A 115,343-nucleotide genomic window follows, 5' to 3' on the forward strand; every position below is an offset into this window, starting at 1 on the left:
GGCGCGCCGTGCCGCCGGCACCGGTGACGGGCGGAGGGCCCGGCCTCGTGGTCACGAGGCCGGGCCCTCCGTGCGCCGGTACCGCGGCGCCGACCGCGCCGGTCCTGGCGCCGGCACCGCGACGCCCGGTGTTCGGCGCCCGGCCCCGGTCAGCCGATGTGGTGGCGGGCGTAGTGCCGCTGGGCCTTCGCGCGGTTGCCGCAGCCCGCCATCGAGCACCAGCGCCGCGTGCCGTTCCTGGAGATGTCGTAGAAGTGCAGGACGCAGTCGTCGTTGGCACAGGAGCGGACCCGCTCGGGGCGGTCGGCCATCAGCCGGAGCCAGTTCTCCGCCGCCGACCAGGCCGGCAGCCAGGACGGCTCCGCCACCTCCACCACGGTGTCCGGCCGGCCGTCGGGGCGCAGGACGCGGCGGACCCGGCCGTGCGCCAGGACGTCGTTGAGCGCGTCCACGGCGTGCGGCGGCGGCCGGTCGGGATCGGCGATGAGCTCGTCCAGCACGGCGCGCGCCCGCAGGACGTTCTCCAGGGTGGCGCGGTCGGCCGGAACCGGACGGTCGCCGCCGGGGGCGTCGCCGGGGTCCCGGTACCCGCCGATGCTCCGGCGCACGGCCGGGGCGGCCAGCCACACCTCCAGCCCGTCGAGGGTTTCCAGCAGGTCATGAGCGCCCTCTGCGTCGATCCACCGCGTGTTGAGGAGGTCGATGGAGAGGGGCTCACCGGTCAGCGGCCGGGGGTCGGCCTCGATGGGTGGCGGCACGGGTCGGGTCCTTCCTTAGCGGCGGACAGATGAACACGCTCCCACCAACACTAACCGGTCATTCCTTGATCAGCGGTTGACCCTGTCGAACCTAACCGCTAACTTTGATTTTGACGGTTACGGGAACGCCTCGTAACCCCTACCGAAGGCATGGGATTGACGATGAGCAAGGCGACCAACCTCCAGACCGGGCACGTCGGCCTGAACGTCACGGACCTGGACCGCTCGCTCGCCTTCTACCGCGAGGTCTTCGACTTCCAGGTGCTGGCCGAGGGCAAGGAGGACGACCGGCGCTGGGCCTTCCTCGGCCGTGACTCCCGCCTGCTCGTCACCCTCTGGCAGCAGAGCGACAGCGCGTTCGCCAAGGACCGGGCCGGCCTGCACCACCTGTCCTTCCAGGTGGACACCATCGAAGAGGTCAAGGCCACCGAAGAGGTCCTGCGCAACCTGGGTGCCGAGTTCACCTACCAGGGCGTCGTGCCGCACGGCGAGAACGGCGCGTCCGGCGGCATCTTCTTCACCGACCCCGACGGCATCCGGCTGGAGATCTACGCCCCCACCGGCGCCGACCCGGCCGACGCCCCCACCTCCGGTGCGCCCACCTGCGGCTTCTTCTAGGAAGCGCCCCACCCCCCGATCGGTCACTTCGGAAAGGAATGCCGTGGCCAGCTATCACAGCGGTGAGATCGCGGTGCAGGAGCGGGCGGAACTCGCCGATCAGGCGAGCTTCTCCCTCGGCGGCATCGGCGAGACCGTCCCCGCCGTCGCGGCGGCATTCCTTGCCGAACAGCCGATGATCGTCATCGGAGGCGCGGACCGCGGGGGCCGCGTCTGGGCCACCCAGTTGACGGGGGCACCCGGTTTCCTCCGGGCGCCCGACCCCCGCACCCTCACCATCGACACGCTCCCCCTCCCCGAGGACCCGCTGTGGGACGTCCTCGCGGGAGCCGGGTCCCCCGGGGAACCCGTACGCGTCGGCATGATCGCCATCGAGCCGGCCACCCGGCGCCGGATGCGGATCAACGGCCGGGCCTTCCGGGACGGCGACGGACTGCGCGTCGATCTCGACCAGGTGATCGCCAACTGCCCCAAGTACCTGCAGAAGCGCGACTACCGGATCCTCGCGGCGGACGACGAGGCGGCCACGGCCCGCACCGTCACCGACGGGACCGAACTGAGCGACGCGCAGCAGCGGATGGTGCGGGGCGCGGACACGTTCTTCATCGCCACCACGTCCGACCGCGGCGACGCGGACGCCTCGCACCGGGGCGGCAACCCCGGTTTCGTCCAGGTGCTGTCCCCCACCTCGCTGCGCTGGCCGGACTACGTCGGCAACGCCATGTTCCTGACCCTGGGCAATCTGCTGCTCAACCCCGCCGCGGGCATCGTCGTACCGGACTGGGAGACGGGCACCGCCCTGCACCTGAGCGGTACCGCGCGCACGGTCTGGGACGCCGAGGAGATCGCCCGGGTGCCCGGGGCGCAGCGGCTGGTGGAGTTCTCCGTGGAGGCGGTGCGGGAGGTCTCGGCGGCCTCTCCCCTGCGCTGGTCGGCCCCCGGCTACTCCCGCTTCAACCCTCCGGTGGCCTGACCGGCGCCCCCTCTCCCCTTCTCCCAACGAACCCTGAACCCCCGTAACGGAGTCAGCCATGCGGATCACCGTGGACATGAACCTGTGTGAGAGCCACGGGCAGTGCGTCTTCGCGGCACCCGAGATCTTCTCCTTCGACGACGAGGAGTACCTCGTGTACGAGGCCGCCCCGTCCGACGCCCTGCGCGACAAGGCCGAGAAGGCGGCCGCGGTCTGCCCGGTTCGCGCCATCACCGTCGGGCCGGCCGCGCCGTGACGGCCACCGGCACGGCCACGGGCGCGGGCCCGCGGGAGCTGGTGATCGTCGGCGCCTCGCTCGCCGGACTGCGGGCCGCGGAGGCGCTGCGCGCCCAGGGCTTCACCGGGAACCTGACGGTCGTGGGCGACGAACCCCGCCTCCCGTACGACCGCCCGCCCCTGTCCAAGCAGGTCCTCACCGCCACGGACCGCCCCGCGAGCACCGAACTGCCGCTGCCCGACGGGCTCGACATCCGCTGGCGGCTCGGCCAGGCGGCGGTCGCCCTCGACCCGGACACCCGGACCGTCACGCTGGCGGACGGGGCACGGCTCCCCTACGACGGGCTGCTGATCGCCACGGGCTCGGCCGCGCGCGGCTGGCCCGCCGAGCAACCGCCCCCGCGCGGCGTCATGACCCTGCGCGGCTGGGACGACGCCCTGGCGCTGCGGGCCGAGCTCGTCCCGGGACGCCGGCTGGTCGTCGTCGGCGCCGGTTTCCTCGGGGGCGAGATCGCCGCCGCGGCCCGGGCGCGGGGCCTGGACGTCACACTGGTCGAGACGGGCAACCAGCCGCTGGAGCGGGCCATCGGCGCGGTGGCCGGCACGTTCGTCGCCACGCTGCACCGCGAGGCGGGCATCGACCTGCGGACCGGCACCACCGTCACCGACTTCCACGCGTCGGCCGACGGCCGGCTGACCGGGGTCCGGCTCTCCGACGGCACCGAGGCCGGGGCCACCGCGGCCGTGCTGGCCCTCGGCGCCGTCCCGGCGACCGGCTGGCTGGCCGGCTCGGGCATCGCCGTGGACGGCGGGGTGCGCTGCGACCCCTGCCTGCGCGCCCTGCGCCCCGACGGCACGGCCGTGCCGGGCGTGGTCACCGCGGGTGACATCGCCCGGGCGCCGCAGGCACTGGCGGACGGCGAGCCCCTGGCCCTCGGCCACTGGACCAACGCCGTGGAACAGGCGGCCACCGCCGCGCACACCCTGCTCCACCCGGACGCTCCCCGACCCTTCACCGGGGTGCCGTCCTTCTGGTCGGACCTGCACGGTGTGAAGATCCGGTCGGTGGGCCTGCCCGGCGCCGCCGACGAGGCCCGCGTCCTGGAGTACGACCTCGGCGCCCGCCGTCTGGAGGTCAGCTACCACCGGGCGGGCCGGCTCGTCGGGGCCCTGACCGTCGGGCGGGTCTCCCGCCTCGCGGCCTACCGCCAGGAACTCCAGCAGCGGCAGTTGCTCCCGACGCCGGCCGCGTGACGCGTCACCGAGGTCACGCCTTGCCGTCCGCGGTACCGGGTTTCCCCCGGCAGGGGCCCCGCCTGAAAAGGCGGGGCCCCACCGGCCGTATTCCCGGATTTCCCGGCTTTCCCGGCTTTCCCGGCTCAGCAGCCGCGCGGAGCCTCACGCTCGTAACGCAGCGGGGTGCCCTTGGGCTTGATGTAGGTGAGGTGCAGCTCGATGGGCTCCGTGCCTTCATTCACACCATTGAGCGGAAGATTGCCCTGCTTGATGAATGAGGTTCCCTGCCGGAAGACTTCCTGGGTGCAGTCGGCGTTCTTCCGCACAATGGTGCCCTTCTGCACGGTCAGGATCACCAGCCCCGGATGCACGTGCCAGCCGGTGTCCCCACCCGGCTGAATGATCAGGGTCTGCTCGACCACCTCGGACACGTTCTTCACCTTGATGTCCGTGACCTTGAGGAACTTGCCCTCGGCGGTGGTGACGGCGGTCAGGTCGTGCGCGGGACTGGCGGTGGCGATACCGCCCACACCGACCATCGCGACCGCGACGGCGGCGGCCGTCAGCGACTTGCGGCCACGAAGGTTCCGGCGAATTCGCTTCATTCTGATCCCTCCCGAGGTGCCCCTTGCCGGGGACACCGGCGAATAGCTGCTACAGGAGAGACTTTACGTAGATGGCATGTCCGCGACAATAGCTGTTCGATTCGCATACCCGATGGGGCAATAAGGAATGCGAATACCTGAGGATTGATTGAGTAATTCAAAAAGGCTTCACGCGACGCCGCGTTCGATATCCGGAACTCAAGACCCTATTACGAGAGCAGGCGATCCCACCCCGCACGGCGGCGAATTGTCCCCGCCGGGGGAAAGCCCGCCCGCCGCACCGCGTCCGCCCCACCCCGTCCCGCCCACCGGCCGGCCCCGTGGCGGCCCGTACCGGGGACATCCGGGCCCTCACCGGCTCGGGGCCCTCGTCGAACCCGCCGTCCCGCGCCGGCTCACTCCCGCTTCGGCCACGCCGCCTCCCGCGTCACCGCCCCGCCCGCCGGAGCCATCACCCGCAGGCCGTGCGGTCGGGGTGGGATCGGTGTTCGGACAAGAGGCCACCAGGCGTCGCCTGATGTCTCAGCCGCCCAGCAACGCCTCGATGACAGTGGCAGGGGCCGCGTCGGAACCCCGGTGTCGTCGTCGAGCATCTCGGCGGAGGCGTCGTGGAAGACGGCCGGGACGGCGCGGGTGAAAGGACTGCTCCAGACGCCGGCCTTGACGTCGCAGCGGCCGGACCCGGAACGGGACTGACACCGAGGCGCGTCGCGAACCCCTCGGTACTCCGCGATGTGCCGGCCGGCCCGGTCAGCCTGGCCAGTGGGAGCCAACGCGGAGCGTCACAACAAGTCACCTTCGATGTCCGAGTACTCCTCGCGGAGCGCGTCGACGATCGGGTGGGATTCAGGCAGCTCGACCCCGTCGATCGCGCTGACGGCGCGTACTCCGATTGCCGCGTTGGTGGCGAACGCCGCCCGCACGTTCGTCAGGTCGTCCAGGCGGACCGTCCGCGTGACGTGGTCATGGGCGCCCTTCAAGAGCTCCATGGTGACGCCCACGAGGCAGTCGGCGTTCGGCCAGATCACCTGACTGCCGTCGAAGAATCCGACGTTCCAGGTGCCTCCCTCCGAGATCACGCCCTCCGGGTCGACGAAGAGGGCGTCGTCGAAGCCGGTCAGCTGTGCCTGACGGCGGTGGTGCAGGGACGCGAAGAGTCCGACGCTCTTGACGCTCGGCACGTCGCGTACATACGTCGTGGACCGCACCCTGAGCGGCGGGAGCGGGAGGGCGCCAGCCGGCCGGGAGGTCACCAGCACGTGCGGGTCGTCGGCCCTGCCCGGATGCCCCAGGTCGAGGTCGGGGTCGAAGACGGTGACGCGGACCGTCGTGGATCCGGTGACCGGAACAGCGCGGCGGACGAGTTCGCGGACACGCTCCGGTTCGAGGTCACTCCCGAAGAGGGCCCGGCAGTCGCGCCGAAGCCGCTCCAGGTGCAGGGACAGGCCGCGTACGCGCCCGCCGTCCACCCGCATGGAGGTGAAGTGGCCGTAGTTGGTCAGGGCCAGGGTCTGCAGCTGGGCCGGGTCGACCGGATCCCCGTTGAGTTCCGCCATGCGGCCGGCGTGCACCTTGACCACGCCTCCCGGTTGTCTCGCACGTCACCTTTCGGCACGGTCCGGCAAAAGCAAAAGCCCCAGGTCACGGCGAGTGAGTCCTGAGGCTTCCACAGAGCCGCCTTCGGGATTCGAACCCGAGACCTACGCATTACGAGTGCGTTGCTCTGGCCAACTGAGCTAAGGCGGCATGCCGTGCGGTCCCGCGTGCGGGTGCAGCAGCGGGCCCAAGTCTACACAGGTCGCGGGGGTGCCTCGCACACCCCCGGGCTGGGCCCGGAGGCGCGCGGGTCGGTCAGGAGCAGCGCTTGCCTTCGGGGGGAGTCGTGCCCGACAGGAGGTAGGTGTTGATCGCCGTGTCGACGCAGGTGCTGCCCCGGCCGTACGCGGTGTGGCCGTCGCCGTCGTAGGTGAGCAGGGTGCCCGAGGCGAGCTGGGCGGCGAGGGCCTTCGCCCACTTGTAGGGGGTGGCCGGGTCGCGGGTCGTGCCGACCACGAGGATCGGGGCGGCGCCCTCGGCCTTGATGCGGTGGGCGGTGCCGGTGGCCTTGACGGGCCAGTACGCGCAGCTCAGTGAGGCCCAGGCCAGGCCCTTGCCAAAAACCGGGGAGGCCTTCTCGAAGGACGGGACGGCGGCGGCGGCCTGGCCGGGGGTGGTGAAGGCGGGCGGCTGGTCCAGGCAGTTCACCGCCGCGTTGGCGTACATCAGGTTGGAGTACGTGCCGTCCTCCTCCCGCTCGTAGTAGGTGTCGGCCAGCGCGAGCAGGCCCGAGCCCTCGCCGTCCATGGCACGGGTGAGGGCCTCGCGCAGCCGGGACCAGGCGGCTTCGTCGTACATGGCGGCGATCACACCGGTGGTCGCCAGGGACTCGCCGAGCGCCCGGCGCTCACCGGTGGGTACCGGCTCGGCGTCGACCCGGGTGAAGAACGCCTTGAGCCGGGTGGCCGCGTCGGCGGGCGACTCTGTGCCCAGCGGGCAGTCCGGCCGCCGTACGCAGTCGGCGGCGAAGGACCGGAAGGCGGCCTCGAACCCGGCCGTCTGGTCGCGGTTCAGCTCGGCCGTCGGCAGGGAGGGGTCCATCGCGCCGTCGAGGACCAGCCGGCCGGTGCGGGTGGGGAACAGCTCGGCGTAGGTCGCGCCGAGGAACGTGCCGTACGAGGCGCCGACGTACGCCAGCTTCCGGTCGCCCAGCACCGCGCGCAGGATGTCCATGTCGCGGGCCGTCTCGACGGTCGAGACATGGGACAGGATCCGGCCCGAGCGCTTCTCGCAGCCGGCCGCGAAGTCCTTGAACGACGCCGTCAGCCGGTCGGTCTCGCGCCGGTCGTCGGGGGTCAGGTCGACCTGCGTGTACGTGTCCATCTGCTCGCCGTCCAGGCACCGGACGGGCTCGCTGCGGGCCACGCCGCGCGGGTCGACGGCGACCATGTCGTACCGGGCGCGGACCTGGGCCGGGTAGCCGACGCCCGCGTACTCCTGGAGGTAGCCGATCGCCGAGCCGCCCGGTCCGCCCGGGTTGACCAGCAGGGAGCCCAGGCGCTTGCCCGGGCCGGTGGCCCTGACCCGGGACACGGCCAGGTCCACCTGGTCGCCGGCCGGTTTCGCGTAGTCGAGCGGGGCCTTGAGCGTGGCGCACTCGAAGCCCGGCACGCCGCACTTCCGCCAGGTCAGGCGCTGCCCGTAATACCCCTTGAGCGCCTTGAGCTCGGCGGGTGTGACGGCGCCCGGCGCCGGTCCGGAGGCGGAGGCCGGGGCGGTGGCGGAGGCGGAGGACGCCGCACCCGTCCCGGTGCAGCCGGAGAGGAGCAGCCCGAAGGTCGCGAGGGCGGCCAGGGCGGACGTACGGAGTGGGCGGCTGAAGTCCATTCCCGGAGCGTATCGGGACGGTGACGGATTGTTCACCGCCATGCCCCGTACGGATTACCCGGCGCGCAGCGCCATCGTCATGGCCTCCACCGCCAGCAGCGGTGCCACGTTGGTCTCCAGGGCCTCCCGGCAGGCGAGGACCGCCTCGATGCGGCGGAGGGTCTGTTCGGGTGTGGAGTCACGGGCCGTGCGCTCCAGCGCGTCGCGCACGTCGAGGTTGGCCAGCTCGCTGCGCGCGCCGAGCTGGAGGGCCAGCACATCGCGGTAGAACCCGGTCAGGTCGCTGAGGGCCAGGTCCAGGCTGTCGCGCTGGGTACGGGTCTTGCGGCGCTTCTGCCGGTCCTCCAGCTCCTTCATGGCGCCCGCCGTGCCGCGGGGCATCCGGCCCCCCTGCGACGCGCCCAGGGCCGCCTTGAGGTCCTCGGTCTCCTTGACGTCGACCCCCTCGGCCACCTCCTTGGCGTCGTCGGACGCGGCGTCGATCAGCTCCTGTGCCGCCCGCAGACAGCCCCCGATGTCGGCCACCCGCAGCGGCAGCTTGAGCACGGCGGCCCGGCGGGCCCTGGCCCGCTCGTCGGTGGCCAGGCGGCGGGCGTGGTCGATGTGGCCCTGGGTGGCGCGGGCGGCGACGTACGCCGCGTCGGGCTCGATGCCGTCCCGCCGGATCAGGACGTCGGCGACCGCCTCCACCGGTGGCGTGCGCAGGGTGAGGTGGCGGCAGCGGGAGCGGATGGTGGGCAGCACGTCCTCGACGGAGGGCGCGCACAGCAGCCAGACCGTGCGGGGCGCGGGCTCCTCGACGGCCTTCAGCAGGACGTTGCCCGCGCCCTCGGTCAGGCGGTCGGCGTCCTCCAGCACGATGACCTGCCAGCGCCCGACGGCCGGCGAGAGCTGGGCGCGCCGGACCAGCTCACGGGTGTCCTTCACACCGATGGAGAGGAGGTCGGTGCGGATGATCTCCACATCCGAGTGCGTCCCCACCAGCGTGGTGTGGCAGCCGTCGCAGAAGCCGCAGCCCGGCTCGCCGCCCAGGGCGCGGTCCGGGCTGACGCACTGCAGCGCCGCCGCGAAGGCCCGGGCGGCGGTGGCCCGCCCGGAGCCGGGCGGGCCGGTGAACAGCCACGCGTGCGTCATCTTCGACGCGTCGGGCGGCACTGCACGGCTCGCCTCGGCGGTGACGAGCGCGTCGGCGTCCCGGGCGGCGGCGGCCAGCTGTTCCTGGACGCGGTCCTGGCCGACCAGGTCGTCCCATACGGGCATGGGTGCCTCACCCCCCTTTCGTACGAGTGGCTTCCATTGTGGGGCAGGGGTCCGACAACGCCCGCACCTCAGCGGCGGCGGCCCCGGCGCCGCTCGTCCGCGTCGGCGTCGCCGGGCGCCGCGTCCCGTCCGCCCGTCGCGTCGCCGCGCGGGCCGAGCAGCTCGTCGGCCAGGGTCGGCAGGTCGTCCAGCGGGGTCTCCTCCGCCCAGTCCGAGCGGCGCCGCGGGCGGCCCTGCTCGTCCACCTGCGGGAGCTCGCGGGTCCGCTCGTTCCCACCGGGCTGCTGGGGGGCGGCGGCCGGCTCGGCCTCGTCCCGGAAGAAGCCGGGCGGTACCCGGTCGTCCGGGCGCTCGTCCCGCACCGGCCGCAGGACCGCCGTCTCCTCGGCCGAGCGGTCCGTCACCGGCCGCAGGGTCGCCGTCTCCTCGGCCGCACCGGCGCTGTCCCGCACCGGCGGCAGCACGGCGGTCTCCTCCGCCGCACCGGCGCTGTCCCGGACCGGTGCCGCGTCGTCCCCGCGCACCGGCCGCAGAACGGCCGTGTCGTCGTCCTTGCGCATGTTGACGCGGGGTGTCGGAACCTCCTGCGTCACCTCGTTCGGGCTGATGACAGGGGTGGGCACGGTCACCTCGTTCGGCGACACGGGCGGGGGCGGGGGCGCGGATGCCACCGCCGCCGCGGCCGACGCGGCGGCGGCCGCCTCGGCGAGCCGCCGGGCCTCCTCGGCACGCAGCAGGGCCTCCTCGGCCTTGCGCTGCTTCTCCTTGCGCCGCTCCTCGGCCTCGGCGCGCAGCCTGGCCTGCTCCTCGGCCATTTTGCGCAGGCGCTCCTGCTCCTCGCGGCGGGTCTTCTCCTCGGCCTCGCGGCGCTTGCGCTCCTCCTCCGCCAGCCGGCGCGCCTCCTCGGCCCGGCGCCTGGCCTCCTCGGCCTGCCGCTCGGCCTCCCGGCGCCGCGCCTCTTCCTCCTCGCGGCGCTTGCGCTCCTCCTCCTCGGCGCGCAGCTTGGCGAGCTGCTCCTGGCGCTCACGCTCCAGGCGCTCCTCCTCGGCCTTGCGCGCGGCCTCCTCCTCGGCCTTGCGCCTGGCCGCCTCCTCGGCAGCCCTGCGGGCCGCCGCCAGCGCCTCGGCCTCCGCCTCGGACAGCGGCAGCATCTGGTCGAGCCGGTGGCGTACGACGGTGGTGACCGCCTGCGGCTCCTGACCCGCGTCGACCACCAGGTAGCGACCGGGGTCGGCCGCCGCGAGGGTCAGGAAGCCAGCCCGGACCCGCCGGTGGAACTCCGCGGGCTCGGACTCCAGCCGGTCGGGCGCCTCGGTGAACCGCTCCCGCGCGGTCTCCGGCGAGACGTCGAGCAGCACCGTCAGGTTGGGTACGAGTCCACCGGTCGCCCAGCGCGAGATACGGGCGATCTCGGTCGGGGAGAGGTCGCGGCCCGCGCCCTGGTAGGCCACGGACGAGTCGATGTACCGGTCGGAGATGACGACCGCGCCCCGCTCCAGGGCCGGGCGGACCAGCGAGTCGACGTGCTCCGCGCGGTCGGCGGCGTACAGCAGCGCCTCGGCGCGGTTGGACAGACCGGCGCTCGACACATCCAGCAGGATCGAGCGCAGCCGCTTGCCGATGGGCGTCGCGCCCGGCTCACGGGTGACGACCACCTCGTGGCCCTTGGCCCGGATCCACTCGGCCAGCGCCTCCGCCTGGGTGGACTTGCCCGCCCCGTCACCGCCTTCCAGCGCGATGAAGAAACCGGTCGGCGACGGCGCCTGCGCCGGGTCCGCGCCGCGCAGCGCGTCCCGCAGGTCACGGCGCAGCGGCACTCCGGAGCGGTCGTCGGTCCTGGCGAGGACCAGGGCCGCCACCGGCAGCAGCAGCGCGCCGGCGAGCATCACCGTGAACGCGGCGCCGCCGTGGGCGAAGACGAAGTCCCCGTTGGCGAGGCGGTGCGGGCCGATCGCGGCCGCCAGCAGCGGGGCGGCGATGGCACCGAGCGCGATGGCGACCCGCACCACCGCCTGGAGGTGTTCGGTCAGCCTCGGCCGGCGGAACTCCTCCGCCTCCTGGTCGATCAGGGCGTGTCCGGTGTTCGCGGCGACACCGGCCGCGTAACCGGCGCCGAGCGCGATGAACAGCACGGTGGCCGTGTCGGGCACCAGGCCCACCGCGAGCAGCGCGACGCCCGTGACGGCGACCGCGAGGGCCAGCAGCCGACGGCGGGACAGGGCGGGCAGGACGGCCCGCGCGGTACGGATCCCCAGCCCGGTACCGCCGACCAGCGCCAGGACCAGCAGCGCGAAGGCGACCGGGCCGCCCCCCAGGTCGGAGGCGTGCAGTACGGCGACGGCGGCGGCGGACGCGACGGCCGCCGCGACGGCGGCGCAGGCCAGCACGAGCAGCGGTATGGCCCCGGTGCGGCCCCGGTCGACGCCGCTGCCGGTGGACGGGCGGCGCAGGCCCTCCAGCGGGGAGCGCGGGCGCGGGGTCCGGTCGTCGGGCAGCTGGAGGAAGTACAGGACGGACACGGACGCGGCGAACATCCCGGCCGCGACGTACGAGCCGAGGGCCGCCTGGTGGGTCGAGAACCAGTCGACGCCGGTGGCCAGCACGTTCCCGACGAGCGTGACGACCAGGAGCACGGCCGCCGCGGCGGGAAGGGCCGCGAAACCGGTACGCAGCGACAACCGCCGCAGCGCGCCCAGCTGATCGGGCAGGGGCCGCACGGCGGCGCCCTCCGGCGGCGGGGCGGGCAGCAGGGCGGGGGCGGCGCCCTCCTTGGCGACCGTCCACAGGCGCTCGGCGGCGCCGGCCAGGAAGACGGTGCCCAGCAGGAAGACCAGTGCCAGGTCGGGCGTCCAGTCGATCCACAGCGGGGCGACCACCAGCAGCGCCAGGCGCACTCCGTCCGCGCCGATCATGGTCCAGCGCCGGTCGAGCGGCCCGCTGGGCGCCGTCAGCGCGGTCAGCGGTCCCAGCAGGACCGCCCCGAAGAGCACCGTGGCCAGCACCCGGGCCCCGAACACGGCCGCGACGGCGAAGGCCGCACCGCGGTACCCGCCTCCGAAGGTTCCCTCGGTGACGGCCGCCTGGAGGGCCAGCAGCACCAGGACGAGCACGGCGAGGGCGTCACCGGTCCCGCCGACGAGCTGCGCGCTCCACAACCGCCGCAGCGGTGGGGTGCGCAACAAGGCCCGCACGGCGCGCTCGCGGGAGTCCGCGGCAAGTGCGGCGTCGGAGTCTGAGGTGCTGCTCAAGACCGTTGGCTGCTCGGCTCGCGTCATCCCCTCAGCCTATCCGGAGCGACCGCAGGTCAGTCGTGCCAGTCCGAACAAACGCACACGGTGAGAGGGGGCGGACGGGTACGCCGCGAGGGCGGGCCCCGAGTGGGTGCCCGCCCTCGCGCCGGACCGCCGCATGCCACCGGCCACCGGCCACCGGACCGGCTACCGGCTAGCGGACCGGCCACCGGCCACCGGCCACCGGCCACCGGCTAATCGTCCGAAGCGGTAGCCGTGGAGGCGGCCGTCGCCTTCTTCGTCGCCGTCTTCTTGGCCGTCGTGGCCTTCTTGGCGGTGGTGGTCTTCTTGGCGGTGGTGGTCTTCTTCGCCGCCGTCTTCTTGGCCGTGGCCGTCTTCTTCGCGGCCGTCGCCTTCTTCGCCGGGGCCTTCTTGGCGGTCTTCTTCGCGGGGGCCTTGGCCCGCTTCTCCGCCAGCAGCTCGTATCCCCGCTCCGGCGTGATCGTCTCCACACTGTCGCCGGAGCGCAGGGTGGCGTTGGTCTCGCCGTCCGTGACGTACGGGCCGAAGCGGCCGTCCTTCACGACCACCGGGCGCTCGCTCACCGGGTCGGTGCCGAGCTCCTTCAGCGGCGGCTTGGCCGCCGCCCGGCCCCGGGCCTTGGGCTGGGCGTAGATCGCGAGGGCTTCCTCCAGGGTGATGGTGAAGAGCTGCTCCTCGTTCTCCAGCGACCGCGAGTCCGTGCCCTTCTTCAGGTACGGGCCGTACCGGCCGTTCTGCGCCGTGATCTCGACGCCCTCCGGGTCGGTGCCGACCACGCGCGGCAGCGACATCAGGCGCAGCGCGTCATCCAGCGTGACCGTGTCCAGGGACATGGACTTGAAGAGGGAGGCCGTGCGCGGCTTGACCGCGTTCTTGCCGGTCTTCGGGGTGCCCTCGGGGAGGACCTCGGTGACGTACGGGCCGTACCGGCCGTCCTTGGCGACGATCTGGTGCCCGGTCGCCGGGTCCTTGCCCAGGTCGAAGTCGCCGCTCGGCTTGGCCAGCAGCTCCTCCGCGAGCTCGACGGTGAGCTCGTCGGGCGCCAGGTCCTCGGGCACGTCGGCGCGCTGGTGGCCGTCCTGGTCCTTCTCACCGCGCTCGACGTACGGGCCGTACCGGCCGACGCGCAGCACGATGCCGTTGCCGACCGGGAACGACGAGATCTCGCGCGCGTCGATCGCACCGAGGTCCGTGACCAGCTCCTTGAGGCCACCGAGGTGGTCGCCGTCGCCGTTTCCGGCGTCGGCCGCACGGCCCTCGGGGCCGCCCGCGCCGAAGTAGAAGCGCCGCAGCCACGGCACGGCCTGCGCCTCGCCCCGCGCGATGCGGTCGAGGTCGTCCTCCATCCTGGCGGTGAAGTCGTAGTCGACGAGCCGACCGAAGTGCTTCTCCAGCAGGTTCACGACGGCGAAGGAGAGGAACGACGGGACGAGCGCGGTGCCCTTCTTGAAGACGTAGCCGCGGTCGAGGATGGTGCCGATGATCGAGGCGTACGTCGACGGGCGGCCGATCTCGCGCTCTTCCAGCTCCTTGACCAGCGAGGCCTCGGTGTAACGGGCCGGCGGCTTGGTCGCGTGGCCGTCCGCCGTGATCTCCTCGGCGGTCAGCGCGTCGCCCTGGGCGACCTGCGGCAACCGCCGCTCACGGTCGTCCAGCTCGGCGTTGGGGTCGTCGGCCCCTTCCACGTACGCCTTCATGAAGCCGTGGAAGGTGATCGTCTTGCCCGAGGCGCTGAACTCCGCGTCCCGGCCGTCGGCGGTCCGGCCGCCGATCTTGACGGTGACCGAGTTGCCGACCGCGTCCTTCATCTGGGAAGCGACGGTCCGCTTCCAGATCAGCTCGTACAGCTTGAACTGGTCACCGGTGAGGCCGGTCTCGGCGGGGGTACGGAAACGATCACCCGAAGGCCGGATCGCCTCGTGCGCCTCCTGGGCGTTCTTGACCTTGCCGGCGTACGTGCGCGGCTTGTCGGGCAGGTAGTCGGCCCCGTACAACTGCGTGACCTGCGCCCGGGCCGCCGCGACAGCGGTGTCGGACAGGGTCGTGGAGTCCGTACGCATGTAGGTGATGAAGCCGTTCTCGTACAGCTTCTGGGCGACCTGCATCGTCGCCTTCGCGCCGAAGCCCAGCTTCCGGCTGGCCTCCTGCTGGAGGGTCGTGGTGCGGAACGGCGCGTACGGCGAGCGGCGGTACGGCTTCGACTCGACCGACCGGACGGCGAACGACGTCTCGGCGAGCGCGGCGGCCAGGGCGCGGGCGTTCGCCTCGTCCAGGTGCAGCACCTGCTCGGACTTGAGCCGGCCGTCCGAGCCGAAGTCACGGCCCTGCGCGACGCGCCGGCCGTCGACGGTGGCGAGACGGGCGACCAGGGTCGACGGGTCGGAGGCGTCACCGGTGCGACCGGTGGAGAAGGTGCCGGTCAGGTCCCAGTACTCGGCGGAACGGAACGCGATGCGCTCCCGCTCCCGCTCGACCACGAGACGGGTGGCGACGGACTGCACACGGCCGGCCGACAGCCGTGGCATGACCTTCTTCCACAGGACCGGCGAGACCTCGTAGCCGTACAGGCGGTCGAGGATGCGGCGGGTCTCCTGGGCGTCGACCATGCGCTGGTTGAGCTCGCGCGGGTTGGCGACGGCCGCCTGGATCGCGGCCTTGGTGATCTCGTGGAAGACCATCCGCTTGACCGGGACCTTGGGCTTGAGCACCTCCAGGAGGTGCCAGGCGATGGCCTCGCCCTCGCGGTCCTCATCGGTGGCGAGGAAGAGCTCGTCGGACTGGGCCAGCTGCTCCTTGAGCTTCCTGACCTGGGCCTTCTTGTCCGCGTTGACGACATAGATCGGCTGGAAGTCGTGTTCGACGTCCACGCCGAGGCGGCGCACCTCGCCGGTGTACTTCTCGGGCACTTCGGCGGCGCCGTTCGGGAGGTCGCGGATGTGCCCGACGCTCGCTTCGACGACGTAGCCGGGGCCGAGGTAGCCCTTGATCGTCTTCGCCTTGGCAGGCGACTCGACGATGACGAGTCGGCGGCCGCCCTGTGCGGTCTCGCTGGTCGGGGACAACTTCGCTCTTCTCTCCGGTCGACGCTCGGTGGCACGTGCGGCGCGGCGCCGGCGCCGTGTCGGCGCGGAGTCCGCGCAAGCCCGGCGCACCGCACACACACTGCTCTGACGCTGCTGACGCTGCGGAGTGTGACGGTACAACCCGCCCCCGTGTCAAACGGCGAAAGCCCGCAACGGCCACTCGAACGGTAACCCGAGTCCTGGCATTCCTGCCGCCCGGACTCCTTTCCGGGTTCCTTCCCAGTGCGGAGCACCTCATTCCGCCCCGTATCTCTCGAAGATCGGCGAGGAGGGTTCAGATCCGCCCGAAGCACCACACGCCGAGGATGACGAAGGCCGCCCCGAACGACGTGGCGAACGTGAGCGCCGCCGCCGGGCTCACCCCGTGCACGACCGGTGAGCGGTGCAGCGTCCGCGCCCCGGTCCACAGCAGCAGCCCCGCTCCGAACAGCGTGAACGCCATGCCGGCGAAGATGGCCGGTCCGCTCTCCATGCCCGTACCCCGATCCGTCCGTGGTGCCTGCGTGCCCGTGGGCGAGGCTGGCACCTCCGCACGTCGTGAACGCGAATTACGGGTGAACGGCGCGGGCGCCACCACCGGGTTTCACCCGCGCGGCGCCCCACCGGCGGCGGCCGGCCCGGGGCGGCCGCGGACCAGCGCGGCCCGTGACGCGTCCGCCGGCCCGCCCGACCCGGTCCGTCACTCGGACGATGGCTGGAACCGTGGCCGGTTTCACACCCGGAGGACGTCGGCTGTGCGCCGGCGGGGTGGGTGGCGGAGCTGGGGCGGACGGACGCGCGCGGGCCCGGCTGGCGGCCGGCGGACCGGGCCCGGGCGCGGACCCGGGTGGCGGACCGGGCCCGGGAGGTGCCGCCCGGGTGCCGGACGTGCACCGGCCCCCCGCACGGGGCGGGCGGGTCAGTCCGGTGCCGTCCGGTCAGCCCGGTCCCGTCCGGTGCGTCCGGTCAGTCCGTGCGGTGATCGGCCGAGGAGGCCGGTTCCAGGAAGCCCTCCTGCACCAGGAGGCGGATGGCCTGGGGCGTGCGGTCGCGCAGGAGCACCGGGTCCTCGCCCATCAGCTGGGCGATGGCGTCCAGGATCCGCCCGGCGGGAAGCGTGCCGTCGCAGACGCCCCCGAAGCCGGCCGCGACCGCGTCGACCTTGGTGGCGCGCCGCATCCCGCGGTTCTGGCGCAGCAGCACGTGCTCCGGGTCCTCCGCCCCCGGCAGCCCGACCTGTTCCTGCACCACCTCGGGGGCGAGGACGAAGTGGTCGGCGAGCAGCGCGGCGTCGTCGTGCGTCCGCAGGTAGTCCTGGCGCGTGAAGTGCGCCCGGACCACCTCGCCCAGTGGCTGCTCGACGGGGTGCGGCCACTCCTCGGTGACGATCGACGGCTCGTCGGCGGCGGCCGCCGACTTGCGCAGGGTGATCCAGCCGAAGCCGACGGCCTTGGTCCGGCGGGCCTCGAACTCGTCCAGCCAGGCGCCGTACCGCTCCGCGTACTCCCGCGGGTCCGCCCGGTGGTCACCGGCGTCGCGCAGCCACAGCTCGGCGTACTGGGTCACGTCCTGCACCTCGCGCTGCACGATCCAGGCGTCGCAGCCGCGCGGCACCCAGGAGCTCAACCGCTCCTGCCAGTCCTCGCCCTCCACGTGCTGCCAGTTGGCCAGGAACTGCGCGTAACCGCCTTCGTTCAGCCGGTCGCCCGCCTGCTCCACGAGTGAACGGCACAGGTCGTCCCCGCCCATTCCGCCGTCCCGGTACGTCAGCCGGGCGCCGGGGGAGATCACGAACGGCGGATTGGAGACGATCAGGTCGTACGTCTCCGACTCCACCGGCTCGAACAGCGATCCGACGCGCAGGTCTGCCTCGGGGGCGCCGGACAGGGCCAGGGTGAGCCGGGTGAAGTCCAGCGCCCTGGAGTTCAGGTCGGTGGCCGTCACCCGGGTGGCGTGCTGCGCGGCGTGCAGCGCCTGGATGCCGGAGCCGGTGCCGAGGTCCAGCGCCGAGGCGACGGGCGTCCGGACGGTGATGCCGGCGAGGGTGGTCGACGCGCCGCCGACCCCGAGGACCACGCCCTCACCGTGGCCGCTCGCTCCGCCCGCGCCGCCCACCGCGCAACCCAGGTCCGAGACGATGAACCAGTCCTCGCCCTCGGGGCCGCCGTACGGCCGCACGTCCACCGCGGCGCGGACCTCACCGCCGGTCTCGGTCACCCACCCGTCGGCGAGCGCCTCCTCCAGCGGGAGCGCGGCGCGCGCCCGCTCGTTCGGCACCGGCAGCTGGAGCAGGAAGAGCCGGACGAGCGTGTCGAGCACGCCGTCCCCGCGGGTGGCCCGCAGGGCGGGCACCGTCTCACTGCGGGCGAGCGCGGCATAGGCGGGCGCGCCCAGCAGCTCCAGCAGCCCGTCGGCGGTGAAGTCGGCCGCGAGCAGGGCATCGCGGAGGCGGGCGGCGCGGTCGGGCACCGGAAGGCTGGTGATCAGGCTGGTCGTACTCACCTGCTCATTGTGACCGCCACCACTGACAAACGACGAGCGGCCCGGCTCCCCACCGGGAACCGGGCCGTGCGGATACCGCCAACTGCTACCGCGCGTCCCTGCTCGCCGAAGCACTCGGCTTGGCGGAGGCGGAGGCGGCCGGCGAGGCAGCCGCCGACGCGGCGGCGGAGGCCGGGGCCGACGCCGAGGCGCTGGCGGACGCCGAGGCGGCAGGCGACGCGGGCGAACCGGAGGAGTCCGCCCCCGGCTTGGCGGGCGGCACGGTCGGCGGAACCGACGCCTGGGCCTTCTGGCAGCCGGGCTGCTTGGCCATCGCCTGGCCCAGCTGCCCCGACTGGAGCTTCGCCAGGGCGTCCTGGTCCATCTTCTCGATCTTCTTCAGCCCGTCGGCGACGGCCTTGAGCCCGTCGGCGAACTTCTGCTGGTCCTTCGGGTTCAGCGCGTCGACCTGCTTCTTGAGCGATTCGTACGCCGTGGCGGTGCTGTTGAGCTCCTTGACCGCGTCCTGCTGGAGCTTCGCGCCGTTCTCCACGGGCGGCGCTCCGGCGTCCTGAACGGCCTTGGCGAGCGCCTTGTCCGCGTCGGCGATGTCCCGGAAGGCCTTCGAGTCGGCGGCCTGGATGTCGGCGGGCCGGCCGTCGGCGGCGGTCGAGATGATGGTCTGCTGGGCGTTGGCCCGCTTCTGGATCTGTGGCTGGGCCTGGTCACAGACCTTCTTGGCCCACTCGTCCACCTTGTTGTCTTCTTCGTCGCCGCCGCAGCCCGACAACGCGAGCACCAGTACCGCACCGCCGGACAGTGCGGCCGCAAGCTTCTTGTTCACCGGATTGGTCCCTTCCAAGGCTCTCGGCCCCGGAACATACACGCCAAGTGGGCGACTTCCGCGTGTCGTGCGCCCCTTCCATGCGCTTTTGCAGCCATTTGCACCAAGAGAGACAAGGCTCACGGCCGGGACGGAAGCGGCGGACGGAGCGTCAAGGCGTCCCGCCCGCCGCTCACCTGACCGGGTGTTACGAGACGGTCGCCCTGCTGGCCGTCGGGTCGGGCGAGTTGTCGTCCTCCTCGCCCATGGACACGGAACGCCGTTTGGAGACGTACACCGCGCCGACGATGACGGCGATGGCGAGGACCGCAATCGCTGCCCGCACGCCCGCGCTGGCGTCCACGCCGTAACTGAACTGCACGACCGCCGGCGCGATCAGCAGTGCCACCAGGTTCATCACCTTCAGCAGTGGGTTGATCGCCGGACCGGCGGTGTCCTTGAAGGGGTCGCCGACGGTGTCACCGATGACGGTCGCGGCGTGCGCCTCGCTGCCCTTGCCACCGTGGTGGCCGTCCTCGACGAGTTTCTTGGCGTTGTCCCAGGCGCCACCGGAGTTGGCGAGGAACACCGCCATCAGGGTGCCGGTGCCGATGGCACCCGCCAGGAACGAGCCGAGGGCGCCGACGCCGAGCGTGAATCCGACCGCGATCGGGGCCAGCACCGCGAGCAGGCCGGGTGTGGCCAGCTCGCGCAGCGCGTCCTTGGTACAGATGTCGACTACGCGGCCGTACTCCGGCTTCTCGGTGTAGTTCATGATCCCGGGGTGCTCGCGGAACTGCCGCCGCACCTCGTAGACCACCGCTCCGGCCGACCGGGACACCGCGTTGATCGCCAGCCCGGAGAAGAGGAAGACGACCGCCGCCCCGACGATCAGCCCCACCAGGTTGTTGGGCTGCGAGATGTCCATGCTCAGGTTCATGTCGGCGGCCCTGGCGCCCACGTCCCGGACCGCCGTGGCGATCGCGTCCCGGTAGGAGCCGAAGAGCGCGGCCGCCGCGAGCACGGCGGTGGCGATGGCGATGCCCTTGGTGATGGCCTTGGTGGTGTTGCCCACCGCGTCGAGGTCGGTGAGGACCTGGGCGCCGGCTCCCTGGACGTCGCCCGACATCTCGGCGATGCCCTGCGCGTTGTCCGAGACGGGCCCGAAGGTGTCCATGGCGACGATGACCCCGACGGTGGTGAGCAGGCCCGTGCCGGCCAGCGCCACCGCGAACAACGCCAGGGTGATCGACGTGCCGCCCAGCAGGAACGCCCCGTACACCGACAGCCCGATCAGCATCGCGGTGTAGACGGCGGACTCCAGGCCGACGGAGATGCCCGCGAGCACGACCGTGGCCGGGCCGGTGAGTGAGGACTTGCCGATGTCCCGCACCGGGCGCCGGGTGGTCTCGGTGAAGTACCCGGTCAGCTGCTGGATCAGCGCGGCGAGCACGATGCCGATGGCGACGGCCACCAGTGCCAGAACGCGCGGGTCCCCGCCGTGCGTGCGGATGGCGGTCTCGGTCACACCCTCCAGGGCGGCGAACGAAGACGGGAGGTAGAGGAAGACCGCCACCGCCACCAGGACGAGCGAGACGATCGCGGAGATGAAGAACCCGCGGTTGATGGCGGTCATCCCGCTGCGGTCGGCGCGCCGCGGGGCGACCGCGAAGATACCGATCATCGCGGTGACCACGCCGATCGCCGGGACGATCAGGGGGAAGGCCAGTCCGAGGTCCCCGAACGCGGCCTTGCCGAGGATGAGCGCCGCGACGAGCGTCACGGCGTACGACTCGAACAGGTCCGCGGCCATGCCGGCGCAGTCACCGACGTTGTCACCGACGTTGTCGGCGATGGTGGCGGCGTTGCGCGGGTCGTCCTCGGGGATGCCCTGTTCGACCTTGCCGACGAGGTCGGCTCCGACGTCCGCGGCCTTGGTGAAGATGCCGCCGCCGACACGCATGAACATGGCGATGAGCGCGGCCCCGAGGCCGAAGCCCTCCAGCACCTTGGGCGCGTCGGCCGCGTACACGAGGACCACGCAGGAGGCGCCGAGCAGACCGAGCCCGACGGTGAACATGCCGACCACGCCGCCGGTACGGAAAGCGATCTTCGTGGCCTTGTGCGACACGGCCGTCAGATCCTTTTCCGGTTCACCCGCAGCCGGGGTCGCTTCGCGGGCTGCTGCCGCCACCCGCACATTGGCGCGTACGGCCAACCGCATCCCGACGTATCCGGTGACCGCCGAGAAAAGGGCGCCCACCAGGAAGAACAGGGAGCGCCCGACGCGCTGCGACCAGTCGTCGGCGGGCAGCAGCATGAGCAGGAAGAACACGACGACGGCGAAGACGGCCAGTGTCCGCAGCTGCCTCGCCAGGTAGGCATTCGCGCCTTCCTGCACGGCGGCCGCGATCTTCTTCATGGCATCGGTGCCCTCGCCCGCCGCCAGTACCTGGCGTACCAGCAGTTGGGCGACGACCAGGGCGGCCAGCGCCACGGCCGCGATGACGATCACAATGACCCGGTTCTCATCGGTGAGAACCGCGGCCGCGAGAGAAGTGGAAGGATCGGACAGTTCTGTTTCGTAGAGCCCCGCCATTCGTCCTCCTTGACGTCAGAGCTCAAGACGTGGACGGATTGTAGGGAGCGGAACCCAATCAAAACAGGGCGCCGTAGAACAGAATTGACCTTCGTATCCCGGTCAGCAAATGATCGGTGTCGGAAAACCACTCGAAAGCAGTAACGAAACAGCTCTCGAAAGCTTGATCCACGCCTTGTGAACGCCTCGCCGGCCGATGCGGTTACAGCGTATGACTGGTCCGGAACAGAGAAAAGACCCCTGCTCAGCAGGGGTCTTCACGGATCTCGGCAGGGCCCCGACGGGTCGCCGGCCGCAGGCGCGCCCACCGGTCAGGGCAGCGTGGTGGCGATGCCCGTCGGCCAGGTCATCCGGATGACGCCGCCCCGCTCCCCGGCCGACACCTCGACGTCGTCCACGAGGCCGGCGATGACCGCCAGGCCCATCTCGTCCTCGCCCTCCGCGTCGTCGAAATCCTCAGCCGGCGCGGCGCTGCGCGCTCCTGGCACCCCCGCGGCATCGGCCGCCGCGACACCGGCGCCCGGCACCTCGTCGCCGACTTCGATGGAGAAGGTCTTCTCCTCCTCGGTCAGCACGACCCGTACCGGGGAGGTGACGCCGTTGCTGCGATGCAGCCCGACCGCGCGGGAGCACGCCTCACCGACGGCGAGCCTGACCTCGTCCAGCACCGCTTCGTCGACCCCGGCCCGGCGCGCCACGGCAGCCGCCACCAGACGGGCCGTCCTGACGTGCTCGGGCTGGGCACTGAAGCGGAGTTCAACGGTGGCCATGCGGTCCCCCTCGGACATACGAGCGTGCACCTCAGAGGACCGGGCTGGACGCCCGGCACCCCTGTCTTCCTCCGGAAGCTCGACCGGACCGGACCGGGACGGCCGTCCGGCCGCGACCGGCTCAGGCCCCCGCCGGAGCGCGGTCCCGGAAGGCACCGGCCGCGATCGGGCTTCGGCCACGACCGCCACGACCGGGCCCCGGCCGGAACCGGTACTCGGTCACGGCCGGAACCTCAGCGGCGACCGGGTCTCAGTCGGTCGCCGCCACGGCCTCGTCGACCGTGGTGTGAATGGGGAACACCTTGGTCAGGCCAGTGATCCTGAAGATCTTGAGAATGCGCTCCTGGTTGCAGACCAGGCGCAGTGAGCCCTCATGCGCGCGCACGCGCTTCAGGCCGCCCACCAGCACACCCAGACCGGTCGAGTCGAGGAAGTCCACACCCTCCATGTCGACGACCAGGTGGTAGCTGCCGTCATTCACCAACTCGACCAACTGCTCGCGCAGCTTGGGCGCGGTATACACATCAATCTCGCCACCGACCTCGACGACCGTACGGTCGCCACCAGGGCCGGACACATTGCGAGTCGACAGGGACAGGTCCACGGATCCTCCAGCACCTTGCTATCGAGCGGTCGCCCCCTTGGGTCTCCCCAACGGAGCCAGGGGACGGATCGCCAGCCGCGATGGCATTCAATCACTTACCAGCAGCCATGCACGACGCCTTGGGGGCATTGTCCGTCATGCCAGTGACACACTCGGTGCCGATGGCCAAGAATCACCGCCCCAGTCGACCGCCCGAGAACGGGGGTGTCCGCCCCTCTCCCGGCACGGTCCTCGACCGGCTCACCGCGGGGGCGAACCGGGCTGCGCGCATCACTCATACGGAGCACCTGCCCCCGAGAGCGGGTCGGCATGCCCTCTGGCCCGACCGCATCCGCCCCGAAGTGATCAACGCCATTCGGGACGCCGGCATCGAGCACCCCTGGGCCCACCAGGCGACGGCCGCCGAGTACGCCCTGGACGGCGAGTCGGTCGTCATCGCCACCGGCACGGCCTCCGGCAAGTCCCTGGCCTACCTGGCCCCTGTGCTCTCCACGCTGCTGGACGGCTCGGAGGCCGCCAACGGGCGCGGGGCCACCGCCCTGTACCTCGCCCCGACCAAGGCACTGGCCGCCGACCAGCGGCGCGCCGTCACCTCCCTGGCCGCCCCGCTGGGCACCCGGATCCGGCCCGCCGTGTACGACGGGGACACGCCCGTCGAGGAGCGGGAGTGGGTGCGCCAGTACGCCAACTACGTGCTGACCAACCCGGACATGCTCCACCGGGGCATACTCCCCTCACATCCCCGCTGGTCCTCCTTCCTGCGCGCGCTGCGCTACGTCGTCATCGACGAGTGCCACACCTACCGGGGGGTCTTCGGCTCCCACGTCGCCCAGGTGCTCCGCCGGCTGCGCCGCGTCTGCGCCCGGTACGGCTCGGATCCCGTCTTCCTGCTCGCCTCCGCCACCTCCGCCCAGCCGGCACTCGCGGCCGGGCGCCTGACCGGTGTGCCCGTCAGCGAGGTCGCCGACGACGCCTCACCACGGGGGGAGCTGCTGTTCGCGCTGTGGGAGCCGCCGCTGACCGAACTGCACGGTGAGCAGGGCGCCCCCGTACGGCGCACCGCCACGGCCGAGGCCGCCGACCTCCTCACCGACCTCACCGTCCAGGGCGTCCGCTCGGTCGCCTTCGTGCGCTCCCGCCGGGGCGCCGAACTCATCTCCGTCATCGCCCAGGAACGCCTCGCCCAGGTCGACCGGTCACTGCCACGGCGTGTCGCCGCCTACCGGGGCGGCTACCTGCCGGAGGAACGCCGGGCCCTGGAGCGTGCCCTGCACTCCGGGGACCTGCTGGGGCTGGCCGCGACCACCGCCCTGGAGCTGGGCATCGACGTCTCGGGCCTGGACGCCGTCGTGATCGTCGGCTATCCGGGGACCCGCGCCTCGCTGTGGCAACAGGCGGGCCGGGCCGGGCGCTCCGGGCAGGGGGCGCTCGCGGTCCTCGTCGCCCGAGACGACCCGCTGGACACGTTCCTCGTCCACCACCCGGAGGCACTGTTCCGGCAGCCCGTCGAATCCACGGTTCTCGACCCGGACAACCCCTACGTCCTCGCCCCCCATCTGTGCGCGGCGGCGGCCGAACTCCCGCTCACCGAGGAGGACCTCCACCTGTTCGGACCGGCCGCCCCTGAGCTGCTGCCCCAGCTGGAATCCGCCGGGCTGCTGCGCCGGCGCGCCTCCGGCTGGTACTGGACCCGCCGCGAACGCGCGGCCGACCTCACCGACATCCGGGGCGGTGGCGGCAGCCCTGTCCGGATCGTCGAGTCCGGCACCGGCCGGCTGCTGGGCACCGTGGACGAATCGGCCTCCCACGCCGCCGTCCACGACGGTGCCGTCCACCTCCACATGGGCCGCACCTACCTGGTGAAGCGGCTGGACCTGAAGGACTCGGTCGCCCTCGTGGAGCAGGCCGACCCGCCGTACTCGACCACCGCCCGCGACACCACCTCCATCTCCGTGCTGGAGACCGACACCGAGATCGCGTGGGGCGACGGCCGCCTGTGCTTCGGCTCGGTCGAGGTCACCAACCAGGTGGTCTCCTTTCTGCGCCGCCGTCTGATCACCGGTGAGGTGCTCGGCGAGACCAAGCTCGACCTGCCGCCGCGCACCCTGCGTACCCGGGCGGTGTGGTGGACGGTCACCGAGGACCAGCTGGACGCCGCCCGGGTGAACCCGGAGCAACTGGGCGGCGCCCTGCACGCCGCCGAGCACGCCTCCATCGGGCTGCTGCCGCTCTTCGCCACCTGCGACCGCTGGGACATCGGCGGCGTGTCCGTACCGCTCCACCCCGACACGCTGTTGCCGACGGTCTTCGTGTACGACGGCCATCCGGGTGGGGCGGGCTTCGCGGAGCGTGCGTTCCACACCGCCCGCGAGTGGCTCACCGCCACCCGTGAGGCGATCGCGTCCTGCGAGTGCGAGGCGGGTTGCCCGTCCTGCATCCAGTCCCCGAAGTGCGGCAACGGCAACGAGCCGCTGCACAAGCGCGGCGCCGTACGCCTCCTCACGGAACTGCTGCGGGGAGCCCCGGAAGGGCCGCCGGAGGTCCCGCCCGCGCCCTGACCTCCGGCGCGTACGGGCCGAGGCGGGAGCGGGCGGTGACCTCCGCGATCTCGCCGCGTACCCGGCACTGCACCATCTGGGCCCCCTGCGCCCGGGCGACCTCGGCCGCCGCCCGGCAGGCGTGGTCGCCACCCCGCAGGGCCCGGTCCGCCGCGGCCAGCGCCGCCAGGTCCGCCGCGCCACCCGCCAGGTGCCTGGCCACCACCGCCTGTCCCATGGCGAGCACGGCCATGAAGACAACACCGAGCACACTCACCGCCACCGCCGCCCACACGGTGGCCGCGCCCCGGTCGGAGCCGGTCATGGCACCACCCCCACGGTGTCCTCGGCCAGGGCCGACGCCTCGGCCCGTAACGTCAGCGCCAGCGCGCCCGGCCCCGGCGTCGGTGCCTCCACCCGCACCCGCCACAGCTCCCCCTCCCGCTCGACCGACACCCGCGCCCCGCCCGGCGCGGCCGACCGTGCCGTCGCCACCGCCGCACCCCGTGGCTCTGAGCGGGCCGCCGCCCGTGCCCCCGCCCTTGCCGCGTCGACACACTGGATCTGGGCGGCGGCCGCGGTCAGTGCCCACACCAGCGCCATCGTGAACAGCACCAGCGTCGGCACCGCGACCGCGGCCTCGGCGGTCACCGACCCCCGGTCCCGGCCGGCGCGGACCGCCGTGTCAGAACTGCGCATCCAGCGCCCTGCCGATCAGTGACTCCAGCGCGGCGGACACCCGGCCACTGGTGACGATCTTGTAGAGCACCGCCGCGAAGGCGCAGGCGGCGATCGTTCCCATGGCGTACTCGGCGGTGTTCATCCCCGCGTCCCCGCGTGCCCGGCGCAGCCGGGCCTTCAGCCATTTCCGCATCACAACCCCCGTATGGTTTCTCGTTCGGTCACAGAAGTCGGCCGGCCAGGCCGATCACCACCGGCGCCACCCCGACCGCCAGGAACGCGGGCAGGAAGCAGAGTCCGACCGGCGCGGTGATCAGCACCTGCGCCCGGTGTGCCCGGGCGGCGGTCCGCCGGGCCTGTTCGTCCCGTAGCCGGGCTGCCAGCCGGGAGACCGCGTCGGCGGCCGGTGCCCCTGACTGCCCGGCTCTCTCCAGACAGCGGGCCAGTCCCCGTGCGCCCGGTATGGAGCCGAACCCGTCCCACGCCTCGGCCGGTTCCCCGCCCAGTCGCAGTTCGCCGGCAGTCCGCGCCAGCCGCTGTCCGACCGGGCCGCCCAGGGACTCCCCGACGGCCTCGGCCGCCTCACGCGGTCCCGCTCCGGCTGTCAGGCAGGCCGCCAGCAGGTCCGCGGCCAGGGGCAACTCACGGGCCGCCGCCGCGTCGTCGGAGGACGGCCTCGGGCGGCGCTGCCACATGCGTACGCCATAGGCCCCGGCCACTCCCAGGAGGCCGCCGGTGACTCCGCCGACCAGGATGTAGCCGGTGACGACGGCACCCAGCGGACCCGCCCAGCGCCGCGCCCGCACCGCGTACTCCGGCCACCGGCTGCCGCGGCTGCCGTACCCGGTACCGATCAGCACCGCGGCTCGCCCGCGCACCCGGCGCGCCCGGCGCCGTCCCAGGGCCGACCAGACGGTCCACGCGGTGCCGGACAGCACCGCGACCCCCACGCCCAGCCCGTTGACCAACTCCGCGTTCATCGCTCTCCCCCGTTCACGGCTGTTCCCCGGCCCGGACGACGTGCCCGGCCCACCACAGGCCCAGGGCCTCCAGCAGTCCGCCCACGACCAGGCATCCGAGCCCCGCCGGGGTGTGCAGCAGGACCCGCAGCGGGTCCGCCCCCAGTGCCCACCCCATCGCCAGCCCCACCACCGGCAACAGGGCCAGCAGGACGACCGTCGCCCAGGCCCCGGCCAGTTGCGCCCGAAGTCGTTCCCGCTGGTCCCGGCGCTCCCGAAGCGCCGCCTCCAGCCGGTCGAGACCCGCCGCCAGACCCGCGCCGCCGTCCACGGCCACCTGCCAGCACGCCGCCAGCCCGGCCAGCCCTTCAGCACCGTCCGCCTTCGCCGCACCGCGCAGGGCCTCCGGGACATCACCGCCGAACCGTGCCGCCGCCAGCACCGTCGCTTCGTGGTCCCCCAGCGCGCCAGTGGAGCGGACGGCGAAGAGGAGCGCCCGCGCGGGCTGCCACCCCGCCCGCAACTCGCCCGCCACGGCCCCGCACAGTTCGATCACCGCCTCTGCCCGCCGTTCACGATCCCTGGAGTGCTCCCTGTCTCGCAGGCGCCTGCGGACCAGCGGGACCGCGGCGGCGCCCGCCACCAGGGGGAGCACCGACTCACCGAGCAGGGCGAGGACAACCGCCGCCACCAGGCACAGCCACTCCCGGCGCGCACGGGCCAGCGGCGCCCACCGCCGCCACGACCAGGGTGGTGCGTCCGCCCCGGCGGTGCCGGTGTCCGCGCCCGCGAACAACAGCCGGGCCCGCCGTGGCCCGGGGCCGTGTGCCACCAGCAACCAGCCGGCGGCGCCCGCGCACACGGCCGCCGCGTGGGCCGGCTCTCCCGTCACCACGGTGAACCCCCGATCAGCGACCGCAGCCGCGCCCAGCCGCGCTCGGGAAGGAACCCGTCCGCCCCCCATCGCAGCGCGGGCACCGTGACCACCAGTCCGTCCCGGTCGCGGTCCAGCACATGCACCTGGTCGATCCGCCGCGGCCCGCCCCTGTCCCGTACGAGATGCACCACCGTGGACAGCCCGGCCGCCAACTGGCTGTGCAGGGCCGCCCGGTCCAGCCCCGCGGCCGTACCGAGCGCCTCCAGCCGGGCCGGTACGTCCGCGGCCGTGTTGGCGTGCACCGTGCCGCACCCGCCCTCGTGCCCCGTGTTCAGGGCGGCCAGCAGATCGGTCACCTCGGCTCCGCGCACCTCGCCCACCACCAGGCGGTCGGGACGCATCCGCAGCGCTTGGCGCACCAGGTCCCGGAGAGACACCTGCCCCGCGCCCTCCTGGTTCGGCGGCCGTGCCTCCAGGCGCACCACATGGGGGTGGTCCGGCCGCAGCTCCGTGGAGTCCTCGGCCAGCACGATCCGCTCACGCCCGTCCACCAGCCCGAGCAGGGTCGACAGCAGTGTGGTCTTGCCCGACCCAGTCCCGCCGCTGACCAGGTACGAGACGCGGGCTTCCACCAGTGCGCGGAACAGTCGGTCGCCACCCGGCGGCACCGTGCCCGCTTCGACCAGCTCGGCCAGGGAAAAGGCCCGAGGCCGCACCACCCGTAGTGACAGGCAGGTCGAACCCACGGCCACCGGGGGCAGCACCGCGTGCATGCGGGTGCCGTCCGGTAGCCGGGCGTCCACCCAGGGCCGGGCGTCGTCCAGCCGCCGGCCCGCCACCGCCGCGAGTCGCTGAGCGAGCCTGCGCACCGCCGCCGCATCGGAGAACGCGACGCCCGACAACTCCAGCCCCGCACCCCGGTCCACCCACACCCGGTCCGGGGCGGACACCAGCACATCGGTCACCGCCGGGTCGGCGAGCAGCCGTTCCAAAGGCCCGGTGCCCACCAGCTCACGCCGCAGTTCCTCAGCGGCCCCCAGCACTTCGGCGTCGCCCAGCAACCGGCCCTGGGCCCGCAGCGCGGCCGCCACTCCGGCCGGTGTGGGATCGGTCCCGCTCTCCGCCAGCCGCTGCCGTACGGCCTCCAGCATCCCCGCCGTCACGACGCCCCCTCCCCGGCCAGGGCGCGCTCCCAGAACGCCGCGCAGAACCGCCCCAGAGGCCCGCGAGCGCCGTCGCCCGGCGGTACGCCGTCGTCCAGTGCCATCAGCAGCCCCGGTTCGATCGGCAGCTCCCCGGCGAGCGGCAGCCCCAGCACCTCCGCCACCCACTGTTCGTCCACGCCGGCCGCGTACGGTCCACGCACCACGACCCGGAGATCGCGCAGCACCATGCCGACCATCGAGGCCACCCTCTTGGCTGCGGCGACCGCCCGCAGCTCACCCGGTACGACCAACAGGCCGAGGTCAAGTTGTGCCAGGGCCTCCGCGGTGGTGTCGTCAACCCGGCGCGGCAGGTCCACGACCACCGCACCGCCTCGTCTGCGCGCCGCCGCGAGCACCGAGCGCATCGCCTCCGGGGGGATGGCCACCGAGTCGCCCCGGTCCCAGCTCAGCACTCGCAGGCCGCGCAGCGAGGGCAGTGATTCCTCGAGCGCCCCGCCGGCCACCCGACCCTTGGAGGCGGCGAAATCCGGCCATCGCAGCCCTTCCGCCTGCTCGCCACCGAGCAGCACATCGAGCCCCCCGCCCAAGGGATCGCCGTCCACGAGCATCGTGCGCCGGCCGTCCCGGGCCGCGGTGACAGCCAGCGCGCACGCCAGCGTCGACGCTCCTGCCCCACCGCGACCGCCGATCACCCCGACGGTCACGGCCTGCCGGCCGACGCCCTCGGCCACGTCGGCGATCCGGTCCACGAGCCAGCTCTCCGCGTCGGGCAGCCGAAGCACGCAGTCGGCTCCGATCTCCACCGCCCGCCGCCATACGGCCGGGTCGTCCTGGTTCCGGCCGACGAGCAGGACACCTCGCCTGCGCGCGGCCCCCCGGCACCGCTCGGCCGCGTCGTCGCCCACCAGGATCAGCGGTGCGGTCTCCCAACTCGCGCCGCGCTCGGGCACCGAGTGGTGCACCTCCGGATACGCGCCGGCCGCGGCGCACAGCCGGAGCAGGTCGTCGAGCAACTCCTCGTCCTCAGTGACGATCAGTGGCCCGGCCCGCCGCGCCTCGGTGCTCAGCGCCCGGTCCGATGTGATGGATCCAGCCACAATCCCCGCCCCCTGTTCTGTCTTGTCCGTGACAACTCCGCGCGTCATTCGCGCCGAAGTTCGCGTCGCCCTTCGCGCAAGGCCTTCACTCGGCCACTCATGCCGCCTTCCGGCTGCCCGAGCGCGTTGAGACAGCCGCGATTCCCGCAGACCGCTGAAGTTCGCGACCCGGAATCACGGTGCGGGACTTCCAGAAATAATGTGGATCTTGCTGCAAAACTGTGGACAACTCACTGGTTGTGAATATCTCCATCACCCATAGCGGGGACTTCCACAACGCAGCTTCTCCGCTACTGTGGGTGACGAAGCAGGGCCGTCGAGGAGCCCGGCCGACGTGACCGACAGGGGGCCCGATGAGGGAGACCGACCGTACGAAACCGGAGAAAACGCGTCCGGACATGCGACGACCCCCGCCGGGGGGGAGAGCGGGGGTCGTCTTTCCGGCCGACTCGGGGGGGGAGGAGCCGGGCCGGGTTAGCACGGTCGCGAACGATCCGTGACTTCCATGGTGTACCCGAGAGGCCTCTCAAGCAAACCCACACGCCCGAGCGTACGCCGAATGGCGGGCACCTATGCTCAGGCTCGTGGAAAACCACTCCTTGCCGCGCACAGCAGCCTTCTTCGACCTGGACAAGACGGTCATTGCGAAGTCATCGACGCTGACCTTCAGTAAGTCCTTCTACCAAGGCGGCCTGATCAACCGCCGAGCCGTACTGCGTACCGCCTACACCCAGTTCGTCTTCCTCGCAGGAGGTGCCGATCACGACCAGATGGAGCGGATGCGGGAGTACCTCTCCGCGCTCTGCAAGGGATGGAACGTCCAGCAGGTCCAGGAGTTGGTCGCCGAGACCTTGCACGATCTCATCGACCCGATCATCTACGACGAGGCCGCCTCCCTCATCGAGGAGCACCACGCCGCCGGCCGGGATGTCGTGATCGTCTCCACCTCCGGTGCCGAGGTGGTCGAGCCGATCGGTGAGCTCCTTGGCGCCGACCGGGTCGTGGCGACCCGGATGGTCGTCGGCGACGACGGCTGTTTCACCGGGGAAGTGGAGTACTACGCCTACGGCCCCACCAAGGCGGAGGCGGTCCGCGAGCTCGCCGAATCCGAGGGCTACGACCTGACTCGGTGCTACGCGTACAGCGACTCGGCCACGGACATACCGATGCTCGAATCGGTCGGCCACCCGTACGCGGTCAACCCGGACCGCGCGCTCCGCCGCGAGGCGCTGGCGCGCAACTGGCCAGTACTGATCTTCAACCGGCCCGTCCGGCTGAAGCAGCGCATCCCCACGTTCCGGATGCCGACCCGTCCGGCTCTCGTCATGGCAGCAGCCATGGGTGCGGCGGCGGCCACGGCCGGCCTCGTCTGGTACGCCAGCAGACGACGCCAGTCGGCCTACGGGACAACCGGCGCCTGAAGGCCGGCGGAAGGCGATCGCCGGGGCCGCACGGCGAACGCTCGCCCCGCGCCGGTTCGCCTCACCCGGTGGGCCGGCGGAGCGTCGCGGCCCCGCACCCGGTCGACCCGCCTGTCCGGTGGCGGGGCGGCCACCCCAGCCCGTCCGCCCAGTGGGGCGTACGGACGGCGTCCACCCGGCGATCCTGTGCACCGGGCACTCGGGCCGCGCGCAGCCGCACCTCAGGACCGGCTCCCGACAGGAGGACTCACCATGAGAAACGTCCTTTGCTCCGCGCTAGTCGAAAGCGCAAAGAAGTGCCGTCAGGGGTTTCACATTCCGGCATACGGTAGTACAAAGGACTTAACGGCCCGCGAGACCTGGACATCCGAGAGGATTACCTGTTGAGCAAGACGGCCCCACGGACCGAGCACAGAAGCTGAGCACCCACGCGACGTCGACCCGTCGATTACGGGCCAGCCGCACCAGGCGACGGGCAGAGAACCCGGCCTGATGGGCATCTTTCGAGGACGCTTGGTAACTCGGCGGACGTGCCAGCGGCGGTACCGGATTTCGGTACCGCCGCAACCCTGCCCGGGACCTTGGACCGCAGTCCAGCGCCGGATGACCGGCCCCCTTCCTGGACCGGCCGGGTGCCTTCCCGATCCGCCGGCTGCGCCTGCCGGCCGCCCGCCCGGAGCATCGCCGGGAAAGCGAGCGCCGCGACTCAGGCGGCGCCCCGCTGAAGCGCCTCGCAGACCGCCGTGGACTCCCGCACCCCGAGCTCGACCGCGCGACCGCAGTGCGCGATCCACTGCGCCATCCCCTCGGGCGTTCCCGACAAGTAGCCCTCGAATGCCGCGACATAGGCCGCGCGCCCCTGCTCGGCGTGGCCGACCTCGGCCGGACAGATCGCCTTGGGGTCCAAGCCGCTGCCGATCAGGACGATGCGCTCGGCGGTCCGCGCCACCAGCCCGCTGTAGGAGGTGAACGGCCGCAGGGCGAGCAGCTCGCCGTGCACCACCGCGGCCGTCACCAGGGCCGGTGCCGTACCACCCGCGATGATCAGGCCGGCCAGGCCGTCCAGTCGTCCCGCGACCTCGGCGGCGTCCGGCAGCGGCGCCTCGATCAGCGGCTCGTGGACGCTCTCACCGTGCCGGCGCGGGCGGCCCACCGAGTCGCCCGAGTCCCCCGCCGCGACCAGGTGCAGCCGGGCCAGCACACGGAGCGGTGACTGCCGCCAGATCGTCAGGAGCTGTCCGGCCTCGGCGGTCAGGCGCAGTGCGGCACCCACGGTGCGCGCCTCCTGGTCAGCACCGAAGTCGGTACGCCGGCGCACCTCCTCCAGAGCCCAGTCGGCGCCGGACAGCGCCGCCGAGCCCCTCGCGCCGCGCAGAGCGGCCTCGGAAGTGACCTCGTTGCTCCGGCGCCGCATCACGCGGTGGCCGTAGACGCGGTCGACGGCCTTGCGTACGGAGTCGACGGCGTCGGGCACCCCGGGCAACGCCCCCAGGGCGACCAGCGGGTCAGCGGCATTCGTACTCATAGGCAGGAGGCTACGCGACCCTCTCGAGCACCCCCTTCGAGTGGTGTTCCTCCCATCGCTTGGGCACACCACGCACTCAACCCACTACGCTAGGTGAACATGAAGATCGCTTTCGTAGGGAAGGGCGGCAGCGGCAAGACCACGCTGTCCTCGCTCTTCATCCGACACCTCGCCGCGCACCGGGCTCCCGTCGTCGCGGTGGACGCCGACATCAACCAGCACCTCGGGGCCGCACTGGGCCTCGACGAGGCCCAGGCCGGCGCGCTGCCGGCGATGGGCGCGCATCTGCCGCTGATCAAGGAGTACCTGCGGGGGACCAATCCGCGGATCGCCTCCACCGAGACGATGATCAAGACGACCCCACCCGGGGAGGGGTCACGGTTGCTGCGGGTCAGCGAGGACAACCCCGTCTACGACGCCTGCGCCCGGACCGTGCGGCTGGACGACGGGGAGATCAGGCTGATGGCGACCGGCCCGTTCACCGAGTCGGACCTGGGCGTCGCCTGCTACCACTCGAAGGTGGGCGCGGTCGAGCTGTGCCTGAACCACTTGGTCGACGGGCCGGACGAGTACGTCGTCGTCGACATGACGGCCGGTTCCGACTCGTTCGCGTCCGGCATGTTCACCCGCTTCGACATGACGTTCCTGGTGGCTGAGCCGACGCGCAAGGGCGTCTCCGTCTACCGGCAGTACAAGGAGTACGCGCGCGACTTCGGTGTCGCGCTGCGGGTCGTCGGCAACAAGGTGCAGGGACCGGACGACGTCGACTTCCTGCGCGCCGAGGTGGGTGACGACCTGCTGGTGACGGTCGGGCACTCGGACTGGGTGCGGGCGATGGAGAAGGGCCGGCCGGCCGCCTTCGAGCTGCTCGAGGCGGAGAACAGGATGTCGCTGCAGGCTCTGCACAACGCGGTGGACGACTCGTACGTCGACCGCGACTGGGAGCGCTACACCCGCCAGATGGTGCACTTCCACCTGAAGAACGCGGAAAGCTGGGGCAATGCGAAGACGGGCGCCGACCTGGCGGCCCAGGTCGACCCCGCCTTCGTACTGGGTGAGGAGGTCAGTGCCGTTCAGCCCGCCTGACCACCGATGACGCGCCGGCCGGCTTCGCGTCCTCCGGCTTGGCGTCTTCCGGCGCCGCGTCAGCGGGGGAGGCCGGCGGCGCGGTCGGCCGGGTGGTGGCGGACAGCGCCGGGGACCCGGCCGGCCGGGCGGCGGGAGAGCCCTCGCGCGGACGTCCGGCGGAGGGGGCGTGAGAGAGCGCGGCGGACGACACCGAGGGAGAGACCGCGGGTGACGCGTCGCGGGCGGCCGGCCCAGGCGTCAGAAAGGACGCCCAGCCGGCCTTCGGTTCCTGACCCACCTTCAGGGTGCGCAGCTTGGCCAGGACGGCCGGGTCCTGGGCGTCGAGCCAGTCGGCGAGCTGCCGGAAGGACACACACCGCACCTCGTCCTTGACGCACACCTGCGCAATCGTTTCCTCAATGGCACGCATATACGTGCCGCCGTTCCACGACTCGAAGTGGTTGCCGATGATCAGTGGCGCCCGGTTTCCGTTGTAGGCACGGTCGAAGGCCTGCAGCATGCCGTCCCGGAACTGGTCGCCCCAGTACTCGTGCATGGAGGGGTCGCCCTTGGAGGTCCCGGACTGGTTGACCATGAAGTTGTAGTCCATGGACAGCGTCTCGAAGGAACGGCCCGGGATGGGGATCATCTGCAGCGACAGGTCCCACAGACCGCGCTCCTTCTCCGGCCAGACCTGGTCGTTGACCCCACTGGTGTCGTACCGCCAGCCCAGCTCGCTCGCCGCTCGCACGAAGTTCTCCCGGCCCTCCAGGCAGGGTGTGCGCGCGCCGATGAGTTCCTTGTCGTAGTCGAACGGCAGCGGCTCCTCGCCCTTCAGGCCGGAGTTCGTCTTCCAGTTCTTGACGAAGGACTTGGCCTGGGAGATCTCGCTCTTCCAGTCCGCCACCGACCAGGTGCCGACCCCGGCCTCCGGCCCGCAGAAGTGGCCGTTGAAGTGGGTACCGATCTCGTTGCCCTCCTGCCAGGCGCCGCGCAGTTCGCGCACCGTGGCCCGGATGCCCTGGGTGTCGTTGAAGCCGATGTCGGAGCGGCCGGGCGCGTGGCCGGGCGGTTCGTAGAGCGTGGCCTTGTTCTCCGGCAGCAGGTAGACGCCACTGAGGAAGTACGTCATCGTCGCGCCGTACTTCTTGCCCACCTGGCGGAAGCGGGAGAAGAGCTTCTGGCTGTCCTCCCCGGCGCCGTCCCACGAGAACACCACGAACTGCGGCGGCCGCTGGCCCGGCTTCAACCGCTCCGGCCTGCTCAGCCCCGGCTGGGCGCCCGTGAAAGCGGTCGAGCCGTCGCCGATGAGGCGCACCGCGCTCTTGGGGCGGGCGGCGGGCTTCTTGGGGCCGGGCGCGCCCTGGGTGGGGGCGCTCCCGTCGGAGCATCCGGCGAGGCCGGCGAGCAGCGCCGTGCCGATCCCGGCCGCCACCGCGCCGATGGCGAGCCGCTTCGTACGGCTCGCGACGCCTGTCGCGCCGACCGCGCGCCGGGTCACGCCCGAACTGCTCGGACTGCTCGGACTGTCACGCCTGCTACGCCTGTTCCGCCTGTTTGCCGTGCTTTTCGTGCTCTTCGTGGCGGCCATCGTCGGCCCACCCTTCTCTTCTTCCGTCCGGGTCTGGTGCGAGCGCCGCCAAACTCGCATTGCGGTCGGATGAGATGAAATATGACAAGCCGTAACAGAACGACTAATCACCAGAACGGGTGAAAGACTGCCCCATTTGCCCTGAAAATCCTGCCCCAGTCTTTACTCTGCATTACGATCCATTTACTGAGAGTTGGCACATCCCGCCACTGCTTGCCGTGACCCACGGCCGCGACCCCACGTTCGTCCGACCCGCACGTACCGCGACCGCGCCGCCCCGGAGGAGACGGGACCCCCATGACTGCCTGCGTCCCCGCACGTACGCCCCGCACCGGCCGCACGTCCCAGACGTCCGGCACTTCCCGGTTCGAGCTACCGCACAGCCCGCCACCGGGTGGCCGACGCTTCCGGATCGCGGGTGCCGACCTGTCCGCCTCGATCGCCGTCTTCCTGATCGCGCTGCCGCTCTCGCTCGGCATCGCGCTCGCCACCGGCGCGCCGCTCCAGGCCGGCCTGGTGGCCGCCGCGGTCGGCGGCATCGTCGTCGGCCGGCTCGGTGGCTCCCCGCTCCAGGTCAGCGGCCCCGCGGCCGGGCTGGCCCTGGTCACGGCCGAGCTCATCCAGAGGTTCGGCTGGCGCGCCACCTGCGCGATCACCGTCATGGCCGGAGTCGCCCAACTCGCCCTGGCGGCGCTCCGGGTGGCCCGTTCGGCCCTCGCCGTGTCACCCGCGATCGTGCACGGCATGCTGGCCGGGATCGGCGTCACCATCGCCCTGGCCCAGCTGCACGTGGTGCTGGGCGGCACCCCGCAGAGCTCAGCCGTGGCCAACACCCTGGAACTGCCCTCCCAGTTGGCAGACCCGCACCTGGCCGGCCTGTCGGCGAGCGCCCTCACCATCGCGGTGCTGCTGCTGTGGCCGCGGCTGCCCGGCCGCGCCGGACGGGCCCTGCGGAAGGTCCCGGCCGCGCTCGCCGCCGTGGCCGCCGCGACCGTCCTGGTCATCGTCGCCGGAATGAGCGTGCCGCGGGTGGACCTGCCCTCCTGGAGCAGTCACGCACTGCCCGGGCTGCCCGAGGGCCCCGTGCTCGGCATCGCCACCGCCGTGCTCACCATCACGCTGGTCACCAGCGTTCAGTCGCTGCTGTCCGCCGTGGCCGTCGACAAGCTGGTGGCCGCCCGCAAGGACCCCAAGACCCATGTACCGCGTTCCGACCTCGACCGGGAGCTCGCCGGGCAGGGGGCCGCGAACATCGTCTCCGGCGCGCTCGGCGGTCTGCCCGTCGCCGGGGTGGCGGTGCGCAGCGTCGCCAACGTGTCCTCGGGCGCCGTGAGCCGTCACTCCACGATGCTGCACGGCCTGTGGGTGGCGCTCGCCGCGTTCCTGCTCGTACCGGTGGTGGACCTCATCCCGCTGCCCGCGCTCGCCGCGCTCGTGATGGTCATCGGCATCCAGATGGTCAGCATCACCCGCATCCGCAGCGTCACCCGCCACCGTGAGGTGCTGGTGTACGCGGCCACCGTGACCGGGGTGGTGCTCCTGGGGGTGCTGGAGGGAGTGGCGCTCGGCATCGTGATGGCCACCGGGGTCGCCATGCACCGGCTCACCAGGACCCGGATCACCCGGGAGGAGGTGGACGGCGTCGAGCACATCCGGGTGCGCGGCCAGCTGACCTTCCTCGCGGTGCCCCGGCTGAGCCGGGCGCTGCACCAGGTCCCGCAGGGGGCGAAGGCGGTGGTCGAGCTGGACGGTTCGTTCATGGACCACGCCGCCTACGAGACCCTCCAGGACTGGCAGATGGCCCATGTGGCCCAAGGCGGGCAGGTGGAGATGACCGGCCGCGCCGGGGCCCGCATCGCCGAGCCGGCGTCCGGGTCGCACTCCTGCTGCCGGGCCTGGACCGCCTGGCGCAACCACCACTGCGGCGACCAGCTCACCGGCCCCCGGCGGACGACCGAGCACCAGCTTGCCCGCGGACTCAGCTCCTTCCAGCGCAATACGGCTCCGCTGGTGCGCGAGGAACTGGCCCGCCTGGCGCGCGAGGGCCAGCAGCCCTCGCAGCTCTTCCTGACCTGCGCCGACTCGCGCCTGGTCACCAGCATGATCACGTCGAGCGGGCCGGGCGACCTCTTCACCGTACGGAACGTGGGCAATCTGGTGCCGCTGCCCGGCGCGGAGAGCGGGGACGACTCGGTGGCAGCCGCCATCGAGTACGCCGTGGAGGTGCTGCGGGTGCAGTGCATCACCGTGTGCGGGCACTCCGGTTGCGGGGCGATGCAGGCCCTGCTCAGCGGCCATCCGGACGGCACGCAGACACCGCTGCGGCGCTGGCTGCGCCACGGGCGGCCGAGCCTGGAACGGATGAAGAGCAAGCACCGCACCTGGGCACGTATCGCGGGGCGGCTGCCGGCCGACGCCGTGGAACAGTTGTGCCTGACCAATGTGGTCCAGCAACTGGAACACCTGAAGGCGCACGACGCGGTGGCCCGGCGGCTCGCCGAGGGCTCGCTGGAGCTGAACGGGATGTACTTCCACGTCGGTGAGGCACAGGCGTACCTGCTGACGCACTCGGACGAGACCGACCACGTCTTCGAACAGGTCACCCCCACCGACCGCGAGGACGCCCACGCCGGACGCGCCCCCGCCTGACGCGCCGCCTGCCGCGCCGGGACGCCGGAACAGGCGGGGCGCACGGGAACAGGCGGGGCACGCCGGGACGCCGGAACGGACGGGAGGCGCCGGGGACGGGAGGCGCCGGAACGGGCGGGTGAACCTTTTCCCCGGCCCGGCCGTGGGAAGGGGTGGTGGTCCCTTCTCCCCACCGCCCGGGGAGGAGGGACCACATGACCGCCCCGTCCCGCTCACCCCACCGGCCACCCTCCTCCCCGGCATTCGGCCGGCCGAGTACCACTGGGGAAGAGAGGTCTAAACCAATGCACCGGAAACCCTTGTCACCCGGGGCGTTCGGCTGATGAGCTATGGGCTGGGACACACCGGACGCCCTGGGAATGGGAGATGCCGTGAGCAACGAGAGCCTGGCCAACCTCTTGAAGGAGGAGCGGAGGTTCACACCACCCGCCGAGCTGGCCGCGAACGCCAATGTGACGGCGGCCGCGTACGAGCAGGCCAAGGCCGACCGGCTGGGATTCTGGGCCGAGCAGGCACGCCGCCTCAGCTGGGCCGTGGAGCCGACCGAGATCCTTGACTGGTCGAACCCGCCCTTCGCCAAATGGTTCGCCGACGGCAAGCTCAACGTGGCGTACAACTGCGTGGACCGTCACGTCGAGGCCGGCCACGGCGACCGGGTCGCCATCCACTTCGAGGGCGAGCCGGGCGACAGCCGCGCCCTCACCTACGCGGAGCTGAAGGACGAGGTCGCCAAGGCGGCCAACGCCCTCACCGAGCTCGGGGTGCGAAAGGGCGACCGGGTCGCCGTCTACCTGCCGATGATCCCCGAAGCGGCCGTCGCCATGCTGGCCTGCGCCCGTATCGGCGCCGCGCACTCGGTCGTCTTCGGCGGCTTCTCGGCCGACGCCGTCGCCTCCCGTATCCAGGACGCCGACGCCAAGCTGGTCATCACCGCCGACGGCGGTTACCGGCGCGGCAGGCCGACCGCGCTCAAGCCCGCGATCGACGAGGCCGTCGCCAAGTGCCCGCAGGTCGAGCATGTGCTGGTGGTCCGCCGTACCGGCCAGGACACCGCCTTCACCGAGGGCCGGGACGTGTGGTGGGACGACGTCGTCGCCCGCCAGTCCACCGACCACACACCGGAGGCGTTCGACGCCGAGCATCCGCTCTTCATCCTCTACACCTCCGGTACCACGGGTAAGCCCAAGGGCATCCTGCACACCTCCGGCGGTTACCTCACCCAGGCGGCGTACACGCACCACGCGGTCTTCGACCTCAAGCCGGAGTCGGACGTCTACTGGTGCACCGCCGACATCGGCTGGGTGACGGGCCACTCCTACATCGTCTACGGGCCGCTGGCCAACGGCGCGACACAGGTCATGTACGAGGGCACACCGGACACCCCGCACCAGGGCCGGTTCTGGGAGATCGTGCAGAAGTACGGCGTCACGATCCTCTACACGGCGCCGACGGCGATCCGTACGTTCATGAAGTGGGGGGACGACATCCCCGCCAAGTTCGACCTGTCGTCGCTGCGCGTCCTCGGGTCGGTCGGCGAACCGATCAACCCCGAGGCATGGATCTGGTACCGGGAGAACATCGGCGGCGGGACGTGCCCGATCGTCGACACCTGGTGGCAGACGGAGACGGGAGCGATGATGATCTCGCCGCTGCCCGGTGTCACCGAGACCAAGCCGGGCTCCGCGCAGCGCCCGCTGCCGGGCATCTCGGCCACCGTGGTGGACGACGAGGCCAACGAGGTCCCCGACGGCGGAGGCGGCTACCTGGTCCTCACCGAGCCGTGGCCGTCGATGCTGCGCACGATCTGGGGTGACGACCAGCGGTTCCTCGACACCTACTGGTCACGTTTCCCGGGCAGGTACTTCGCCGGTGACGGGGCCAAGAAGGACGACGACGGCGACATCTGGCTGCTCGGCCGGGTCGATGACGTCATGCTCGTCTCCGGGCACAACATCTCCACCACCGAGGTGGAGTCCGCGCTCGTCTCGCACCCCAAGGTGGCCGAGGCGGCCGTCGTCGGCGCCGCCGACGAGACGACCGGGCAGGCGATCGTGGCGTTCGTGATCCTGCGCGGTACGGCGAGCGAGGACGACGCCCTGGTGGGTGAGCTGCGCGACCATGTGGGTGCCACGCTGGGCCCCATCGCCAAGCCCCGGCGGATCCTGCCGGTCGCCGAGCTGCCGAAGACCCGCTCCGGCAAGATCATGCGCCGCCTGCTGCGTGATGTCGCGGAGAATCGCCAGCTGGGTGACGTCACCACACTGACGGACTCTTCCGTCATGGACCTGATCCAGGCCAAGCTGCCGTCGGCGTCCAGCGACGACTGACGCAACAGCGACAGCTCTGGCAGCCGACGAAGGGCACCCGGTGACCGATGAGCCGGGTGCCCCTCTCTGTCCGTGGGTGCGGCGCCGCATGCGGCAGGGATATGTCTGTGCTGCGACTTTCCAGCGGGTATGTCGGAGCGCGCCCCGGGTACAGTAGGGAACTCATCAACAGATCGACAAGAACACCAAGGTGCGCCGGGAAGTCTGGTCGGCATGTGCTTCGCCATGCCCGCCGAGCCCACCGGAGGTCCACACCGTGACCGGCCCCAGCCAGCGCCCCGCCCCCGCCCCGGACGGCGCCCCCAGCGCCACCCGCACGTTCCTCGGGCGCCTCTCGCTCCCCGAGCGCACCTTCGTCGCTGACGCGCTGCGGGCCGAGACGGTCGGCGGCATCCTCCTCCTGCTCGCCGCCATCGCCGCTCTGATCTGGGCGAACACCCCTGTCCGCGCGAGTTACGAAGCGGTACGCGAGGTGCACCTGGGCCCGGCCTCGCTCGGCCTCGACCTGTCCATCCAGCACTGGGCCGCCGACGGCCTGCTGGCCGTCTTCTTCTTCGTCGCCGGTATCGAGCTCAAGCGGGAACTGGTCGCGGGCGAGCTGCGTGATCCCAAGGCCGCCGCCCTCCCGGTGATCGCCGCGCTCTGCGGCATGATCGCCCCGGCCCTCGTCTACGTCCTGGTCAACGTTCTGGGTGGTGGGTCGCTGGACGGCTGGGCCGTGCCGACGGCCACCGACATCGCCTTCGCCCTGGCCGTACTCGCCGTCATCGGCACCTCCCTGCCGTCCGCGCTGCGCGCCTTCCTGCTCACGCTCGCCGTCGTCGACGACCTCTTCGCCATCCTGATCATCGCCGTCTTCTTCACCAGCGACCTGAACTTCGCTGCGCTCGGCGGCGCCTTCGCCGGTCTGGCCGTCTTCTGGCTGCTGCTGCGCAAGGGGGTGCGCGGTTGGTACGTGTACATACCGCTCGCCCTGGTGATCTGGGGCCTGATGTACAACAGCGGCGTCCACGCCACCATCGCCGGTGTCGCGATGGGCCTGATGCTGCGCTGCCACCGGCGCGACGGCGAGGACCACTCCCCGGGCGAGCGCGTCGAGCACCTGGCGCGGCCGCTGTCGGCCGGGCTCGCCGTGCCGCTGTTCGCCCTGTTCTCGGCCGGTGTGTCGGTCTCCGGCGGCGCGCTGGCCGATGTCTTCACCAAGCCGGAGACCCTGGGCGTGGTGCTGGGTCTGGTGGTCGGCAAGACGGTCGGCATCTTCGGCGGTACCTGGCTGGCGGCCCGCTTCACCCGCGCGGAACTCAACGAGGACCTGGCCTGGGCGGACCTCTTCGCGGTCGCCTCCCTCGCGGGAATCGGTTTCACCGTCTCGCTGCTCATCGGGGAGCTGGCCTTCACCGGTGACGCCGCCCTCACCGACGAGGTCAAGGCATCGGTGCTGATGGGTTCGCTCATCGCCGCCGTCCTCTCCGGGGTGCTGCTGAAGCTGCGCGTACGGAAGTACCAGGCGCTCCTCGCCGAGGAGGAGCGGGACGAGGACCTCAGCGGTATCCCGGACATCTACGAGCAGGACGACCCGGCGTACCACCTGCGCATGGCGGCGATCCACGAGAAGAGGGCCGCCGAGCACCGGCGGCTGGCCGAACTCGCGGGGGCATCGCGCGGTGAGGACGACCGTCCGGCATGATCTGAGGTCGGACCGCAGAAGAGAAGAGGGAGCGAGATGATGAGCGACCCCACCGACAACGGTGCGGCCGGCGCACTGGGCACGGACCGCAGCCTCGGCCAGCTGGTCGCCTCGGCGACGGCCGAGATGTCCGCGCTGGTGCACGACGAGATCGCGCTGGCCAAGGCCGAACTGCGACAGGACGTCAAACGCGGCGCGATGGGCGGTGCGGCCATCAGCGTGGCGGGGGTCTTCGCGCTCTTCTCGCTCCCAGTGCTGAGCTTCGCGGCGGCGTACGGCATCCACAACCTCGGCCTCGGGCTGGCCTGGTCGTTCCTGATCGTGGGCGCCGCGTACCTGGTGCTGGCGGCGCTGCTGGCACTGCTGGCGGTCACCAAGTTCAAGAAGGTCAAGCCGCCGGAGAAGTCCATCGCCTCGGCGAAGCGGACCGCCGCCGTGCTCGGCAACGCCCGCCCCCACCCCCGTACCGCCGCCCTCCCGGCCGGTGTGTCCGCCGGCACGGCCCGTCCGGCCGGTACCACCGGTGCGGCCGGCCCGACCGGTGCGGTCAAGGACGACGCCGTGATTGTGGCACGCTCATCGGCATGACCGTCCCCGAAAGCAGCATCGGCAGTCCCGTACGGCTCGATGGTCCCTGGACACACCGGGACGTCGCCGCCAATGGGGCGCGCTTCCATATCGCCGAGATGGGCGAGGGACCGCTGGTGTTGCTGCTGCACGGCTTCCCGCAGTTCTGGTGGGCCTGGCGCCACCAGCTGCCCGCGCTGGCCGACGCCGGCTTCCGGGCCGTGGCGATGGACCTGCGGGGCGTGGGCGGCAGCGACCGTACGCCGCGCGGGTACGACCCCGCCAACCTGGCGCTCGACATCACCGGTGTGGTGCGCTCGCTGGGCGAGCCGGACGCCGCGCTGGTGGGGCACGACCTGGGTGGGTATCTGGCGTGGACGGCGGCGGTCATGCGGCCGAAGCTGGTGCGCCGGCTGGTGGTCTCCTCGATGCCCCATCCGCGCCGGTGGCGCTCGGCGATGCTCTCCGACTTCGCGCAGTCGCGCGCGGGTTCCCACGTCTGGGGCTTCCAGCGCCCCTGGCTGCCGGAGCGTCAGCTGGTCGCCGACGACGCCGCGTTGGTGGGCACCATGCTGCGGTCCTGGTCGGGACCGCGGCTGCCGGACGAGGACGCGATCGACGTGTACCGGCGGGCCATGACGATCCCGTCGACGGCGCACTGCTCGATCGAGCCGTACCGCTGGATGGTGCGCTCGCTGGCCCGCCCCGACGGCATCCAGTTCAGCCGCCGGATGAAGCGGCCGGTCCGGGTACCGACGCTGCACCTGCACGGCTCCCTGGACCCGGTGATGCGCACCCGCAGCGCTGCGGGGTCGGGTGAGTACGTGGAAGCCCCGTACCGCTGGCGGCTGTTCGACGGCCTGGGTCACTTCCCGCACGAGGAGGACCCGCTGGCGTTCTCCACGGAGCTCGTCAACTGGCTCAAGGACCCGGAACCGGACAGGTAGGACCCCCGGATCGGACCGGTGGAGCGGGCCGGCGCCCGGCGGCGATGGAACGCTTGTCCTACAACCGGCCAAATGCCTGGCGCATAGGCCAATTGGCCGTCCCCGGGGCGATTACGGACCTCGGAGCCCGGGCAAACGTCGGGGTATGGGCTGGACGCACGACTACGCTGACGCAGCACCCAACCGCCGCTCGGCCTCGGCCTCCGCGCCGATCGCGCAGAGGAGCGGGCCGCAGAGCCAGGGTCTCGATCCCCGGTTCGGCATTTCCGGGATTCTCCGCCGCCGGGCCCGCTGGGTCTCGGCGCGACTGCGGCACACCCGCAGCTGACTTCGCCGCCGGGCGCACCGAGCGCCCGGCGACCCTTCCTCAGAGCGCGCAGCCCTGGCTGTCGACCTGCTGGTTGGCGGTCCGGCCGCGTGCGATGTCCTCACGGATCTCGTCGGCCGTCAGGGCGTATCCGGTGTTCGCGTCGTCCAGGGACCTCGCGAAGATCACGCCGTAGACCCGGCCGTCCGGGGTGAGGAGCGGTCCGCCGGAGTTGCCCTGGCGGACGGTCGTGAAGAGCGAGTACACATCGCGCCGTACCTCGCCGCGGTGGTAGATGTCCGGGCCGTTGGCGTTGATCCGACCCCGGACGCGCGCCGAGCGGACGTCGTACGCGCCGTTCTCCGGGAACCCCGCGACGATCGCGCCGTCGCCGCTGCGGGCGTCCGTCTCGGTGAACCGGAGCGGCTGGGCCTTCAGGTCCGGCACGTCCAGCACCGCGATGTCGCGCTGCCAGTCGTACAGCACCACCTTCGCGTCGTACAGGCGGCCCTGGCCCCCTATCTGGACGGTCGGTTCGTCGACGCCGCCGACCACGTGGGCGTTGGTCATGACCCGGCGTTCCGCGAAGACGAACCCGGTGCCCTCCAGGACCTTGCCGCAGCTCGGAGCCGTACCGACGACCTTGACGATGGACCTCTGGGCGCGGGCCGCCACCGGGCTCCCGGCGAGCGCCGGGTCGGGGGCGCGCACCTCGGTGATGGGCTCGTTGGCGAACGGGCTGAAGACCTGCGGGAAGCCGTTCTGCGCCAGTACGGAGGAGAAGTCGGCGAACCAGGTGGACGCCTGGGCCGGCATCACCCGGGAGACGCCGAGCAGCACCTTGGAGTTGCGGACCTCCTTGCCGAGCGTGGGCAGGGACGTCCCGGCGAGGGCTGAGCCGATCAGCCAGGCGACCAGCAGCATCGCCACCACGTTGACCAGGGCGCCGCCCGTGGCGTCCAGGGCGCGGGCCGGCGACCAGGTGATGTACCGGCGCAGCTTGTTGCCCAGGTGGGTGGTGAGGGCCTGGCCGACCGAGGCGCAGACGATGACCACGACCACGGCGGCGATCGCGGCGCCCGTCGAGACCTTGGCCTCGTTCGTCAGCGGGCCCCACACCAGCGGCAGCAGATAGACGGCGACGAGACCGCCGCCGAGGAAGCCGATCACCGAGAGGATGCCGACGACGAAGCCCTGACGGTAGCCGACGATCGCGAACCACACGGCGGCGACCAGCAACAGAATGTCCAGCACGTTCACCGTCATTAGCCTCGCAGATTCGTCTCCGGTCGCCGCGACCGGCTGGGGATCCCGGGGTTCCGCCCCCGGAAGAGCACAGCAGGAGTCACCCTGTCATGAGCGCCAGTCGAGCGGGACCTGCTTCGACCGGTCCCACGGGCGTTCCCACCCGGCGAAGTGCAGGATCCGGTCGATCACTCCGGCCGTGAAGCCCCAGACGAGGGCCGATTCGACCAGAAATGCCGGGCCCCGGTGGCCGCTCGGGTGGACGGTGGTCACGCGGTTGGCCGGATCCGTGAGATCGGCCACGGGCACGGTGAAGACCCGTGCCGTCTCGCCGGGGTCGACGGCGCGGAACGGGCTGGGCGAGTGCCACCAGCCCAGTACGGGCGTCACGACGAAGCCGCTGACCGGGATGTAGAGACGGGGCAGGACACCGAAGAGCTGGACGCCGGCGGGGTCGAGGCCGGTCTCCTCCTCCGCCTCGCGCAGCGCGGCGCGCAGCGGTCCGGTGGTGACCGGGTCGCCGTCCTCGGGATCGAGGGCGCCGCCGGGGAAGGAGGGCTGGCCGGCGTGCGAGCGGAGGCTGCCGGCGCGCTCCATGAGCAGCAGTTCCGGACCGCGCCCGCCCTCCCCGAAGAGGATCAGCACGGCGGCCTGGCGACCGCCGGTCTCGGGCGGCAGGAACCTGCTGAGCTGCTCGGGCGCGATGGTGCGCGCGGCACGGGCGACGGGCGTCAGCCAGGTGGGCAGGCCGTCGTCGGTGACGGCCACGGGGGCGAGTGCGGGCCCGGGACCGGCCGTGGAGCCGGGACCGGAGCCGGGCGCGGCCTTCGGACCACCGGCCGCGAGCGGGTCGGCGGCGGCCGGATCGGGACCGGGGGCGGGGCCGGCGGACTCGGCGGACTCGGTGGACTCGGTGTGCCCGGAGCGCGACGGCCCCGGCGACGCCGGCCCGGGGCGTGCCGGCTCCCCCGTCGGGCGGCCGGCCGGGGGGGTCTGCCCGGTCGGCGTCGCAGGCGGACCGTACGGCGCGGGCCGGCCGTACGGGCGGGCGGGGGCGGCCGGTGCCGGGCGGGCCGCGGGCCGGAGCCCGTGGGCGGCCGTGGGCGGCGCGGCCGGGGCCGTGCCGTCCGTACCCTCACTGCGATCGGTCCGGTCGGTCTTCAGGTCGTACGTCTCTTCCTCAGCGCGCGTCACAGGCACCCCCGGCTTTTCCAACGCGTTCCGGCCACTGATTCGTCCCGTCACTCGGTGGTGCCCACCGGCGCGGCCGGCCGGCCCGGGTAGTCGGGGGGCGGTGACAGGCGCTGGCCCGGGTAGCCGCCCTTCTCGTACTTCAGCAGCTTCTTCGCCTTCTCCGGATCGGTCTCACCCTCTCCGTACGAGGGGCAGAGGTGGGCGATCGGGCAGGCTCCGCAGGCAGGCTTGCGGGAGTGGCAGATGCGGCGGCCGTGAAAGATGATGCGGTGCGAGAGCATCGTCCACTCCGCCTTGGGGAAGATCGCACAGACTTCCGCCTCGACCTTCTCCGGGTCCTCCTGCTCCGTCCACTTCCAGCGCCGGACCAGCCGGCCGAAGTGGGTGTCGACGGTGACGCCCGGTACGCCGAAGGCGTTGCCCAGGACGACGTTGGCCGTCTTGCGGCCCACACCGGGAAGGGTGACGAGGTCCTCCAGCCGGCCGGGCACCTCGCTGCCGAAGTTGTCGCGCAGCGCGGCGGACAGGCCGAGCAGGGACTTGGCCTTCGCGCGGAAGAAACCGGTGGGCCGGATGAGTTCCTCCAGCTCCTCGGGGACGGCGGCGGCCATGTCCTCGGGCGTCGGGTACTTGGCGAAGAGCGCGGGGGTGGTCTGGTTGACCCTGAGGTCGGTGGTCTGCGCGGACAGGACGGTGGCGACCAGCAGCTCGAAGGGGTTGCGGAAGTCGAGCTCCGGGTGGGCGTACGGGTAGACCTCGGCCAGCTCACGGTTGATCCGGCGGGCACGGCGCACCATCGCCACCCGGGATTCGGGCTTCACGGCTTTCGCGGCCTTCGCGGAGGGCTTCCCGGCGGCGGGCCCGGCGGGGTCGGTGACGGCCTCCCCCGCGGCCTTCGCCGCCGTCTTCTTCGCCGCCGTCTTCTTGGCAACCGCCTTCTTGGCCGCCGCCTTCTTCGCCGCGGTCTTCCGCACCGGCTTTTCGGCCACCTTCCTCACGGGCCGCTCGGCCGCCTTCCCGGCCGGGGCCCCGGCACCCGGTTCAGTGGCGGTGCCTCGGGTGTCCGCCGTGGAAGACGTCGCCCCGGCCCCGCTCCTGGCCTCCGACATGGCGCCCTTCTCGTCCTCGCTCCCGGTGGACGAGCCCAGCCGAGATGGCGACTTGGTGGATTTGGGCGCTTTTGCGGCATTCTCCGTCCCGGGCGACACATGTTCGCCCAGAGCGGAATTCTGTTCCCCGAACACTCTCCCGGCCCCCTTGGCCTGCACTCCCACCGGCGAATTGGACACCCGGCCAGCCTAAGGGCCGTGACCGACATCTGCCCCGGACAGCGGCGATCAAGACCCAATCGGGGCCCTGCCGTACGGACACGCGTACCCGTGCGTCAAACTTGTTGTGATTGATCGCACTGTTTTACCGTCCGGCATCATGGGACCGAATGTCCCTGAGCAGGTCGACATAGGAGAGAACTCGTGGACGACGTTCTGCGGCGCGCCCCGCTCTTCGCGGCGCTCGATGACGAGCAGGCCGCGGAGCTCCGCGCCTCGATGAGTGAAGTGACGCTCGCCCGTGGCGATGCGCTCTTCCACGAGGGCGACCCTGGCGACCGGCTGTACGTGGTCACCGAGGGCAAGGTGAAGCTCCACCGCACCTCCCCCGACGGGCGCGAGAACATGCTCGCCGTCCTCGGCCCCGGCGAGCTGATCGGCGAGCTGTCCCTCTTCGACCCGGGACCGCGCACCGCCACCGCCACCGCGCTGACCGAGGTCAAGCTGCTCGGCCTGGGTCACGGTGACCTCCAGCCCTGGCTGAACGCCCGCCCCGAGGTCGCCACCGCCCTGCTGCGCGCCGTCGCCCGGCGCCTGCGCAAGACCAACGACCAGATGTCGGACCTGGTCTTCTCCGACGTACCGGGCCGGGTCGCCCGCGCGCTGCTGGACCTGTCGCGCCGCTTCGGCGTGCAGTCCGAGGAGGGCATCCACGTCGTGCACGACCTGACCCAGGAGGAGCTGGCCCAGCTCGTCGGCGCCTCCCGGGAGACGGTCAACAAGGCGCTGGCCGACTTCGCCGGCCGTGGCTGGCTGCGCCTGGAGGCCCGCGCGGTGATCCTGCTGGACGTGGAGCGGCTCGCCAAGCGCTCGCGCTGAGGCAGACGCAACGACGTGAGGAGGGCCGCCCCCGGGGGGGCGGCCCTTTCGCGTACCCGGCCGCGCCCCGGGCGGCCGCGCTCCTACTTCTTCGTACCGTCCACGATCAGCGGGGTACCGCTGCCACCACCGCAGGGCACGGCGTACACCGGGTGCTTGGCGGACGCCTCCTTGAAGGCCTCGATGCACTGGTTCGTCAGGATCTTGTCGCTGAGCGAATCGTTGAGGATCTTGTTCGCCCGCGCGATGCCCTCCGCCTCGATCTTGCGCCGGTCGGACTCCGCCTTCGCCGTCCGCGCGGCCTCGGTCGCCCGCTCGGTGGCCTGCTGCTGCTGGATCTTGCGGTCGATCTGGTTCTGGAGCTGGTCCGACGGCTTGACGTTGCGCAGGTTGACCGTGGTCACATCGATGCCGCGCGGCGCCAGACGCTCCTTGATCAGGTCACCGATCTCGGCGTTGATCTTCTCGCGGGCGGAGGCGTAGCCCTCCTCGCTGGTGTGACGGGCGAAGACGTTCCGTACGATCTCCCGGCTGTCGGGGAAGACGAGGCGCTGCTGGATGGCGTCCTCGCTGCCGGCGAGCTTGTACAGCTCCACCGCCTTCGACGGCGTGACCGCCCACTTCACGGTCACCTCCGCGTACATCACACCGCCCTGCGAGGAGCGGACCTCGACGACGTCCTTGTCGGAGAGGTTCAGGTCCACCGGGCGGGTGGAGAAGGTGGTGACGGTGGTGAAGGGCGAGGTGACGTTCACGCCGGAGCTCATCGGCGCGCCGACCTTGCCGAAGGCGACCGGGACACCGACCTCGTAGGCGCTGATCACGTGCAGGCAACTGGCCAGGGCGGCGAACAGACCGGCCGCGAGCGCGGCGGCCGAGCCGAGCTTGAGGCCCCGCCGGCCGGCGGCACGGCCGGCCACGAAGAGCACCGCTGCGGCGATGAGCAGCAGGATGGAGACGACGAACACGAGAAATCCCCCCAGGGACAGGCACAAGAAGTAAGCGGAGCGTAAAGCATTCCCCGACGCCTGCCGTTCCCGGACGGTGCGCCCGGCCCCACGGTCCGGGCCGCCCGGGCCGAGGCCGGCGCGTGGGAGGACCGGCCCCGCGGTCCGAACCGCCTCGCCACCAGGCCGGACGCGCAGGCGGGTCGGCGCCGCGTCAGGCCGGCCGTACGCACGGGCCGGCACGCCACCCGTGTCACCGGCCGACACGCGACCGGCCGGCACAACCCCGCAGCCGGCGCACGGCCCAGGCACGACCGGAACAGGGCCGCCCGGGCCGAGGCCGGCGCGGCTGGGACCCGGGCGGCCCAACCCGGGCGGCCCGGAGCCGCGCGGCCCGGATCCACGCTGCGCTGGCCCGCGCCGATCAGCAGGCCCGCGTGGAGCAGGCCCGCTCAGATCAGGCCGTGCTCCCTGAGGTACTCCAGCTGCGCCCGGACCGACAGCTCGGCCGCCGGCCACAGGGACCTGTCGACGTCCGCGTACACGTGCTCGACCACCGCCGTCGGGGTGGTGAAACCGTTCTCCACGGCGGTCTCCACCTGGGCCAGGCGGTTGGCGCGGTGGGCGAGGTAGAACTCCACGGCGCCCTGCGCGTCCTCCAGGACCGGACCGTGCCCCGGGAGCACCGTGTGCACCCCGTCGTCGACCGCCAGCGACCGCAGCCGCCGCAGCGAGTCCAGGTAGTCGCCCAGCCGTCCGTCGGGGTGCTCCACCACGGTCGTGCCGCGCCCCAGGACGGTGTCGCCGGTCAGCACCGCCCGGTCTCCCGGCAGGTGGAAGCAGAGGGAGTCGGCGGTGTGCCCGGGGGTGGGTACGACCCGCAGTTCCAGCCCGCCGACCTCGATCACCTCACCCGGGGCGAGCCCCTCGTCCCCCAGCCGCAGCGCCGGGTCCAGGGCGCGCACCGGGCTGCGGGTCAGTTCGGCGAACCGCCCCGCGCCCTGCGCGTGGTCCCAGTGGCCGTGCGTCAGCAGGGTCGTCGTGATCCGCTTGCCGAGCCGCTCGGCGGTCTCCACCACGCGCCGCAGATGCGTCTCGTCGAGCGGGCCCGGGTCCACGACGGCGGCCACGTCGGAGCCGGGCTCGGACAGGATCCAGGTGTTCGTGCCGTCGAGGGTCATCGGGGACGGGTTGGGCGCGAGGACGTTGACGGCGCGTACGGTCGCGGGCCCGGAGCTCACGGCTCCGCGCGGCTGGCCGGGAAGCGCGGCGGCGTCGGTCATGCGGAGGGACCCCCAGTCCTGGTACGCGATACGTGTTTGGTGAACTCGTCGTGCCCCGGCCAGCTCAGCACCACCTCGTCGCCCTCCAGGCGCGCCTGTGCGAGTACCGGGGTGAGGTCCTGGTCCCCCGACGCGGCCAGGGCCGCGCCCGGCGTCCCGTGCGGCTCCAGGGCCCGCAGCGTGGCGATCGTCGGAGGCATCATCAGCAGCTCCCCGCGGTCGTAACCGGCCGCGGCGTCGGCCGGGCGGATCCACACCGTCCGGTCGGCCTCGGTGGACGCGTTGCGGGTGCGCTGGCCGGTGGGGAGCGCGGCGACGAAGAACCAGGTGTCGTACCGGCGCGGCTCGAACTCGGGCGTGATCCAGCGCGCCCACGCGCCCAGCAGGTCGGAACGGAGCACCAGTCCCCGCCGGTCCAGGAAGGTCGCGAACGACAGCTTCCGGGCCACCAGGGCCGCCCGGTCCGCCTCCCAGTCGTCGCCGGTCGTGTCACCGGCCACGGTGTCCGCGGTGGGCCCGGCGAGCAGGACGCCCGCCTCCTCGTACGTCTCACGCACCGCGGCACACACGACGGCCTGCGCCTCGGCGGGCCCGGCGACGCCCAGCCGCGCCGCCCAGTCGGTCCGTGAGGGGCCGGCCCACCGGACGGGGTGCTCGTCGCGCGGGTCGACCGCGCCGCCGGGGTAGGCGTACGCGCCGCCGGCGAAGGCCATGGAGGCGCGCCGGCGCAGCATGTGCACCTCGCAGCCCGTCGCGCCGTCCCGCAGCAGCATGACGGTCGCGGCCCGCCGGGGCGTCGCGGCGGTGAGCTCACCGGCGGCGAGCGCACGGATCCGGTCGGGCCACTCCGGGGGGTACCACTGGCCATCGGAACGTGGGGACATGGCCGGATGCTATGCGTATCCGACGCGATGTTCGAGAGGGAATGTGGCCACGGCAACAAGATGGAAGCGGCCACAGGGCACCAGTGGGGCTCCAGAGGCTTCCACCCCGTGGGCGTGCGAAGTGGCGGGTACACGTCGACGGCCCCGTCCCCACCGGTGAGCCGGCGGGGACGGGGCCGTGACGAAGATCGCGGGGGCCCGTACGAACGGCGCGCCGGCCGTACGGGGAGGGCGGCGCCGCCCCGTGGGACGGACGAAGGCGCCGCGGTGCGGTGTCAGTCCTGGACGAGCTCCACCTGGAGCTCCACCTCGACCGGCGAGTCCAGCGGCAGCACCGTCACACCGACCGCGCTGCGCGCGTGCACGCCCTTGTCGCCGAGCACCTCGCCCAGCAGCTCGCTGGCACCGTTGAGGACGGCGGGCTGGCCGGTGAAGTCCGGCGCCGAGGCGACGAACCCGACGACCTTGACGACCCGCGCGATGCGGTCGAGGTCACCGGCGACCGACTTCACGGCGGCCAGCGCGTTCAGCGCGCAGGTCCGCGCCAGCTCCTTGGCCTCCTCCGGCGTCACCTCGCCGCCCACCTTGCCGGTGACCGGGAGCTTGCCGTTCACCATCGGCAGCTGGCCGGCGGTGTACACGTACACGCCCGACCGGACCGCCGGCTGGTACGCGGCCAGCGGCGGTACCACGTCGGGCAGCGTCAGGCCCAGCTCGGCGAGGGCCGACTCGACCCGACCCGTCATGACTGCTTCTCCCGCTTCAGGTACGCCACGAGCTGCTCGGGGTTGTTCGGCCCGGGGACGACCTGGACGAGCTCCCAGCCGTCCTCGCCCCAGGTGTCCAGAATCTGCTTGGTCGCGTGCACGAGAAGGGGCACGGTCGCGTATTCCCACTTGGTCATGGGGCCGACTGTATCCGCTGCCCGGCCGCCGCCAGTGGCAGCCTCCTGCGTAGGCCCCGGCCCGACTGGTTAGGCTCGAATACGTGAGCAGGCTCCAGGTCGTCAGCGGCAAGGGCGGTACCGGTAAGACGACGGTCGCCGCAGCCCTCGCGCTCGCCCTCGCGACCGAGGGAAAGCGCACTCTCCTCGTGGAGGTCGAAGGCAGGCAGGGCATCGCACAGCTCTTCGAGACGGAGGCGCTTCCCTACGAGGAACGCAAGATCGCCGTCGCCCCGGGCGGCGGCGAGGTGTACGCGCTGGCCATCGACGCCGAACGCGCGCTCCTGGACTACCTCCAGATGTTCTACAAGCTCGGCAGCGCGGGCCGTGCCCTGAAGAAGCTGGGCGCGATCGACTTCGCGACCACCATCGCGCCGGGCGTACGGGACGTGCTGCTGACCGGCAAGGCGTGCGAGGCGGTGCGCCGCCGGGACAAGCAGGGCGGCAAGCAGGGGCGCTACGTGTACGACCACGTCGTCATGGACGCCCCGCCCACCGGCCGGATCACCCGCTTCCTGAACGTCAACGACGAGGTGGCCGGGCTGGCGCGGATCGGCCCGATACACAACCAGGCGCAGGCCGTGATGCGGGTCCTCAAGTCCCCCGAGACCTCGGTGCACTTGGTGACGCTGCTGGAGGAGATGCCGGTGCAGGAGACGGCGGACGGCATCGCCGAGCTGCGCGCCGCGGACCTCCCGGTGGGCAACGTCCTGGTGAACATGGTCCGCCCGCACGTCCTGGACGAGGACGCGCTACGGGCGGCGGCGGGCGGCCACCGCAAGGACATCGCCCGGACGCTCGCCGCCGCCGGGGTGGCCGGCGCCACCCGGCTGGTCACCCCCCTCCTGGACCAGGCCGCCGAGCACGCCCAGCGGGTGGAGCTGGAACGGGAGCAGCGCGAGGTCCTGGCCGGGCTCCGGGTCCCGACGTACGAACTGCCCTACCTGGGCGAGGGGGCCGACCTCGCCGGGCTGTACCGGCTGGCCAGGGAACTGCGGACACGGGGAGTGGGCGCGTGAGCATCGAGACGGTCGCCGGTCTGAGGATCGACGCGCTGCTGGACGACCCCGCGACCCGCATCGTCGTGTGCTGCGGGTCGGGCGGGGTGGGCAAGACGACCACGGCCGCGGCCCTGGGCGTACGCGCGGCCGAGCGGGGCCGCAAGGCCGTCGTCCTGACCATCGACCCGGCCCGCAGGCTGGCCCAGTCGATGGGCATCGACCAGCTCGACAACGTCCCCCGCCGGATCGACGGCATCAAGGGCGGGGGCGAGCTGCACGCCATGATGCTGGACATGAAGCGCACCTTCGACGAGATCGTCGAAGCGCACGCCGACCCCGAGCGGGCCGCCGCGATCCTGGGCAACCCCTTCTACCAGTCCCTGTCGGCCGGTTTCGCGGGCACGCAGGAGTACATGGCGATGGAGAAGCTCGGCCAGCTGCGGGCGCGCGAGGAGTGGGACCTGATCGTGGTCGACACTCCCCCGTCCCGCTCGGCGCTGGACTTCCTGGACGCGCCGAAGCGGCTGGGGTCGTTCCTGGACGGGAAGTTCATCCGGGTGCTGATGGCGCCGGCGAAGATGGGCGGCCGGGCGGGGCTGAAGTTCCTCAACGCCGGCATGTCGCTGATGACCGGCACCCTCGGCAAGCTGCTGGGGGGTCAGTTGCTGCGTGACGTGCAGACCTTCGTGGCGGCGATGGACACCATGTTCGGCGGTTTCCGCACCCGGGCGGACGCCACCTACCGGCTCCTCCAGGCCCCGGGCACGGCCTTCCTGGTGGTGGCGGCGCCGGAGCGGGACGCGCTGCGGGAGGCCGCGTACTTCGTGGAACGGCTGGCGGCGGAGGAGATGCCGCTGGCCGGACTGGTGCTCAACCGGGTGCACGACAGCGGTGCCGCCCGGCTGTCCGCCGAACGGGCGCTGGCGGCGGCGGAAAATCTTACCGGGGGCGGCATTGTGGATCAGGGGCCCGGGCAGACTGCTGATCGTGACCCCGGTACCGGGGCCGTCTCTCCCGCCCCGGAGCCCCGTCCCGGATCCGTACCCCCCTCCGGGTCCGCGTCCCGCGCCGAGCCCGACCACCTGCCCTCACTCACCCCCGCCGCTGATCCGGCCGCCGCCACCGACCCGGCATTCGCGGCGGCTGCCCCCCACTCCGCCACAGCCACTTCCGACCCGGCCGCAGCCGCGGTCCCGTCGCCCTCGGTGGCGCGGCTGACCGCCGGTCTGCTGCGCCTGCACGCCGAGCGGATGCAGGTGGTGACCCGGGAGCGCCGCACGCGGGATCGTTTCACCGCGCTGCACCCCGAGGTCGCCGTCGTCGAGGTACCGGCCCTGCCGGGCGATGTGCACGATCTGGCGGGCCTGCGCGCCATCGGCGAGAGCCTGGCGTCGGGGGGCTCCTCCGGAGCGCGGCGACACCGCCGAGCCGGTGATGCAGGAGAAGCCGGTGGCGCCGGGGAACCGACAGCCGACGTCACGGCACCGTGACGGGCGGGGAAGCCGTCAGCGAAGGCGGCGGGCGAGGCCGCGCCGCCCGCGAGGAGGACGATTGGAAGGGTGACGGCCGAGGCGCGTTCGCGGAGCCGGTGCCCGGCGAGAAGGTGACCGCCGTGGCCGTGGCACGCGACAGTTCGGCGTGCGACGGCGCGGTGCGGGTACTCGGCAGGGCCTAGCCCACCGCCGCGTACTCCTCGTACGTCTCGTCGTTGTCGAGCGCGACGGGCAGGATGCCCGCACTCCGCTCGTACTCCGTACGCGCCGTCTCCAGCAGCCGGCGCCAGGACGTCACGGTCGGCCGCCGCCGCAACAGCGCCCTGCGCTCACGCTCCGTCATCCCGCCCCAGACGCCGAACTCGACGCGGTTGTCCAGCGCGTCGGCCAGGCACTCGGTCCGCACCGGGCACCCGGTGCACACCGCCTTGGCCCTGTTCTGCGCCGCTCCTTGCACGAACAGTTCATCCGGATCGGTAGTGCGACAGGCCGCCTGCGCACTCCAGTCAGCTACCCAGCCCATACCGGCGCCGTCCTCTCCCGAATCGAGGCTCCCCCACGGCGGCAGCGGCATATTCACCGCTGCCAGTTGAGGACGTTACGGAAGGTGGGCACAGCGCAACACCCCCTTCGGGCCCAATCTTGAATGGCCCGAACGGACTATGCGTATGCGGCAGATCACCCAGGGGAGTGAGCGCAGGACATGCGCGACAAATGCCGCCGATCTGGAGGTTCCACTGCGCGGCAACCGGGACACAGGCTGACGTACCCGAAGGGACCGGACACGGAGGCGCGCCGCCCCGGAACACGAAGTGCGGAACGCGAAGTGCGGAACGCGGGGCGGGGGATGGCCCGCACGGTGGGGGCCGGCCGGGAGACCGGAAAGGGTGGGGGAGGTGGGGAAGCCGGGGCCAGTGCTACAGAAGTGCAACAGCTGTGACAGTTGTGACCAGCTTAGGCCAAGGGATATACGACTGTCCGGCGAATGAGAACGTAGTCTGCTCCCATGCCAAACAAGCGCTCGGGCGGGGGCCTGACCGGTACCCAGCAGGCCGCCAAGTTCCTCGGTGTCAGCGTGCTCTCCGGAGTCGTCCTGGCGGGTATCGCACTGCCCGCCGCGGGGGCTCTGGGACTCGCGGCGAAGGGCACGGTCCAGGGGTTCGACGAGATTCCGGCCAATCTGAAGACGCCGCCGCTGAGCCAGCGCACCACCATCCTGGACGCGCGGGGCGGCCAGATCGCCACGGTCTACTCGCGTGACCGCACGGTCGTGGGGCTCAAGGACATCTCCCCGTACATGCAGAAGGCGATCGTCGCCATCGAGGACTCGCGCTTCTACGAGCACGGGGCCATCGACCTCAAGGGCGTGCTGCGCGCCCTCAACCGCAACGCCCAGTCGGGCGGCGTGGCGCAGGGCGCGTCGACCCTCACCCAGCAGTACGTGAAGAACGTGTTCGTGGAGGAGGCCGGCGACGACCCCAACAAGGTCGCCCAGGCCACCAAGCAGACCCTGGGCCGCAAGATCCAGGAGCTGAAGTACGCGATCCAGGTCGAGGAGGAGCTCGGGAAGAAGAAGATCCTCGAGAACTACCTCAACATCACCTTCTTCGGGCAGCAGGCGTACGGCGTCGAGGCCGCCGCTCAGCGCTACTTCTCCAAGCCCGCCAAGGACCTGACGCTGGATGAGTCGGCACTGCTGGCCGGCATCGTCCAGTCACCGAGCCGCTACGACCCGGTCAACGACGTGCAGGAGGCCACCAAGCGCCGCAACGTCGTCCTGCAGCGCATGGCCGCCGTCGGGGACATCAGCACGGCGCAGGCCGCGCGCGCCAAGGCCGCCCCCATCAAGCTGAAGGTGAGCAAGCCCAAGAACGGCTGCATCACCGCGGTCAACGGCGCGGGTTTCTTCTGCGACTACGTACGTGAGGTGTTCCTCTCCGAGCCGGTCTTCGGCAAGGACCGGGAGGAGCGCAGCAAGGTCTGGAACCGCGGCGGTCTGACCGTCAAGACCACGCTCGACCCGCAGGCGCAGAAGGCGGCGCAGGAGTCGATCAAGAGTCACGTCCACCAGACCGACAAGGTCGCCACCGCGGTGACCATGGTCCAGCCCGGCACGGGCAGGATCGTCGCGATGGGGCAGTCGAGGCCGTACGGCTTCGGCAAGCACGAGACCCAGATCAACTACTCCGTCAACAAGAGCAGGGGCGGCTCGAACTTCGGCTTCCCGACCGGCTCGACGTTCAAGCCGTTCGTCGCGGCGGCGGCCCTGGAGCAGGGCAAGCCGCCGACGCAGGTCTATCCGGCGCCCTACGAGATGCCGTACCCGTCCTCCGTCTCCACGTGCAGCGGAAAGCCCTGGGTCAACCAGGGGGACATGGTGGAGAACGAGAACGAGTCGGAGGTCGGCCCGTACGCGCTGCGGGAAGCGATGGAGAAGTCGGTCAACACCTACTTCGTCCAGATGATCGGCGAGATCGGCATGTGCCCGGTCGTGGAGATGACCAACAAGCTGAACGTGGTGCAGGGCAACGACGAGAAGCTGCCCGAGGTGCCCGCGATCTCACTCGGCTCCAAGGGTGTCTCTCCGCTGAACATGGCGACCGCGTACGCGGCCTTCGCCAACCGGGGCACGTACTGCTCCCCGGTCGCGGTGGAGTCGATCAGGACGGCCGACGGCAAGAGCCTGGCCGTACCGAGGAGCAGGTGCCACAAGGCGATGTCGGAGCGGACCGCCGACACCATCAACACCCTGCTGCGCGGTGTGGTCGACTCCGGTACGGGTCAGCAGGCCGGACTGTCCAGCCGTGACAACGCGGGCAAGACCGGTACGACGGACGGCCGCAAGAACGCCTGGTTCGTCGGCTACACGCCGAACCTCTCCGGCGCGGTCTGGGTCGGCAGCCCCAGCCAGGACGTGGAGATGGAGTACATCAGCATCGGCGGCCGGACCTACGACAAGGTCTTCGGCGGCCAGGTCCCGGGCCCGATCTGGAAGGACGCGATGACCGGGGCGCTGGAGGGCCAGGACGCGCCCGACTTCTCCGACGTCCACATCCCGGACGCCCAGGCCCAGAAGCCCGACGCGGACGAAGGGACCGGCAGGCCGCGCGACGACACCAAGCCCCGCCGCGATGGCGGTGGAGCCACCGGCGGCACCGGCGGCGGCACCGGCGGAGGTGGAGCCGGGGGTGGCAGCACGGGCGGTGGCACCACGGGCGGTGGCGGCGAGGACCCGTGGCCCGGTATCTCCTTCCCGCCCAACCTGATCGGCGGCGGCGACAGCCGGGGCCAGGGCAACAACGGCGGCGGGAACGGCTGGCGGGGTTAGGCCCCGGGCCGGACGTACGAAAGGGCGCCCACCTGGCGGACAGGTGGGCGCCCTTTCGTGTCCGGACACGGGTCCGTACGGGCTCAGCCGGCGAGCTGCTGCTTGACCGCGGTGGCCACCCGGCCGCCCTCGGCGCGGCCCGCCACCTTCGGGTTCACGATCTTCATGACGGCGCCCATCGCACGCGGGCCCTCGGCCCCGCCAGCCCTGGCCTCCTCGACGGCCCGCGCCACGATCCGGTTCAGCTCGTCGTCGCTCAGCTGCTGCGGCAGGTACGCGTCGAGGATGACGCCCTCGGCCCGCTCCCGCTCGGCCTGCTCGGCACGACCGCCCTCGGTGAAGGCCTCGGCCGCCTCACGGCGCTTCTTCGCCTCCTTGGCGATCACCTTCTGCACCTCGTCGTCGGAGAGCTCGCGCGCCTGCTTGCCCGCGACCTCCTCCTTGGTGATGGCGGCGAGGGTCAGCCGGAGCGTCGAGGAGCGCAGTTCGTCACGCGCCCTGATCGCCTCGGTGAGGTCTTCCTTCAGCTTGGACTTGAGCGTGGTCATGCGGACAAGTGTGGCAGGTGCGGCGATGTCCCCGCCCGCGCATTTCGGCCCGCCCCGGCGTCTGCGACCATGGGCTTCATGCGCGCGCGATACGGAGTCCCCCTGAAGGTCACGGCAGGAATCACGGCGGTCGGCGCGGCCGGCCTGATCTACGCCGCCGGCTTCGAAGTCCGTTCCTTCCGGCTTCGGCGGGTCACCGTGCCCGTGCTGCCGCGTGGGGCGAAGCCGTTGCGGGTGCTCCAGGTCTCCGACGTCCACATGGTCGCCGGGCAGCGCAAGAAGCGCGCCTGGCTGCAGTCGCTGGCGGGGCTGCGGCCGGACTTCGTGGTCAACACCGGCGACAACCTCTCCGACCCGGAGGGCGTACCCGAGCTGCTGGACGCGCTGGGGCCGCTGATGGAGTTCCCCGGGGTGTACGTCTTCGGATCGAACGACTACTACGGCCCGAAGCTGCGCAACCCCGCCCGCTACCTGATCGAGAAGGCCCAGGGACGGCACGGCCTGAACGGCAACGCACCGGCCGTCGGCGTCGTGCACAACCCCTGGGAGAAGATCCGCGACGCCTTCGACGCGGCGGGCTGGCTGAACCTCACCAACACGCGCGGCCGGCTCGAGCTCGACGGCCCCGACAGCCTGGAGCTGGCCTTCACCGGCCTGGACGACCCGCACATCAAGCGGGACAGGTACGAGCGCGTGGCCGGCGGCCCGGAGTCGGACGCCGACGTCTCGCTGGCCGTCGTCCACGCCCCCTACCTGAGGTCCCTGGACGCCTTCACCGCCGACGGCTACCCGCTGATCCTGGCCGGCCACACCCACGGCGGCCAGCTGTGCGTCCCCTTCTACGGGGCGCTGGTGACCAACTGCGACCTGGACACGGACCGCGTCAAGGGCCTCTCCACCCACCGCGCCGGCGGGCACACCTCGTACCTCCACGTCTCGGCGGGCTGCGGCACCAACCGCTACACCCCGGTCCGCTTCGCCTGCCCGCCCGAGGCGACACTGCTGACCCTGACCGCCCGGGGCTGACGACCGCGCGCCCCACCCCGCCGGCCGCCCGCGCCCCGGGGCCGCTCCGGGTCCGTTGCGGTGGCGGGCGCGGAGCCCCGCCCTGCCCGGGCACACCGGCCGGCGTGCCCGGGGGCCGTGAGAACCGGATTTCGCCTCCGGCCGCCAGTGGGCTAAAGTAAACGACGTCGCCGGGACACACGGTGACATCGGGGTGTAGCGCAGCTTGGCAGCGCGCTTCGTTCGGGACGAAGAGGTCGTGGGTTCAAATCCCGCCACCCCGACAGAGAAGTACCAGGTCAGGGGCCTGATTCGAGAGATCGAATCAGGCCCCTGACTGGCTTTGTAGATCGTTTGGGAGAAATCTGGGAGACGATCTTGGTCGGGGTCTCCCAGGAAGGTGCACTGTGGGGAATGGGCTGACACAGCCGTGACGTCCGACCCTCCTGTGCGTTCGTGAATCGCCACCTCTCACCAACCGGAAACGTGCTTCTCCCCCAGGACGGCAGGACGACATGGTTCGCACCCCGTTAGGATCACCGCCCATGGCCGCTCGACTCTCCGCGAACAGCTCCGACCACGCCTCCCGGGCCCGAGCGCTCGCGCGGCGGATCCGGTCCCTGCGCGAAGAGCGCGGATGGTCGGTGGAGCGTCTTGCCAAGGAGGCAGGAGTCGGCACGAGCACCCTGAGGCGGCTGGAGAGCGAGGGAGCGATCCAGCCGAGTTTCTTCACGGTCGGCGACATCGCGGAAGCCCTGGACGTATCGCTGGAGGAGCTCTTCCGACAGGCGAAGCCGACGCCTGGGCTCTGGTCCGCGGGTTATGAGGGTCGCGACATCAGCTCTTTCGTCTCCTCCCTCCTGGACAGCGACATCCAGGTGGTTGCCGACGTACGGCTCACGCCGATCAGCCGCAAGCCCGGCTTCAGCAAGACCCGCCTCGGGCAGGCACTCGCCGAGGCCGGCATCGAGTACACCCACCTGCGTGCGTTGGGGAACCCGAAGGAAAACCGCGCTCCGTTCTGGGACGGCCGCGTGAACGTGGGACGCGCCCGGTTCCGTAGCATCCTGCGCTCCGACGAGGCACAGACGGATCTCGATCGCCTGGCTGAGCACGCAGCGCATTCTCGTGTAGCGGTGCTGTGCTTCGAGAAGGACGAGGAGCGCTGCCACCGCAAGGTCGTCCTGGACACGGTCCGCAAGCGGGCCGCGGTGGACGTGCGACCGCTGGCCTGATCCCAGCGACTCCCCGTGTCGTCGGTCTTGACCGACGACGGCCGCTCCCTTCCCATCTGAACCGGGGCGATTCAGCGGAGGGGGACAGTATGGCCGATAACCGGCAGCGTGCCAGGATCATGATCACGGTCAAGACGTATCCGGAACTGTCGTCGAAGTACCGCGAGACGAGCTGTGTGGCCGGGATCCGGTTGGACCAGGGACGCCCGCAGCATGTGCGGCTCTTCCCGGTCCCGTTCCGGCTGCTGGAGCAGGGCGCGCAGTTCAAGAAGTACTCGATCGTCGAGGTCGACGTCCGCCCTCACCACAGGGACAGGCGCCCCGAGAGCCTGCGGCCCGATCTCGACACGCTGGAGGTCATCGAGCAGGTTCCGTCTTCCGACGGCTGGAAGCAGCGGTACTCGTACGTCGAGCCGCTCGTCGCGCGATCGCTCTGCGCTATCAAGCGCGACCAGGAGGCCAAGGGAACCTCGCTCGGCATCTTCCGGCCGGCGGAGATCACCGACTTCCGGCTGACGGAGGCGGAGCCGTGGCCCGCTGCGAAGGCCGCCCTCGCGGACCAGCTGGACCTGTTCGACCAAGACCTGCGGCGCTTGGAGTGGGTGCCGTTCGAGTTCCGCTATCGCTTCCGCTGCGCGGACGACGCCTGCACGGGGCACGACATGGGGCTCAAGGACTGGGAGGCCGGCGAGTCCTACCGGAAATTCCGGCGCACCTACGGCGAGCAGGCCGTCCTGGACAAACTGCGCGAGCGCTGGTTCGACCGCATGGTCACCCCCGATCGGGCGATCCACTGCTTCGTCGGCAATATCGCGGCACATCCTCGCACGTTCATGCTGCTGGGGCTCCTCTATCCCCAGCGGAACGTGGTCGACTTCGTTCAGGACGACCTGTTCTCCGTGTGAGCGGTCCCGTCCTCAGCGCGCGGCGAGGAGGCGGTCCAGCACCTGCACCGGGGATCGCGGGCACATCGCGCGGCGGGCGTCGAGGGCCGCCTCCCACTGGTTGGTCAGGCCGGCGAGGAGACGGCGGCGCATGCCCGGAGTCACGTGTGCGTAGCGAGCCGAGACGGAGCCGTCGAGGTGGCCCATGCGCTCGTCCATGAGGACCTTCTCCGTGCCGAGGTCCTCCATGACGGTGCGGTGGGAGTGACGCAGGCCGTGCGGGGTGAGGCCCTTGGCAACGGGTAGCCAGCAGGCGTTGGCCCGGTGGCTCGCGTTCCGGCCGCGGACGGGGACGCCGTGCCAGGGCTCGCCCAGGAGTGGGACGGGGCGCGGCTCCTGGGGTGCCTTCTTCGGGTACCAGCCGGTGGCGGCCGGCTGGAAGAGCCAGGTGGCGAAGCCGTTGCGGCGCCAGTGGGCAGCCTCCTGGGAGGGGGCCGCGTTGCGTACGAAGCCGACCTCGGCGACGGCGAGTTCGACTCGGACGCGTGTCTCCTCTCGTACGCGCTCGGGGTGGTTGAGCACGTTGGAGACCGTGCCGGTGGAGACTTCGGCACGGCGGGCGACGTCGACGAGCTTCGCGCCGCCGTGTCCGCTGGTGCGGGCGGCGCCCTGGCCTCGGAAGACGTAAGTCTTGCCGTGGCAGGGGCACGGCACCGGCTTCGTACGGGCGATGTGGTCGGCGACGAGGGCGGACAGCCAGTCCGTGGCGTCGATGGTGCGGTAGCTGTCGTCCTTCGGCGGTACGCGCACCAGCTCGCCGGAATCGAGCTCGTACAGCTGCCACTCGACGCGGACGATTCCGGGGCGCGCGAACTGCGTCTCCAGGCCGACGATCTCGCACCACCGCATGCCGGTGTACGTCTTGAGGATCACCGCCACGAACTCGTCGTCCCGCCCGGAGAGCAGGGCCGCCCGCTCGGCGATCAGCAGGGCACCGAGCGGGTCGGTGATGACCTTCTCGGGGCCGCGGTCGCGGGAGCGGCCGGCACGCTTGCCGCGTCCCCGCCGTCGGGCGGCGGGGTTGGATGCGATCAGGCCCTCGTCGATCGCGTCCTCGAGGATGAGGTGCAGGGTCGAGCGCCAGGTCTTCACGCTGGAAGCCGCGTACACGGCCTTCTCCGCCTTCTCCCAACGCTCCACGTCCGAGCGGAGGATGCCGGAGAGGGACTTGTCCGCGAAGGTGGGGAGGAGGTGTTCCTCGATGTGACGCCGGTAGTTCTGCATGGTGGACGCGGCGAGGTCCTGGTCGGCGTACCAGCGGCTGGCGTACTCACCGAAAGTCTCCTGGCCGGCTGCGGGGTCCCGCCACTCACCACGCCGGACGGCGACCTCCTCAGCGTCGGCTGCCTGCTTGGCCTCCCGCTTGGTGGCGAACTTGACCACGGCGCCCGTCGGGTCGGAGACGGTGCCGTACTTGCCGTCGGCGAGCTTGTAGCGGCCCCGCCAGTAGGTGCTGCGCTTCTCCGCGTACCCCAAGTGTTGCCTCCCTTCTCTCGCTGGGGCTGTCTAGGCGGTGATGTCGTACTGGGACTAGGCCTTGAGCAGCCGACGCGGTGGCCGTGCGGTGAGCGCGGGTCCGGACGAGGCCGCGCCGGGCGCGCGGGCGATGGACACGGGGACTGAGACGCGAGGCGCAGGCCGTCGCGGGGCACGTGAAGGAAATTCCTCGTGCAGCCGCACTATTTCCACAACGTGTTCCGCAGTGAATCGATAGGCGCCACCCACGTACGTGAAGGGAATGAGCCGACGCCGGGCGCCCTCTTTGACCCACCAGACGGAACAGCCCAGGGCTTCGGCGACTTCCCGAGCCGTATGGAGGCGGGGGAGAGCCGGAGATATTACGGGATCGGACAACAGAGGAATTCCCTTTCCGGGGACTCGCAAAGGAGACCCCACAACAGGCAGCCGGGTTCGGCGTCAGGACAATGATGCGGAGAATCCCCGGTTTGGCTAACCGGCGATCGTCGGCTATGTTTCGCCCGCTCCGACCGGCCCTGGGTGTGCGTGAGGGCCGGCGAGGAGGGTGTGCGGTGCGGTTCCGAGGGCGGCGGCGATGGCGACGAGATCGTCGATGTCGCAGCGGCGGACTGTGCGTTCGATGCGGGAGAGGGCAGTGAAGGTCATGGGCCGGCCCAGCGCGGTGACGCGGGCCGCGAGCTGGCGCTGGGAGTAACCGCGGGCGGTGCGGGTGCGCTCGATGGCGTGGGCGGTGGCTTGTCCGGCGGGTCCGATTTCAAGGGAGCGTGGCGGCATTGGTGTGTTGTAGCTTGCGTCGGGGCCGCTTGGGAACGCTATTCCTGTCTGCTGTGAGCGATGCGCCGACCACTGGTGAATTTTCGGGTTGATTTGGCCAACCGGGATTTCGGGTCTACCGTCATGCGGTCCGATAGAAGTTGTGTCGGGGATTTGAACTAAGACTGGACTTCTGGGCCCTGGGTGTGGCTGTGTTGTCCACGCACGCCGGCCCCGCCGGCTTCCCTGCCCCCCGTTTCGAAAGGTGGTCGATCGGCATCGCCCGTATCCGCACGATCAAGCCCGAGGCGTTCGCGTCCGAGTCCCTCGCGGCCGTGTCCCTGTCCGCCGAGCGGACCTTCTTCGGGCTGCTCACCCTCGCCGACGACCAGCACAGGTTCCGTGACCAGGCGGCCGTCATCACCGGCCAGCTGTGGTCGCTGCGCCGCGAGCACGGCCCGGTGGAGGTCGAGGACGATCTCACACAGCTCGACGCCGCCGGGTTGATCTGCCGCTACGAGGGCGACGACGGCAAGCGGTACCTGCACATCGTCTCCTTCGCCAAGCACCAGAAGATCAACCGCCCCAGCGGCGTCCGGAACCCCGCCTGCCCCCACCACGACCTCGGCGTCACGTGTGAGCCCTCACCGCAGGTGCACGGAGCAGTCACGGAGCCCTCCGTGAAGGGGCAGGGAGGAAGCACGGAGGCTGCCGTGAATTGCGAATCCGCAGGTCAGGCGCGAGTCAGTGAGCCCTCACCACAGGTGCGGGGAGGGCTCACGGAGCCTGCGGTGAGCCCTCACGATCCGGATCTAGGACCTAGGAACAGGGATCTAGGAACTACCCCGTTGGGAGGCGCGAGCGCCCCCGCGCCGCAGACCGTCTCGGCGAAGGACCTCATCGGCGAGTACGCCGCCGCGTGCACCCACCGACCGCCCCGGGACGTCCTCAGCCATCTCGGCGGGCAGGTACGCAAGCTCCTCGACGAGGGCATCGATCCGGTCCACGTACGGGCGGGTCTCGCACGGCACCGGGCCAAGGGCCTGCACCCGAGCACCCTGCCCAGCCTCGTCCACGAGGCCATGAACGCCTCCGCGCCCGCGCCCGCCGCCGCCCACCGGCCATGGACCAACCCCGCCGACGTGGCCGCCGCCTACGGAGGTGACCTGTGACCGCCACCCTCACCCGGGACCCGCACCAGGTCGGCCGGATAGCCGACCGCCTCGGCGCCATCCTGACCCAGCGGGGAATCGGCCCCGACGCCACCGCGCACGAGCCGCCGTCGGAGCCCGTCACCGCGCTGGAGCTGGCCGACGCCCGCATCCCTGCCCGCTACCGGCGCGCTCTGACCAACCACCCCCAAGTCACAGCCTGGGTGGACGAGATCGCCCGCGCCGGCCGCCCCGGACCTGCAGGCGCACCGGGAATCTCGGAGGGTTCCTCCCTGCTGATCGCCGGCCCCACCGGCACCGGCAAGACCCACCAGGCGTACGGCGCCATCCGCGGCCTCCTCGCAGCGGGGGTCCGGCTCCGCTGGGAGGCCGTCACCGCCGCCGACCTGTACGCCCGCCTGCGTCCGCGTTCTGGCTTCGACAGCGAGCGTGAGCTGCAGGCCCTGGCCAAGTGCCCGCTGCTGCTCCTGGACGACCTCGGAGCGGCCAAGACCAGCGAGTGGACCGAGGAGCTCACCTACCGGCTGATCAACCACCGGTACGAGCACATGCGCCCCACCCTGATCACCACCAACCTGCCGACCCCCGAGCTGCGCACCGCGCTCGGTGACCGCGTCGCCTCCCGCCTCGCCGAGATGACCGAACGCGTCATCCTCACCGGCCCCGACCGACGCCGCCGGAGCGCGCCCACCGCCTGATCGGCCCGTACGCGTGCCCCTCCCCCGCCCTGCCTCGCATCACCACACCCTGCCCTTGGCGGCTTCCCCCGGAGACCGAGCCAAGCGGCCACTCCCGCCCTTCATTTTTTTCCCAAACCTTTGGAGCCCCGCCCTGCCCTCCCCCGCCCTCACGCGCCTGGCTGCCCAGAGCGCCAGCATCCCGCTCCTCCCGGACTGGGTCACCTCCCCCGTAACGACAGCGGTACTGCTCGCCTTGCTCGTGCTCGCCGGATGGATGCTCCGCCAGCAGCGCCGTCAGCCGCCCGGCGCAAACCGCTGGCGCGGGACCGTCGCAATGCCGGTCGCCGCCATGGCCGCGCTCGGCTGCACCGCCTACAGCGCGGACACCAGCTGGCGGTTCGCCGCCGACTACCTGGACATGGGCAGCACCGTCGAGCGCGCCTTCATGTTCGCCACCGCCGAGCTGGCCCTGTTCGCCACCGCGCTGATGGCACGCCAGAACCTCAACGGGCCGGCACGTGCGCCGGGCGTGCCAGGCGTCCTCGTGTGGGTGCTCACCGGAGTGCAGATCATCCCCGCCTACGCCGAGTTCGGTCTCGTCGGCGGCACCGTGCGCGCTTTCGTAGGCCCGGTCATGGCCGCGATGCTGTGGCACCTGGCCATGGGCATCGAGCTGCGCCACCGCGCACCGCGGGCCGCCTCGCGCGGTCTGGTCGCCGTCCTCGTCCGGCAGATGCGTGAACGGCTGCTGGCCCGGCTAGGCATCGCCGACCAGGACGCGGACGCCGCCCGGCTCATCCGCGAGCGTGCGCTGAGCGACGCCGTCACCCTGATCCTCCGCGCCGAATCGATGACCAACAAGCAGCGCGGCACGCTGAGGGGCCGACGCCTGTCCGATCGTCTGCACGAGGCGCTGGAGCGGGCCGACGTCGACGGAGACCCACTCCAGGACGAGTTGCTGCTGCGCAAGCTCGCCACCCGCAAGCAGGCTCTCGGCCTCGCCACCGTCGCACTGCCGCCACGCTGGCACACCCCCACCTCGTATACCGCCCACTACTCCGGGCAGAGCAGCCAACCGCCCTCCGCTCGCCCGGACCCAGCTCAGCGGGCAGAGGAGACTGCCCGCCCGCATCCATCGCACCCGGGCGACGACCAGGCGCCCCCAACTGCCCGCCCGCGACCTGCCCGCCCGACGCCAGGACTGCCCACACGACGGGCAGAACCCGAAGGCGGTCCACCGCATACGGGCAGCGACGCCTCCGACAGCGCCCCGGGCAGGCGCAAGCGAAAACCGGCTGCCCGGCAGAAACAGGAGGACCGCAAGCCGCGCGCCTCCGACGAGGTCATCCGGAAGTTCGCCCGCCGCATGTACGAGGAGACAGGCCGCATCGGCCGAGACCGGGTAGAGGACGCCCTCCGCGACGCCGGCTACACCGTCTCCAGCGACGACGCCGGACGCGTCGTCCGCGAATTCAAAAACCAACTCAAGGCCGCGCCCAGCGACCCCGCTCCCTGATCCCCACAGCCGCCCCCTGAGACGGAGGCTCGATGCACGACCCACACCGAGAAGACCCCACCACCAGCGAAAACGCCCTACCAACCACCCCGCCCCCAGCGCGAGCAAGTTGTCCCGGGAGCAATGCTCCCGGAGTCCCTGCCCCGGGGGTGGCAGGGACGGTCCAGCGCCAGGGGGCGCAGGACCGGCAGGCAGCGACCGAGGGCGGACCGCAGCCTGGTGGGGGACGGCAGGCCGAATCCCTTCCGCGGCGCCGTCAGCGCGCCCGACAGCCGAAGAAGCGCAAGCGCCTGAAGCAGCCCAGCTGCCGCATGAACGACGCCGAGTACAAGCGCTTCACCGACGCAGCCGCCCAGTGCCAGATGACCAACGCCGCCTTCCTCGCCTACGCCGTCGACAAGGCCGCCCGCGACCTGACCCTCACGGCCGCCGAGATCGCCACCGAGCGGGAGGTCATCGACGAGCTGTTCGCCGCCCGCCGACACCTGGGCCGCATGCACGGCCTGTTCAACCAGGTCGCCAAGGCCCTCAACTCCGGCGCCGAGGCACCCCACCTGGACGCCGCGACCAAGGCCGTCCGGAGCGCGGCCCGCCGGATGGAGGATGCCGCCGATGCTCTGCTCGCCCATCGTGACGGCGGTGCCGCTGCGTGATCCCCAGCATCCACAAGCGCGGCAGCGAAACGATCGGGCTGATCCGCTACCTGTACGGCCCCGGCACCCATGAGGAGCACACCGACCCCCATCTGGTGGCCGCCTTCGACCCACTCACCCCCGACCCCGGCCGCGACCCGCAGGCCACCTACGGGCAGCTTCAGCGGCTGCTCGACCAGCCCGTCAACGCCCTGCCCGCCGGCCGGCGCCCCAAGAAGCACGTGTGGCACCTGTCCGTGCGGGCCAGCCCGGAGGATCCGGTCCTGCCCGACGAGGACTGGGCGGCCATTGCCCGTCGCATGGTCGCCGCCACCGGCATCGCTCCCGACGGCGACGATGCCGCATGCCGGTGGGCCGCCGTCCGGCACGCCGACGACCACATCCACATCATCGCCACCCTGGTCCACGACGACGGCCGACGGCCCCGCCTGCACAACGAGGCCCGCCGCGCCCAAGCCGAGGCCCGCGCCATCGAGGCCGACTACGGCCTGCGCCGCGTCGCGCCCGGCGATGGCACCGCCGCCAAGCGCCCCACCAGTGCCGAACGCCACAAAGCCGAACGCCAAGGCAGAGAGCGACCGGCGCGCGAGGAGCTGCGGGAGACCGTACGCCGTGCGGTGGCCGGTGCGACCAGCGAGGAGGAGTTCTTCGAGCGGCTGGCCGCCGCCGGCCTGCTGATCCGCAAGCGGGTCGCCCCATCTGGTGACCTGCTCGGCTACAAGGTCGCGCTGTCCGACGACCGCAACAAGGACGATGAGCCGGTCTTCTACCCCGGTTCCAAACTCGCACCCGACCTCTCCTTGCCCCGCATCCGCGAGCGCTGGACCCTTCCCGCAGAGGCTGCCGCCTCGGTGGGTGACTCCCGTCCGGAGGAGCCCGCCCTGCCGCCCGTGACAGGTCCCGCGTTCGCGCGGCGCCGGGCCACCGCCGCCACGTGGCAGGCCCTGCTGATCATCGACCACGGCGACGACGGCACAGCAGCAGCGCAGATCGCTGCGGCAGGGGAGGTCCTGGACGCGCTCGCCAAGACCTCCGCCGCCCGCACCCGCTCCGAACTTCGCGAGGCAGCCGTCGCGTTCGAGCGGGCCAGTCGCTCCCACGTGAAGGCCGTACGCGGGCACGACCGCACCCTGCGACAGGCCGCCCGGGACCTTATCTACAGCGGGCCCGCCCTCGGCCGCGGCGAGGACGGCGCCACCACCGCCATGCTCATCGACATGGCCTTCTTCCTCGCCATCGCCGCGGCGAACTGGCACGCCAGGAAGCACCACAGCCAGCAGGCAGCCGCCGCCGAACAAGCCGCCCAACACCTCCGCGCCGCCTACCAAGCCGCCGCCGGCCAGCCCATGGCCATCCTGCGCCAGAGAGGCCAGCGTCTGGCCCCGCGTGTCCGGCAGCGGCAAGCAGACCTTCTCCACCAGGTGCTGCCAGAACTGGCCGAACGAATCCGGGCCGAGCCCGGCTGGCCCGCCCTGGCCACCACCCTCGACGACGCCCGCAGAGCCGGCCACGACCCGGCCGCCCTGCTTATCGAGGCCACTAGACGGCGCGAGCTCGCCACCGCCGCCTCCATCAGCGACGTGCTCGTCTGGCGCCTGCGCCGCAGCGCCCACCTGCCCGCCGCACCCGAAAGCCCCCAGGGCACACCCACCCGAGGCAACCGGCGCACTCCATCCCCGGCGCCCACCACACCACCAACGGCCGGCGCCGTGAACGACTCCAGCCGTCGTCGCTGACCGGCAAAGCGGGCGGAACATAGCCGATGATCGCCGGTTGGGCAAACCGGCGATCCTCCGGACCATTGATGCCTCCACCCACCCGACACCTGCGAGGAGCACCCGTATGCCCAAGACCACAGCCCGCCCCAACATCGTCGTCCTACTCTGCGACGCGGACATCAAGCGCTGGCGTGAAACCAAGAGGTGGATCCACCGCGACGGGCGCCCGTTCAGCAAGGAGGAGCAGGCCCTTGTCCTCAGTGCCACTCGCGTCGAGTTCGAAGAGATACAGGAACAGTTCAAGCGATACCGGGAGTACCGGCGCACGATGGACGAAACCCCGGAAACTCTGCAGCGCTTCCTCGCCCCGTTCATGGAGCAGCTCACCGAGAAGAACCTCGGCAACGCCGTCAAGCTCATGAACGAGGACGAACGAGCTGAGTTCGATCGCCTCCTCGGCCTCACAATCGAACCGGTCCGTTCCTTCGCCCCGTACGCCTTCTAGCGACGGCCCGCGGCGCACCACAACCAACGTAAGGTAACTGCCCCCAGGGCAGATGTGGCATCTGACAGCGAGGCGTGCGCGCGAAGCCGGGCCTCCCGCAAAAAAGGGAGGCCCGGCTTCGATGCGTTGGACGGCCCTCAGCTGGCTGGAGCGCGCAGGAGCCGGTCGCGTGTGCTTTCCGGCAGCATCCGGCGCACGACCGGTGCGCTGGAACTGAGGGAGCCGGCAAAGGTGGCGACGAGGTCGTGCGGCACGCTAGCGCCGAACGAGGCCGCCCACAGGTAGCCTGCGCCGAGCACCGGCTCGGCCCACGCCTGCCATCCAGCAAGGACCGCCTCGTCCGCCTGAGCCACCAGCGCGAGTGGCTCGGCGTCCTGAATGAGGGGCGGCACCTCGCCGAGGCGGATGTGGGAGGCGAAGGTCGGATCGATCGCTCCCGTGCCGGGCTGGTCGACGTCACGCAGCCAGCCGTGGACCGTAACGGCGTCGAGAACCAGCTCGGGGCCACCGAGCGACCGGGCAGGCTGGGTGCGGGCGTCGAGCGCGACGAGGAAGTCGGCGAGAACCTCTGCGGGGACCTCGGGGGTGAAGTAGGCCGACCACTGGGCGAGCGGACTGCTCGGGTCCGTACGGGCGGAGACCTGCCAGGCGATGGGCAGATTCCCCAGATGGAACGGCTCGTCCGGCAAGACCCACTGCGCCCACCGCAGGGAGTCGGGGCTGATGTGAAGGACGGTGCTGCGCAGGACCTGGCGGTCCTCGGGAGCCTCGTCCGGCTCCTGGCGACCACGGACGATCGTCAGGCTCGTCCAGCCCAGGCCAGCGAGAGTGTCGGCGACGTCGTCGTAGAGACGTCCGTCGTCACCAGCCAGGTGACGGGGGCCGACCCAGTACGCGGACGGGTCGCTGGCTGGGGTGAGTGGGCCGAACGGGAAGTCGGGATGCAGGGTGCCTCCAAAGGCGTCGGGGTTCTCGTTGCCACCGGGGTGTGTGGCGCTGGTCAGGAGTGCCGGGCCGGTTGTGTGACGGCCTCGGGTGGCAGATGACCGGTCTTCGTTTCCACATGGCGGCCTGGCGAGGCGGCGGCCGGTCCGCCCGAGGGGCTCGGACTCGAGCCTCTGCTGTCACACCTGCTGGAGGTCTCCAGCACGCGAGCGACTGCGGCGGCGACGATATCGGCCGGCGTCTCGGTGTCGAAGGACATCTGGTAGCCGCGCACCTTGGCCGTACCGGTAACGGCGATCTTCCATCCCTCGCTGTCGGTGCCCGGGCGGCCGGACGGGAACCATCCGAGATAGAAGGAGCCGTCCTTGGAGTTGACGTGTACGTCCGCGCGGTCGTCGACGACCAGGTTGAAGTCTCCGGCGCAGAACTGATCCATTACGAGCGTGGGCTGGCCCGGCCCAAGCTGCCACTCGCGCAACCGCAGGGCCTCGATGGTGGTGGAAAATCCCGGACTCGGGGGTTCCGGAGCCACAGGCGATCACCTCTTTGACCTGGTGGTTTACCAGAAGGTCATCCACGTTGACATGCCATTGCAGCGTTGGCCAGTCGTTCACGGATCTTTGCTGTCTGCCCCGGGCGAACTGCGACGAGGCGTGAGACAGCACTGTCGTACGCCCGGAGAAACGGCGTACGCGTGGTCGGCAGAATGCTGATAGTTGCCGCATGGATGCGATCGAGGCCGCACATGCCGTTGTAGATGAACACCACCCTGACGCCCGGGCTGCCTTCTTGGGAGGCAGCGTCGTGACGGGCCGCCGGACGGCAATGTCGGACCTCGACATCGTGGTCCTGCTCCACGGAGACCCGGCCCCGTACCGAGCAAGCCTCCGGAGTGACGATTGGCCGGTGGAGATGTTCGTGCACACCGAAGCGACGTGGTACGGGTACGTTGAGCGGGAAGTACGCAAGCGCCGGTCGCCGTTGCTCTGGATGTGCGCCGACGGTGAGCTGCTCTTCGACACTGACGGAGTCGGAGCGCGCATCGCAGCTGAGGCCCGAAAGCTGACCGCCGCAGGGCCACCCATGGTGTCGGCCGACGAGATCGATGATCGCCGCTACGCGATCACCGACCTTCTCGACGACCTCGCAGGGAGCAGCGACCAGAGCGAGCGACTGTTCATTGCCACCGAACTGGTTCGACGGACGGGCGAGTTGGCACTAGCCATTGGAGGCGCGTGGGGCGGGGGTGGAAAGTGGCTCGCACGCCGTCTGGAGACGACCTCACCGGGGCTCAGCTTGCGCCTGCACCGTGGCCTGCGGGAAGTATTGGAGGGGCGGGTAGAACCCCTCGTAGCCGCTGTCGACGAGGTGATCGAGCAGGCCGGTGGTCGGTTGTGGGTCGGCTACAAGCGAGGTGGAACTTCATGAACCTCCCCGGGGCGAGGCCAGCCCCTCCCACCGCCTTGGCCGACAACCGCGCCGCTTGCTTGCCCCGACCGGTGTGAGGAGCGGAAATTCTTGCGCGCTGCGAGCTGGACGCCTCCACGCACGGCCGGAAAACAGCCAGGACCCCCTGGTCAGCGCCCCACAACCGACGGTCGGAATTTGCTCCTGGTCGCCGGCCTTAGTTACCTCAAGGCTGTGAGGATGGCAGCGCCCCGTCGAGGTACTCCTGCACGGGCGTGAAGAGCCCGTACGGCACGTACTGGGAGATCTCGCCCTGGATCACCCAAGCAAGCTCTGCCAGCTCCTCGGGAGCCGCAATATGGGCCGTGCCACTCACTACCTCGCACGCGACATACGACATCAGCCGACCCGTAGTCGGGTGGATCCGTTCGCCGAGCAGCTTCACAGCCGCCACGGTGAGACCGGTCTCCTCATGCGTCTCGCGCACGGCGGCGTCTTCGCGGGTCTCGCCTTGTTCGACCTTGCCAGCCGGAAACTGCCAGGAGAGCGTTCCTTCCGCGACGCGTCGCCGCACGAGCAGGACACGCCCGCCTTGAACGACGACGGCGGCGGCAACCGCTGTCGCGGCCTCGATCGTCATGGAGATCCCTTCCTGAACGCCAACTGCACCGCATTACGCGCGCAGCCGTTCGGCCAAACACCAATCTTCATGCTGCCGCATCGACACGTCCGTCAGGTCGGGCCGCCTCGGGCTGCCATCGCAGCCGAACCCTAGGCCAGCACCACCCAAGCAGCCTTGGTTCCGCAGTACGTGACCTGGAATCCCCACTGTCCCTGAGTCAGCTCGTGCACGATGTGCAGGCCCCGTCCGCGCTCAGTGAGTAGCCCGCTCACTGCTTCCGACGCGGTGGCTTCCGGCAAGGGCACGGCAGCCAGGTAGAGGTCTGGAGGAAGCAGAGGATTCCCGTCGTGGATCTCGCAGATGTATCTCCCGGCAGCAGAGCGAAGGTGTACCTCGTACGGGCCGCACGCGTGCTCGTGCGCGTTTGCCACGAGCTCCGAGACTGCCAGGACTCCGTCACTGATGACGTCGTCGGACATGCCCCGATCTTCGAGAACACGGCGCAGAACCGAGCGGACTTCGCCCGTCGGGTTGATGGTGTGGTCGGTCCAGCGGTACACGAGGGTGGCGGACGGCTCACTGATCATCGGGCGGCGGACCTCCTGCGGACGTCGGTTGCCTCCTCCCAGGGCGCCGGAGTGGTCACGGCAGTGCGTACGCCACCGAAAGGCGTACGAAACATCAGAAACCACCATGGCATTGAGTGTGTCCGGCCCCTGGGAGAGTCGTGGCTCAAGCCCCCGGCCACGAGGCCGGTCGCGAGTCACTCGCTCAAAGATGGCTGCCGGTGCGCCTGATGCTCATGGGCGTTTATGAGCACAGGGTGCGAGCGGGCGCCAGGGCGCTCCAGCGAGACCGCCGACCCGCCGTCGGCCTTCGCCTCCGCCCGTCTGGTCACTGGGAGTATGGGCGGGTGAGCGCTGACGTGTTGGGACGCTGGGTGCCGGATCGTCCCGAGAATGTGGCCGCGGTCTTCGCCGAGGCGGACTTCCCGTGGTGGATCGCCGGTGGCTACGCGATCGAATTCGCGGTCGGCCGCGAGCTGCGCGCACACGGTGATCTCGACGTTTTCGTCCTTCGGCGCGACCAAGTCCGAGTACGTGAACTGCTGGTCGACTGGGACCTGCACGTGGCAGATCCGCCCGGCCAGGGGGAGCTTCGACCGTGGCGACCGGGAGAGGTCCTTCAGCCGCCGCTCCACGACATCTGGTGCCGCCGCACGCCCAAGGCGCCCTGGTCCGTGCAGCTCATGCTGGACGAGGCCGAAGGCACTCAGTGGGTCTCGCGGCGCACCCCGGAGATCCGACTCCCGATCGACCGACTCGGGCGGACGAACGAGACGGGCATCCCGTATCTCGCGCCCGAGGTGCAGCTCTTCTACAAGGCGAAGGCGACCCGAGACAAGGACGAGACCGACTTCGAAGCGGTACTGCCGCTGCTCGACACTCCGGCACGCGCCTGGCTGGCGAACGCGATCAAGGTGATCGCGCCCGGCCACCCCTGGCTCCGTCGGCTCCTGCCGGTCAGCCGAACGTGAGCAGCGGAACGTCGTAGAGGTCGGGGTTCCGGGGCCGGGTCATCGTGGGCGACGTGACCTCCACGATCAGCAGCTCGCTGAGGAACTGCACCTTGGCGCTGAGGAGGTGGCTCGTTCTGCCGTCGGCCGACTGGGCCTTCAGGCCGGCGGAGACGTGGATGTGCGGGAGTATCCCGCCGGTGGCGGGGTCATGCGCGAGGGTGCCGGCGCCGAACGCCTCGACGTTGGTGACGTACGTCTTCGCCCAGACCGGTGCGTCCGGGTCCGCGAGCTTCTCGCAGGCGCCCACGATCTCGGCCTCCGCGAAGGCTCCGATGAAGGAGGGGATGTAGCCCTGCCGTACGCCGTTGTCTCGGCAGAAGGTGGACAGCGCCTCGAAGAAGTCCTCCCCGTGGTCGAAGGTGACGCCGAAGGTACGGCCGACGGTCAGCTCGTGAGCACGCATGCGCGGGTGTCTCCTGATGAGGTGGGATCAGCGGGCGGAGGCGGTGGTGAAGGTCTCGCGGACCGTCGCCCCGTCGGCGCCCTGGGCGAGCAGGGCTTGCAGCAGGAGCCGCGCCTGGTACGGGCCGAGGTCTCCGGCGCCGATGAGTCCTCGTCCGAGGAGGTCCTTCTCGGAGCCGGGGAAGCCGTACGTGTCCGACAGAACGGGGCCGTTGCCGATGCGGGAGGCGAGGACCACAGGGATGCGGGACGCGAGCTTGGTGAGCCCTTCGACGAGACGCTCCGGGACGTGGCCCACGCCGAAGGCCGCGACCACGAGCCCGTCGCAGTTGCCGTCCCACACATCGAGCAGGGCGCCGTCGTCGCCGAGGGTGACGGTGTACAGCCCGACCCGCGCCTCACGGTCGGGGGCGCCGACCAGCGGTCCGCGGCGCGGCAGCCCGCCCATCATCCAGACCCGGTTCTCCGCGATCCGCGCGATCGGGCCGCACGCCGGTGAGGTGAATGCGGCGGGGCTGGTGGTGTGGGACTTACGGACAGTCCGGGCCGAGTGGACCTCGTCGCCGAGTACGACGAGACAGCCGGCGCCGCTGAGTCCGGGGTCCGCGGCGGCCAGGACGGCGGAGTGGAGGTTGGCCGGGCCGTCGGCGCCGGGCAGGGTGGGGTTGCGCATGGCGCCGGTGACGACGAGAGGCTGCTCGTGGCCGTGGTAGAGGTCGAGGAGGAAGGCGGTCTCCTCGATGGTGTCGGTGCCCTGGGTGATGACGATGCCGTCGACCTGTCCGGTCTCCAACTCCGACGCAATCGCGGCCGACAGTGCGGTGAGGTCCTCGAAGGTCAGGGAGGCGCCGGGCAGACGTCGGAAGTCCCGCACCTTGAGGCCGATGCCGCTCGCGGCCAGCGCGGGTACCGCAGCGAGGAGTTCGTGGGCCGAAAGCGCCGGTACGACGCCTCCGGTGCTGGGGTCGGTGGTCATGGCGATCGTGCCGCCGAGGGAGAAGACCGCCACGTTCCTGACCGACTCCGTCATTCCCCTGCTCCCCTGTCCGGACGCCGCCGAGCGCGACCTCACGAGTGGTTTACGCAGGCTATCGGGTCGGCGCCGTCCGGGTACGCGGAATGATCACCATCTGCTCGGCCACGAACCGGCAGGCGGCCTCCAGCCCTTCGAGACCGAGCAACCGGCTGCGCGGCCGGGCGAGCCGCTCCGTGCCGACGGCCGACAACTGTGCGCACCGGCGACCGAGCCAGGAGGCGTCGAGGCCGAGGTACTCAGCCGTTGCCGCAAGGCGCTGTCCGGCTTGCTCAGCCGCCGTGGTCGAGTGCTGGCTGACGTGGCCCGTCACATCGGCGAACGTCCGCAGGGCTCCCGGCCGCGCGGTGACCGCGAGGTGGGACGCCCCCTCGGTCCTTACCCATGTGGCGATGACGGCGCGGCGCCCGTGGGAGAGCGCGAAGCCGTCGGTGTGGGCGAAGCCTCCGTCGTCCGTCACCCAGGTGCGGATGCCGAAGGACTCCATGAGCGCGATAGATAGGAAGAGCAGAACGCGCTCGTACGCCGGCGAGGAGGCGACCGCCGTCTCCGGGACGCAGAACCCCCGGCCGCTGGTACCACCTGGACGCCGGGGCGCCATTCGTTCGAGGTAGCGGTACTTGTGCCGGAAGAACAGCCAGGTGGCGGCCTCCTCACCACGCTGTTCCCTGGTCCAGAAGACGGGTGCGTCGCCCAGGTGGTCACGGTGGCCCAGGATGTACCGGGCTGCGGTCTCCGAGCCGATCAGCATCGTGGACACTTCGGTCAGGCCGTGGTCAGAGGCGAGCGGCGAGCCTGGGGAAGCGGTGAGCGAAGCCAGCGAGGTGTGCAGGGCCTGGTCGTCGCCGAGCAGCGCCGCCTCGAATCCCGACATGGCCCACAGGATGCCGTAAGTCAGGTCGTCCAGTTCGTACGCGGCCGGGACGTCGACCGGGTCGGAGGCGGTGCCGCGTACGCCGCTCGGCCTGGCGTCGGTGACGAACTGCCGGACCGCCCCGTCCACCGTGCGGTTCGCGACGACGAGCGCGCGCATCGGCATGGTGCACCAGGCATCCAGCTCCGGGCGGGAGTCGAGTCGCAGGCTGTCCCCGATGAAGGAGGCCGCGGGAAGGGTCAGCACGGGCAGCGCCGTCGTCGAGACGGACCGGCCGGCGGGTAACAGAAGCTGGCCTGGGCCTTCGGGCAGCGCCACGTACCCACGGGCCCCGGTGTCCGCCGTTCCTGGTCGGCTCGTGGCGTCCGGGGTGTGCGGATCGGTCGCGGGCAGGAGCCCGAGCAGCTCCTCCGGAACTCCCAGCGCATCGGTCCACTGGACGAACTGCCGTCGGTCGCGGATCTGTTTGAGCCCGCGTTCCAGTCTGCTGACCTCGGCTTGGTCGATGTTGACCATCCGCGCCACGCCGGTCTGGGAGAGGCCCGTGTGCTTCCTGAACAGCTTCACGACGGTGCCAAGTTCCCATGCGGCCACGGCACGCCGGACCGTCGGATCACGCCAGAAGGCCGGGTCGGCCCGTCGGGCGGCTGGCCCGTCCTGGCACGAGGCGCATCGTGTACCGGCGTTGAAGCGACTGAGAAGGGCACCGCAGCGTGTACACCGCCGCTGTCCACTGTCGACCATGGTCGGCATTCTGCCCTGCTCTGCGACCACCCGGACACGGTGCGCTCGTGGGGCTCATAAACGCTCATAAGCGTGGGCCTTCGTGGCGGCCATCGTGGTGGAGCACCACCGACCGGAGCCGCGTGCTGCGACTCCCCGGACGTAAGGATCCGACCTGTGACCTCGTTGACCCTGCCGCCCCGGCCCCCCGGTTCGCCGCCGCTGGCCCATGCTTGGCAGACGCTGGCGGACGGGCTCCTGACCCAGCGGCTCCATCTCCATCTCGACGAATGGCGTGCTGCCGTAGCCGAGAAGAACGCGCTGCCCGACGTGCCGGACGCCGATGTCTCCGTGTTGGCGCAGCGCCCGTCTTCGCTGCCGGCAGGTGACGAGTCCGCGACGGCGCTGCTGGAGGACGCCGGGCTCGGCTTCTGGTGGGAGCTGCCCCAACGGCACGGAGCGGGGTCGAGGAACCGGCGGGGGGCACTCCACCACGCCGCCGACAGCGCCGCCCAGAATCTCCTCGCGGAGCAGCACGGGGCGGCCTGGTCCGATGCCGTGACCACCGTCAGCGGCGCGGCCGCGTGGTGGGTGGGCTTCTTCGCGATCATCCGCCACCGGGGGGTGCACCACATCACGCTGGAGCCGCACCCGAGCCCCCTCCATGAGCAGGCCCTGGGCACCGCAGTGAGCGTCGTGGCCCACGGCATGGCCACGCGGGTGCTGGAAGCGGCGCTGCGTAACTCCGACGACGACCCGGCCCTCCGCGCCGCGTACTGCCGGGCCATCGAGGCCGGCATCTGCGCCGAGCCCGAGCTGCCCCGCCTCATCGACGAGTTGTCGGAGCTGCGGCTGGTGGACCTGGTGTCCACCACGGCCCGCTGGCGGGGTCGCTTCACCAAGTACGCCGGCGGCACGGGAGCGGGGCAGGTCGAATGAACCACCGCTATCCGTTCATTGTCATCGAGGGGCTCGACGGCACTGGCAAGACGACGCTGCGCAAGGGCCTGTTCCGGCTCTGGGAGGGGCTCTACGGCGTCACCCCGCTGTGCGTGCTCACCACCAACTTCCTCGCCCCCGACCAGGCCGCCGCCATCGTCACCGGCAAGTACCAGCCGAACGCCGGGAACCGCGACGCCTACCTGTCCGCGATCGCGGCGGACAAGCGGGCCACGCTGGATCGCCTCGTGCTCCCCCAGCGAGCGGCGCGGCCCGTGATCGCGGATCGCTGGCTCCTCAGCGAGCTGGCCTTCTTCGCCGTGAAGCACGGCATGAGGGCATCGGAGACGTACGAGGCGCTGGCCGCGCAGCTCACCGTGGCCCCGGATCTCACGCTCGTCCTGGACCTGGAGACCGACGCCTCGATGAGCCGAGCGCAGGCCCGACAGGGTGACGCCGTCCGGGCCGACTGGGACGTGCACGACGTCCAGATCCGGGTTCGCGATACCTACGAGGCCGTGGTCACGAAGCCCGACGAGTTCCCGCTCCTGGGCGACGTGGTCCGCCTGGACGCCCGCCGGCCCCGGTCCGAGGTGCTGCTCGCCGCCTGGGACGTACTGCGCGAACGACAGCTGGTACCGCCCATCGCCGCCCACACGGAAGGAGGAGAGATCCATGGTTGACGGCACGAAGGCGAGGCGTCTGCGCGAGGCCCTCGACGACAGCGAGCGGAAGCACCCTCTCCTGGCGATCGGTGCGGTGAACGCGCTCGCCGCGCACGTCGCAGCGGAGGCGGGCTTCGACGCCCTGTGGGTGAGCGGTCTGGAGGTGTCCGCAGCCTCCGGACTACCGGACGCCAACGTCCTGGGCCCCCGGGACCTGTCCGACGTGGTCGCCTCGCTCGGCCGTGTCACGGAACTGCCTGTCATCGTGGACATCGACAACGCAGGCGGTTCCATGCGCACGGCGGAGCGGTTCGCGTACGACCTGATGCGCGCCGGAGCCGCGGCAGTGTGTGTCGAGGACAGCGCGTACCCGAAGTGCAACAGCTTCGCAGCCCACCGGGCCCAGACCCTCGCAGACCGGGATCTGCTGTGCGAGCAGGTGGGGCGCATACGGAAGGTCGCCAGTGATGACCTCGTGGTCGTGGCCCGCACCGAGGCCCTGATCGCCGGTGAGGACATGGCCACGGCGATCGCCCGCGCCGAGGCGTACGCCGAGGCCGGAGCGAATGCGGTACTCCTCCACTCCAAGGACGCGACCGGTGATCAGGCACGGGCCATCGGACGTGCGTGGAACCACGGCGTGCCGCTGGTCAGCGTGCCCACGGCGTTCCCCGACCTGAGCGCCGCCGAACTCGGCGAGGCCGGCTTCAGCCTCTGCATCTACGCGAACCAGCTGAGCCGTGCCGCGCTCGCGGGTATGCGCACCGCCGCTCGTCAGTTCCGGCGCGGAGGGAGTTTTCGCTCCACCGTCGCGGGATCCCTCGCGGAGGTCGGCGACCTGATGCGCGTCGGCGAACCGGAGGCACTGTCGTGCCTCTGACGCCCGAGCTGCCTCGGATCAGTGTCTCCGTGAAGGCGGCGATCGTGCGCGACGGCGCCGTCCTGCTGCTGTCGTACGACGACGAGGCCGGGTTCCACTACAACCTCCCCGGCGGCAAGGCGCAGGTCGGTGAAAACCTGCGCCAGGCCGTGAACCGCAAGGTCGCGCAGGAGACCGGCCTCCAGGTCGCGGCCCGGCGTCTGCTGTGCGTCGTCGAGTACGTGCCCGAGTCGTGGCAGGGCGAGTTCGGGGACGTGCAGAAGGTTCAGTTCAACTTCCTCGCCGAGCAGGTGGACGACGCCGAGCCGCGCATGCCGGAACCGCCGGACCCCATCCAGGTGGGCTTCGAGTGGGTTCCGCTGGGACGTCTGGGCGACGTGTACCTGTTGCCCCGGATCAACCGCACGCTGTCGGCGTCGTTGAACGGGGAGCTCGCCGACCCCTTCGTGGACAGGTGGTGACCTTCATGGATCCGAAGCTGAAGGATCTGCGGGAGTGGCTGCTGCGGGAGCACTCCGGGACGGTCTGTGCCGACCGGCTCCGCGTGATCGCCGACGAGCTCGCCGACCTGGCCGCTCGCGGTCTGCCGGGACCCGTGGTGGAACTCGGCTGCTACAGGGGCGCAATGGCCCTCTGGATTCGTAGCGTGCTCGACTCGCTGGGCGACCGCGACCGCGAGATCCACGTCTACGACTCCTTCCAGGGCATGCCCGCGCCCGGCGCCGAGGACTCAGACCATCTGGCGGCGGGCGAGCTCCGGTCGTCCCCGGACCACGTGCACGCCACGCACGCGGCCTGGGGCAGGCCGACGCCGGTCATCCATCCGGGATGGTTTGACGAGACCCTTCCCAAGGAGCTGCCCGACGAGATCGCGTTCGCCTACCTGGACGGCGACTTCTACGACTCGACCCTCACGGGACTCACGCACTGCGTCACCCGCCTGGTGCCGACGGGCGTGTTGCTCGTCGACGACTACGCGGACACGGCCGTCAATCCACGGGCCTGGGACGGGCTCCCGGGGGTGAAGCGCGCCTGCGACGTGTACTTCGGCGCGCCTTCGCCCGTGACCGTCGTCGTCGGCGAGGGCGATCTCGCGTTCGGCCGGTACGAGAAGCCGGAGTTCCTCAGATGAGCGCTGTCCTGGTGCTACGCGGTGCGGCGGACGCGAGCGCGATCCGCCGCGCCCTGCCCGATGTCCTCGTACACGAGTTGCCGGACCTGGACTCGCCTCTGCCCGCCGACACGGCCGTGCTCGTCCTGCGCTCCGGCATCCGTCTCGGCGAACGGGAGCTCAACGCGCTCCCCCGCCTGCGGCACGTCGTACGGACCGGCTCCGGCATCGACCACATCGACGTGAACGCCCTCCGGCACCGTGGCATCACGCTGCACCGCAACGCCGAGGCCGGCGCGGGCGCCGTGGGCGAGTGGGTGCTCGCCGCCGCCCTCGCACTGGCCCGGCGGATCCCCTTGGGGCAGCACGCGCTGCTGCTCGGCCAGCACGAGAAGCAGGCGTGCATGGGGGCGTCACTCGGCACCCTGGACGCAGGTATCTGGGGCGCGGGTCCGGTCGGGCTGGCCGCCGAATGGGCCCTCGCCCCCTACGTGGGCCGCACGGCCTTCGCCGCGTGGCCGTCGAACTCTCCCGGTCTGCGAGAGCTATCGCCGACAGCCCTCATGGAGCAGTCGCAGGTACACGTGATCGCTCTGCCGCTGCGCCCCACGACCGAACAGCTGATCGGCGAGGACTTCCTCACACGCGTCGCTCCGCAGCGGCCTCTGCTCATCTGCGCAGGACGGCTGGAGACCCTCGACGTCGCGGCCTGCCTGCGGGCACTGGCAGACGGGAGGCTCTCGGGCCTCGCACTCGACCCGGTCGAGCGGGAGCACCTGCCGCTCCTCACCGGCTCCACGACGCCGCTCAACCTCCTGGCCTCGCCCCACATCGGCGCCCAGCGCTCCGACGTGCGCGGCGCACTCGACCGATGGGCCATCGACCTCCTCAAGGAGATCAACGCCGCCGACAAGATCCTGATCGAAGGAGGGCACAGGTGAACCCATCGGCACGACTGCGCCGGGAGATCGCCGACAGAGTCGCCCAGGCTCTGCTCGCGTCCGGAGAGGCTCGCGAGGTCTGGCTGGAGGGAGCCCTCGCCTGCGGCTTCGCCCACGCGGCGAGCGACATCGACCTGCATGGCATCGTGGACGGCACCCTTCCGGCGTGGGAGTCCCGCATCGTGGACGGCGTCCGTGTCGACCTCCAGGCGACGGCGCCGCAGCGTGCGGAAGAACTCCGTCACCTGCTCCGCTCCTTCGACGTCCGCCGCGACGACCTCGGCTCGTTCCGCCGGGTACGCGCTTCGATGCACGACCTCATGTGTCTGCGTACCGCTCTCTCCTACGGCTCCGGACGCTGGAATCCGGTGCTCACTCCCGGGGAGCGCCAGGGCTACCGATGGTGGGCGGTTGCCGACCAGGCCGAGGTGGCGGCGAGTCTCGCCGAGGACCTGACCGGCCTCGTCGAGGACGGCCTGGCCGAATCGGTCGTCGTCGTATGCCGGAAGCTGGAGACCTGTCTCGCTGCGCTCGACTGCGCGGCGGCCGGCCATCCCGTCCTGGGCGACAAGTGGCTGCCGCTGCTCGCCGGCGCGCCGCCCCGCCCGTCGATCACCCCGGCTCGCGCGGAGACGTGGGAGTGGTTCCGTCCGGTTCAGCGACGCGTGGCCAGAGCGCTCCTGGGCTGCTGGCCAGTCGACGACCCGCTGCGGAAGCCTCCCAGTCTGGGCACCCCAGACGCCGGCTGGCTGCCCCAGCGGTACGCCGACGGGTGGTTCCTTCGCCGTGGCGACGTCCACATCCCCATCACCGGCGGACAGCTTCTCGGATGGCTGTCCGCAGTCTCCACCGATGGCGCGTAGCCCGCGCCTCTCCTCCTCGGGAGCCTTCTGATGCCCGTCACCCGCACCGCCCCCACGGACCTGGAGAGTCTCTACGCCCCGTTGTCGAGCACCGGGCCGGACACGGCGGTCTCCGTCATCCTCAAGCTCCGGGGAGAGACCTGCGACATCGACTGCCTGTACTGCTTCGAGAAGCGCAAGGAGGCACCGGGCGGCGCCCGGATCAACGCGGCACAGGTCCACCGCCTCGGTTCGATCTTCTCCGGGCGCCCGCTCAGCATCGAACTCCACGGCGGGGAGCCACTGACCGCCGGCCCGGAACGGATCGCGGAGATCCTGGACGCGCTCGCCGCACAGCGGAACGTCATCCGGGTGAGCCTCCAGACCAACGGCCTCCAGCTCGACGACGCGTGGCTGGACCTGTTCGAGCGGCACTGCCCGGAGCTGGAGATCGGCATCTCCCTCGACGGGGACGCGCTTGGGAACTCGTGGCGCGTCGGGTACGACGGCCGCCCCACGTACCCCCGAGTGGTCGAAGCCCTGGAACTCCTCGGCCGTCGGGAACGCAACGTCGGCATCATCTGCGCCGTCACCCCGTACGTCCTCGGCCGGGCCTCCGAGGTCATGAAGCACCTCGCCTCCTTTCCCGCCGTGACGACGGTCAACCTGGTGCCGTGCTTCGACGCGTCGGTCACCCGGTCGACCACTGTGGCCGGATCCCGTGCGCCGACCAGTCGGGCACTCCAGCGGCGGGCCATCGGCCCCACCGGCCCGGCTTGGGCCGTCACGCCTCGTCAGTACGCCGACTTCGTGTTGGAGGCCGCCCACCACTGGGTCGCTGACGGCCTGTTCCGCCGCGTCAAGCTGGAGCCCGTCGTCTCCGTCATCCGCCGTCTGAAGGGTCTGCAGACCCGTTCCTGCCACTTCTCCGACTTGAAGTGCGACCACGTCCTCACCCTTTATCCCGATGACCGCCTGGGAAGCTGTGACGAGCTGCCCTGGCCGCAGGCCGGCCTCGCCGCGCTCGGCGACGTACACGCCGAGGCGGACGTGGCCAGCGCCCAGGGCGGCTCTCCCTTGCTTCACCAGGCACGCTCCCTGGTCACGAAGTGCACGACCTGCGACTACCGCGACACCTGCGGCGCAGGCTGCCCGGCGGTCCGCCTCCGCTTCGCCGCCGCGGGCGACGAAGACGCGTACTGCGACCACCGCATGCGCCTGATCGACGGCGTCGCCGCCCTCCTCGCCCAGCCGAGTCTCCCGCCTGGCGCCTCCTGTTCCCGGCTTCGCTGGCGTCCCGTCCGCCCCAACGACATGCAGCACGTCGCGGCGTTCCTGGCCCGCTGGGACGACCCCACGGTGCCCCGCACGCCCGCGCACCTGCAGGTCAGCGCCCAGGGCAACATCAACACGGTCGGCCTCCCCGGCGTGCACGAGGCAGACGATCTCGACCCCCACCATCCCCAGTGGTACGAGGGCATCGAACCCGGCATCCGCCCGGTCGTCGACGCGCTCACCGCGGGCTGGAACGCAGTCACCTATGACAGCTGCCAAGGCCACACCTACGCCAGCCTCCCCGGAGCCGAGCCCCGCTTCCTCTCAGTCGGCATCCTGCCGCGCGACCGCGACGAGTACGCGCGTACGGCAGCGCGCCTGTGCCGGGCCGCTGGCCGAGCCGAGCCCTCTCTGCCCGGGACCTGTTCCCTGGTCCTCGGCCGCAGCGAGCTCACCTGCCGCACCACCGGCCGGGCGTACCCGACGCTCGACCTCCATCTCGTACCCGCTGCCGGCACCGCACCTGCCGAGTACTTCGAGGACCTCGCCCAGGCCGTGCACGTACTCACGGAGGCCCTGGCCCAAGCCGCGTCTGCTCCGCCGTCCACCCCCTGCGCCTGCGGAGGCGAGCAGTGATCCACATCGCCGAGACGCTGTCCATCCGTACCGTGGAGGGCTTCCTCAAGCCGGACGAGATCGAGCGGCTCAACCTCGTCATGGAGGACACGCTCGGCTCCCTCGGACGCGACCGGTACGGCACGGCCCGCCGCACCACCATCCACGAGATCCCCGGTCACTCCCCCGCCGAGGCGCAGGACGTCTACGAGCCGGCTGGCCGGATCGAAATGACCGACATTCCGTACGAGGCGACCGCCCTCCTCGATCAGGCCCTGAAGCTGCACATGGCTGCCATCACGCGCACCCTGCCGTCGGTCACTGGCCACCGGCCGTGGATCTACCTGGAATACGGCTCCGGCCAATACATCACCCCGCATGCCGACGGCATCGCCCCCGATCCCCTCACCCGTCCCCGCCAGATCGCAGCCGCAACGGTCACGCTCACGGACATCCAGGACACCGGTGGCGCGTTCTACGTGGAGACCACAGGCAGCGACGCCGTCTGGACCACCGACGAGGCGCCGACCGGGTCGGGTTACGCCCAGGGGATGGGCTTCGCACACGACGGGACGGACATGTCCTCCCCCTGGTTCCGCACCATGCCCCGCACCCGATGGAGCGTCGCACCCGCTCCCGGCACTCTCGTGGTCTTCGGCAGCCAGCTCGTCCATGGCACCGAACCTGTCCGTGCTGGCCGCGTTCGCAAGTTCCTCACGCTCTTCGTCTCCGAGTAGGAGGCTTCGCCGCCATGACCGGCCCCCGCGGCCCGCCCCACAGCCACCCCTCCCCCAACCCACGCCCCGACCAGAGGAGAGAGCGAGCAGTGGCAGAAGACAAGACGTTCGACGAGTTCCTGGAGGCAGTCGCGTCCCTGCGCGACGGCGACCCTGTGCGCACCACCGCACACACCTCCAACGCGGCCACCGAGACCTGGCTGGCCACCACGGTGCAGCCCGACGCCGCTGAGCCCACCACCGAGTCCTGACCCGCCACGGGGCCGGGCCCGTCCCGGTCCGGCCCCGTTCCACCCCGGAGCCCCAGATGAGCGCTCTCTCCCCGGAAGCCCTGGTCACCCTCGACGGCATCGCTGGCCACCAGCGCCTCCGGACCAGCCGTATCGCCTCCGTACTCGGCAACCGCCTCGGCTCGTCCCCCCTCGACTACGCCATCGCCCACCACCTGCTCGAAGGCGCCGAACACGCCGCACGTGCGCGTGACGCGGACCGCCTTGCCTGGTACCGCAATACGACGGTGCGAGATCTGACCCACCTGTCGGTCGACCCGCACATCGTGCTCAGCCCACGTCCTGCGGACATGCTGCGCTCGGAGATCTCCGAAACCGCGTACTACCTCGTCGGCCCCGACACCGCCTCTGCCACGCCCGAGGCCCAGGCGATCGTGCGTGCCGCCCTCGCCTCCGCCACCGAGCACGGCTTCGGCACGCTGCTCACCCAGCACGCCCCCGTCATCTGCTTGCTCAACCGCCGCCGGCTCGACGAGACCCTCCACAGCTGGGCCCTCACCCGCCTCCCCGGCACCATCTTCACCGACTACACCGTCCACCCCGAGGTCCTAGCCCGCGACCTAATCCACGAGGCCGCCCACAACTGGCTCAACGACGCCCTGGCCGCGCACGACGTGAGCCTCCCCGCCGACGTCACCTTCTTCTCCCCCTGGCGAGGCACGCGGCGTTCCGTCTTCGGCTTCCTCCACGCGTGCTGGGCCTTCTCCCTCACCGTGCTGTACGTACGGGAGGCGCGGCGCAGCGCCACGGGCGCCGTCGTACCCTTCCTCGACGCCCACCTGCGCCAGCAGGCTGTCCAGTTCGCTGCCGCTGCCGAGTGCTTGGATCAGGCCCTCTCGTACGTGCCGGCAAACGAAATCCGTGATCGCATCGGCCGCGCAGTCGGCGAGGTTGTCGCTTCTAAGTGCTCTGCCGACTGAGCTGACCGGGGAGGCGCAGGGCACGCCCCTCCAACATGGTGGCAGCACGGGGAGCGGCGACCTTCCTGTCCGGCCGTAAGGACGCTCGGGCAGCAGAATGCGGGAACATCACCATTCTGGTTGTAGGCGCTCGGCGGGACCGGTACGACGGTCAGCATGTACCGATGGTCGCCGCTCAACGATCGACAGCTGGCCTTGCTCACTCGCATCGGAGAAGGAACGGATCCCGTCACCTCCGCGAGCCCGGAACTCGCCCACACCGCCCGTGCCCTCAAGGGCCGGGGCCTCATCACCATGCCCAGGCATGGTGGGAAGTGGCAGGCGGAGATCACCGATGACGGTCGCTCCTACCTGGAACACGGCCACCATCCTGACCGCCCTGAGCCAGTCCCGCGCAAGCGAAGGCCGGCAGCAATTAAACCGAAGCCGGAGGCTGCGGCACCTCCCCGTCGGCAGGCCGCGCCCCAGCCCGAGGCGAAGCCGACGCCAACGCGCCCTGCGAAGCCGCCACGGCAGTCACCGGCGGAAATCGGCGCGGCCTTGATCGCGGAGGTGCAGAAGGCCGACCGATTCCTTCGGATCCCGGACCCAAGCGATGAAGAGCGGGCCCGCTATCGCCGGGCGTTCGACGCCGCCAGGCAGTGTGCTCCGGATGGCTTCCATCTGAAGTACAGCGGGCGGGCGAAGGGGGACTTCTTCCTCGGCCTGCTGCGGGTGACGGGCGAGGACGACACCGAGTGGAACCGGATCCGCCTGGCCCGCAGCCGAGTGATCACCGACATCGAGGACGTGATCACGGCGGTCACCGCAGACCACAGCGCCTTCGAAATCTCAGACGAAGTACTCCCACGAGTGCTCTCCCTCGTTCGGCTCCTCGCCGAGCAGGCCCGGGCACTGCACTGCGACATCGCGGTGTCGAAGAAGCGCAGGCAGCCTAGGCCGCTGCTCAAGGTCCACAGCAGGACATACGAGATCAGCTTCAAGGAACGGCAGAAGCAGGTCCGGTACGTGCCCTCGCAGCCGGGCCGGCGGACGTACGACTGGCAGCGGGTCACCCCTGCGCACCGGTTCGAGCCATCCGGCGAGCTGGAACTGCACGTGAGCCAAGGCTCGGGGTACGGCTGGAAGAAGGAATGGGCCGACAGCGCAAAGAAGCCGTTGGAGGACCAGATCGACGCCGTCCTCCGAGCCCTGAAGGCCCATGCGGAGCAAGTGGAGCAGGCCCGGCTGGCGTGGGAGGCGGGACAGCGGCGTCAGCGGGAGGAGCGGGAACGGCAGGAGGAGGAACGCCGCCTCCGAGAGGCCCAGGAAGAAGAGGAGCACCGCCGACGGGAGGCTGAGAAGAAGGAGCGTACGCGGCAGGAGTGGGAAGATGCGGTCAGCGTGGCGACGATCAAGGCGGTGGACGCCGTACGGGTCGACCGGTTCGGCACCGCCATGGCGCAGTGGCGGGCCGCAGGAGAGATGCGGGCTTTCTGCGCCGCGCTCGATGAGACCGCCTCCGCCTTGGACGACGCCCACGAAGCCGGACGACTGCGCGAGTGGTCAGCGTGGGGGAAGGCGGAGGCCGACCGGATCGACCCGACCGTAGCCGGCAGGAGCCTGACCGCCCACAGCCTCCACGCGGAACCCACGGGCGACCAGCTACGGCCCTTCCTCGACGGATGGCATCCCCAGCGGCCCGAGAAGGAGAAGCCACCGAAGAAAGAAGAGCCTAAGGCGGAAGCCGAACCGCCCAAGCCGGAGCCGGAGCGGTGGCGCGGCTTCACCGACGAACGTCTGGACCAAGGCTGGAGATATGGACCCCAAGGTCGCGCTCAATGGTGGAGGCGATGACACCGTGCCCGCGGTCACGTAGGGCCTTCACCGACTTCTCCACGAGCTTCCCGAGTCGGACGACCTCCTCGCGCAGGGCGACCAGCTCGTCGTACCGCTCGGCCTTGTCCTGGCCACACCACTCACGGACGGTCCGCAGGACGGCCGCTTCCGCGTCCAGCTTACGGTCGTCCCGGCGGCTGTAGGAGTACCAGGAGGACTGCGTGCGCTCCTGATCGATGGCCTGCTGCCTGCGGTCCACCTCCGGAAGGATGTCCTCGGCGAGACGGCCGGCCACAAGGCGGGCAATGCGCTCGGTGACCGGCCACCCGGCCAGACACATGCCGTGGCGGTTCTCGTAGACCATCGGATCGCCTCGCAGCTCCGCGGGATCCATGCCGACAAGGGGAGCGCTGCCGTCGAGACTGCCCATCTCCAGGATCCCTGCGTCCGCGACACTGCGCCGCAGCCGCAGCTTGCTCTTCGGGCGGACGAACCCGAGGATCAACCGTGCGGCCTCGAAGTCGGCGCTCCCCCGCACGTGCCGCGACGCCTCGGCCAAAGCGAGCTCGCTCGCGTCGTCCGCGCGGAACGCCTCGACGTCCTCCCAGCTCGCCACGAGGGACGTCGCGTCGACCCACTCCTGCAGTCCGGCGTCGTCACCGTCGAGGATCCGCACGTGGAGCCAATCAGCCCGGCCACGACCACCTACCCGTACGACCTCGACCCGCCGAACCGGGCCGCCCAGCTCCTTCGGCCTCGCTCGGTAGGCCCAGTGTTCACCCATCTCCATGTGTCCATTGAGCCAGTTCCGTTGTTCCCGTCGCGCGGCGATTGCCGAAACCAGCGGATAGAACTGAGCGCCAGAGGTTCTTGCAGGGACGACGGCCCACCATCCGGCGACTTGGCCACCTGCAGTTGAGCACCGCGTTGAACTAGTGGTCGGTGAAGGCGTCGGTCTCGAACTCCAAGGCCAGCACCGTCCGCTGTTCAGGAAGTCCCGGTCGTCACGCGCTCCCCGCCAAGGAGGAAGAGAGCTCGGGCGTGGAATACCCCGGCTCGCTGCGGCCTGGCGCCACGGCCCTCTGCACGTAAGCGCCGAGATGGGGCATCGTCCCATGGCTACCAGGAACGATCTGCCGCAGCGACGTGGAGCAGTGCATCAAGAGAGCACGCCTACTCGACCGACTCGCTGTGCCGGGACGACAGTGCGGGGCGGAGCTGGCTCGGATTGACAAGCGGCGTAGCACCGCCGTTGTCAAGTGCACCCGGGATTGTCAGTGGCAGGTGATATGCCTGTGCTACGGCCGAGTTGGCCCGTTTGAGTGAAAGGTGGCCAGGACATGGCAGGGGAACTCTATGTCGATCACGAGGTCCTCAAGACCTTCGCGGGCAACAAGGTGAACGTGCCGAGGGAGGAGGCGAAGGAGCGTCGTCGGCAGGTGAACCACCTCAGGGAGCGGCTGGAGAGCTACATCGCCGACCACCCGAACTTCGACCTGGTCAAGCTCCGGGCCTCCGGGAGCACGGCCAAGCACACCGCGATCCGGCGGCGCAGCGGAGAGGGCTCCGATGCAGACGTGGCCGCCTACCTACGTGTCGCCGACCCCAAGGTCGATGTCTCCACCGTGCTGGACTGGCTGCGGGACCGCTGCATCGAGGTGTACGGCAAGACCAAGGTCGCAGACGACTTCGTCCCGTCGGACCACGCCGTAGGTATCACCATGCGAGACACCGGCTTGAAGATCGATGTCGTACCAGTGCTCTACACCGGAGAGCCAGACGACAAGGGCTACTTGGTCACCAGCAAGGGCATCAAGGTGCTCACGTCGGTCACCCTGCACCTGCAGTTCATGAGGAAGCGGAATGACGCCGCCGGCGATGCCTACCGAGAGCTGATCCGTCTCCTGAAGGCGTGGATCCGGGAGAGCAAGATCACCGACCCGGACCTGCGCTGCAAGTCGTTTCTGCTCGAACTTCTGGTCGCCCATTTGTGGGAGACCGGCTGGAACGGCGAGTCGCTCCAGGTCAACGACTACCCGCGAGCGATCGAGCAGGTGCTCTCCTACATCGTCCGTACCGGCCTGCAGCAGCCGATCGTGTTCACCGACTACTACGAGGCCAATGAGATCGCGCCCTCCTGGGCCCCCATCCAAGTCTGGGACCCGGTCAACCCAGAGAACAACGTCACCTCCACCTATACCGAACTGGACCGTCAGCGGCTGGTGAAGCATGCCAAGACGACGCTCGACACCGTCGCGTGGGCCGCCCACGCAACCACGAAGGGTGACGCGAACGACGCCTGGCGCGAGCTGTTCGGCCCTACTTTCCCGGGAGCGTAGTAATGACCGGCTCGTACACTAGATCGGCCTCGTTCACGATCACCGACGCCCGATACATCGGCGGAAAGATCGGCGCGGACCTGCGCGTACTACACAACTACTTCGGCGCGCCTGCCTTGAGCAGCATCGACAACTACGTCGAAGAGGTCGCCCTCCTCCTGCGGGACGGGTATCTCGACACGGTCGACTACGGCTTTCGCGATCCTGGAAGCAACGCCTGGAAGTTGCGCCTGCGTTACAAGGCCACCCTCGGCGGCCAGCTCACCGACGGGCGGCCGGGCAGCCTCCCGGACTCAACCGAGCTCGCGGGCTGCCGCTTTTACAGCTACCTGACCTACAGCTCCGCATTCTCGGACTTGTCCAGCAGCGAACAGGCCGGAGTCAAGGGAAACCTGCCGATCTCCCGCACGACCGGCGACGCCCCGACCGCACTCGCGGGCACCAGCGCGGCCGGTCACAGCTATGCCCGCAACGGCGCTGGCGTTGCCCGCGACGTCTACGTCGCCTTCTAGCCCAGAGCTACCAGTAGGAGGACGAGCACGTGACCAGCCAGGACGATCTGTTCCACCCCGTCATCGAACTGCCCGAGAGCACCCGCCGCGCCCGCTACGACCGACTCGTGGGCCTGGATGACATAAAGCTGCGCCTGCGCAAGGAGGCTGCTCTGCTCGCAGACCCCCGCCGCCTCCAGGCTTGGGCCGCCACCCACCACGGCGGCGATGTCGCCGCACTCACCTTGTTCGCTGACCGCGCGCCACTGTTCGTCTTCGCTGGCGACGTCGGCTCCGGAAAGTCAGCCCTTGCCGAGTCATTCGGCTGCGATCTCTCCGACTACCTCAACTTGCCCGTCTATTTGTACAGGCTCAAGCTCGCAACTCGCGGCAGCGGCCTGGTCGGCGAGATGACGTCCCTCATCGGCGACGCCTTCACCCACATCCAGGATGCGGGCCAACGTGCAACCGGCCCTCGCGGTGTGCGATCCGTCCAGATCCTTGTCGTCGACGAGGCCGACGCCCTCGTCCAGTCCCGCGAAGCCCAGCAGATGCACCACGAGGACCGGGCCGGCGTCGACGCCTTCCTGGCAGGCATCGACAGCCTCGCCAGCAACCAGGTCCCAGTCATCGTCGTACTGTGCACCAACCGCGTCGGCGCCCTCGACCCCGCCCTCATGCGCCGCGCTGCGGTGACCTTCACTTTCACCCGCCCCAACGACGAGCAGCGCCACGCTGTCCTCACCCAGGCGCTGGAAGGACTCGGCATCGGGACCGCAACCGTCAGCAAGATCGCTACACTGACCGGCGCCACCACCTACCGGCCCGGCTACACCTTCTCCGACCTCACCCAGCGCTTGGTCCCGGCCGCCGTCTTCCGCGCCTTCCCTGACAGGCCGGTGTACGACGAGGACCTTCTCTCCCTCGCCGAAGACCTCCAGCCCACCCCTGTCTTTACCGAGGAGCGCTGATGGAACCCCTCCCTGCTCCCGGTCCCACGAGCGTTCGGACCATGGGCGACTACTACCAGTGGCTCGCCGTCTGGGATGCCTGCCTGTGCCTCCTACGCGAGAACGCCGCGCGCTCACACAACCCGGTCCGATGCGTCGGCGTGGAACTCGACGGAGTCGGAAATCTCGACGACGTCGTCCTTCTGCGCGACGCCCCGCCGAGCACCTACAAGCAGGTCAAGTACGCGGTGGACAGCTCTACGCCCGTCAACGAGGAGTACCTGACCAAACGCAGCAAGGACGGCGGCCCGTCGGTCCTCAAGAAGATCGCCAAGGCATGGCGTCAGTTGACCGCGGACGGCGACAGCGCGGAGCTGGTGCTCGTCAGCAACCGCGCGCCCGACCCGGGTGACGAGCTGGTGGCCGTGCGCGATGCCCGCACAGGTCTCCTGATGCCCAAGGCGGCAGCGGGGGGCGCCGCATCGAAGCTCGGTCGGGCCCGTGCCCGCTGGGCCCAGGCAGCCGGCCTGACCGAGACCGAACTCGGTGAACTTCTGTCCGTGCTGCGTTTCGACCTCGCCCAGGACATAGTCCGGTACCAGGAGCACCTGCGGTTGCTGATGGCCCTCACGGGTCTGCGCCACGATGAGCAGGCGCTGAAGATCGGTGCGGATTGGGTCGCCGAAATGGTTCGCGATGGCAGGCGCAAGCTCACCCTGGAGATGGTCCGGTCCGCCGTGGAAACCCTCGGTCTAAAGGATGGCCCAGCTCAGGCCATCCTGTCGATTGCCACTCTCAAGCCCGATCCGATGGCCCGCACCGCCGACCACGCCATCGACTGGGTCGACCGCCTCGACGGCGACTCCGACTTCACCAAGCGCCGTCCCGCCCCTCCGAACACCTGGACCCAGCTCCAAGCGGAAATCGAGGCCGCCCCCGGGCACCTTCCCGCAGGCACCACCGCCATCTCGGTCACCGGCAGCATCCGGCTGGCACCAGCCTTCTTGGTCGGCACCACCTTTCGCATGGTGACCGGGACCGATCTCGCTGCCGATCAGCGTGGCCAGCTCTGGTCCACCAACGATGCGTACGACCACGCCTTGGTCCCCGGAACCGCAGAGCACCCACTCGGTCAGGGCGACGAGCTCGCCGTTGCCATCGCCGTCGCGACCGATCCGACCGACGACATCCTGGAGTACCTGCGCGTGCAGAACCTGCCGGTCGCCAAGCTCGTGATCTACACACCGCCCGGGGGCGTGGCGAAGGACAACTCCGTTCCCGATAGCTCAACAGCAAACGCCTTGGCCGTCGGGATTCGCAACCATCTTCGCCGCGTAGCCCGTCCTGTGCGGCGCATGCACCTCTTCCTCGCCTGCCCAAAGGGACTCGCGGTCCTCCTCGGCAACCGCTGGAACCGGTTGTGCGAGACCGTGGTTTACGAAGACATCAAGATCGATGAAGGTTACGAGCCCGCCTTCACCATCCAAGCCTGACAGCATCGCGGAAGCTGGACGGGCCACCCAGCGTGGTCTCATTCGTGGTCTCATTCGCCTCCGCCCAGCACCGTCCGGACGGTGTCGCCGCGAACGCTCCGCCGCAGGTCAGGACGGGTACGGCCCTCGCTGGACCCCCATACGAAAATTTGGAAAGCGTGTTGGGGGGCAACCCCTGTCGGGCTGGCCCGGGGGATCTCACTCCCGGGCTCCCACAGAACCGCGCGCAAAGGTCTCTCCTCCTGCTGAAGGCTGCCAGCGTCCGGCCGCCGCGAGAGTGAGCTCTGCTGGGCACGATAGTGCCGAAGCATCTGTGCCAATCCGATCTCGAGGGCGTCTGTCTGTCAGTGCTGCTCCGTAGAATTCACAGCGAACGAATCTTCCAAAGATCACGGCCTATGGGGGGCATGCTCAGTGAGCACAACAGGCCGCAGGCGCCAGTCCGCCAGCCCGGAACCGACGATCGTCCCAGTCTCCCGGCTCGCAGACCGTGTGCTGACCGGCGAGATCGTGCTGCCGAAGTACCAGCGGGCGTTCGTGTGGGGGCCGCACCAGATCCTCCACCTCCTGGATTCGGTGCTGCGCAACTACCCCATCGGCAGCCTGCTGCTGTGGGATACCACAGAGCAACTCGCCAGCGAGGAGACCGTCGCGGGCTTGGAGGTGGACCCGCCGTGTCCAGGTCGTCCGGTCAAGTACATCCTCGACGGCCAGCAGAGGCTCGCTAGCATCATCGGCGCACTGCACGGCGGCACCGGCTCCTGGGACATCGCCTACGACCTGGAAGGGGAGCGCTTCTTCCAGCGCAACCCGGAGAGCCCGACCGGACCGCACATCATCCCCATGCGGAAGGTGAGCTCGGCGGGATCCCTCTTCGGGCAGGTGGCCGAGTTGTCCCCCGAGCTGCGCGAGCGCGCGACCGAGCTGTACGAGCAGTTCGCCAATTACCTGGTGCCAGTGGTGACCTTGGACCACATGTCGGCGGAGGAGTCGGCGGAGGTCTTCGTACGGATCAACAGCACGGGCACGACGATGAACATCGTCGACGTGGCGCGGGCCGGCACATGGAGCCCCGACTTCGACCTCAAGGAGGAGATCGAATCACTGCTCCAGGTCCTCGACGCGAAGCGCTACGGCCGGGTCGACACCAAGACCATGCTCCGCACGATCGCGGTTGCGTCCGGATTCGGGTTCTCCACCAAGGACATCAACCGTCTGAGAGAACTCGACAAGGAGCGGTTGCGGGAGGCTGTGGCCGACGCGGCGAAGGCGGCCGAGCGGGCGGTGGATTTCCTCAGCACCCAGATCCGTACACCGAAGGCCGATGCGCTGCCCTACTACAACCAGTTCGCGGTGCTCGTCGAAATGTTCCGGCAGCTACCGAAGCCTTCGTCCGCGCAGTACGACGCGTTGCGCCGCTGGTTCTGGCTGACCGCGAGCGGTGAGTACTTTAAGGGCTGGAGCGAGGCCCAGATGGGTCCCGACCTGCAGGCGATCACTTCCTTCGCCAAGGGTGAGGCCCAAGAGATCGAGACGGGAGCGGCACTCCCCCGGAGCGCCGTGTGGCGGCGGAGCGCTTTCTCCAAACGGAACGCACCGAGCAAGCTCCTCGCTCTCCTCCTTGCGTACGAGGACCCGCTGGACCTGCTCACCGGGCAACGGATCGACGTGGGCAGGGCCTTGTCGTGGCAGAACGACAAGGAGTTCCATCACTTCTTTCCCAAGGCGTTTCTGCGGTCGCGCGGGGTGAGCAGCGCCGGGGCGAACGTCTGCGGCAATCTGGTCATGCTGACCTCCCACAGCAACATCTGGGTGACCGACCGGCCGCCCTCGCAGTATCTGCGGGACCTGGCCGATATCGAGGGCGAGGGACCGCTACGCGAGCGGTTGAACACCTGCCTGGTAGAGGAAGACGCCTACCAGGCGGCGCTGCGGGACGACTACGACACATTTCTGCGCGTGAGGTCGGAGACGTTGCACCGGCGGTTGATGCAGTTGATCGGTGGAGCGGCGGGACCGGTGAGTCCTGCCGCGAGGGGTGAGGCGCAGTCATTGCCCGACGACGAGGGGCTGGAGGAGGAAGCGGACTCCGACTCCCTCCTGGACGAACCGATCGACCGCGATTCTGCGGACTGATGGCTGAGGTGGGGCCGGAATGCGGATGACGGATGTACCGGCTGCTGATCGGCCCCGGGAGCGGCTGCTGGACCGAGGAGCGGAAGCGCTCTCCGACCGCGAACTCCTTGCCCTGCTGATTGGCTCAGGCACGGGCGGTTGCGATGCGGTGGAATTGGCGGGGCAGCTCATCGCCCGGCACGGCGGACTGTACGAACTCTCCCGGACACCGGCACACGAGATGATGGCGGGGCTACCGGGGATGGGGCCGGCGAAGGCGGCGCGGGTCGCGGCCGCCTTTCAGCTGGGGCGCCGGGCAGCACCAGCCGAGGTCCAGAGTCGGCAATACGTTCGCGGATCCGCTGACCTGGCCAGGATCGCAGCACCGCTGCTGAGGGGCCTGAGGCACGAGCGGGTCGTGGTCGTGGTGTGCGACGCGGCTGGCGCGGTACTGCGGAAGACGATGCTGACCGAGGGCGCGGTTGACCGCTCTCTTCTTCCTGTCCGCGATGTGCTGGCCCTGGTCCTGGCCACCAGCGGCACGGCCTTCGGCGTAGCCCACAACCACCCCACAGGCCGCGTGGAGCCCAGCGAGCCCGACCGCGGCGCGACAGCCCGTTTGGCGGCGGGAGCAGAGGCGGTCGGGCTCCGGTTCCTGGACCATGTGGTGGTCACGGACCGGGAATGGCGTCGAGTGGAGGCTACCTCCGGCTGAGAGTCGGCTCCGGGCCGGCTACAGCTGTCCGGAGAACGCGGCGTTGAGGAGGGCGGGGCGGACAGCGGTCAGAAGTTCATCGCGGTGGCGCTGGCGGTTTTCAAGGGTCCGAACTTTCTGCATGAATGCATTAACATCGGCTGTCGCCTGCTTGTGGCGGTCGCGCGGAATGCTGGGAATCTCCATGGCCATGAGAAGACCAGAGCGAAGGCGCGGAAGCTGGAGATTATGAGTGGCATTTAGGACCTTGTCCAGAGTGGATTTGCTCCGCAGGCCAGCCGCAAGAAGCTCGCCAGGCATGATGCCGTTAGGACGCAGTACATACTGCTCCACACTACACAGCCCAGCCCGGTCGGAGAGCCACACCTTGTTTAGATACGGGCGCAGGTAACCATAGAGAACATCCCCAGCTGCGAACCTGAACTTCCGTCCCTTCTCATCACCGAGCGGGCGTGATCCGATTCGTGTACCGAGGTGTGGTGCAATGTGTTCCAGGCCCACGAACTCTCTGGCCGGGCTTGGGTCGTCACCAGGATGGACAGTGTCACTTACCAGCGTGCAGGCATCGTCCACCCTAACGGTGCCGGTTGCCCAGCGGGCGAGTACCTGATCGAGCCCAGATACCGCAAGCTGGCGGGCATCTTCCGCACCAGGAGAGACTGCGACCGTTGTGCCAAGTTTCGACATGAGCTTATCGAGCTTGTCGGAGACCCGACGCTGCTCGTCCGGGGCAGGAAGAGACACCGTAGCCTTCTCGAAGTTCTTCGGCGAGAGGGTCTGGTTACGGGCTACAGTCCCCGTTGAAGCTGAACGGATCAATGAGAGTCCGTCCGCGCTCTGGAAATAGTAGTTCAGGTATCGAATATCGACGTCACCAGTAGGACGATAGCTCAGAAACCTAGCAGACCCGACGAAACCCTCCTCACTCTCCGTCGAGATACCGATGGCGCCCTCCCAGGCCATGATGTTACTGACGATAAGCCGACCAGGATGGACCTCAAAATATTTGAGCTTGCTCAGATCACAACCCAAGCAGGGATCACGATGAAAGATCCCGTTGCCGAAAGACTTGATACCGATCTGCCTGTACTCGGCATCGGGATCGACGTCGACGGGGATACGTTCCAGCGTCAGGACGTCACCAAGCTGAACCTCATTCACCTCCACAGCTGACCCCTACCTCGTCGCGCAGCTCCTTCAGCAGCCCCAGAATCTCGTTCTCCGTCTTAATGAGCTCATTCACAAGATCCTCCGGCGATCGATGCGCCAGGTCCTCCCCACCATGCGGATTCGGGATGTCGAGGTTGAAGCCCGCCTTTTCGATCTCAGTAGCCGCTACCTTCCACGCATTGCCGCCCTCTTCGCGGCCCTCCCGTTTTGCACCGCCCCACCACTCCACGCACGGCTCGAACTCCTCGAACCGCATCGGCTTGGTCTTGGTATAGCTGCGGCGGCCATCCGGAAGGGGGAGCTCGTAGAACCAGACCTCCTCCGTTGGCTTGCCCTTCTCGAAGAACAGCAGGTTCGACGGAATCTGCGTGTACGGCGCGAAGACGCCCTGGGGCAGGCGGACGATGGTGTGCAGGTTGCACTCCTTCATCAGCTTCTGCTTGATGCGAGCACCGATGCTGTTCTCGCCGCTGGTGAAGAGGCTGCCGTTCGGCAGGACAATCGCGCAGCGTCCGCCCTTCTTCAGCTGATCAAGGATGGCGTGCAGGAAGAGCCAGGATGTCTCCTGAGTCTGGTAGCCCTTCGGGAACTTCTCGACCACTGACCGCTCTTCCTCACCCCCGAACGGCGGGTTCGTCAGCACCACGTCCACCCGGTCCGCTGCCGTAGCGTCCCGCATCTGCAGCAGGGCGTTCTCTCGGACCAACCGTGGCGCGCCGATACCGTGCAGCAGCAGGTTCATGCTGGCCAACAGGTATGGGAGCGACTTCTTCTCGATGCCGCGGATGTCGTCGTGCAGCTGCCTGCGCTGGGTGTCGGTCTCCACGCGCTGCACTAGGTCCTCGTATGCCTGGACCAGGAAGCCTCCAGTACCGCAGGCCGGGTCGAGAATCGACTCTCCGAGTCTGAGGAAGGATTGCTGCACCATGAAGCGGTTGACGGGGCGAGGGGTGTAGAACTCGCCGGAGTCGCCGGCTGCGTCTCGCATCTCCTTGAGGATCGACTCGTAGAGGAACGCCATCGTGTGGATGTCGTCCGAGGAGTCGAAGTGGATCTCGTCCACCAGGTTCACCAGGTCCCGTAGGAGGGTCCCGGACTGCATTCGGTTGTTGACGTCCTTGAAGATGGTCGACAGAACGTTCCGCGGGTCCTCGGCGTCGCCGTCGGCGCCCTTCAGCCCGGCAAGATGCGGGATGAGTTCGTCGTTGACGAAGGTCTTCAGCTCGTTGCCGCTGAAGTCCGGCTTCGTCGCCCAGTCCTCCCACCGGTACGGCTTCTCGATCGCCGGACGGTAGTCGGGATCAAGCAGCGGCCCTACCTGCTCGACACGCTGGTCGAACGCCTTGAGGAACAGCAGCCAGGAGAGCTGGGGGAGGCGGTCGAGGTCACCATTAAGTCCGGCGTCCTTGCGCATGGTGTCGCGTGCCGACTTGATGACGGACGCGAGTCGCGCCCTTGACGTGGTGGCCACAGCCGCCTTCTTCTTGGTGGACGCCATCTCAGTCTTTCTGCTTCGGTTCGGCTTCGCCGTTGTCAGATGCCTCGCACCAGAATCCGCACACCAAGTCGAGCGCGGCGTCGAGTCGAGGGGCAGTATCGGTGAGGCCCTCGGCCAGTTCGGGGTAAATTTGGGCCCAGCTCGGTGGTGGTTCCGGGAGCACCGCTGGCACCTCATGTGTCGCCCGTACGGCGAATACATGTCGTACGGCATCGACTACGGATGTGTCCGGGACCAGGCCGCTCTCGATGAGTAGTACCAGGTCCACCAGGTCCTTGACTCTGGTGTTGGGTCGGTCGCCGTAGTCGCGGGTGAAGGCGTGCAGCTTCTCGGCAAAGTGCTGCCGGCGATCCACAGCCTCGATGTCCCGGGGCGGAGTTCCGGCGAAGCCCAGGGTGTTGGGCAGCGGAAGCCTCTCGGTCAGGGCGATCTCCTCTCCCCGTGCGACGACATCGATGCGTACGGTCGCGAAGGTCCTGCCCGCCAGTCGGGACTCGACGGAGAAACGCCAGCCGCCCCGCCCTGCCGTGTCCGCCTTGAGCTCGATGGGAGGGGACACCTGGAACAAAAAGCCATCCTTGTCCTCGTCCACTGCGAGTACGTCGATGAGGAGTTCACGCACTGCTGGGCCGTCAAGTCCCGGTTCGCCGTCCGGGCGGGCAGCGAGGTCCATGTCCTTGGTTGTTCGCGCTCTGCCACGCAGACGGAACTCCATCACTGCCCCGCCTTTGAGGACCCAGCCCGCTGCCAGGTCAGCGGAGAGGCGGGCTGCGACTCGGTCGAAGACGACGAGACGGCGCCGCCTGGCTAGGTCTGTACCAGTATCGGCTGCCTGTTGCTTGAGCCGGACCTCAAGAGCCCGCCGGAGCGCGGTGGCGTCACGATAGCGATCGGTCACTGCGTCTCCTGAAGCGCCCGCTCGATACCGAGTTCCGCTCGTGCGCCCAGCCGCTGGGCCGTGTGCAGGAGGCGTCGCCGGGTAGCCAGCCCCCGTACCAGAGCCTCGGCGACGGCGGAGTCCACTACGTCCTGGTCCACCTGCGCGGCCGCGCACTCGATGATCGCCCGTACCGGTGTCGTCACGCGGTAGCCGTCGCGCTCCTCGATCTCGTCCTGGGCGAGTTCGGCCCGGTGAAGGGTCACGGCATCGTCTTTCTGCCGAAAACCGGGACGGACTGTGAGGTGGATCTGTGAGGGGTTGGCCGTCCCCAGGTCGTGGACAGACAGGGCGGTGGTGTGGGAAACGATCGCGCGCCCCTTGCTCCACAGGAACCAGCGGACCAGATGGTCGTCCTCACCACCGGGCAGGACGTCGAACTCACGGAAGCGGTAGATACCACGGTCGACGGCCGTCCAGTTGCCACGCTGAGCGTGGTACCGCTGGGCTTGATACGAGTACCCAGCCTCAAGCGCCTGAGCTGCTGTGAAGTAACCACGCTGCCCGCTGGCGATGCGCCAGAGGGCAGCCCTGGTGTCCGTACGGTCCCTGAGCACCTTCCCAGCCTATCAGGTACGAATACCTAACAGTCGTCTTTAGTTTAGCGTCCCCTATCAACATCAAACTACAGTTTTACTTTACTCATGAAGCTTCCAATAGCCGCTTGCTCAGCTCGTCAATGGCCTCGTGCAGAGACTTGGCGCCGCCGAAGCGGTTTGCCAGCTCGACCACCGAACCCATCTCGGTGAACGGGCGCACCCCGAGGGTTTCCGGCTTGAGCTGGGGCGAGCCATGCTCGGCGAACTTCAGCAGCATCTCCTCCAGCACCTGTCGGGCTTGAGGCTGGAAGGACTCCAGGAAGTCACGGTGCTCGTGCAGGAACCGGTACAGCCGTTCCTCCCGGCTGACCAGCGGCAGTCCCCAGGCGACGTTGAGAAGCAGGTCGACCGGATCGACATCCGGGCTGCCGAACTCCTCAGGCAGTTCCTCCGCCTCGACGTCTGCGGTGTGCAGGATGGCCATGAGTTCGCGCCGGCTCTTGGCGACGGCCCACTGGGAGCGCAGCTTGTCCGGTGCAAGGTCGAGTTCGAGTACGCGGTCGTGTACCCACTGCTGGATGGTCACCAGCCTCATAGTCCGGCCGTCCGTGTCGAGCTGGTAGCGCCGCTCGCCCCACTTGTAGACGTGTACTCCGTTGACCACGTAGCGCCTGCCGCGGGATTGGATGCGGTCCACCTCGTCAGGGTCGTCCACCCTGCCATCGGCACGGGGCTCGTCGAAGCTGCCGCCCTCCGTCTGGTCGTACGCCGCCTCGGGCTCGGCCACGCTCTCCGAATCGATCTCGTCGCCCTCGGGAGTCTCCGGTGCGCTCCCGACCACATGCCCTTGCTCGTCGGCGGTATCGCGTACGACGCGGAGAGGAGGACCGTCGAACCCGGGGTCGTTGAAGAGCCGGGTGGCCTCGACGAAGTCGATGATGTCGAAGGACCCCTTGCCGATCTCCGGGCACAGGCGGGTGCCCCGACCGATGGTCTGTTTGAACTCGGGCATCGAGCCGATGCGCCGGAACAGGACGATGTTGCGTACGGCCGGCAGGTCAATACCGGTGTTGAGCAGCTTCGACGTCACGGCGATCACTGGTTCGTCGGATTCGTCCTTGCGGAAGTCATCCAGCAGAGCCCGGCCATGAGGGCCGTCGGCGTCGGTGATCCGCACGACATAGTCGTGGTGCGCCTGCACCTCCGCCGAGGCCGCATTGAAGAGGGCCGTGCGCATGCGCGCGGCGTGGTTGTTGTCCTCGCAGAACACGATGGTCTTGCCGTGCTTGCCGTCCTCCGCGGTGGAGCGCAGGTAGTCGATGACGTACTGCGCCGCCGCCTCCGTGCGCTCCAGGATCACCATGACCCGCTCGAAGTCCTTCGGGCCATAAACGCCCTCCGGGATTTCGTTCCCGTACTTGTCCCGCTGCCCTGGCTCGGTTTGGTAGCCCTCCATGTCCACGTTGAGCCGGACCCGGCGCACCCGGTACGGGGCCAGGAAGCCGTCCTCGATGCCGTCGGCCAGCGAGTAGGTGTAGACGGGCTCGCCAAAGTAGTCGAAGGTGTCGGCCTCCTTCTTACTGATCGGGGTGGCGGTCAGCCCGAGCTGGGTCGCAGGTGAGAAGTGCTCCAGCACGCGACGCCACTGCGAGTTGTCCCGGGCGCTGCCCCGATGGCACTCGTCCACAATGACAAGATCGAAGTAGTCGGGTTCGTAGCGACGGAAAAGTTCCTCCTCATCGCCCTTCTCCAGCGCCTGGTACAGAGCGAAGTAGATTTTCCGGCCTCGCACGGGCTCGCCACTGATCTTGTGGACGTCGTCTTGGCCGAAGACGGGGAGAAAGTACTTGTCCTTGGGGTCGTCGACAAGCATCGAGCGGTCCGACAGGTACAGAACCCTGGGCTTGCGGCCGGAGGTCCACTGGGACCTGTAGAGCTTGGCAACCGTCTGAAGGGCCACCATGGTCTTCCCTGTACCGGTGGCCAGCACGAGAAGGATCCGCTTTTGCCCTGCGGCGATGGCCGCGAGGGTGCGGGCTACCGCGACGCGCTGGTAGTAGCGCGGCCGCTTGGCGGTGTTGTCCGAATTTCGCAGTGTGTGATCGTAGGGGGCGGCCAGGAGTTCGCGCCCGACGCTGGAGTCCGCCTGCTGGTCGGCCAGATAGCGGCTCCACAGCTCCTCGGGGGAGGGGAAACGGTCGAGCTCCCGGATTGTGGGAGCAGTACCGCTGTAGTCGATCTCCACGATCTGCCGGCCGTTGGTGGCGTAGGCGAAGGACAGCCCGAGCTTCGCAGCGTACCGACGAGCCTGCTCCACACCGTCGTTGGCATCGACGCGGTAGCGCTTGGCCTCGACGACACCGATGGGAACGTCCGGCGCGTACTCAAGCACATAATCGGCAACCAGAGGGTCGCCGTAGACGTGCCGCTTCGGCGTGGGCGTGAGCCGGCCGTCGTTGATGCGGAACTGCGGGCGAATCTGATCACTGGTCCACCCGGAATCCGCGAGGGCAGGTATGACCAGTGCCCGGCACGTCTCGTCTTCTGTCATCCCCTGTGCAGCTATCACCACACGGAGAGTAGTACCGCCGATCGCGGCTGTCCTCACCGTTGGCGAGATCCAGCCTCTCCCCGATCGAAGCGGACGGTGTCGCCCCCCGTCGCTCACTCAGACCGGAGAACATGCCCTGCGTGCGGCGCGGCCTAAAGCCCTGCCACCCATACCTGCGTCCATACGCAAGCTAGCAATGCGGGGCTCCCCTCCCAGAAGCCACGAACGCACGAGCCCAGGGGACACGCGGCGGAGAACCAGAGCCGTGAACCCCGAGCAGGATAGGAGCTTCCTGAAGGGTAGTGAGCGCGGGTGTGCCTACTGATGCGCATAAAATGCCCATCACACCACGTATCCGCAGTTTAGAGCCGTTTTCCCGTTGAGCCTAGGGGAGTCGAACCCCTTCCGTATTGCGCAAATTCGCTCAAGCAACGCCATGCGCGGGAGCGGCCCCCTAACTACCAGAGCAGCGCTTGGGAGAAATTTGGGAGAAGATCTTCTCCCAGAGCCCCTGCGAAACCGCCCTAGAACAATCCACACCAACATCTTGACCTGCTCAAACGTCAGCATCGGCAGGCATCGGCCCTGCGTGACCTTCGTTCGGGACGAAGAGGTCGTGGGTTCAAATCCCGCCACCCCGACAGCTGAAACACCAGGTGAGGCACCTACTGAATGCAGTAGGTGCCTCACCTGTTTCCGTCTGCGCGCCTACCGCTTCTCGCGTGCCTACGCCCGCTGTGGGTCGCGCCGAAGATCCGTTCATGACCACGGCGCCGGTCTGGATGACGGGCCGGATCTGATCCGGTGGACCTCCTCGGTCACGGCCGTCCCGGAACGCGCCGGCAGAGCTGGCGTGCGCTGGGACTTCCGGGTCCTGGTGTCCCCGCCTCGCCGGACCGAGCGCCACACGAGAGGCTGACCCTGGTTTCAGCGACCGCCGCGATCCTTCACTGACCGCCCTCCGGGAGGGGCGTCTCGGGTGCGGGTCGGCATGCCGGTCCTTCCCGGCGGGGGAAGCCCTCCCGAGGGCGCTGGTCCGGGTTCACGCTGCCCAGCCAGAGCACGTCGCGGGCCCGGGTCATGGCCACGAAGAGCTGGCTGCGAGCGAGTTGTTCCCGTTCGGACCGGGTCTCGGGGGCTTCGGCACCTCTCGGTGCGACGGCGTCGTACCTCGGGAGGTACCCGCTTGAACTCCAGCCCCTTGGCCCGGCGGTAGCTGCCCAGCTTCACGCCCTCGGCGGGGCTGCCGTCGTAGTGCTCCAGGAGGCACACGGGGAGGCCGGCTCGGGTCAGGAGGCCCTGGTAGTGGCCGATGGCGCCCTTGGACGGGCACAGGACCGCGGTGTCCGCCCGGGCCTGCGGGGGCAGGGAGCGCAGGGCGTCCACCAGGGCCCGGTCGTGCTCCTCCAAGGTCTTGGCCGTCACCCGGACCACCTCGCCCTCGTGGTACGTCACATCGACTTCCCGGGTGCGCTCGTACGCCTCGTACAGCGCCCACACCGCCTGCCGGTGAGTCCTGCGCAGCACAGTGCGGCGTCGGCGCCTCGGTACGGCGGCGTATTCCTCGAAGGTGGTGAGGCCACGCCCTTTGATGACGTAGTCGATCTCCTCGCGCCAATAGCCGGGCATGGCGTCGATCTCGGCGAGGCAGCTTTCCCGGCCTACGTGCTTCCAGGCGAGGCTGAAGGCCGTTTCGGCCTTGTCCCCGTGCAGGCGCACCGGGACGCCGCGACTTTGCAGGTACTCCTGTGCCCAGGAGTGCAGGCTGCGGAAGTCCACCCGGTCGGAGAGCACCGGCGCCATGGCCCTGAGGAAGGTTCTCTGGACCCGGGGCAGGTTGTTGGCGAAGGTGACGTACAGGACGCGTCCGCCGGTGCGTTGGGCGAGATGCGCCGCTCGGTGCAGGCCGACCACCGTCTTGCCCGTGCCGGCGGGGCCGCTGATCCGGGCGGGGCCCTCGTGGTCACGCCGGACGAGTGCGACCTGATCCGGGTGGAGAAAGGTCATCCACCGCTCGATGGGGGCCCGGCGCGCTTCGGCGAGGGCCGCCTCACGCAGTCCGTCCAGGTCGAAGAGCCCATCGGCTTCGCTGCCTGTCACCGGCTCCCGGCCGAGCGCGGTGCGCCCGACCGCCGAACTCGTACTCCGGGAAGACCCTCTCCAAGTGATCGGCCAGCGCCCGGACCTGCGCGGTCCGGAGCCGGTGCGTCTCGGCGAGCAGAACCGGTCCGACCTCCCGTTCCCCGAGCGGCCGGACCCTGCCCACCTCGGCGTCGAAGCGCCGGCCCGCGAACACCATGACCGGCCGTACCGCCACGGGGGAGAGCCCCAGGGCCGCGACCGCGCCCTCCGCGGCCTTCGTCACCGCCAGCAGTCCGCGTATGTGCTCGTGCCGGGACTCGCCGCCGGCGCAGAGCCGCCCGCCGGAGATCTCGGGGGCGGCCCGCCAGTTCTTGACGTCGACGACGAAGACGCCACCGGGCCCGACCAGCAGCATGTCCACGTTGGCGGCACGCGTTCCCGGCCAGCGCCGGTCGACCAGCAGCCGCCAGCCGCGCTCGGTCAGCAGCAACAGCTGGGCTGCGACGCTCCGCTCCCCCTCGCACCCGGAGTAACGACCGTAAAGCGCGACGCGACTGTTCCAACAGGGCGTGTATCGACCGCCCGGGCCGCCGGGACAGTGCCGTGACCGGGGTTCGACGGGTCACCCGGGTGGGCCGCTCCCGGTCGCCGGGGGCGATGGCGGGGCGCAGGCTCGGAGCGTCGGCTGGACGCATCGGACGGAGAGGGGCGGCATGAGTGACGCAGGCGCGGGCGGCGGGGGCCCGGGGCACCACGCGTACGCCCATCACACCGCCCCCTCCGGCGGCGGCGGGTCGTCGTCGTGGGCGACGGGCGGGGCGATGTTCGCCGGGGTGCTGATGCTGGTGCAGGGGGTGCTGGGGATGCTCCAGGGCATCGCGGGCATCGCCGAGGACGATGTGTACGAACGCGTCGGTGCGTACGTCTTCGAGTTCGACGTCACCGCCTGGGGCTGGATCCATCTGGTGCTCGGGCTGGTGGTCGCCGCCGTGGGCGCGGGCGTCCTGGCGGGGGCGGGATGGGCCAAGGCGACCGGGGTCGCGCTGGCCGCGCTGGCGGTGATCGTAAACTTCATCTGGCTGCCGTACCAGCCTGTCTGGGCCGTCATCTCGATCGCGGTCGGCGTCTTCGTCATCTGGGCGCTGTGCGCCGAGGACACCCCGCCGGCGCTGCGCTGAGGCCCACTGGGCGGCGGTGGGGGCGGCCGTGGTGCGGCGCGGGGGTGGAGTGGACCTGACGGTGTCCGCCGTCCCGTCCGGGAGTTGTCCACAGGCTGAGGACCGTGCTGACGGAATGTGGGCGCGGCAGAGCATCATGGGGGCATGACTGAGACCACCACTGACACAGACGCCGTCATGCCCGATTGGGAGAAGCGGTTCCGGGCCGCCCGGGTGTCGCTGCCCGACTGGGCGGAGCAGGCGCCGGCCCGGTCGTTGTTCGTGTCCAACGCGAGCGGGACGTACGAGCTGTACGCCTGGGACCGGGACAGCGGTGAGCAGCGGCAGGTCACCGACCGGCCGAACGGGACGACGGACGGCGTACTGTCGCCCGACGGCGAGTGGATCTGGTGGTTCTCGGACACCGACGGCGACGAGTTCGGCATCTGGATGCGCCAGCCGTTCACCGGCGGTGAGGACGTGCCGGCGGCGCCGGGACTCGAGCCGTCGTACCCGTCGGGGCTGGCGATGGGGCGGGACGGCACGGCGGTGGTCGGCCGGTCCACGGACGAGGACGGTTCGACCGTCCATCTGGTGCGGCCCGGGCTGCCGCCGGTGGAGATCTACCGGCACCGGGAGTCGGCGGGGGTCGGGGACCTTTCGCACGACGGCACGCTGATCGCCGTCGAGCACACCGAGCACGGTGACGCCATGCACTCGGCGCTGCGGGTACTGCGGCCGGACGGTGGCGTGGTGGCCGAGCTGGACGACACCGAGGGCGGTACCCGCGAGCTGGGTCTGTCGGTGCTCGGCTTCGCGCCGGTGGACGGGGACACCCGGCTGCTGGTCGGCCACCAGCGGCGGGGACGCTGGGAGCCGATGATCTGGGACGTGGTGGCGGGGACGGAGACGGACCTGGCGCTGGACCTGCCCGGTGATGTGTCGGCGGAGTGGTACCCGGACGGGTCGGGGCTGCTGATCATGCACAGCTTCGAGGCGCGCGGTGAGCTGTGGCGGTACGAGATCGCCACCGGGGACCTGGTGCGCGTGGACACCCCGGCCGGGACGGTGTCGGGGGCGACGGCACGGCCCGACGGCACGGTGGAGTACCTGTGGTCGTCCGCCGCGCTGCCGCCGGCGGTGCGTTCGACGGCCGGCGGGGTGGTGCTGGACCCTCCGGGCATGAAGGCGCCGGAGTCGGTCGCGGTGGAGGACGTGTGGGTGCCCGGGCCTGGCGGCCGCGTCCACGCGCTCGTGCAGAAGCCGGCCGGCGCGACGGGGCCGCTGCCGACCGTCTTCGACATCCACGGCGGGCCGACCTGGCACGACAGTGACGCCTTCGCCGCCGGCCCGGCCGCCTGGGTGGACCACGGGTACGCGGTGGTGCGGGTGAACTACCGGGGCTCCACCGGATACGGCCGGGAGTGGACCGACGCCCTCAAGCACCGGGTCGGGCTGATCGAGCTGGAGGACATCGCGGCGGTCCGCGAGTGGGCGGTCGCGTCGGGGCTCGCCGACCCGGCGAGGCTGGTGCTGACCGGCGGGTCGTGGGGCGGGTATCTGACCCTGCTGGGGCTCGGTACGCAGCCCGAGGCGTGGGCGGTGGGTATCGCGGCCGTCCCGGTCGCGGACTACGTCACGGCCTACCACGACGAGATGGAGGCGCTGAAGGCCCTGGACCGCACGCTGTTCGGCGGGTCGCCGGAGGAGGTCCCGGAGCGGTTCGAGGCGTCGTCGCCGTTGACGTACGTGGACCTGGTGCGGGCCCCGGTCCACATATCGGCGGGCGTCAACGATCCGCGCTGCCCGATCCGCCAGGTCGAGAACTACGTGGACCGGCTGGCGGCGCGGGGCGCGGAGCACGAGGTGTACCGGTACGACGCGGGGCACGGCTCGCTGGTGGTGGAGGAGCGGATCAAGCAGGTGCGGCTGGAGCTCGCCTTCGCCGCCCGGCATCTGGAGGGGGGCGGCGGCGCGGTCCGGTAGCCGGGCGGAGGACACGGGTGGCGGCGGGTACGGCGGTGGCGGCGCGGGGCCGGGCCCTTCCGGCCGGGGCCCCGGCCGGAAGTAGGGTGAGCGGATTCCGTACCGTGGGGGTGTGTACCGGTTCCTGACGACGCCCCGCTGGTGGGGGATCAACATCTTCGTAGCGCTGGCGATCCCCTTCTGCGTCTTCATGGGGACCTGGCAGCTCGGCAGGTTCGAGGACCGCGTCGACTCCCACCAGGAGGCGGAGCGGCGCCCCGATCCGGGCAGTGTGGAGGCGGCGCCGCTGGCCGAACTGCTCCCGGTCGACAAGGAGACGTCGGGCCGTCACGCCACGGCGACCGGGCGGTACGGGCGGCAGTTCCTGGTCCCTGGCCGGGAGCTGGACGGCAGGACCGGGTCGTACGTCCTGACCCTGCTGCGCACCGACGAGGGCAGGGCGCTGCCGGTGGTCCGCGGCTGGTTGCCGGCCGGCGCCCAGGCGCCCGCCCCGCCGGCCGGTGAGGTCACCGTCACCGGTGCGCTCCAGGCCTCCGAGAGCGCCGGCTCCAAGGGGGTGCGCGCGGCGGGCGGGCTGCCCGAGGGGCAGGTCGGCATCATCAGCGCGGCGTCCCTGGTCAACATCGTGCCGGACGACGTCTACGACGCCTGGATCACTCTCATCGACGCCCCGGCGGGCATGAAGCCGGTCCCGGCCGCGGCGCCGCAGGGCAGCGGGCTGGACCTGAAGGCGTTCCAGAACCTGGGTTACACGGGCGAGTGGTTCGTGTTCGCGGGATTCGTGCTGTTCATGTGGTTCCGGCTGTTCCGCCGCGAGGTGGAGGCGGCCCGGGACGCGGCGCTGGGCCTGGAACCCGAGACGGCCGCGGCGCCGGCCGCGGTGTCACCCCCGGCACCGGCCCGGGAGGCCGCCGCCGAGGTGGCCGCCTCCCCCGCCGACCGGACCTGAGCCGCCGGGCCCTGCCGGCCGGGCCCGGCCGGCAGGCGTGGGCCACCGGGGCGGTGGCCCGGACCCCGGGTTCCGGGCTGGGCCACGGGCCGGCCCGAGCCACCGGCTCCGCGCGCCGCGACGCCGGCAGGCTGGGGGCGGCGGGCGGTCACCGCGTGGGCAGCGGGTCCGTGTGGTAGATCGTGCCCGCGCAGGCGTTGGGCACCGTCGCCTGCGCCGCGGGGGCGCCCGGTGCTGCCGTGTGGGTGACCGTGACGCCGCCGTCGGCCGGGGTGCCGTCCGCCGTGGTCAGCTGCGCCTGGGTGTCCGCCGGGCCGGTGTCCTGCCCGTCGGCCGGCGCGCCGCCACCGCTGTCGGTGGAGGGCGACGGGTCGGGTGAGGCCCCGCCGCCGCCCCCGCCGTCGCCGTTCGTCGGGCAGGTCTCCTCGGGTACCCAGGCGAACCTCACCTCGTACGCCCCGGACGGCTTCAGCACCAGCGCCTCGGGGGGCTTCCCACCGGGGTCCGGCAGGCCGCTCGCCGGGTCGCCCGGCGTGTGCACGGCCACAGTGATCTTCGCCGGGTCCGCCGCCCCCGTCGGCTGGAAGCCGACCGACCCGGCGCCGCCGACGACGCACTCCACGGAGGAGACGTTCGCGATGCGGAAGGTGCCGTAGACCTTGCCCTCCGGGTCGGGCCCGTCCGCCCGGGCCAGGGCCACACCCAGCTGGCCCGCCGCACAGGCCGGCGCGGCCGGCGTGGCGGAGACCACCGGGTCAGCGGTGCCGCCGACCGTTCCGTCGGAGGTGCCGGATGCCGACTCCTGTGGCTTCTCGCGACCCTCCCGGTCCTTCTCGGCGCCGCCTGGCGAGGGGGTGCCCGGGGTGGTGTCCGTCCCGGTCCCGCCCTCCTCGTCGCCGTTCGGCTCGCCGGTGCCGCCCTGCGCCTGCTCGCCGTGCCCGGCGTTGACGGGGCGGTCCGTGGCAGTGTCGCCGGAGTTCGCGACATGGACGAAGGCCGGTACGGCGGTGCCCAGCAGCAGGACCGCCGCCGCCACCCCCACCAGGGCCTGGCGTTTGCGCGCCCGCCGTGCCGGGACCGCCCTGCGCAGGTGGTCCAGGGCGCCGTCGGAGGGCCGCAGGTCCGCCACCGCGCCCTGCAGCATGCGGCGCAGCGCCAGTTCGCCGTCGTCCTCGGAGCCGTCCCCCGGTCCGCCAGGTCCACCGGGGCCGCCCGGACCCCACGGTCCACCCCGGCCGCCCGGTCCGTCCGGGCCACCCGGTCCGCCGGGGCCGGCCGTTCCCCCCGGCTCACATGGTTCACCCGGTCCGCCGGTTGCGGCTGTCACGCCCGGCTCATCCGGCCTGCCGAGGCCGCGCGGCGAGCCGGGCCCGTCGAAGTCCTTGTCCGGCCTGTCGTTCACAATCCCGTTCCCAGTCCGGTCGTTCAAAGGCCCGTCCGGCCCGTACCGCTCGAGTCTCTTCCCGCGCTCACTCATGCCGTGGCCTCCATCGCGACGCGCAGCGCCGCGATGCCACGTGAGCCGTATGCCTTCACCGACCCCAGGGATATGCCCAGGGTCTCGGCGACCTGTGCCTCGGTCATGTCCGCGAAGTACCGCAGCACCAGGACCTCGCGCTGGCGGCGCTGCAGTCCGCGCATCGCCTTGATGAGCGCGTCGCGCTCCAGCTGGTCGTAGGCCCCCTCCTCGGCGCTCGCCATGTCCGGCATCGGCTTGGAGAGCAGCTTCAGCCCGAGTATGCGGCGGCGCAGGGCGGACCGGGACAGGTTGACCACGGTCTGCCGGAGGTAGGCGAGGGTCTTCTCGGGGTCGCGCACCCGGCTGCGTGCCGAGTGGACGCGGATGAACGCCTCCTGGACGACGTCCTCGCACGAGGCGGTGTCGTCCAGCAGCAGCGCGGCGAGGCCCAGCAGCGACCGGTAGTGGGCGCGGTAGGTCTCGGTGAGGTGGTCGACGGTGGTACCCGCGGTCATCGTCATGGTGTCGTCAGCGCCTTCGCGCTGGGACGGTATGCGGGTGTGCCGGGCGGCGGGCATGGGAGCGATCACCGGCATGCCGCCGGGACGCCGGCGTGGCCGCCGCAGCGGGCGTACCGCGCCGCCGAGCGTGCCGGCCGCGCCGAGCGTGCCGCCGCCGAGCGGCGCCACCGCCGGGGCGACCGCTGTGATGTCGAGTACCTCTGCCACGCCTGTTGGACACGCCGCCCCCCGTCAGGGTTGTACGCGCACGCCGTCGCTTTTGGCGATGCGTCGTTTGCCCTCATGCGCACCCGCTCTTCCCCAATGCCCCGGTTTCGTGGCAGCACGAAGGGGCGACCGCATAGACGCTCCCCGCCCGGCCATCGGTTGCGGCGAGGGGAGAGAGCATCGTCGAACATGCCATCGCCCCGGTTCAATAGGTCCAGACCGCAGACTTGATCACAGGGCGTTCACAGATCCTACAAAGGGCCCGGGCTCAGTCCACCGTGAATTCGGCCGCGACCGCCTCGGCGATCTGCGCGGTGTTGAGCGCGGCGCCCTTGCGCAGGTTGTCGCCGCACACGAAGAGCTCCAGGGCCCGTTCGTCGTCCAGCGACCGCCGCACCCGCCCCACCCACGTCGGGTCGGTGCCCACGACGTCGGCGGGCGTCGGGTAGTCCCCGGCCGCCGGGTCGTCGTACAGCACCACACCGGGCGACGTGGCCAGGATCTCGTGCGCCCGGGCCACCGTGACCTCGCGCTCGAAGCGCGCGTGCACGGACACCGAGTGCGTGGTCACCACGGGCACCCGTACGCAGGTAGCCGTCACCCGCAGCCGCGGCAGCCCGAGGATCTTGCGGACCTCGCCGCGGACGCGCAGCTCCTCCGAGGACCAGCCGTCCTCCCGCAGGGACCCGGCCCAGGGCACCACGTTGAGCGCCAGCGGGGCCGGGAAGGGGCCGGTGTCGTCACCGACGGCGCGGCGCACATCACCGGGGCCGGTGCCCAGTTCCGTACCGGCGACCACCCGCAGCTGCCGGCGCAGGGCGTCGACACCTTCCTGGCCCGCGGCGCTGGCGGCCTGGTACGCGGAGACGACGAGCTCGTCCACGCCGAACTCGGCGTGCAGGGCGCCCACCGCGACGATCAGCGCCAGCGTGGTGCAGCCGGGGCTCGCGACGATGCCGCGCGGGCGGACCCGTACGGCGTGCGGATTGATCTCGGGGACCACCAGCGGCACGTCCGGATCCATCCGGAACGCCGGCGAGGCGTCCACCACGACGGCGCCCTTGACGGCCACGACCGGCGCCCACTGGGCGGCGACCTGCTCCGGTACCAGGAACAGGGCCACGTCGACACCTTCGAGCGCCGCCTCGTCCAGCGGGAGGACCTCGGTCTCCTCGCCGCGCACGGCCAGCTTGCGGCCGGCCGAGCGCGGCGAGGAGACCAGACGGATGTCACCCCAGACGTCGGCGTGCTGCGACAGGATCTGGAGCATCACCGCACCGACGGCCCCGGTCGCCCCGACGACCGCGAGCGTCGGTTTGCGGCTCATCGGGCGGTCACCGACCGGTGCCTCCGTAGACGACGGCCTCGACCGTGTCGCTGTCCAGGCCGAAGGCGGTGTGGACGGCGCGGACGGCCTCTGTGACGTCGTCGGCCCGGGTGACGACCGAGATGCGGATCTCGGACGTCGAGATGAGCTCGATGTTCACGCCCGCGTCCGACAGCGCCTCGAAGAACCCGGCCGTGACGCCCGGGTTGGTCTTCATGCCGGCGCCGACCAGCGAGATCTTGGCGATCTGGTCGTCGTAACGCAGCGACTCGAAGCCGATGAGCCCCTTCTGCTTCTCCAGGGCGTCGATGGCCTTGCGGCCCTCGGCCTTGGGCAGGGTGAAGGAGATGTCGGTCAGACCGGTCGACGCGGCGGAGACGTTCTGCACCACCATGTCGATGTTGATCTCGTTGTCCGCGATGGTGCGGAAGATCGCGGCGGCCTCGCCCGGCTTGTCCGGCACTCCGACGACGGTGATCTTCGCCTCGGAGGTGTCGTGGGCGACACCGGAGATGATGGCCTGCTCCACCTTGCGGTCCCCTCGCGGTTCGTTGCTGACCCACGTGCCCTGGAGCCCCGAGAAGGAGGACCGGACGTGGATCGGGATGTTGTATCGGCGTGCGTACTCGACGCAGCGGTGCAGCAGCACCTTGGAGCCGGAGCTGGCGAGCTCCAGCATGTCCTCGAAGGAGATCCAGTCGATCTTCCGGGCCTTCTTCACGACCCGCGGGTCGGCGGTGAAGACGCCGTCGACGTCCGTGTAGATCTCGCACACCTCGGCGTCCAGCGCCGCGGCGAGCGCGACGGCGGTGGTGTCCGATCCGCCACGCCCGAGGGTGGTGATGTCCTTCTTGTCCTGGGAGACGCCCTGGAAGCCCGCGACGATGGCGATGTTGCCCTCGTCCAGCGCCGTACGGATCCGGCCCGGCGTGACATCGATGATGCGCGCCTTGTTGTGGACCGAGTCGGTGATGACGCCCGCCTGGCTGCCGGTGAACGACTGGGCCTCGTGGCCCAGGTTTTTGATCGCCATGGCCAGCAGCGCCATGGAGATGCGCTCTCCGGCGGTCAGCAGCATGTCGAACTCACGCCCGGCAGGGATCGGGGATACCTGCTCGGCGAGATCGATCAACTCGTCCGTCGTGTCGCCCATCGCGGATACCACGACGACCACTTGGTGGCCGTTCTTCTTGGCATCGACGATTCGCTTGGCGACGCGCTTGATGCCCTCGGCATCGGCAACGGAGGAGCCTCCGTACTTCTGCACGACAAGGCCCACGTGCGCTCCTCGCTCAGTCCGTTTGCGGTCGGCTCAGTCTAGCGAGCGGTCGGGAAACGCCCCCTCCGTATCACTTGGTGAGATGTCCCGCTCACTGCGTGATCACCGCTTCTGCCCGGGGGGCGCTTCACGGCCGTTCGCGCCTGGCACCTGCCCTTCC

101 protein-coding genes, 2 tRNA genes and 1 pseudogene are annotated in these 115,343 nt (G+C 70.6%); 50 read left to right on the forward strand and 54 right to left on the reverse strand.

The window, feature by feature from the left end; genetic code table 11:
* Positions 1-149: 149 nt before the first annotated feature.
* Positions 150-758, reverse strand: a complete 609-nt coding sequence (locus AB0H53_RS15205; protein WP_362112085.1) for a CGNR zinc finger domain-containing protein — start codon at positions 756-758, stop codon at positions 150-152.
* Between the two features lie 162 nt (positions 759-920).
* On the opposite strand from AB0H53_RS15205, the gene AB0H53_RS15210 reads away from it, so the two are divergent.
* Genes AB0H53_RS15210 through AB0H53_RS15225 form a run of 4 tightly spaced genes read left to right on the forward strand, consistent with a single transcriptional unit; the run spans position 921 to position 3,840 of the window.
* Complete coding sequence (locus tag AB0H53_RS15210) at positions 921-1,376, forward strand: VOC family protein (RefSeq protein WP_362112088.1); 456 nt, start codon at positions 921-923, stop codon at positions 1,374-1,376.
* Positions 1,377-1,419: 43 nt separating this feature from the next.
* Positions 1,420-2,349: a pyridoxamine 5'-phosphate oxidase family protein gene (locus AB0H53_RS15215; RefSeq protein WP_362112091.1), complete on the forward strand. Its 930-nt coding sequence runs from the start codon at positions 1,420-1,422 to the stop codon at positions 2,347-2,349.
* Positions 2,350-2,407: 58 nt separating this feature from the next.
* Complete coding sequence (locus AB0H53_RS15220) at positions 2,408-2,605, forward strand: ferredoxin (RefSeq protein ID WP_362112094.1); 198 nt, start codon at positions 2,408-2,410, stop codon at positions 2,603-2,605.
* A complete protein-coding gene (locus AB0H53_RS15225) occupies positions 2,602-3,840 on the forward strand; it encodes an FAD-dependent oxidoreductase (RefSeq protein ID WP_362112097.1) in 1,239 nt (412 codons plus the stop codon). Before AB0H53_RS15220 ends, AB0H53_RS15225 begins: the two co-directional genes overlap by 4 nt.
* Positions 3,841-3,965: 125 nt before the next feature.
* Here AB0H53_RS15225 and AB0H53_RS15230 read toward each other — a convergent pair whose 3' ends face one another.
* The 13 genes from AB0H53_RS15230 to AB0H53_RS15290 form a co-directional block, all read right to left on the reverse strand.
* On the reverse strand, positions 3,966-4,427 hold the full coding sequence (locus AB0H53_RS15230; RefSeq protein WP_362112100.1) for a cupin domain-containing protein: 462 nt from the start codon (positions 4,425-4,427) through the stop codon (positions 3,966-3,968).
* A 782-nt stretch (positions 4,428-5,209) separates the two neighbouring features.
* The gene (locus AB0H53_RS15235) at positions 5,210-5,983 is read right to left on the reverse strand and encodes an aminotransferase class IV family protein (protein ID WP_362112103.1); all 774 of its coding nucleotides are present in this window, start codon (positions 5,981-5,983) and stop codon (positions 5,210-5,212) included.
* 116 nt (positions 5,984-6,099) lie between these two features.
* Positions 6,100-6,173, reverse strand: a tRNA-Thr gene (locus AB0H53_RS15240).
* A gap of 105 nt (positions 6,174-6,278) precedes the next feature.
* Positions 6,279-7,850 carry an alpha/beta hydrolase gene (locus AB0H53_RS15245; protein WP_362112106.1) on the reverse strand — a complete coding sequence of 524 codons (1,572 nt, stop codon included), beginning with the start codon at positions 7,848-7,850 and terminating at the stop codon, positions 6,279-6,281.
* A gap of 54 nt (positions 7,851-7,904) precedes the next feature.
* Positions 7,905-9,110, reverse strand: coding sequence for a DNA polymerase III subunit delta' (locus tag AB0H53_RS15250; protein WP_362112109.1), 1,206 nt, complete (start codon positions 9,108-9,110; stop codon positions 7,905-7,907).
* A 68-nt stretch (positions 9,111-9,178) separates the two neighbouring features.
* Positions 9,179-12,385, reverse strand: a complete 3,207-nt coding sequence (gene tmk, locus AB0H53_RS15255; protein WP_362112112.1) for a dTMP kinase — start codon at positions 12,383-12,385, stop codon at positions 9,179-9,181.
* Between the two features lie 209 nt (positions 12,386-12,594).
* Complete coding sequence (gene topA, locus AB0H53_RS15260) at positions 12,595-15,444, reverse strand: type I DNA topoisomerase (RefSeq protein ID WP_362112115.1); 2,850 nt, start codon at positions 15,442-15,444, stop codon at positions 12,595-12,597.
* Positions 15,445-15,739: 295 nt separating this feature from the next.
* Complete coding sequence (locus tag AB0H53_RS15265) at positions 15,740-15,937, reverse strand: hypothetical protein (protein ID WP_362112118.1); 198 nt, start codon at positions 15,935-15,937, stop codon at positions 15,740-15,742.
* A gap of 473 nt (positions 15,938-16,410) precedes the next feature.
* Positions 16,411-17,946 (reverse strand): class I SAM-dependent methyltransferase, encoded by a 1,536-nt coding sequence (locus tag AB0H53_RS15270; RefSeq protein WP_362112121.1) that lies wholly within the window; start codon positions 17,944-17,946, stop codon positions 16,411-16,413.
* Between the two features lie 85 nt (positions 17,947-18,031).
* Positions 18,032-18,769, reverse strand: coding sequence for a small secreted protein (locus tag AB0H53_RS15275; RefSeq protein WP_362112124.1), 738 nt, complete (start codon positions 18,767-18,769; stop codon positions 18,032-18,034).
* 187 nt (positions 18,770-18,956) lie between these two features.
* On the reverse strand, positions 18,957-21,347 hold the full coding sequence (locus tag AB0H53_RS15280) for a sodium-translocating pyrophosphatase (protein ID WP_362112127.1): 2,391 nt from the start codon (positions 21,345-21,347) through the stop codon (positions 18,957-18,959).
* A 311-nt stretch (positions 21,348-21,658) separates the two neighbouring features.
* The gene (locus tag AB0H53_RS15285; RefSeq protein WP_362112130.1) at positions 21,659-22,117 is read right to left on the reverse strand and encodes an ATP-binding protein; all 459 of its coding nucleotides are present in this window, start codon (positions 22,115-22,117) and stop codon (positions 21,659-21,661) included.
* Positions 22,118-22,367: 250 nt separating this feature from the next.
* Complete coding sequence (locus tag AB0H53_RS15290; protein WP_003967428.1) at positions 22,368-22,721, reverse strand: STAS domain-containing protein; 354 nt, start codon at positions 22,719-22,721, stop codon at positions 22,368-22,370.
* 80 nt (positions 22,722-22,801) lie between these two features.
* Between AB0H53_RS15290 and AB0H53_RS15295 the strand changes: the two genes are divergently transcribed.
* A complete protein-coding gene (locus AB0H53_RS15295) occupies positions 22,802-25,279 on the forward strand; it encodes a DEAD/DEAH box helicase (protein WP_362112133.1) in 2,478 nt (825 codons plus the stop codon).
* Here AB0H53_RS15295 and AB0H53_RS15300 read toward each other — a convergent pair.
* The 7 genes from AB0H53_RS15300 to ssd are packed head-to-tail and all read right to left on the reverse strand — an operon-like array spanning position 25,221 to position 30,038.
* On the reverse strand, positions 25,221-25,583 hold the full coding sequence (locus tag AB0H53_RS15300; protein WP_362112136.1) for an Rv3654c family TadE-like protein: 363 nt from the start codon (positions 25,581-25,583) through the stop codon (positions 25,221-25,223). The two genes, AB0H53_RS15295 and AB0H53_RS15300, sit on opposite strands and share 59 nt — an antisense overlap.
* A complete protein-coding gene (locus AB0H53_RS15305; RefSeq protein ID WP_362112139.1) occupies positions 25,580-25,957 on the reverse strand; it encodes a TadE family type IV pilus minor pilin in 378 nt (125 codons plus the stop codon). Before AB0H53_RS15305 ends, AB0H53_RS15300 begins: the two co-directional genes overlap by 4 nt.
* The gene (locus tag AB0H53_RS15310) at positions 25,944-26,132 is read right to left on the reverse strand and encodes a DUF4244 domain-containing protein (RefSeq protein ID WP_362112142.1); all 189 of its coding nucleotides are present in this window, start codon (positions 26,130-26,132) and stop codon (positions 25,944-25,946) included. Before AB0H53_RS15310 ends, AB0H53_RS15305 begins: the two co-directional genes overlap by 14 nt.
* Before the next feature lie 28 nt (positions 26,133-26,160).
* A complete protein-coding gene (locus tag AB0H53_RS15315; RefSeq protein WP_362112146.1) occupies positions 26,161-26,919 on the reverse strand; it encodes a type II secretion system F family protein in 759 nt (252 codons plus the stop codon).
* A 13-nt stretch (positions 26,920-26,932) separates the two neighbouring features.
* Positions 26,933-27,793 carry a type II secretion system F family protein gene (locus tag AB0H53_RS15320; RefSeq protein WP_362112149.1) on the reverse strand — a complete coding sequence of 287 codons (861 nt, stop codon included), beginning with the start codon at positions 27,791-27,793 and terminating at the stop codon, positions 26,933-26,935.
* The gene (locus AB0H53_RS15325; protein ID WP_362112152.1) at positions 27,787-28,938 is read right to left on the reverse strand and encodes a TadA family conjugal transfer-associated ATPase; all 1,152 of its coding nucleotides are present in this window, start codon (positions 28,936-28,938) and stop codon (positions 27,787-27,789) included. The genes AB0H53_RS15320 and AB0H53_RS15325 overlap by 7 nt, the downstream gene beginning before the upstream one ends.
* Positions 28,935-30,038, reverse strand: a complete 1,104-nt coding sequence (ssd, locus tag AB0H53_RS15330) for a septum site-determining protein Ssd (protein WP_362112155.1) — start codon at positions 30,036-30,038, stop codon at positions 28,935-28,937. The genes AB0H53_RS15325 and ssd overlap by 4 nt, the downstream gene beginning before the upstream one ends.
* 572 nt (positions 30,039-30,610) lie before the next feature.
* Here ssd and AB0H53_RS15335 point away from each other — a divergent pair.
* Positions 30,611-31,459 carry an HAD-IB family hydrolase gene (locus tag AB0H53_RS15335; protein ID WP_362112158.1) on the forward strand — a complete coding sequence of 283 codons (849 nt, stop codon included), beginning with the start codon at positions 30,611-30,613 and terminating at the stop codon, positions 31,457-31,459.
* Positions 31,460-32,165: 706 nt separating this feature from the next.
* Here the strand turns inward: AB0H53_RS15335 and AB0H53_RS15340 are convergent.
* Positions 32,166-32,984 (reverse strand): oxidoreductase, encoded by an 819-nt coding sequence (locus AB0H53_RS15340; RefSeq protein WP_362112161.1) that lies wholly within the window; start codon positions 32,982-32,984, stop codon positions 32,166-32,168.
* 99 nt (positions 32,985-33,083) lie between these two features.
* On the opposite strand from AB0H53_RS15340, the gene AB0H53_RS15345 reads away from it, so the two are divergent.
* A complete protein-coding gene (locus AB0H53_RS15345) occupies positions 33,084-34,070 on the forward strand; it encodes an ATP-binding protein (protein WP_362112164.1) in 987 nt (328 codons plus the stop codon).
* Here the strand turns inward: AB0H53_RS15345 and AB0H53_RS15350 are convergent.
* Complete coding sequence (locus tag AB0H53_RS15350; protein ID WP_362112167.1) at positions 34,048-35,553, reverse strand: hypothetical protein; 1,506 nt, start codon at positions 35,551-35,553, stop codon at positions 34,048-34,050. The genes AB0H53_RS15345 and AB0H53_RS15350 overlap by 23 nt on opposite strands.
* Positions 35,554-35,940: 387 nt before the next feature.
* Here AB0H53_RS15350 and AB0H53_RS15355 point away from each other — a divergent pair, with 387 nt between their 5' ends.
* The 6 genes from AB0H53_RS15355 (at position 35,941) to AB0H53_RS15380 (ending at position 44,148) form a co-directional block, all read left to right on the forward strand.
* Positions 35,941-38,292 (forward strand): bifunctional SulP family inorganic anion transporter/carbonic anhydrase, encoded by a 2,352-nt coding sequence (locus tag AB0H53_RS15355; RefSeq protein WP_362112170.1) that lies wholly within the window; start codon positions 35,941-35,943, stop codon positions 38,290-38,292.
* 371 nt (positions 38,293-38,663) lie between these two features.
* Complete coding sequence (gene acs / locus AB0H53_RS15360; RefSeq protein ID WP_362112173.1) at positions 38,664-40,619, forward strand: acetate--CoA ligase; 1,956 nt, start codon at positions 38,664-38,666, stop codon at positions 40,617-40,619.
* 256 nt (positions 40,620-40,875) lie between these two features.
* Positions 40,876-42,306 (forward strand): Na+/H+ antiporter NhaA, encoded by a 1,431-nt coding sequence (nhaA, locus tag AB0H53_RS15365; protein WP_362112176.1) that lies wholly within the window; start codon positions 40,876-40,878, stop codon positions 42,304-42,306.
* Positions 42,307-42,345: 39 nt separating this feature from the next.
* Positions 42,346-42,894, forward strand: a complete 549-nt coding sequence (locus AB0H53_RS15370) for a phage holin family protein (RefSeq protein WP_362112179.1) — start codon at positions 42,346-42,348, stop codon at positions 42,892-42,894.
* Entirely contained in the window at positions 42,891-43,820 is a 930-nt protein-coding gene (locus AB0H53_RS15375; RefSeq protein ID WP_362112182.1) for an alpha/beta hydrolase, read from the forward strand. The genes AB0H53_RS15370 and AB0H53_RS15375 overlap by 4 nt, the downstream gene beginning before the upstream one ends.
* 145 nt (positions 43,821-43,965) lie before the next feature.
* Positions 43,966-44,148 (forward strand): hypothetical protein, encoded by a 183-nt coding sequence (locus tag AB0H53_RS15380; protein WP_362112185.1) that lies wholly within the window; start codon positions 43,966-43,968, stop codon positions 44,146-44,148.
* Between the two features lie 39 nt (positions 44,149-44,187).
* On the opposite strand, the gene AB0H53_RS15385 is transcribed toward AB0H53_RS15380, so the two are convergent.
* From AB0H53_RS15385 to nth, 3 genes are all read right to left on the reverse strand, one after another.
* On the reverse strand, positions 44,188-45,387 hold the full coding sequence (locus AB0H53_RS15385) for a MarP family serine protease (protein WP_362112188.1): 1,200 nt from the start codon (positions 45,385-45,387) through the stop codon (positions 44,188-44,190).
* A 93-nt stretch (positions 45,388-45,480) separates the two neighbouring features.
* Positions 45,481-46,140, reverse strand: coding sequence for a CoA pyrophosphatase (locus AB0H53_RS15390; protein ID WP_362112191.1), 660 nt, complete (start codon positions 46,138-46,140; stop codon positions 45,481-45,483).
* A gap of 473 nt (positions 46,141-46,613) precedes the next feature.
* Positions 46,614-47,540, reverse strand: a complete 927-nt coding sequence (nth, locus tag AB0H53_RS15395) for an endonuclease III (protein ID WP_362112194.1) — start codon at positions 47,538-47,540, stop codon at positions 46,614-46,616.
* Between the two features lie 498 nt (positions 47,541-48,038).
* Between nth and AB0H53_RS15400 the strand changes: the two genes are divergently transcribed.
* Complete coding sequence (locus AB0H53_RS15400) at positions 48,039-48,713, forward strand: Crp/Fnr family transcriptional regulator (RefSeq protein WP_014046869.1); 675 nt, start codon at positions 48,039-48,041, stop codon at positions 48,711-48,713.
* An 83-nt stretch (positions 48,714-48,796) separates the two neighbouring features.
* On the opposite strand, the gene AB0H53_RS15405 is transcribed toward AB0H53_RS15400, so the two are convergent.
* From AB0H53_RS15405 to AB0H53_RS15425, 5 genes are all read right to left on the reverse strand, one after another.
* Positions 48,797-49,681: a prohibitin family protein gene (locus AB0H53_RS15405; RefSeq protein WP_362112197.1), complete on the reverse strand. Its 885-nt coding sequence runs from the start codon at positions 49,679-49,681 to the stop codon at positions 48,797-48,799.
* A 431-nt stretch (positions 49,682-50,112) separates the two neighbouring features.
* Positions 50,113-50,943 (reverse strand): MBL fold metallo-hydrolase, encoded by an 831-nt coding sequence (locus tag AB0H53_RS15410; RefSeq protein WP_362112200.1) that lies wholly within the window; start codon positions 50,941-50,943, stop codon positions 50,113-50,115.
* Positions 50,940-51,827: an NUDIX hydrolase gene (locus AB0H53_RS15415; protein WP_362112203.1), complete on the reverse strand. Its 888-nt coding sequence runs from the start codon at positions 51,825-51,827 to the stop codon at positions 50,940-50,942. Before AB0H53_RS15415 ends, AB0H53_RS15410 begins: the two co-directional genes overlap by 4 nt.
* 275 nt (positions 51,828-52,102) lie before the next feature.
* Positions 52,103-52,573, reverse strand: coding sequence for a RidA family protein (locus AB0H53_RS15420; protein WP_362112206.1), 471 nt, complete (start codon positions 52,571-52,573; stop codon positions 52,103-52,105).
* The gene (locus tag AB0H53_RS15425; RefSeq protein WP_121891618.1) at positions 52,570-52,731 is read right to left on the reverse strand and encodes a DUF4177 domain-containing protein; all 162 of its coding nucleotides are present in this window, start codon (positions 52,729-52,731) and stop codon (positions 52,570-52,572) included. The genes AB0H53_RS15420 and AB0H53_RS15425 overlap by 4 nt, the downstream gene beginning before the upstream one ends.
* An 83-nt stretch (positions 52,732-52,814) precedes the next feature.
* Between AB0H53_RS15425 and AB0H53_RS15430 the strand changes: the two genes are divergently transcribed.
* Together AB0H53_RS15430 and AB0H53_RS15435 are read left to right on the forward strand one after the other, a co-directional pair.
* Positions 52,815-53,789, forward strand: a complete 975-nt coding sequence (locus tag AB0H53_RS15430; protein ID WP_362112209.1) for an ArsA-related P-loop ATPase — start codon at positions 52,815-52,817, stop codon at positions 53,787-53,789.
* Positions 53,786-55,261, forward strand: a complete 1,476-nt coding sequence (locus AB0H53_RS15435; RefSeq protein WP_362112212.1) for an ArsA family ATPase — start codon at positions 53,786-53,788, stop codon at positions 55,259-55,261. The genes AB0H53_RS15430 and AB0H53_RS15435 overlap by 4 nt, the downstream gene beginning before the upstream one ends.
* A gap of 181 nt (positions 55,262-55,442) precedes the next feature.
* Here the strand turns inward: AB0H53_RS15435 and AB0H53_RS15440 are convergent, their stop codons facing one another.
* A complete protein-coding gene (locus tag AB0H53_RS15440) occupies positions 55,443-55,787 on the reverse strand; it encodes a WhiB family transcriptional regulator (protein WP_362112215.1) in 345 nt (114 codons plus the stop codon).
* A 483-nt stretch (positions 55,788-56,270) separates the two neighbouring features.
* Here AB0H53_RS15440 and AB0H53_RS15445 point away from each other — a divergent pair, with 483 nt between their 5' ends.
* On the forward strand, positions 56,271-58,592 hold the full coding sequence (locus AB0H53_RS15445; protein WP_362112218.1) for a transglycosylase domain-containing protein: 2,322 nt from the start codon (positions 56,271-56,273) through the stop codon (positions 58,590-58,592).
* 83 nt (positions 58,593-58,675) lie between these two features.
* Here AB0H53_RS15445 and AB0H53_RS15450 read toward each other — a convergent pair whose 3' ends face one another.
* Entirely contained in the window at positions 58,676-59,140 is a 465-nt protein-coding gene (locus tag AB0H53_RS15450; protein ID WP_362112221.1) for a GatB/YqeY domain-containing protein, read from the reverse strand.
* A gap of 78 nt (positions 59,141-59,218) precedes the next feature.
* Here AB0H53_RS15450 and AB0H53_RS15455 point away from each other — a divergent pair, with 78 nt between their 5' ends.
* The 4 genes from AB0H53_RS15455 (at position 59,219) to AB0H53_RS15470 (ending at position 62,285) form a co-directional block, all read left to right on the forward strand.
* On the forward strand, positions 59,219-60,166 hold the full coding sequence (locus AB0H53_RS15455) for a metallophosphoesterase (RefSeq protein WP_362112224.1): 948 nt from the start codon (positions 59,219-59,221) through the stop codon (positions 60,164-60,166).
* A 189-nt stretch (positions 60,167-60,355) separates the two neighbouring features.
* Positions 60,356-60,429, forward strand: a tRNA-Pro gene (locus AB0H53_RS15460).
* 261 nt (positions 60,430-60,690) lie between these two features.
* Positions 60,691-61,380, forward strand: a complete 690-nt coding sequence (locus AB0H53_RS15465; protein ID WP_362112227.1) for a DUF488 family protein — start codon at positions 60,691-60,693, stop codon at positions 61,378-61,380.
* A gap of 89 nt (positions 61,381-61,469) precedes the next feature.
* Positions 61,470-62,285 (forward strand): hypothetical protein, encoded by an 816-nt coding sequence (locus AB0H53_RS15470; RefSeq protein WP_362112230.1) that lies wholly within the window; start codon positions 61,470-61,472, stop codon positions 62,283-62,285.
* A 12-nt stretch (positions 62,286-62,297) separates the two neighbouring features.
* Here AB0H53_RS15470 and AB0H53_RS15475 read toward each other — a convergent pair whose 3' ends face one another.
* Both AB0H53_RS15475 and AB0H53_RS15480 read right to left on the reverse strand, forming a co-directional pair.
* The gene (locus AB0H53_RS15475; protein ID WP_362112233.1) at positions 62,298-63,800 is read right to left on the reverse strand and encodes a LacI family DNA-binding transcriptional regulator; all 1,503 of its coding nucleotides are present in this window, start codon (positions 63,798-63,800) and stop codon (positions 62,298-62,300) included.
* A 492-nt stretch (positions 63,801-64,292) separates the two neighbouring features.
* The gene (locus tag AB0H53_RS15480) at positions 64,293-64,577 is read right to left on the reverse strand and encodes a helix-turn-helix transcriptional regulator (protein ID WP_362112236.1); all 285 of its coding nucleotides are present in this window, start codon (positions 64,575-64,577) and stop codon (positions 64,293-64,295) included.
* A 257-nt stretch (positions 64,578-64,834) separates the two neighbouring features.
* On the opposite strand from AB0H53_RS15480, the gene AB0H53_RS15485 reads away from it, so the two are divergent.
* From AB0H53_RS15485 to AB0H53_RS15510, 6 genes are all read left to right on the forward strand, one after another.
* Positions 64,835-65,728, forward strand: coding sequence for a hypothetical protein (locus AB0H53_RS15485; protein ID WP_362112455.1), 894 nt, complete (start codon positions 64,835-64,837; stop codon positions 65,726-65,728).
* A complete protein-coding gene (locus AB0H53_RS15490; RefSeq protein ID WP_362112239.1) occupies positions 65,725-66,426 on the forward strand; it encodes an ATP-binding protein in 702 nt (233 codons plus the stop codon). The genes AB0H53_RS15485 and AB0H53_RS15490 overlap by 4 nt, the downstream gene beginning before the upstream one ends.
* Positions 66,427-66,742: 316 nt before the next feature.
* Complete coding sequence (locus AB0H53_RS15495; protein ID WP_362112241.1) at positions 66,743-67,924, forward strand: hypothetical protein; 1,182 nt, start codon at positions 66,743-66,745, stop codon at positions 67,922-67,924.
* Positions 67,925-68,235: 311 nt separating this feature from the next.
* Complete coding sequence (locus tag AB0H53_RS15500) at positions 68,236-68,577, forward strand: plasmid mobilization relaxosome protein MobC (protein ID WP_362112243.1); 342 nt, start codon at positions 68,236-68,238, stop codon at positions 68,575-68,577.
* Positions 68,574-70,313, forward strand: a complete 1,740-nt coding sequence (locus AB0H53_RS15505; RefSeq protein ID WP_362112246.1) for a relaxase/mobilization nuclease domain-containing protein — start codon at positions 68,574-68,576, stop codon at positions 70,311-70,313. The genes AB0H53_RS15500 and AB0H53_RS15505 overlap by 4 nt, the downstream gene beginning before the upstream one ends.
* Before the next feature lie 106 nt (positions 70,314-70,419).
* Positions 70,420-70,800, forward strand: a complete 381-nt coding sequence (locus tag AB0H53_RS15510) for a hypothetical protein (protein WP_096622871.1) — start codon at positions 70,420-70,422, stop codon at positions 70,798-70,800.
* A gap of 137 nt (positions 70,801-70,937) precedes the next feature.
* Here AB0H53_RS15510 and AB0H53_RS15515 read toward each other — a convergent pair whose 3' ends face one another.
* Both AB0H53_RS15515 and AB0H53_RS15520 read right to left on the reverse strand, forming a co-directional pair.
* Complete coding sequence (locus tag AB0H53_RS15515; RefSeq protein WP_362112458.1) at positions 70,938-71,747, reverse strand: DUF317 domain-containing protein; 810 nt, start codon at positions 71,745-71,747, stop codon at positions 70,938-70,940.
* 188 nt (positions 71,748-71,935) lie between these two features.
* A pseudogene (locus AB0H53_RS15520) lies at positions 71,936-72,277 on the reverse strand (DUF317 domain-containing protein); the annotation flags it as partial.
* Positions 72,278-72,468: 191 nt separating this feature from the next.
* On the opposite strand from AB0H53_RS15520, the gene AB0H53_RS15525 reads away from it, so the two are divergent.
* On the forward strand, positions 72,469-73,173 hold the full coding sequence (locus AB0H53_RS15525; RefSeq protein WP_362112250.1) for a nucleotidyltransferase domain-containing protein: 705 nt from the start codon (positions 72,469-72,471) through the stop codon (positions 73,171-73,173).
* 205 nt (positions 73,174-73,378) lie between these two features.
* On the opposite strand, the gene AB0H53_RS15530 is transcribed toward AB0H53_RS15525, so the two are convergent.
* Positions 73,379-73,792 carry an NUDIX hydrolase gene (locus AB0H53_RS15530; protein WP_362112253.1) on the reverse strand — a complete coding sequence of 138 codons (414 nt, stop codon included), beginning with the start codon at positions 73,790-73,792 and terminating at the stop codon, positions 73,379-73,381.
* Between the two features lie 131 nt (positions 73,793-73,923).
* Entirely contained in the window at positions 73,924-74,361 is a 438-nt protein-coding gene (locus AB0H53_RS15535; protein WP_362112255.1) for an ATP-binding protein, read from the reverse strand.
* A 326-nt stretch (positions 74,362-74,687) separates the two neighbouring features.
* On the opposite strand from AB0H53_RS15535, the gene AB0H53_RS15540 reads away from it, so the two are divergent.
* Positions 74,688-75,311 carry an amino acid transporter gene (locus AB0H53_RS15540; protein ID WP_362112257.1) on the forward strand — a complete coding sequence of 208 codons (624 nt, stop codon included), beginning with the start codon at positions 74,688-74,690 and terminating at the stop codon, positions 75,309-75,311.
* Here AB0H53_RS15540 and AB0H53_RS15545 read toward each other — a convergent pair.
* From AB0H53_RS15545 to AB0H53_RS15555, 3 genes are read right to left on the reverse strand one after another with little or no spacing between them, the layout of a single operon-like run.
* Positions 75,298-75,756 (reverse strand): DUF296 domain-containing protein, encoded by a 459-nt coding sequence (locus AB0H53_RS15545; RefSeq protein ID WP_009311896.1) that lies wholly within the window; start codon positions 75,754-75,756, stop codon positions 75,298-75,300. The two genes, AB0H53_RS15540 and AB0H53_RS15545, sit on opposite strands and share 14 nt — an antisense overlap.
* A gap of 27 nt (positions 75,757-75,783) precedes the next feature.
* Positions 75,784-76,785 carry an asparaginase gene (locus AB0H53_RS15550; RefSeq protein WP_362112260.1) on the reverse strand — a complete coding sequence of 334 codons (1,002 nt, stop codon included), beginning with the start codon at positions 76,783-76,785 and terminating at the stop codon, positions 75,784-75,786.
* Between the two features lie 58 nt (positions 76,786-76,843).
* Positions 76,844-78,415, reverse strand: coding sequence for a helix-turn-helix transcriptional regulator (locus AB0H53_RS15555; RefSeq protein WP_362112461.1), 1,572 nt, complete (start codon positions 78,413-78,415; stop codon positions 76,844-76,846).
* 147 nt (positions 78,416-78,562) lie between these two features.
* On the opposite strand from AB0H53_RS15555, the gene AB0H53_RS15560 reads away from it, so the two are divergent.
* From AB0H53_RS15560 to AB0H53_RS15615, 12 genes are all read left to right on the forward strand, one after another.
* Positions 78,563-79,324 (forward strand): hypothetical protein, encoded by a 762-nt coding sequence (locus AB0H53_RS15560; RefSeq protein ID WP_362112263.1) that lies wholly within the window; start codon positions 78,563-78,565, stop codon positions 79,322-79,324.
* Positions 79,321-80,007 carry a dTMP kinase gene (locus AB0H53_RS15565; protein WP_362112266.1) on the forward strand — a complete coding sequence of 229 codons (687 nt, stop codon included), beginning with the start codon at positions 79,321-79,323 and terminating at the stop codon, positions 80,005-80,007. The genes AB0H53_RS15560 and AB0H53_RS15565 overlap by 4 nt, the downstream gene beginning before the upstream one ends.
* Positions 80,000-80,869: an isocitrate lyase/phosphoenolpyruvate mutase family protein gene (locus AB0H53_RS15570; RefSeq protein WP_362112269.1), complete on the forward strand. Its 870-nt coding sequence runs from the start codon at positions 80,000-80,002 to the stop codon at positions 80,867-80,869. Before AB0H53_RS15565 ends, AB0H53_RS15570 begins: the two co-directional genes overlap by 8 nt.
* Positions 80,860-81,330: an NUDIX domain-containing protein gene (locus tag AB0H53_RS15575; protein ID WP_362112271.1), complete on the forward strand. Its 471-nt coding sequence runs from the start codon at positions 80,860-80,862 to the stop codon at positions 81,328-81,330. The genes AB0H53_RS15570 and AB0H53_RS15575 overlap by 10 nt, the downstream gene beginning before the upstream one ends.
* 5 nt (positions 81,331-81,335) lie before the next feature.
* A complete protein-coding gene (locus tag AB0H53_RS15580) occupies positions 81,336-82,001 on the forward strand; it encodes a TylF/MycF/NovP-related O-methyltransferase (protein WP_362112274.1) in 666 nt (221 codons plus the stop codon).
* On the forward strand, positions 81,998-82,921 hold the full coding sequence (locus AB0H53_RS15585; protein WP_362112277.1) for an NAD(P)-dependent oxidoreductase: 924 nt from the start codon (positions 81,998-82,000) through the stop codon (positions 82,919-82,921). The genes AB0H53_RS15580 and AB0H53_RS15585 overlap by 4 nt, the downstream gene beginning before the upstream one ends.
* A complete protein-coding gene (locus tag AB0H53_RS15590; RefSeq protein ID WP_362112280.1) occupies positions 82,918-83,784 on the forward strand; it encodes a hypothetical protein in 867 nt (288 codons plus the stop codon). Before AB0H53_RS15585 ends, AB0H53_RS15590 begins: the two co-directional genes overlap by 4 nt.
* 30 nt (positions 83,785-83,814) lie before the next feature.
* On the forward strand, positions 83,815-85,674 hold the full coding sequence (locus AB0H53_RS15595; RefSeq protein WP_362112282.1) for a radical SAM protein: 1,860 nt from the start codon (positions 83,815-83,817) through the stop codon (positions 85,672-85,674).
* Positions 85,671-86,390, forward strand: coding sequence for a 2OG-Fe(II) oxygenase (locus tag AB0H53_RS15600; RefSeq protein WP_362112286.1), 720 nt, complete (start codon positions 85,671-85,673; stop codon positions 86,388-86,390). Before AB0H53_RS15595 ends, AB0H53_RS15600 begins: the two co-directional genes overlap by 4 nt.
* 89 nt (positions 86,391-86,479) lie before the next feature.
* Positions 86,480-86,641 carry a hypothetical protein gene (locus AB0H53_RS15605; RefSeq protein WP_362112289.1) on the forward strand — a complete coding sequence of 54 codons (162 nt, stop codon included), beginning with the start codon at positions 86,480-86,482 and terminating at the stop codon, positions 86,639-86,641.
* A 56-nt stretch (positions 86,642-86,697) separates the two neighbouring features.
* Positions 86,698-87,600, forward strand: coding sequence for an HEXXH motif-containing putative peptide modification protein (locus AB0H53_RS15610; protein WP_362112292.1), 903 nt, complete (start codon positions 86,698-86,700; stop codon positions 87,598-87,600).
* Between the two features lie 156 nt (positions 87,601-87,756).
* Positions 87,757-89,436, forward strand: coding sequence for a PE-PGRS family protein (locus AB0H53_RS15615; protein ID WP_362112295.1), 1,680 nt, complete (start codon positions 87,757-87,759; stop codon positions 89,434-89,436).
* On the opposite strand, the gene AB0H53_RS15620 is transcribed toward AB0H53_RS15615, so the two are convergent.
* Positions 89,366-90,208, reverse strand: a complete 843-nt coding sequence (locus AB0H53_RS15620) for a PE-PGRS family protein (RefSeq protein WP_362112298.1) — start codon at positions 90,206-90,208, stop codon at positions 89,366-89,368. The genes AB0H53_RS15615 and AB0H53_RS15620 overlap by 71 nt on opposite strands.
* Positions 90,209-90,758: 550 nt before the next feature.
* Here AB0H53_RS15620 and AB0H53_RS15625 point away from each other — a divergent pair.
* The 6 genes from AB0H53_RS15625 (at position 90,759) to radC (ending at position 97,521) form a co-directional block, all read left to right on the forward strand.
* Complete coding sequence (locus tag AB0H53_RS15625) at positions 90,759-91,757, forward strand: CBASS oligonucleotide cyclase (protein ID WP_362112301.1); 999 nt, start codon at positions 90,759-90,761, stop codon at positions 91,755-91,757.
* 2 nt (positions 91,758-91,759) lie between these two features.
* On the forward strand, positions 91,760-92,269 hold the full coding sequence (locus tag AB0H53_RS15630) for a hypothetical protein (protein WP_362112304.1): 510 nt from the start codon (positions 91,760-91,762) through the stop codon (positions 92,267-92,269).
* 29 nt (positions 92,270-92,298) lie between these two features.
* Complete coding sequence (locus AB0H53_RS15635) at positions 92,299-93,219, forward strand: AAA family ATPase (RefSeq protein ID WP_362112307.1); 921 nt, start codon at positions 92,299-92,301, stop codon at positions 93,217-93,219.
* 41 nt (positions 93,220-93,260) lie between these two features.
* Positions 93,261-94,691 carry an SAVED domain-containing protein gene (locus AB0H53_RS15640; protein ID WP_362112310.1) on the forward strand — a complete coding sequence of 477 codons (1,431 nt, stop codon included), beginning with the start codon at positions 93,261-93,263 and terminating at the stop codon, positions 94,689-94,691.
* Positions 94,692-95,183: 492 nt separating this feature from the next.
* Complete coding sequence (locus AB0H53_RS15645) at positions 95,184-96,827, forward strand: DUF262 domain-containing protein (RefSeq protein WP_362112313.1); 1,644 nt, start codon at positions 95,184-95,186, stop codon at positions 96,825-96,827.
* A gap of 25 nt (positions 96,828-96,852) precedes the next feature.
* Positions 96,853-97,521, forward strand: coding sequence for a DNA repair protein RadC (radC, locus tag AB0H53_RS15650; RefSeq protein WP_362112316.1), 669 nt, complete (start codon positions 96,853-96,855; stop codon positions 97,519-97,521).
* 18 nt (positions 97,522-97,539) lie between these two features.
* Here the strand turns inward: radC and AB0H53_RS15655 are convergent, their stop codons facing one another.
* The 7 genes from AB0H53_RS15655 to AB0H53_RS15685 form a co-directional block, all read right to left on the reverse strand.
* A complete protein-coding gene (locus tag AB0H53_RS15655) occupies positions 97,540-98,688 on the reverse strand; it encodes a hypothetical protein (RefSeq protein WP_362112318.1) in 1,149 nt (382 codons plus the stop codon).
* Positions 98,675-100,189 carry an N-6 DNA methylase gene (locus tag AB0H53_RS15660; RefSeq protein ID WP_362112321.1) on the reverse strand — a complete coding sequence of 505 codons (1,515 nt, stop codon included), beginning with the start codon at positions 100,187-100,189 and terminating at the stop codon, positions 98,675-98,677. The genes AB0H53_RS15655 and AB0H53_RS15660 overlap by 14 nt, the downstream gene beginning before the upstream one ends.
* Before the next feature lies 1 nt (position 100,190).
* Positions 100,191-101,087, reverse strand: a complete 897-nt coding sequence (locus AB0H53_RS15665) for a nucleotidyl transferase AbiEii/AbiGii toxin family protein (RefSeq protein ID WP_362112324.1) — start codon at positions 101,085-101,087, stop codon at positions 100,191-100,193.
* Positions 101,084-101,683 (reverse strand): hypothetical protein, encoded by a 600-nt coding sequence (locus tag AB0H53_RS15670; protein ID WP_362112327.1) that lies wholly within the window; start codon positions 101,681-101,683, stop codon positions 101,084-101,086. The genes AB0H53_RS15665 and AB0H53_RS15670 overlap by 4 nt, the downstream gene beginning before the upstream one ends.
* Before the next feature lie 85 nt (positions 101,684-101,768).
* Positions 101,769-104,234 (reverse strand): EcoAI/FtnUII family type I restriction enzme subunit R, encoded by a 2,466-nt coding sequence (hsdR, locus tag AB0H53_RS15675; protein ID WP_362112330.1) that lies wholly within the window; start codon positions 104,232-104,234, stop codon positions 101,769-101,771.
* A gap of 909 nt (positions 104,235-105,143) precedes the next feature.
* The gene (locus AB0H53_RS15680) at positions 105,144-106,316 is read right to left on the reverse strand and encodes a hypothetical protein (RefSeq protein WP_362112333.1); all 1,173 of its coding nucleotides are present in this window, start codon (positions 106,314-106,316) and stop codon (positions 105,144-105,146) included.
* A complete protein-coding gene (locus tag AB0H53_RS15685; RefSeq protein WP_362112336.1) occupies positions 106,267-106,788 on the reverse strand; it encodes a nuclease-related domain-containing protein in 522 nt (173 codons plus the stop codon). Before AB0H53_RS15685 ends, AB0H53_RS15680 begins: the two co-directional genes overlap by 50 nt.
* Before the next feature lie 331 nt (positions 106,789-107,119).
* On the opposite strand from AB0H53_RS15685, the gene AB0H53_RS15690 reads away from it, so the two are divergent.
* From AB0H53_RS15690 to AB0H53_RS15700, 3 genes are all read left to right on the forward strand, one after another.
* On the forward strand, positions 107,120-107,476 hold the full coding sequence (locus AB0H53_RS15690; RefSeq protein WP_362112463.1) for a hypothetical protein: 357 nt from the start codon (positions 107,120-107,122) through the stop codon (positions 107,474-107,476).
* A 144-nt stretch (positions 107,477-107,620) separates the two neighbouring features.
* Positions 107,621-109,441, forward strand: coding sequence for a prolyl oligopeptidase family serine peptidase (locus AB0H53_RS15695; protein WP_362112339.1), 1,821 nt, complete (start codon positions 107,621-107,623; stop codon positions 109,439-109,441).
* Between the two features lie 112 nt (positions 109,442-109,553).
* A complete protein-coding gene (locus AB0H53_RS15700) occupies positions 109,554-110,390 on the forward strand; it encodes an SURF1 family protein (protein ID WP_362112342.1) in 837 nt (278 codons plus the stop codon).
* A gap of 148 nt (positions 110,391-110,538) precedes the next feature.
* On the opposite strand, the gene AB0H53_RS15705 is transcribed toward AB0H53_RS15700, so the two are convergent.
* From AB0H53_RS15705 to AB0H53_RS15720, 4 genes are all read right to left on the reverse strand, one after another.
* A complete protein-coding gene (locus AB0H53_RS15705) occupies positions 110,539-111,534 on the reverse strand; it encodes a hypothetical protein (RefSeq protein ID WP_362112345.1) in 996 nt (331 codons plus the stop codon).
* Positions 111,535-111,863: 329 nt separating this feature from the next.
* Positions 111,864-112,445 carry a SigE family RNA polymerase sigma factor gene (locus AB0H53_RS15710; protein WP_362112466.1) on the reverse strand — a complete coding sequence of 194 codons (582 nt, stop codon included), beginning with the start codon at positions 112,443-112,445 and terminating at the stop codon, positions 111,864-111,866.
* Positions 112,446-112,845: 400 nt separating this feature from the next.
* Entirely contained in the window at positions 112,846-113,904 is a 1,059-nt protein-coding gene (locus tag AB0H53_RS15715; protein ID WP_362112347.1) for an aspartate-semialdehyde dehydrogenase, read from the reverse strand.
* A 7-nt stretch (positions 113,905-113,911) separates the two neighbouring features.
* A complete protein-coding gene (locus AB0H53_RS15720; protein ID WP_362112350.1) occupies positions 113,912-115,183 on the reverse strand; it encodes an aspartate kinase in 1,272 nt (423 codons plus the stop codon).
* Positions 115,184-115,343: the final 160 nt, after the last annotated feature.

The organism is Streptomyces sp. NPDC050856, from assembly GCF_040653855.1.
In the GTDB taxonomy this organism is placed as follows: domain Bacteria; phylum Actinomycetota; class Actinomycetes; order Streptomycetales; family Streptomycetaceae; genus Streptomyces.

What these genes read in the sequence shown, in the direction of transcription:
- AB0H53_RS15210 (WP_362112088.1), top strand. Translation starts at nt 921, where the DNA reads ATGAGCAAGGCGACCAACCTCCAGACCGGGCACGTCGGCCTGAACGTC.
- AB0H53_RS15220 (WP_362112094.1), top strand. Translation starts at nt 2,408, where the DNA reads ATGCGGATCACCGTGGACATGAACCTGTGTGAGAGCCACGGGCAGTGC.
- AB0H53_RS15230 (WP_362112100.1), bottom strand. Translation starts at nt 4,427, where the DNA reads ATGAAGCGAATTCGCCGGAACCTTCGTGGCCGCAAGTCGCTGACGGCC.
- AB0H53_RS15235 (WP_362112103.1), bottom strand. Translation starts at nt 5,983, where the DNA reads ATGGCGGAACTCAACGGGGATCCGGTCGACCCGGCCCAGCTGCAGACC.
- AB0H53_RS15245 (WP_362112106.1), bottom strand. Translation starts at nt 7,850, where the DNA reads ATGGACTTCAGCCGCCCACTCCGTACGTCCGCCCTGGCCGCCCTCGCG.
- AB0H53_RS15250 (WP_362112109.1), bottom strand. Translation starts at nt 9,110, where the DNA reads ATGCCCGTATGGGACGACCTGGTCGGCCAGGACCGCGTCCAGGAACAG.
- tmk (WP_362112112.1), bottom strand. Translation starts at nt 12,385, where the DNA reads ATGACGCGAGCCGAGCAGCCAACGGTCTTGAGCAGCACCTCAGACTCC.
- AB0H53_RS15265 (WP_362112118.1), bottom strand. Translation starts at nt 15,937, where the DNA reads ATGGAGAGCGGACCGGCCATCTTCGCCGGCATGGCGTTCACGCTGTTC.
- AB0H53_RS15280 (WP_362112127.1), bottom strand. Translation starts at nt 21,347, where the DNA reads ATGGCGGGGCTCTACGAAACAGAACTGTCCGATCCTTCCACTTCTCTC.
- AB0H53_RS15285 (WP_362112130.1), bottom strand. Translation starts at nt 22,117, where the DNA reads ATGGCCACCGTTGAACTCCGCTTCAGTGCCCAGCCCGAGCACGTCAGG.
- AB0H53_RS15295 (WP_362112133.1), top strand. Translation starts at nt 22,802, where the DNA reads ATGGCATTCAATCACTTACCAGCAGCCATGCACGACGCCTTGGGGGCA.
- AB0H53_RS15300 (WP_362112136.1), bottom strand. Translation starts at nt 25,583, where the DNA reads ATGACCGGCTCCGACCGGGGCGCGGCCACCGTGTGGGCGGCGGTGGCG.
- AB0H53_RS15305 (WP_362112139.1), bottom strand. Translation starts at nt 25,957, where the DNA reads ATGCGCAGTTCTGACACGGCGGTCCGCGCCGGCCGGGACCGGGGGTCG.
- AB0H53_RS15310 (WP_362112142.1), bottom strand. Translation starts at nt 26,132, where the DNA reads ATGCGGAAATGGCTGAAGGCCCGGCTGCGCCGGGCACGCGGGGACGCG.
- AB0H53_RS15315 (WP_362112146.1), bottom strand. Translation starts at nt 26,919, where the DNA reads ATGAACGCGGAGTTGGTCAACGGGCTGGGCGTGGGGGTCGCGGTGCTG.
- AB0H53_RS15335 (WP_362112158.1), top strand. Translation starts at nt 30,611, where the DNA reads ATGCTCAGGCTCGTGGAAAACCACTCCTTGCCGCGCACAGCAGCCTTC.
- AB0H53_RS15340 (WP_362112161.1), bottom strand. Translation starts at nt 32,984, where the DNA reads ATGAGTACGAATGCCGCTGACCCGCTGGTCGCCCTGGGGGCGTTGCCC.
- AB0H53_RS15345 (WP_362112164.1), top strand. Translation starts at nt 33,084, where the DNA reads ATGAAGATCGCTTTCGTAGGGAAGGGCGGCAGCGGCAAGACCACGCTG.
- AB0H53_RS15355 (WP_362112170.1), top strand. Translation starts at nt 35,941, where the DNA reads ATGACTGCCTGCGTCCCCGCACGTACGCCCCGCACCGGCCGCACGTCC.
- AB0H53_RS15370 (WP_362112179.1), top strand. Translation starts at nt 42,346, where the DNA reads ATGAGCGACCCCACCGACAACGGTGCGGCCGGCGCACTGGGCACGGAC.
- AB0H53_RS15375 (WP_362112182.1), top strand. Translation starts at nt 42,891, where the DNA reads ATGACCGTCCCCGAAAGCAGCATCGGCAGTCCCGTACGGCTCGATGGT.
- AB0H53_RS15380 (WP_362112185.1), top strand. Translation starts at nt 43,966, where the DNA reads ATGGGCTGGACGCACGACTACGCTGACGCAGCACCCAACCGCCGCTCG.
- AB0H53_RS15410 (WP_362112200.1), bottom strand. Translation starts at nt 50,943, where the DNA reads ATGACCGACGCCGCCGCGCTTCCCGGCCAGCCGCGCGGAGCCGTGAGC.
- AB0H53_RS15415 (WP_362112203.1), bottom strand. Translation starts at nt 51,827, where the DNA reads ATGTCCCCACGTTCCGATGGCCAGTGGTACCCCCCGGAGTGGCCCGAC.
- AB0H53_RS15420 (WP_362112206.1), bottom strand. Translation starts at nt 52,573, where the DNA reads ATGACGGGTCGGGTCGAGTCGGCCCTCGCCGAGCTGGGCCTGACGCTG.
- AB0H53_RS15425 (WP_121891618.1), bottom strand. Translation starts at nt 52,731, where the DNA reads ATGACCAAGTGGGAATACGCGACCGTGCCCCTTCTCGTGCACGCGACC.
- AB0H53_RS15440 (WP_362112215.1), bottom strand. Translation starts at nt 55,787, where the DNA reads ATGGGCTGGGTAGCTGACTGGAGTGCGCAGGCGGCCTGTCGCACTACC.
- AB0H53_RS15445 (WP_362112218.1), top strand. Translation starts at nt 56,271, where the DNA reads ATGCCAAACAAGCGCTCGGGCGGGGGCCTGACCGGTACCCAGCAGGCC.
- AB0H53_RS15450 (WP_362112221.1), bottom strand. Translation starts at nt 59,140, where the DNA reads ATGACCACGCTCAAGTCCAAGCTGAAGGAAGACCTCACCGAGGCGATC.
- AB0H53_RS15455 (WP_362112224.1), top strand. Translation starts at nt 59,219, where the DNA reads ATGCGCGCGCGATACGGAGTCCCCCTGAAGGTCACGGCAGGAATCACG.
- AB0H53_RS15465 (WP_362112227.1), top strand. Translation starts at nt 60,691, where the DNA reads ATGGCCGCTCGACTCTCCGCGAACAGCTCCGACCACGCCTCCCGGGCC.
- AB0H53_RS15470 (WP_362112230.1), top strand. Translation starts at nt 61,470, where the DNA reads ATGGCCGATAACCGGCAGCGTGCCAGGATCATGATCACGGTCAAGACG.
- AB0H53_RS15480 (WP_362112236.1), bottom strand. Translation starts at nt 64,577, where the DNA reads ATGCCGCCACGCTCCCTTGAAATCGGACCCGCCGGACAAGCCACCGCC.
- AB0H53_RS15495 (WP_362112241.1), top strand. Translation starts at nt 66,743, where the DNA reads ATGCCGGTCGCCGCCATGGCCGCGCTCGGCTGCACCGCCTACAGCGCG.
- AB0H53_RS15500 (WP_362112243.1), top strand. Translation starts at nt 68,236, where the DNA reads ATGAACGACGCCGAGTACAAGCGCTTCACCGACGCAGCCGCCCAGTGC.
- AB0H53_RS15510 (WP_096622871.1), top strand. Translation starts at nt 70,420, where the DNA reads ATGCCCAAGACCACAGCCCGCCCCAACATCGTCGTCCTACTCTGCGAC.
- AB0H53_RS15525 (WP_362112250.1), top strand. Translation starts at nt 72,469, where the DNA reads ATGGATGCGATCGAGGCCGCACATGCCGTTGTAGATGAACACCACCCT.
- AB0H53_RS15530 (WP_362112253.1), bottom strand. Translation starts at nt 73,792, where the DNA reads ATGACGATCGAGGCCGCGACAGCGGTTGCCGCCGCCGTCGTCGTTCAA.
- AB0H53_RS15535 (WP_362112255.1), bottom strand. Translation starts at nt 74,361, where the DNA reads ATGATCAGTGAGCCGTCCGCCACCCTCGTGTACCGCTGGACCGACCAC.
- AB0H53_RS15545 (WP_009311896.1), bottom strand. Translation starts at nt 75,756, where the DNA reads ATGCGTGCTCACGAGCTGACCGTCGGCCGTACCTTCGGCGTCACCTTC.
- AB0H53_RS15550 (WP_362112260.1), bottom strand. Translation starts at nt 76,785, where the DNA reads ATGACGGAGTCGGTCAGGAACGTGGCGGTCTTCTCCCTCGGCGGCACG.
- AB0H53_RS15555 (WP_362112461.1), bottom strand. Translation starts at nt 78,415, where the DNA reads ATGCCGACCATGGTCGACAGTGGACAGCGGCGGTGTACACGCTGCGGT.
- AB0H53_RS15565 (WP_362112266.1), top strand. Translation starts at nt 79,321, where the DNA reads ATGAACCACCGCTATCCGTTCATTGTCATCGAGGGGCTCGACGGCACT.
- AB0H53_RS15570 (WP_362112269.1), top strand. Translation starts at nt 80,000, where the DNA reads ATGGTTGACGGCACGAAGGCGAGGCGTCTGCGCGAGGCCCTCGACGAC.
- AB0H53_RS15580 (WP_362112274.1), top strand. Translation starts at nt 81,336, where the DNA reads ATGGATCCGAAGCTGAAGGATCTGCGGGAGTGGCTGCTGCGGGAGCAC.
- AB0H53_RS15585 (WP_362112277.1), top strand. Translation starts at nt 81,998, where the DNA reads ATGAGCGCTGTCCTGGTGCTACGCGGTGCGGCGGACGCGAGCGCGATC.
- AB0H53_RS15595 (WP_362112282.1), top strand. Translation starts at nt 83,815, where the DNA reads ATGCCCGTCACCCGCACCGCCCCCACGGACCTGGAGAGTCTCTACGCC.
- AB0H53_RS15610 (WP_362112292.1), top strand. Translation starts at nt 86,698, where the DNA reads ATGAGCGCTCTCTCCCCGGAAGCCCTGGTCACCCTCGACGGCATCGCT.
- AB0H53_RS15615 (WP_362112295.1), top strand. Translation starts at nt 87,757, where the DNA reads ATGTACCGATGGTCGCCGCTCAACGATCGACAGCTGGCCTTGCTCACT.
- AB0H53_RS15620 (WP_362112298.1), bottom strand. Translation starts at nt 90,208, where the DNA reads ATGGAGATGGGTGAACACTGGGCCTACCGAGCGAGGCCGAAGGAGCTG.
- AB0H53_RS15625 (WP_362112301.1), top strand. Translation starts at nt 90,759, where the DNA reads ATGGCAGGGGAACTCTATGTCGATCACGAGGTCCTCAAGACCTTCGCG.
- AB0H53_RS15630 (WP_362112304.1), top strand. Translation starts at nt 91,760, where the DNA reads ATGACCGGCTCGTACACTAGATCGGCCTCGTTCACGATCACCGACGCC.
- AB0H53_RS15640 (WP_362112310.1), top strand. Translation starts at nt 93,261, where the DNA reads ATGGGCGACTACTACCAGTGGCTCGCCGTCTGGGATGCCTGCCTGTGC.
- radC (WP_362112316.1), top strand. Translation starts at nt 96,853, where the DNA reads ATGACGGATGTACCGGCTGCTGATCGGCCCCGGGAGCGGCTGCTGGAC.
- AB0H53_RS15660 (WP_362112321.1), bottom strand. Translation starts at nt 100,189, where the DNA reads ATGGCGTCCACCAAGAAGAAGGCGGCTGTGGCCACCACGTCAAGGGCG.
- AB0H53_RS15690 (WP_362112463.1), top strand. Translation starts at nt 107,120, where the DNA reads ATGTTCGCCGGGGTGCTGATGCTGGTGCAGGGGGTGCTGGGGATGCTC.
- AB0H53_RS15695 (WP_362112339.1), top strand. Translation starts at nt 107,621, where the DNA reads ATGACTGAGACCACCACTGACACAGACGCCGTCATGCCCGATTGGGAG.
- AB0H53_RS15705 (WP_362112345.1), bottom strand. Translation starts at nt 111,534, where the DNA reads ATGCTGCAGGGCGCGGTGGCGGACCTGCGGCCCTCCGACGGCGCCCTG.
- AB0H53_RS15710 (WP_362112466.1), bottom strand. Translation starts at nt 112,445, where the DNA reads ATGCCGGTGATCGCTCCCATGCCCGCCGCCCGGCACACCCGCATACCG.
- AB0H53_RS15715 (WP_362112347.1), bottom strand. Translation starts at nt 113,904, where the DNA reads ATGAGCCGCAAACCGACGCTCGCGGTCGTCGGGGCGACCGGGGCCGTC.